The sequence below is a fragment of the Pseudoalteromonas sp. NGC95 genome (genome assembly GCF_015864705.1).
Classification (GTDB): Bacteria; Pseudomonadota; Gammaproteobacteria; order Enterobacterales; family Alteromonadaceae; genus Pseudoalteromonas; species Pseudoalteromonas arctica.
In genome coordinates this window covers 403,700-519,042 of sequence record NZ_JADYWR010000001.1, presented here as the reverse complement: position 1 = coordinate 519,042, position 115,343 = coordinate 403,700, and the positions used below count along the sequence as shown (strand labels likewise).

General features: G+C 39.2%; 94 protein-coding genes (2 of these 94 running past the window's edge). 61 read left to right on the top strand and 33 right to left on the bottom strand.

The genetic code is table 11. The features are described from left to right. From I6E70_RS02295 to I6E70_RS02275, 5 genes are all read right to left on the bottom strand, one after another. Positions 1-1,032, bottom strand: the 5' portion of a protein-coding gene (locus I6E70_RS02295) for a sensor histidine kinase (RefSeq protein WP_197187946.1). It extends 405 nt beyond the left edge of the window; 1,032 of the gene's 1,437 nt are visible here — the first part of the coding sequence; the start codon lies at positions 1,030-1,032; its stop codon lies off the left edge, out of view. Beyond that, positions 1,013-1,687, bottom strand: coding sequence for a response regulator transcription factor (locus I6E70_RS02290; protein WP_197152126.1), 675 nt, complete (start codon positions 1,685-1,687; stop codon positions 1,013-1,015). Before I6E70_RS02290 ends, I6E70_RS02295 begins: the two co-directional genes overlap by 20 nt. Positions 1,688-1,760: 73 nt before the next feature. Beyond that, complete coding sequence (locus I6E70_RS02285) at positions 1,761-3,740, bottom strand: LTA synthase family protein (protein ID WP_197187945.1); 1,980 nt, start codon at positions 3,738-3,740, stop codon at positions 1,761-1,763. After that, positions 3,731-4,102, bottom strand: coding sequence for a diacylglycerol kinase (locus I6E70_RS02280; RefSeq protein ID WP_024605310.1), 372 nt, complete (start codon positions 4,100-4,102; stop codon positions 3,731-3,733). The genes I6E70_RS02285 and I6E70_RS02280 overlap by 10 nt, the downstream gene beginning before the upstream one ends. Beyond that, positions 4,099-5,769 (bottom strand): phosphoethanolamine transferase, encoded by a 1,671-nt coding sequence (locus tag I6E70_RS02275; protein WP_197187944.1) that lies wholly within the window; start codon positions 5,767-5,769, stop codon positions 4,099-4,101. The genes I6E70_RS02280 and I6E70_RS02275 overlap by 4 nt, the downstream gene beginning before the upstream one ends. A 553-nt stretch (positions 5,770-6,322) precedes the next feature. Here I6E70_RS02275 and ilvG point away from each other — a divergent pair. The 8 genes from ilvG (at position 6,323) to I6E70_RS02235 (ending at position 15,441) form a co-directional block, all read left to right on the top strand. Next, entirely contained in the window at positions 6,323-7,972 is a 1,650-nt protein-coding gene (gene ilvG / locus I6E70_RS02270) for an acetolactate synthase 2 catalytic subunit (RefSeq protein ID WP_197187943.1), read from the top strand. After that, positions 7,969-8,214 (top strand): acetolactate synthase 2 small subunit, encoded by a 246-nt coding sequence (gene ilvM, locus I6E70_RS02265; RefSeq protein ID WP_010553831.1) that lies wholly within the window; start codon positions 7,969-7,971, stop codon positions 8,212-8,214. The genes ilvG and ilvM overlap by 4 nt, the downstream gene beginning before the upstream one ends. Before the next feature lie 103 nt (positions 8,215-8,317). Next, a complete protein-coding gene (gene ilvD, locus I6E70_RS02260) occupies positions 8,318-10,174 on the top strand; it encodes a dihydroxy-acid dehydratase (RefSeq protein ID WP_010553830.1) in 1,857 nt (618 codons plus the stop codon). Positions 10,175-10,176: 2 nt separating this feature from the next. Further along, the gene (ilvA, locus tag I6E70_RS02255; RefSeq protein ID WP_197187942.1) at positions 10,177-11,730 is read left to right on the top strand and encodes a threonine ammonia-lyase, biosynthetic; all 1,554 of its coding nucleotides are present in this window, start codon (positions 10,177-10,179) and stop codon (positions 11,728-11,730) included. A 97-nt stretch (positions 11,731-11,827) separates the two neighbouring features. After that, positions 11,828-12,862 carry an ABC transporter substrate-binding protein gene (locus I6E70_RS02250; RefSeq protein ID WP_024594413.1) on the top strand — a complete coding sequence of 345 codons (1,035 nt, stop codon included), beginning with the start codon at positions 11,828-11,830 and terminating at the stop codon, positions 12,860-12,862. Positions 12,863-12,923: 61 nt separating this feature from the next. Then, a complete protein-coding gene (locus tag I6E70_RS02245) occupies positions 12,924-14,099 on the top strand; it encodes a methyltransferase (protein WP_197187941.1) in 1,176 nt (391 codons plus the stop codon). Positions 14,100-14,129: 30 nt separating this feature from the next. Continuing rightward, a complete protein-coding gene (gene can / locus I6E70_RS02240) occupies positions 14,130-14,792 on the top strand; it encodes a carbonate dehydratase (protein ID WP_007582103.1) in 663 nt (220 codons plus the stop codon). A 4-nt stretch (positions 14,793-14,796) separates the two neighbouring features. Further along, a complete protein-coding gene (locus I6E70_RS02235) occupies positions 14,797-15,441 on the top strand; it encodes an NAD(P)H-binding protein (RefSeq protein ID WP_197187940.1) in 645 nt (214 codons plus the stop codon). Between the two features lie 217 nt (positions 15,442-15,658). On the opposite strand, the gene ubiK is transcribed toward I6E70_RS02235, so the two are convergent. Next, entirely contained in the window at positions 15,659-15,922 is a 264-nt protein-coding gene (gene ubiK / locus I6E70_RS02230; RefSeq protein ID WP_121954625.1) for a ubiquinone biosynthesis accessory factor UbiK, read from the bottom strand. Positions 15,923-16,084: 162 nt separating this feature from the next. On the opposite strand from ubiK, the gene rep reads away from it, so the two are divergent. Next, positions 16,085-18,103: a DNA helicase Rep gene (rep, locus tag I6E70_RS02225; protein WP_024605304.1), complete on the top strand. Its 2,019-nt coding sequence runs from the start codon at positions 16,085-16,087 to the stop codon at positions 18,101-18,103. A gap of 15 nt (positions 18,104-18,118) precedes the next feature. Here rep and I6E70_RS02220 read toward each other — a convergent pair whose 3' ends face one another. From I6E70_RS02220 to elbB, 3 genes are all read right to left on the bottom strand, one after another. Next, entirely contained in the window at positions 18,119-20,683 is a 2,565-nt protein-coding gene (locus tag I6E70_RS02220; protein ID WP_197187939.1) for a sensor domain-containing diguanylate cyclase, read from the bottom strand. A 164-nt stretch (positions 20,684-20,847) separates the two neighbouring features. Continuing rightward, a complete protein-coding gene (locus I6E70_RS02215) occupies positions 20,848-21,243 on the bottom strand; it encodes a c-type cytochrome (protein ID WP_007582093.1) in 396 nt (131 codons plus the stop codon). Between the two features lie 226 nt (positions 21,244-21,469). After that, positions 21,470-22,117 carry an isoprenoid biosynthesis glyoxalase ElbB gene (gene elbB, locus I6E70_RS02210; RefSeq protein ID WP_165721243.1) on the bottom strand — a complete coding sequence of 216 codons (648 nt, stop codon included), beginning with the start codon at positions 22,115-22,117 and terminating at the stop codon, positions 21,470-21,472. 524 nt (positions 22,118-22,641) lie between these two features. Between elbB and polA the strand changes: the two genes are divergently transcribed. The 3 genes from polA (at position 22,642) to I6E70_RS02195 (ending at position 26,970) form a co-directional block, all read left to right on the top strand. Further along, positions 22,642-25,377: a DNA polymerase I gene (polA, locus tag I6E70_RS02205; RefSeq protein ID WP_197187938.1), complete on the top strand. Its 2,736-nt coding sequence runs from the start codon at positions 22,642-22,644 to the stop codon at positions 25,375-25,377. 490 nt (positions 25,378-25,867) lie between these two features. Continuing rightward, on the top strand, positions 25,868-26,455 hold the full coding sequence (locus I6E70_RS02200; RefSeq protein WP_007582084.1) for a YceI family protein: 588 nt from the start codon (positions 25,868-25,870) through the stop codon (positions 26,453-26,455). Beyond that, on the top strand, positions 26,452-26,970 hold the full coding sequence (locus I6E70_RS02195) for a DUF1285 domain-containing protein (protein ID WP_010553821.1): 519 nt from the start codon (positions 26,452-26,454) through the stop codon (positions 26,968-26,970). Before I6E70_RS02200 ends, I6E70_RS02195 begins: the two co-directional genes overlap by 4 nt. 9 nt (positions 26,971-26,979) lie before the next feature. On the opposite strand, the gene yihA is transcribed toward I6E70_RS02195, so the two are convergent. Then, positions 26,980-27,648 (bottom strand): ribosome biogenesis GTP-binding protein YihA/YsxC, encoded by a 669-nt coding sequence (yihA, locus tag I6E70_RS02190; protein WP_007377272.1) that lies wholly within the window; start codon positions 27,646-27,648, stop codon positions 26,980-26,982. Positions 27,649-27,929: 281 nt separating this feature from the next. Here yihA and I6E70_RS02185 point away from each other — a divergent pair, with 281 nt between their 5' ends. The 3 genes from I6E70_RS02185 to I6E70_RS02175 all read left to right on the top strand — a co-directional run bounded on the left by I6E70_RS02185 (position 27,930) and on the right by I6E70_RS02175 (position 30,439). After that, on the top strand, positions 27,930-28,562 hold the full coding sequence (locus I6E70_RS02185) for a c-type cytochrome (RefSeq protein ID WP_024589909.1): 633 nt from the start codon (positions 27,930-27,932) through the stop codon (positions 28,560-28,562). Positions 28,563-29,314: 752 nt separating this feature from the next. Continuing rightward, the gene (gene yihI / locus I6E70_RS02180; RefSeq protein ID WP_076925350.1) at positions 29,315-29,911 is read left to right on the top strand and encodes a Der GTPase-activating protein YihI; all 597 of its coding nucleotides are present in this window, start codon (positions 29,315-29,317) and stop codon (positions 29,909-29,911) included. A gap of 12 nt (positions 29,912-29,923) precedes the next feature. After that, complete coding sequence (locus tag I6E70_RS02175; RefSeq protein WP_010553820.1) at positions 29,924-30,439, top strand: DUF2489 domain-containing protein; 516 nt, start codon at positions 29,924-29,926, stop codon at positions 30,437-30,439. Between the two features lie 93 nt (positions 30,440-30,532). Here the strand turns inward: I6E70_RS02175 and hemN are convergent, their stop codons facing one another. Both hemN and yjgA read right to left on the bottom strand, forming a co-directional pair. Next, a complete protein-coding gene (hemN, locus tag I6E70_RS02170) occupies positions 30,533-31,906 on the bottom strand; it encodes an oxygen-independent coproporphyrinogen III oxidase (RefSeq protein WP_165724889.1) in 1,374 nt (457 codons plus the stop codon). A 124-nt stretch (positions 31,907-32,030) separates the two neighbouring features. Next, on the bottom strand, positions 32,031-32,564 hold the full coding sequence (yjgA, locus tag I6E70_RS02165) for a ribosome biogenesis factor YjgA (protein WP_007582068.1): 534 nt from the start codon (positions 32,562-32,564) through the stop codon (positions 32,031-32,033). 144 nt (positions 32,565-32,708) lie between these two features. Here yjgA and pmbA point away from each other — a divergent pair, with 144 nt between their 5' ends. The 3 genes from pmbA to I6E70_RS02150 all read left to right on the top strand — a co-directional run bounded on the left by pmbA (position 32,709) and on the right by I6E70_RS02150 (position 37,107). Further along, positions 32,709-34,058, top strand: a complete 1,350-nt coding sequence (gene pmbA, locus I6E70_RS02160) for a metalloprotease PmbA (RefSeq protein ID WP_007582066.1) — start codon at positions 32,709-32,711, stop codon at positions 34,056-34,058. A gap of 72 nt (positions 34,059-34,130) precedes the next feature. Next, a complete protein-coding gene (locus I6E70_RS02155; protein WP_024589904.1) occupies positions 34,131-34,616 on the top strand; it encodes a DUF721 domain-containing protein in 486 nt (161 codons plus the stop codon). A gap of 415 nt (positions 34,617-35,031) precedes the next feature. After that, complete coding sequence (locus I6E70_RS02150; protein ID WP_010553817.1) at positions 35,032-37,107, top strand: M13 family metallopeptidase; 2,076 nt, start codon at positions 35,032-35,034, stop codon at positions 37,105-37,107. A 274-nt stretch (positions 37,108-37,381) separates the two neighbouring features. On the opposite strand, the gene I6E70_RS02145 is transcribed toward I6E70_RS02150, so the two are convergent. The 4 genes from I6E70_RS02145 to I6E70_RS02130 all read right to left on the bottom strand — a co-directional run bounded on the left by I6E70_RS02145 (position 37,382) and on the right by I6E70_RS02130 (position 44,053). After that, entirely contained in the window at positions 37,382-38,449 is a 1,068-nt protein-coding gene (locus tag I6E70_RS02145; protein ID WP_197187937.1) for a phosphotransferase enzyme family protein, read from the bottom strand. Between the two features lie 23 nt (positions 38,450-38,472). Next, positions 38,473-38,871 carry an 8-oxo-dGTP diphosphatase MutT gene (gene mutT / locus I6E70_RS02140; RefSeq protein ID WP_007582062.1) on the bottom strand — a complete coding sequence of 133 codons (399 nt, stop codon included), beginning with the start codon at positions 38,869-38,871 and terminating at the stop codon, positions 38,473-38,475. A 68-nt stretch (positions 38,872-38,939) separates the two neighbouring features. Next, on the bottom strand, positions 38,940-41,654 hold the full coding sequence (secA, locus tag I6E70_RS02135; RefSeq protein ID WP_010553814.1) for a preprotein translocase subunit SecA: 2,715 nt from the start codon (positions 41,652-41,654) through the stop codon (positions 38,940-38,942). A gap of 371 nt (positions 41,655-42,025) precedes the next feature. Beyond that, entirely contained in the window at positions 42,026-44,053 is a 2,028-nt protein-coding gene (locus tag I6E70_RS02130; protein ID WP_197187936.1) for a methyl-accepting chemotaxis protein, read from the bottom strand. A gap of 116 nt (positions 44,054-44,169) precedes the next feature. Here I6E70_RS02130 and I6E70_RS02125 point away from each other — a divergent pair, with 116 nt between their 5' ends. After that, on the top strand, positions 44,170-44,940 hold the full coding sequence (locus tag I6E70_RS02125) for an NADP-binding protein (RefSeq protein WP_010553812.1): 771 nt from the start codon (positions 44,170-44,172) through the stop codon (positions 44,938-44,940). Here the strand turns inward: I6E70_RS02125 and hutH are convergent. The 3 genes from hutH to hutC all read right to left on the bottom strand — a co-directional run bounded on the left by hutH (position 44,937) and on the right by hutC (position 48,922). Further along, positions 44,937-46,472, bottom strand: coding sequence for a histidine ammonia-lyase (hutH, locus tag I6E70_RS02120; protein ID WP_169044913.1), 1,536 nt, complete (start codon positions 46,470-46,472; stop codon positions 44,937-44,939). The two genes, I6E70_RS02125 and hutH, sit on opposite strands and share 4 nt — an antisense overlap. Positions 46,473-46,474: 2 nt before the next feature. Then, positions 46,475-48,148: a urocanate hydratase gene (hutU, locus tag I6E70_RS02115; RefSeq protein WP_007582046.1), complete on the bottom strand. Its 1,674-nt coding sequence runs from the start codon at positions 48,146-48,148 to the stop codon at positions 46,475-46,477. Between the two features lie 66 nt (positions 48,149-48,214). Continuing rightward, positions 48,215-48,922 carry a histidine utilization repressor gene (hutC, locus tag I6E70_RS02110; protein ID WP_007582045.1) on the bottom strand — a complete coding sequence of 236 codons (708 nt, stop codon included), beginning with the start codon at positions 48,920-48,922 and terminating at the stop codon, positions 48,215-48,217. A gap of 119 nt (positions 48,923-49,041) precedes the next feature. Between hutC and hutI the strand changes: the two genes are divergently transcribed. Both hutI and I6E70_RS02100 read left to right on the top strand, forming a co-directional pair. After that, positions 49,042-50,289, top strand: coding sequence for an imidazolonepropionase (gene hutI, locus I6E70_RS02105; RefSeq protein WP_165735260.1), 1,248 nt, complete (start codon positions 49,042-49,044; stop codon positions 50,287-50,289). A 120-nt stretch (positions 50,290-50,409) separates the two neighbouring features. After that, positions 50,410-52,074, top strand: coding sequence for a GGDEF domain-containing phosphodiesterase (locus tag I6E70_RS02100; protein WP_010553808.1), 1,665 nt, complete (start codon positions 50,410-50,412; stop codon positions 52,072-52,074). On the opposite strand, the gene I6E70_RS02095 is transcribed toward I6E70_RS02100, so the two are convergent. Beyond that, positions 52,071-53,120, bottom strand: coding sequence for a formimidoylglutamase (locus I6E70_RS02095; protein ID WP_197187935.1), 1,050 nt, complete (start codon positions 53,118-53,120; stop codon positions 52,071-52,073). The two genes, I6E70_RS02100 and I6E70_RS02095, sit on opposite strands and share 4 nt — an antisense overlap. A gap of 1 nt (position 53,121) precedes the next feature. Continuing rightward, positions 53,122-53,619: a ribonuclease E activity regulator RraA gene (gene rraA / locus I6E70_RS02090; RefSeq protein ID WP_002959955.1), complete on the bottom strand. Its 498-nt coding sequence runs from the start codon at positions 53,617-53,619 to the stop codon at positions 53,122-53,124. Between the two features lie 205 nt (positions 53,620-53,824). Between rraA and I6E70_RS02085 the strand changes: the two genes are divergently transcribed. From I6E70_RS02085 to I6E70_RS02075, 3 genes are all read left to right on the top strand, one after another. Continuing rightward, positions 53,825-54,364, top strand: a complete 540-nt coding sequence (locus I6E70_RS02085; RefSeq protein ID WP_010553806.1) for a phosphatase PAP2 family protein — start codon at positions 53,825-53,827, stop codon at positions 54,362-54,364. Beyond that, on the top strand, positions 54,361-55,392 hold the full coding sequence (locus I6E70_RS02080) for an MJ1255/VC2487 family glycosyltransferase (RefSeq protein WP_197187934.1): 1,032 nt from the start codon (positions 54,361-54,363) through the stop codon (positions 55,390-55,392). Before I6E70_RS02085 ends, I6E70_RS02080 begins: the two co-directional genes overlap by 4 nt. Before the next feature lie 109 nt (positions 55,393-55,501). Then, positions 55,502-57,382 carry a methyl-accepting chemotaxis protein gene (locus I6E70_RS02075; RefSeq protein ID WP_197187933.1) on the top strand — a complete coding sequence of 627 codons (1,881 nt, stop codon included), beginning with the start codon at positions 55,502-55,504 and terminating at the stop codon, positions 57,380-57,382. An 86-nt stretch (positions 57,383-57,468) separates the two neighbouring features. Here I6E70_RS02075 and I6E70_RS02070 read toward each other — a convergent pair whose 3' ends face one another. The 5 genes from I6E70_RS02070 to priA form a co-directional block, all read right to left on the bottom strand. Beyond that, entirely contained in the window at positions 57,469-57,843 is a 375-nt protein-coding gene (locus I6E70_RS02070) for a gamma-butyrobetaine hydroxylase-like domain-containing protein (protein ID WP_197187932.1), read from the bottom strand. 62 nt (positions 57,844-57,905) lie between these two features. Beyond that, positions 57,906-59,234, bottom strand: coding sequence for an HslU--HslV peptidase ATPase subunit (gene hslU / locus I6E70_RS02065; protein ID WP_007582032.1), 1,329 nt, complete (start codon positions 59,232-59,234; stop codon positions 57,906-57,908). A gap of 11 nt (positions 59,235-59,245) precedes the next feature. Next, on the bottom strand, positions 59,246-59,764 hold the full coding sequence (gene hslV, locus I6E70_RS02060; RefSeq protein WP_002958366.1) for an ATP-dependent protease subunit HslV: 519 nt from the start codon (positions 59,762-59,764) through the stop codon (positions 59,246-59,248). A gap of 79 nt (positions 59,765-59,843) precedes the next feature. After that, positions 59,844-60,371 carry an SPOR domain-containing protein gene (locus I6E70_RS02055; protein WP_007582031.1) on the bottom strand — a complete coding sequence of 176 codons (528 nt, stop codon included), beginning with the start codon at positions 60,369-60,371 and terminating at the stop codon, positions 59,844-59,846. Positions 60,372-60,391: 20 nt separating this feature from the next. Beyond that, on the bottom strand, positions 60,392-62,578 hold the full coding sequence (priA, locus tag I6E70_RS02050; RefSeq protein ID WP_197187931.1) for a primosomal protein N': 2,187 nt from the start codon (positions 62,576-62,578) through the stop codon (positions 60,392-60,394). A gap of 230 nt (positions 62,579-62,808) precedes the next feature. Here priA and rpmE point away from each other — a divergent pair, with 230 nt between their 5' ends. Together rpmE and I6E70_RS02040 are read left to right on the top strand one after the other, a co-directional pair. Next, a complete protein-coding gene (rpmE, locus tag I6E70_RS02045; RefSeq protein ID WP_007582029.1) occupies positions 62,809-63,024 on the top strand; it encodes a 50S ribosomal protein L31 in 216 nt (71 codons plus the stop codon). Between the two features lie 687 nt (positions 63,025-63,711). After that, complete coding sequence (locus I6E70_RS02040) at positions 63,712-64,953, top strand: malic enzyme-like NAD(P)-binding protein (protein WP_007582028.1); 1,242 nt, start codon at positions 63,712-63,714, stop codon at positions 64,951-64,953. A gap of 83 nt (positions 64,954-65,036) precedes the next feature. Here I6E70_RS02040 and metJ read toward each other — a convergent pair whose 3' ends face one another. Then, positions 65,037-65,357 carry a met regulon transcriptional regulator MetJ gene (metJ, locus tag I6E70_RS02035; RefSeq protein ID WP_007586263.1) on the bottom strand — a complete coding sequence of 107 codons (321 nt, stop codon included), beginning with the start codon at positions 65,355-65,357 and terminating at the stop codon, positions 65,037-65,039. Positions 65,358-65,646: 289 nt separating this feature from the next. Between metJ and metB the strand changes: the two genes are divergently transcribed. Together metB and metL are read left to right on the top strand one after the other, a co-directional pair. Next, positions 65,647-66,894, top strand: coding sequence for a cystathionine gamma-synthase (metB, locus tag I6E70_RS02030; RefSeq protein ID WP_101217490.1), 1,248 nt, complete (start codon positions 65,647-65,649; stop codon positions 66,892-66,894). A gap of 5 nt (positions 66,895-66,899) precedes the next feature. Next, the gene (gene metL, locus I6E70_RS02025) at positions 66,900-69,245 is read left to right on the top strand and encodes a bifunctional aspartate kinase/homoserine dehydrogenase II (RefSeq protein WP_197187930.1); all 2,346 of its coding nucleotides are present in this window, start codon (positions 66,900-66,902) and stop codon (positions 69,243-69,245) included. 64 nt (positions 69,246-69,309) lie between these two features. On the opposite strand, the gene I6E70_RS02020 is transcribed toward metL, so the two are convergent. Then, the gene (locus I6E70_RS02020; RefSeq protein ID WP_197187929.1) at positions 69,310-71,802 is read right to left on the bottom strand and encodes a penicillin-binding protein 1A; all 2,493 of its coding nucleotides are present in this window, start codon (positions 71,800-71,802) and stop codon (positions 69,310-69,312) included. Positions 71,803-71,932: 130 nt separating this feature from the next. Between I6E70_RS02020 and I6E70_RS02015 the strand changes: the two genes are divergently transcribed. The 9 genes from I6E70_RS02015 to I6E70_RS01975 all read left to right on the top strand — a co-directional run bounded on the left by I6E70_RS02015 (position 71,933) and on the right by I6E70_RS01975 (position 80,851). After that, positions 71,933-73,012 carry a pilus assembly protein PilM gene (locus I6E70_RS02015; protein ID WP_024589891.1) on the top strand — a complete coding sequence of 360 codons (1,080 nt, stop codon included), beginning with the start codon at positions 71,933-71,935 and terminating at the stop codon, positions 73,010-73,012. Next, complete coding sequence (locus I6E70_RS02010) at positions 73,000-73,572, top strand: PilN domain-containing protein (RefSeq protein WP_121955551.1); 573 nt, start codon at positions 73,000-73,002, stop codon at positions 73,570-73,572. Before I6E70_RS02015 ends, I6E70_RS02010 begins: the two co-directional genes overlap by 13 nt. Continuing rightward, positions 73,562-74,167, top strand: a complete 606-nt coding sequence (locus I6E70_RS02005) for a type 4a pilus biogenesis protein PilO (protein WP_197187928.1) — start codon at positions 73,562-73,564, stop codon at positions 74,165-74,167. Before I6E70_RS02010 ends, I6E70_RS02005 begins: the two co-directional genes overlap by 11 nt. Then, positions 74,164-74,703, top strand: a complete 540-nt coding sequence (locus I6E70_RS02000; protein ID WP_007586272.1) for a pilus assembly protein PilP — start codon at positions 74,164-74,166, stop codon at positions 74,701-74,703. Before I6E70_RS02005 ends, I6E70_RS02000 begins: the two co-directional genes overlap by 4 nt. After that, complete coding sequence (locus I6E70_RS01995) at positions 74,690-76,795, top strand: type IV pilus secretin PilQ (RefSeq protein ID WP_101217493.1); 2,106 nt, start codon at positions 74,690-74,692, stop codon at positions 76,793-76,795. Before I6E70_RS02000 ends, I6E70_RS01995 begins: the two co-directional genes overlap by 14 nt. Before the next feature lie 184 nt (positions 76,796-76,979). After that, positions 76,980-77,498, top strand: a complete 519-nt coding sequence (aroK, locus tag I6E70_RS01990; protein WP_004589350.1) for a shikimate kinase AroK — start codon at positions 76,980-76,982, stop codon at positions 77,496-77,498. A gap of 27 nt (positions 77,499-77,525) precedes the next feature. Next, positions 77,526-78,596, top strand: a complete 1,071-nt coding sequence (gene aroB, locus I6E70_RS01985; RefSeq protein ID WP_197187927.1) for a 3-dehydroquinate synthase — start codon at positions 77,526-77,528, stop codon at positions 78,594-78,596. Then, positions 78,597-79,940, top strand: coding sequence for an AAA family ATPase (locus I6E70_RS01980; protein ID WP_024594435.1), 1,344 nt, complete (start codon positions 78,597-78,599; stop codon positions 79,938-79,940). It begins immediately after the preceding gene. 53 nt (positions 79,941-79,993) lie between these two features. After that, positions 79,994-80,851, top strand: a complete 858-nt coding sequence (locus I6E70_RS01975; RefSeq protein WP_024589888.1) for a Dam family site-specific DNA-(adenine-N6)-methyltransferase — start codon at positions 79,994-79,996, stop codon at positions 80,849-80,851. Here I6E70_RS01975 and I6E70_RS01970 read toward each other — a convergent pair. Beyond that, positions 80,808-80,993 (bottom strand): DUF2970 domain-containing protein, encoded by a 186-nt coding sequence (locus I6E70_RS01970; protein WP_121955549.1) that lies wholly within the window; start codon positions 80,991-80,993, stop codon positions 80,808-80,810. The two genes, I6E70_RS01975 and I6E70_RS01970, sit on opposite strands and share 44 nt — an antisense overlap. 3 nt (positions 80,994-80,996) lie before the next feature. Next, entirely contained in the window at positions 80,997-81,299 is a 303-nt protein-coding gene (locus I6E70_RS01965) for a hypothetical protein (protein WP_007586287.1), read from the bottom strand. Positions 81,300-81,460: 161 nt separating this feature from the next. Here I6E70_RS01965 and rpe point away from each other — a divergent pair, with 161 nt between their 5' ends. From rpe to trpS, 3 genes are read left to right on the top strand one after another with little or no spacing between them, the layout of a single operon-like run. Then, complete coding sequence (gene rpe, locus I6E70_RS01960; RefSeq protein WP_007586288.1) at positions 81,461-82,144, top strand: ribulose-phosphate 3-epimerase; 684 nt, start codon at positions 81,461-81,463, stop codon at positions 82,142-82,144. Further along, a complete protein-coding gene (locus I6E70_RS01955) occupies positions 82,144-82,809 on the top strand; it encodes a phosphoglycolate phosphatase (RefSeq protein ID WP_024594436.1) in 666 nt (221 codons plus the stop codon). Before rpe ends, I6E70_RS01955 begins: the two co-directional genes overlap by 1 nt. 32 nt (positions 82,810-82,841) lie before the next feature. Then, the gene (gene trpS, locus I6E70_RS01950; RefSeq protein ID WP_024589884.1) at positions 82,842-83,846 is read left to right on the top strand and encodes a tryptophan--tRNA ligase; all 1,005 of its coding nucleotides are present in this window, start codon (positions 82,842-82,844) and stop codon (positions 83,844-83,846) included. A gap of 163 nt (positions 83,847-84,009) precedes the next feature. Here trpS and uvrA read toward each other — a convergent pair whose 3' ends face one another. Next, positions 84,010-86,835, bottom strand: coding sequence for an excinuclease ABC subunit UvrA (gene uvrA / locus I6E70_RS01945; RefSeq protein ID WP_197187926.1), 2,826 nt, complete (start codon positions 86,833-86,835; stop codon positions 84,010-84,012). A 162-nt stretch (positions 86,836-86,997) separates the two neighbouring features. Between uvrA and I6E70_RS01940 the strand changes: the two genes are divergently transcribed. The 18 genes from I6E70_RS01940 (at position 86,998) to I6E70_RS01855 (ending at position 109,204) form a co-directional block, all read left to right on the top strand. Next, positions 86,998-88,365, top strand: coding sequence for an MFS transporter (locus I6E70_RS01940; protein WP_010553785.1), 1,368 nt, complete (start codon positions 86,998-87,000; stop codon positions 88,363-88,365). 20 nt (positions 88,366-88,385) lie between these two features. Next, positions 88,386-89,108, top strand: a complete 723-nt coding sequence (ssb, locus tag I6E70_RS01935) for a single-stranded DNA-binding protein (protein ID WP_007586300.1) — start codon at positions 88,386-88,388, stop codon at positions 89,106-89,108. Between the two features lie 173 nt (positions 89,109-89,281). Then, positions 89,282-90,658: a site-specific integrase gene (locus I6E70_RS01930; protein WP_197187925.1), complete on the top strand. Its 1,377-nt coding sequence runs from the start codon at positions 89,282-89,284 to the stop codon at positions 90,656-90,658. A gap of 12 nt (positions 90,659-90,670) precedes the next feature. Further along, positions 90,671-92,242 carry a site-specific integrase gene (locus tag I6E70_RS01925; protein WP_197187924.1) on the top strand — a complete coding sequence of 524 codons (1,572 nt, stop codon included), beginning with the start codon at positions 90,671-90,673 and terminating at the stop codon, positions 92,240-92,242. Beyond that, positions 92,235-94,604: an integrase gene (locus tag I6E70_RS01920; RefSeq protein WP_197187923.1), complete on the top strand. Its 2,370-nt coding sequence runs from the start codon at positions 92,235-92,237 to the stop codon at positions 94,602-94,604. The genes I6E70_RS01925 and I6E70_RS01920 overlap by 8 nt, the downstream gene beginning before the upstream one ends. A 2-nt stretch (positions 94,605-94,606) precedes the next feature. Next, complete coding sequence (locus I6E70_RS01915; protein ID WP_024594443.1) at positions 94,607-95,020, top strand: hypothetical protein; 414 nt, start codon at positions 94,607-94,609, stop codon at positions 95,018-95,020. 246 nt (positions 95,021-95,266) lie between these two features. Further along, on the top strand, positions 95,267-95,425 hold the full coding sequence (locus tag I6E70_RS01910; protein ID WP_197187922.1) for a hypothetical protein: 159 nt from the start codon (positions 95,267-95,269) through the stop codon (positions 95,423-95,425). Positions 95,426-95,463: 38 nt separating this feature from the next. Then, the gene (locus I6E70_RS01905) at positions 95,464-97,005 is read left to right on the top strand and encodes a type I restriction-modification system subunit M (protein ID WP_197187921.1); all 1,542 of its coding nucleotides are present in this window, start codon (positions 95,464-95,466) and stop codon (positions 97,003-97,005) included. Then, positions 96,992-98,233: a restriction endonuclease subunit S gene (locus I6E70_RS01900; RefSeq protein WP_197187920.1), complete on the top strand. Its 1,242-nt coding sequence runs from the start codon at positions 96,992-96,994 to the stop codon at positions 98,231-98,233. The genes I6E70_RS01905 and I6E70_RS01900 overlap by 14 nt, the downstream gene beginning before the upstream one ends. Continuing rightward, positions 98,230-99,117: a GIY-YIG nuclease family protein gene (locus tag I6E70_RS01895; protein WP_197187919.1), complete on the top strand. Its 888-nt coding sequence runs from the start codon at positions 98,230-98,232 to the stop codon at positions 99,115-99,117. The genes I6E70_RS01900 and I6E70_RS01895 overlap by 4 nt, the downstream gene beginning before the upstream one ends. A 21-nt stretch (positions 99,118-99,138) precedes the next feature. Then, positions 99,139-100,041 carry an NAD-dependent epimerase/dehydratase family protein gene (locus I6E70_RS01890; RefSeq protein ID WP_197187918.1) on the top strand — a complete coding sequence of 301 codons (903 nt, stop codon included), beginning with the start codon at positions 99,139-99,141 and terminating at the stop codon, positions 100,039-100,041. Next, positions 100,038-101,333, top strand: coding sequence for a glycosyltransferase (locus I6E70_RS01885; protein WP_197187917.1), 1,296 nt, complete (start codon positions 100,038-100,040; stop codon positions 101,331-101,333). Before I6E70_RS01890 ends, I6E70_RS01885 begins: the two co-directional genes overlap by 4 nt. Continuing rightward, complete coding sequence (locus I6E70_RS01880; protein ID WP_197187916.1) at positions 101,330-102,358, top strand: radical SAM protein; 1,029 nt, start codon at positions 101,330-101,332, stop codon at positions 102,356-102,358. Before I6E70_RS01885 ends, I6E70_RS01880 begins: the two co-directional genes overlap by 4 nt. Then, complete coding sequence (locus I6E70_RS01875; RefSeq protein WP_197187915.1) at positions 102,358-104,019, top strand: methyltransferase; 1,662 nt, start codon at positions 102,358-102,360, stop codon at positions 104,017-104,019. Before I6E70_RS01880 ends, I6E70_RS01875 begins: the two co-directional genes overlap by 1 nt. A gap of 4 nt (positions 104,020-104,023) precedes the next feature. Beyond that, positions 104,024-104,632 carry a histidine phosphatase family protein gene (locus I6E70_RS01870; RefSeq protein WP_197187914.1) on the top strand — a complete coding sequence of 203 codons (609 nt, stop codon included), beginning with the start codon at positions 104,024-104,026 and terminating at the stop codon, positions 104,630-104,632. A 15-nt stretch (positions 104,633-104,647) separates the two neighbouring features. Beyond that, complete coding sequence (locus I6E70_RS01865; RefSeq protein WP_197187913.1) at positions 104,648-107,935, top strand: type I restriction endonuclease subunit R; 3,288 nt, start codon at positions 104,648-104,650, stop codon at positions 107,933-107,935. Between the two features lie 5 nt (positions 107,936-107,940). Continuing rightward, positions 107,941-108,783, top strand: a complete 843-nt coding sequence (locus tag I6E70_RS01860; protein ID WP_197187912.1) for a M48 family metallopeptidase — start codon at positions 107,941-107,943, stop codon at positions 108,781-108,783. A gap of 25 nt (positions 108,784-108,808) precedes the next feature. Further along, positions 108,809-109,204: a hypothetical protein gene (locus I6E70_RS01855; RefSeq protein WP_197187911.1), complete on the top strand. Its 396-nt coding sequence runs from the start codon at positions 108,809-108,811 to the stop codon at positions 109,202-109,204. 89 nt (positions 109,205-109,293) lie between these two features. Here I6E70_RS01855 and I6E70_RS01850 read toward each other — a convergent pair whose 3' ends face one another. After that, positions 109,294-109,701, bottom strand: a complete 408-nt coding sequence (locus tag I6E70_RS01850) for a DUF2384 domain-containing protein (RefSeq protein ID WP_197187910.1) — start codon at positions 109,699-109,701, stop codon at positions 109,294-109,296. Between the two features lie 20 nt (positions 109,702-109,721). Continuing rightward, positions 109,722-110,240: a hypothetical protein gene (locus I6E70_RS01845; protein WP_197187909.1), complete on the bottom strand. Its 519-nt coding sequence runs from the start codon at positions 110,238-110,240 to the stop codon at positions 109,722-109,724. Between the two features lie 114 nt (positions 110,241-110,354). Here I6E70_RS01845 and I6E70_RS01840 point away from each other — a divergent pair, with 114 nt between their 5' ends. The 3 genes from I6E70_RS01840 to I6E70_RS01830 form a co-directional block, all read left to right on the top strand. Then, a complete protein-coding gene (locus tag I6E70_RS01840; RefSeq protein WP_197187908.1) occupies positions 110,355-110,594 on the top strand; it encodes a helix-turn-helix domain-containing protein in 240 nt (79 codons plus the stop codon). A 993-nt stretch (positions 110,595-111,587) separates the two neighbouring features. Beyond that, positions 111,588-114,317 (top strand): response regulator, encoded by a 2,730-nt coding sequence (locus I6E70_RS01835; protein WP_197187907.1) that lies wholly within the window; start codon positions 111,588-111,590, stop codon positions 114,315-114,317. Positions 114,318-114,767: 450 nt separating this feature from the next. Beyond that, positions 114,768-115,343, top strand: the beginning of a protein-coding gene (locus tag I6E70_RS01830) for an EAL domain-containing protein (protein ID WP_231620025.1). Its footprint extends 1,107 nt past the window's final position; 576 of the gene's 1,683 nt are visible here — the first part of the coding sequence; the start codon lies at positions 114,768-114,770; the stop codon falls past the right edge of the window.

Below are 115,343 nucleotides of genomic sequence, written 5' to 3'. Positions count from 1 at the left end.
CAGCTCATCAACAATTTGATTTACTAGGTTATTTAGAATGATATTTTGTGCATTTAATTGCATTGCACTGCTACTTGAGCGCTGCAACAGTAATAGGTTGCTAACAATCGTTTTCATACGCTGTGAAATATTAAGCACATCACTGGTATAGGTGTCGCTAATACGTTTATCGTCAGGGTAGCGAATAGCCACTTCTGAAAGGCTTATGAGTTCAGCTATAGGGGTTTTAAGCTCGTGTGCAATGTCGCTTGTTAGGCGTTTTTCATTACTATAGAGTTGCTGATTAACGGTAATAAACTTATTTAGCTCGTTACGTATAGGTTCTATTTCTTCTACTTTAAAGTCGCTTTCTATTGTTTGCGCAACACCGGTAATATCGAGTAACTTAATTTGATCGTTTAAATTGTGTAGAGGGTGCAGGCCTTTATTTACAATACGTGTCACTAAATAGCGCACACCAAACACACCAAGTACACAGGTTAAAATAAAGACCACATCAATAATAATCAGTACTTTATTAAGTTCGGAGGTGGGCGCTGCAATTGCAAGAGTCATGGTATTAAAAACAGCAGAATGAGTGGGATTTCTATCATCTTTTTGGGCTACAAAGTGACTTATAAGTGCGCGGCCATCACGCCCGTTAGGAAGCTCGTAATCTATAATTTTAGATTCGTTTATCGGCATTTCTAAAAAAGGCAGGTTAGCATTTTCATAAAGCGCTAATGAGTCCGAGCGCTCAAAAACATCACGGCCATGCCATAATTGGTAAAACTCCGTGGCATCGGCTGCTTCATACTCTGACATAAACTCGCCAGCAAAATCAAATTCAACCACGTTGTTGTCATCTTCAACTAAGGTTTTTAAGTAGTTAGCTTTATTAGTTAAAGACTGATTGAACTGATCTTCCACCCAAGTATCAACACTTAAATCAACGGTTAAAAATATGGTGAATAAAATAACCGAGATCACGGCGCTAATATTATTAACGAGTTTACGTCTTATTGAGTGACTTTTATTTTGTTGTTGCGACATAACCAAATCCACGTTTGTTTTTTATCGGGAGCTCGCCACTAAACTGTCTTACTTTTTTACGTATAGTTGAGATGTGTGCTTCAAGCGCATTTTTAGAGAGCATATCAAACTGACCTACCACGGCTTCACTTATAAGCTCGAGCCCTAATACTCGCTCTGGGGCGTTAAATAAGCATTCTATTATTTTGTATTCATTACGCGTGAGCTCAATCGCATGTTGCTTGTAGTGAAGAGTTTTAAGTGACAGATCTAATACGCAATCACCTACGGTAAGGGTATTTTGTTGGTTTTGCAGTGAACCGCGACGAAGTAATGCAAGGACACGAGCATGGAGCTCTTCAAACGAAAATGGCTTAGTTAAATAATCGTCAGCGCCTTTCATGAGGCCGCTAATTTTATCTTGAGGCTCACTTCGTGCAGATAAAATTAGCACACGGCTTTGGCTATTACTGCTGCGCAGTGCTTGTAAAATACTCATGCCATCAACGCTCGGTAGCATTAAATCAAGTACGAGGAGGTCGTAGTTTCCACTCAGTGCCATACTCAACCCTTCTGAGCCATCACCTGTTTCATCTACGGTAAAACCAAGGTTGCTAAGGCCAACTTGCAAGCTGCGTCTTAGTGCTTCAGAGTCTTCAATAACGAGGATTTTCATGTTTACTCGGTTTATAAAAATAGCCTTGTTACTTTAACAAGGCTTTATTATCAAGTCACTGCAAGAATAAGAACTAATGGTACCAACCATTTGTGTAGACTAAATTACCCAAGTTCGCATGGGCTAGGGCTTTTTTTACTAATTGCTCATCGTTTTCACATGGCACAAGCTGGTTATTGCTATACGTATAGGTGGTTGCTGGTTTTTGTGGTTGTAACACCACCACTTTATTATCGTGCATGTAGGCAAAGTTTTTGTCGTATTGCATCATTGCGCGTTGTTTGTTGTCGCTAATTGGCTTTGATAAATCATGGCCTATCATAGGGTGCTTACCACTTGCGCCAATCAAAGACAGTAGAGTAACAGGAATATCGAGCTGACTGGCTAGTTGGCTATCTCGTTTATGGGTAATACCTTTACCAAAAATAACGGCCGGAATTTTAAAGTGATCAACCGGTACTAAATTCGAACCCGATACGCGCGAGTCGTGATCGGCAATAACTATAAATACGGTATCATCCCAGTAGCTCGATTTTTTAGCTTTTTCGATAAACGTGCCTAGTGCGTAATCGGCATACTTGGCAGCATTATTACGGGTTTGTTTTTGTTTGTCGTACAGCGTTATTTTATCGTCAGGAAAGTCATACGGACTATGATTAGAGCTTGAGAATATAAGGCTAAAAAAGGGTTTGTTTTGATTTTTAAGCTTAGTAAGTTCTATGTCGGCTTGGTCATATAAGTCTTCGTCTGATGCGCCCCACGAGCCATTAAAGTCTATTTTTTTAAAATTATTTGTATCTACGATACTTTTAAAACCGTTGCCTAAAAAGAAGCTGCGCATGTTATCAAAATGGCTTTCGCCACCATAAATAAATTGCGTGTTGTAATTTTGCTTTGCTAAAAAATCAGCAATGGTAAAAAAGTCACGCTGTGATTTATCAAGCTTAACAACCGCACGCGAAGGCGTTGGTGTAAACCCTGTAATTACTGCCTCAATTCCACGCACTGAACGTGTACCCGTCGCGTATAAATTATCAAACCCCCAGCCTTGTTTATAAAGTGCATCAATATTAGGTGTAAGCGGTAAACCGCCAAGCGTGCCTACATAACGAGCACCTAAACTTTCTTGTAAAATAATGACTAGATTTTTTGGTTTACCTATATTACTTGCTTCATGAAACGTTTTTGTAGGGGCGGTTACATCACTAAATGTGCCTTGCGTGTTTTGCATGTTACTACGCACAATACTAAGCAATTCATCGGTAGGCATTTTGCCATAATAGTCTTGGCTTGATTGTTCGTTAGAGAGTTGCTTAACTGCAAATGCGACGCTATAAAGTGAGTTAAGGGTTAAGTCGTTAAGTAAGTGATCAGTAGAGAACGAGACCATGGCGGGGTTAAGTGGTCTGTGCCCTAATGAGTTACGCGCGCCCAAAATAGTTAAGCATACTAAAACAAGCGCTAAAATTGATTGGTTTAAGCCTGTTAGTGATGACTTGCTTTGCCATTGATTGCTAAATATTTTACTTGCAAATTTACAGCTTAAAACAAGTGCTATAACAGCAATAAATACTTCTAACTTATAGCCTGAAAAAATCATTTTTGAGACTTCTTTAGGATAAATTAAATATTCTATAAATAAGCGGTTAGGGCGCAAGTCGTACTCGTTTATAAACGTAGGCGTAATCACTTCAAAAAAAACGAGTAAAGCAGACATCCCCACTAAGTAAGTTTTAATTAGGCCGCGTACTTTATTTTGCCAACCTACGCTTTGCATCAGTAAGGTAAGTAGTAATGCGGGCATAATAATGTAGCTTAGAGTGGCTATATCAACTCTTAAACCACCTATAAATATAGACAACCACGCATGCGATCCAAATACACGCTCCCCTTGCCATACACTTAAACCAAAGCGAGCAAGTGTTAAAAAACTAAGTGCTAAAATAGCAAATACAACAAAAATCCATACAGGGCCAAGTGCATTTTGTATTTTAGGTATTACTTTAAATATTAGCCTCGTTATTTTAGGTATAAAAGTTAGCTTTATGCCCATAACACAGCCCACCAAATAAGTGCGGCAATTAGCATAGCTATAAACACGCTTGCAGAGGCAATATCTTTAGCGAGCCCCGAAAGCTCATGGTATTCACTGCCAATCCTATCAACTACAACCTCAACTGCCGTATTTACCAGCTCAGCAAATAATACAAAAAGCAGGCTGGCTATCAGTAATAACTTGTCGCTTAGTGCAATTTCTTGTAGCCATACAAACACACCGAGTAGCGAAAACAGTGCTAACTCTTGTTGAAACGCCGCTTCAAATCGACTCATCCATTTTAAGCCGTTAAAAGAATGGCTTAAGGTAAAAATAAGGCGCATTAAGCCTTGGCGTTTTATAACGGTTTTATTACTCATAGTTTTATTTCGCTTGGTGTTGTTTGGCAGCTAGCAAGTAAATCAAGGGATGCCTGATACGTTTTGCTTTTAATGCCAATTAAATTTAAAAGGGTGTGAAAAATATTGTCGTGTGAGCGTGCAGCGCGGGTGTCTAAATTAGCTAAACAGGTATTAGTAATGCGCTGATTATGCTCATCAGCCCATATATAAAGAGGAACGTGCGTTTGTGTGCTAGGTGCAAAGCTATACGGAAAACCATGTAAATAAGCCCCACCTTCGCCAAGTGATTCACCATGATCAGAGACATATAAAAACTGTTTATCTATGTTGTTTGGTAGTGCTTTTAATTGCTCAATTATTTGAGCGTTAACAAAGTCGCTGTACGCAATTGTGTTGTCGTAGGTATTAACTAATTCATCGAGTGAGCAGTTTTGAATGTCGCTTCTATCGCACGTAGGCGTAAATTGCTTAAATTTATCTGGGTAGCGTTTAAAGTAAGTTGGCCCGTGTGAGCCCATCATATGTAGGACGATAACGGTGTTAGCTTGGCTTAAATTAGCGAGTTTGCGTTTAAGTGGATCAAGGAGTGCTTCATCAAAACAATATTTCCCATCGCAAAGCGCTGATGGGGTGGTTGGGATATCAATGTTAACAACACGGGTGCATACGTTTTTACAGCCGCTGTTGTTATCAACCCACAGTACGTCGCTGCCAGCTTGTTGTGCTAAATCAATCAGGTTTTGTTGGTTGTCGGCTGCTAATCGATCAAAGTTATCTTGTGTTTGCAGTGAAAACATACACGGCACAGACACAGCAGTAGCGGTGCCACAAGACGCCACATTATTAAAATACGTCACATTATGCTTTTGTGTATAAGGGTTGGTGTTGCGCTTATAACCTTGATAAGCAAAGTTTTCTGCTCGTGCGGTTTCGCCAACAACCATAACTGTTACGCTGGTGGTGTTAGGCGTAATGAGAGTGGGTGTTGCATCTATATTTTTAAATTCCATGTTGGTATACAGCAGCTGATCGCGCATATATTTATAACCGCTAGAGAGATATTGAAACGGAATAATTTCTTTTTTCAAAATGCGGTTGTTACGTCCAGTGGCTGCGTAATCGGCGTAAAAGTTAGCGACCACTAAAGCAATTAGCGTTAAGCAGGCAATAATAAGTTTTATGCGGCTAATCGCTTCTTGATGAGGGCGAGTAAAGTGTATTTTTACTTTGCTTAATATAAAAACAGGTAGCGCACAAAACAACAGTAAAAAGGCTATGAGCTGCGGGTTTAAATAGCTCAGCGCTTCGCTTGAATCCGTTTCGAACGTGTTTTGAATCATTGAATAGTCAAACACAACACCGTAATTTAATGAGCCGTAAAGCACGGCGCTAGAAATTATCAGTAAAAGATAGTTAATTGGTTTTAATAACCATCTAACCGACACTATCGAAAAGAAAATAATTAAAAGGCATAACAAAAGTAGCGGGACTGAAAGTAAAAATAGCCATGAAAAAGATGCAAGAGAGGTTATGGCGCTAAACGAACCTTGAATAAAAGGAATGTTTATAACTAAACAGTAATAACAGGCAATCATCACTACAAAGGCATTTGCACTACAGTGAATGTAAAACCGTTTACTACGATTTGGCTTTTTTTGTGCTGGTGTTTGACTAATTACGTTCATATTTAGGCTCGTTTAAAATAACAACGCCATGCTATGCAACAACACTTAAGAGTCGCTTAAGAGAACCTACGCATTACCTGAAGGTGATAAATAATTTTATTTATAAAAATATTCTTAAAAATTAATCAAACCTTAAATAAGGGATATAAGAATAGTGAATTTCTGAGAATAAAATTAGAGCATAAAAAAACCACTACCAGCTTGTATAATGAATTTTAAAACCTGATAAATTGCCTTTTAGTCTTTTTGTTAGATTAACTTTGGTGTTGACTTAAAGGGCCTAGCGCGGTACTAATATAAGAAGAGAGCGAAGGAATAACCTTCGCGATAATTGAAGAAAATTTGGTATTAATTACATGCTTACAAACGCACTTAACCTAGTCCTGATTATTATCGTGGTGATTATTCCCGCGAGGGCTTCGTAGTGCTTTAAAAACTTAAGCATTAAAAAAGCCCTCCGCACTTAACCGTTCGGAGGGCTTTTTAGTTTTAAGGGCAAAGTTTTTAGCGTAAAAATGTAATTGGGTTGTCACTGAGGAATGAGGGTTTATTAATGACAGGCGCAGAACTAACAATCGACTTATTGGCCAAACACGGCGTAAATGAAGTATTTGGCTACCCAGGCGGAGCTATTATGCCAATTTACGATGCGCTGTATGGCGCGCCAGTCAAACACTACCTTACTCGTCATGAGCAAGGTGCAGGGTTTGCAGCTGTTGGTTATGCTCGCAGCACGCGTAAATTAGGTGTGTGTTTTGCAACATCGGGCCCAGGTGCAACTAACTTAATAACTGCCCTTGCTGATGCGATGATGGACTCAGTACCATTATTGGCGATCACCGGCCAAGTGCCTACTGCAGCTATTGGTTCAGATGCGTTTCAAGAAATAGATGTACTAGGTATGTCGCTTTCGTGTACTAAGCACAGCTACATGGTAGAACGAGCGGAAGACTTAGCAGAGATATTACAAGAAGCAATTCATTTAGCGCAAAGCGGCCGACCAGGTCCTGTACTTGTCGATATCCCAAAAGATATTCAAATGGCGCAAGTACCTTTTAAGCCTTGGCTTGCAGCTGATGAATACTTACCAGAGTTAGATTTAAAGCAAGTTGCTATTGCTAATCAATTGTTGAGTGAGGCTAAACAGCCTGTAGCGTACGTAGGCGGTGGTGTACAAGCCGCTGACGCGCAAGACGAGTTAATGCAGTTTTTAAATAAAACCCAGATGCCTGCTGTATCAACACTAAAAGCATTAGGCAGTGTGTTACCTGACTACGAGCATTACTTAGGCATGCTAGGTATGCATGGTGGTCAAGCCGCTAATATTGCCGTGCAAGAATGTGATGTACTTGTGTGTATAGGTGCGCGCTTTGATGACCGCGTAACGGGTAACTTAGCTAAATTTGCAGCTAAAGCTAAAGTAATTCATTTAGATATTGATGCCGCTGAAGTAGGTAAGCGAAAACCTGCTAAAGCTTCATTAATTGCTGATTTAAAAACGTCGTTACCTGCACTTGAGTGCTATGTAACACCTAAAGCATGGTGTGACACAAATAAAGAAATGAATATTAAGCACGCGTGGCGTTACGATTACCCAGGTGAGAAGGTTTACGCACCGTACTTATTAAACCAACTGAGCCAACGCATGCCAAAAACTGGCGTTGTGTGTTGCGATGTAGGTCAGCATCAAATGTGGGTAGCACAACACATGAAGTTTACTCACCCGAGCAATCATTTAAGCAGTGGTGGCGCAGGCACAATGGGCTTTGGTTTACCGGCTGCTATTGGCGCACAAGTAGCACGCCCTGATGACTTTGTTATCACTGTATCGGGCGATGGCTCAATAATGATGAATATTCAAGAATTGGCCACGATTCGCCGTAATAATTTACCTGTAAAAATATTAATTTTAGATAACCAGCGCTTGGGTATGGTTCGCCAATGGCAAGAGCTATTTTTTGAAGGACGTTACTCTGAAACTAACCTTTCGGATAACCCAGACTTTGTGCAACTAGCTGCTGTATTTGGTATTCCAGGGCAAACAATTACCCATGCTAACCAAGTTGATGATGCTATTACAGCATTAGTTAACAGCAAAGGCCCGTACATAGTACATGCTTGTATTGATGATAAAGAAAATGTTTGGCCACTTGTACCACCTGGGGCTGCTAACGACGAAATGATGACGGAGAAAGCAAAATGAAACACAGCCTAACTATTGCATTAAAAAGCCAAAGTATAGCGGTAGAACGCTTTTTACGAGTGGTGCGTCATCGTGGTTTTAACCTAACGCATTTTCAGCTCAATATGGATGATGGCTTATACAACGTAGCCATGACGGTAGATAGTGATAAACCTATTCATCTATTAACCAGCCAGCTAAACAAGCTGGTGGATGTAAAAGAAGTCACTTTACAAAATTTACAGCACCAACAGGCTGTGTAATTACGAATTACAAAATAATTTACGAGTAACTGAGTCACTCGGTTATTCACCAATTTTAGAATGAGGAATGCCCGCTTATATTGCGGCAAAAACTGAGGTAACTATGGCTAAATTAAGAAGTGCAACAACAACTGAAGGACGTAAACGTGCAGGCGCAAGAGCATTATGGCGCGCAACAGGTATGACAGACTCTGATTTTGGTAAACCGATTATTGCCGTAGTTAACTCGTTTACACAATTTGTACCTGGGCATGTACACCTTAATCAGCTTAGTGAGCTTATGGGTGAGACGATAACCCAAGCCGGTGGCGTTCCAAAAGAATTTAATACCATTGCGATTGATGATGGTATTGCGATGGGACACGGCGGTATGCTTTATTCGCTGCCTTCACGCGATTTAATTGCTGATTCGGTTGAATACATGGTAAATGGTCACTGCGCCGATGCGATGATCTGTATTTCAAACTGCGACAAAATCACTCCAGGGATGATGCTTGCAGCGCTACGTTTAAATATCCCGGTGATATTTGTATCGGGCGGTCCAATGGAGGCGGGTAAAACTAAACTTGCTAACATAGACATTAAACTTGATTTAGTTGATGCCATGGTTAAAGGCGCAGATGAATCGGTAAGTGATGCAGATTCAGAGCAAGTAGAGCGCTCTGCGTGTCCTACATGTGGTTCGTGTTCAGGCATGTTTACTGCAAACTCAATGAACTGTTTGTTAGAGGCAATAGGCTTAGCACTTCCGGGTAACGGTACCACGCTTGCCACTCATAAAGACCGTAAACAACTGTATGTTGAAGCAGGGGCTCGTATTGTTGATTTATGTCGTGAGTATTATCAAAAAGATAATCAAGATGTATTGCCACGTGCTATTGCTAACAAAACAGCCTTTATGAATGCAATGGTTGTTGATATTGCAATGGGCGGCTCGTCAAATACCGTATTACATTTGCTTGCTGCAGCGCAAGAGGCCGGCGTTGATTTTGATATGTCGCACATTGATGCACTTTCTCGTAAAACACCGTTTTTATGTAAAGTTGCACCAGCAACACCAGAGTACCATATTGAAGATGTCCACCGTGCAGGTGGCATGATGGCTGTTGTACGCGAGCTTGGTAAAGCGGGCTTAGTTGACATGTCGGTTAATCATGTAGCTGGGTCAACAATGGCTGAGCTTGTTAAAAAATGGGATGCAACTGACCCAACTAACGAAGTAGCGCGCAAATTTTATCGTGCGGGTCCTGCGGGCATTCGTACTACTAAAGCAATGAGCCAAGAGTGTCGTTGGGATGAAGGTGATAATGACCGCGTGAATGGGTGTATTCGAAGCGTTGAACATGCTTTTCGCCAAGACGGTGGCTTAGCTGTGCTTTCGGGTAATCTAGCCGTTGATGGTTGTGTTGTAAAAAGTGCTGGCGTAGTTGACGAAATGCTACATTTTGAAGGCACCGCCATTGTATACGAATCACAAGATGATTCAGTAGAAGGGATTTTAAATAACGAAGTAAAAGCCGGCGATGTAGTGGTTATTCGTTATGAAGGCCCTAGAGGCGGCCCAGGTATGCAAGAAATGCTATACCCAACAAGCTACTTAAAATCGAAAGGCTTAGCTGAAAAGTGTGCTCTTATTACAGATGGTCGCTTTTCGGGTGGTACTTCGGGTTTATCAATTGGCCATGTATCGCCAGAGGCGGCGAGTGGTGGTGCAATCGCTTATGTTGAAAATGGCGACAAAATCATTATTGATATCGCAACACGTGAAATCACATTAGCGCTAAGCGATGAAGAACTTGAGGCACGTAAACAAAAGCAATTAGCACGCGGAAAAATGGCGTACAAGCCAGTTGATCGTGAGCGTTATGTATCGTCTGCTTTAAAGGCTTATGCATTACTTGCAACAAGTGCCGATAAAGGCGCAGTGCGCGACTTAGCTAAATTGGAGGCGCTTAGTTAATTATGGTCTCTCAAGAGCTCGATTATTTTCGCGCTATTATTCAAGCAAACATGGAGCCTTTGGCTAAAGTTACTGAGGTTAGCGAAATGGCTGAACTCAGTAAAAAGCTAGGTAACCATGTTTGGTTAAAGCGTGAAGACCAACAGCCCGTGTATTCATTTAAGTTACGCGGTGCGTATAACAAATTAAATAAATTACCTAAAGGCTCAGTGGTTATTACTGCTTCTGCGGGTAATCATGCTCAAGGGGTTGCATTGAGTGCATCTCACCTTGGGCATCAAGCAACTATTGTAATGCCAGTAACAACGCCTGAAATAAAAGTCAGCGCAGTGCGCGCACTTGGCGGTGAAGTTGTATTACATGGCCATCATTTTGATGCAGCAAAAGCATATGCGCTTGAGCTTACAGAGCAGCGTAACGGTATATTTGTCCCGCCATTTGACGATCCGGATGTCATTGTTGGTCAAGGCACTGTAGCACGCGAGTTAATGCAGCAATTAAACGAGCTTGATGTTGTGTTTATTCCTGTTGGCGGTGGTGGCTTACTTGCTGGTATGGCGGTTTACATTAAATCGTTGCGTCCAGATATAAAAGTAATTGGCGTAGAAGCCGACGAAAGTGCATGTTTACAAGCAGCACTTGAAGCCGGTAAGCCAGTAGAGCTTGATCGCGTTGGTAGTTTTGCCGATGGCGTAGCGGTTAAAATTATTGGCACTGAAACATTTCGTTTAGCGCAAAAGTTTTGTGATGAAGTTGTAACCGTTACTAGCGATGAAATATGTGCAGCCATGCAGGATATTTTTGTATCTACGCGTGCAATTGCAGAGCCATCAGGTGCACTTGCAACGGCTGGGCTTAAAAAGTGGAGTCAGCAGTCGGGGTTAAAAGGACTACATTTAGCGGCTGTGCTTTCGGGTGCTAATTTAAACTTTGATCGCCTGCGTTATGTTGCAGAGCGCACTGCGCTGGGTGAAAAAAACGAAGCGCTATTAGCCGTTACTATTAAAGAAGAAAAAGGCAGTTTTAAACAGTTTTGTGCTTCTTTAGGTGGCCGTGCTATTACTGAATTTAACTACCGTTATGCAGGGCCTGGTGAAGCACAAATATTTGTGGGTATTGCCCTGCGCCAAGGCGAGCAAGAGCTTAATGAGTTAAAGCAAGACTTAACAAATAACGATTATCAATTTTGCGATTTGTCGGATAACGAACTCGCTAAATTACATGTGCGTTATATGGTTGGCGGAAAAGCACCAGAGCAATTACATGAACGTTTATTGCGTTTTGAATTTCCTGAGTATCCGGGTGCGCTTGCACGCTTTTTAGATACTTTAGGCAGCAATTGGAACATTACCTTATTTCATTATCGTAATCACGGTGGTTCGATGGGGAATGTACTGGCAGGTTTTGCTATTGAGCCGAGTCAGTATGAGATGTTTAACGAGCATTTGAATCGCTTAGGTTACAGTGTACAAGATGAAACACAAAATCCGTGTTTTACCCAATTTTTAACATCAAAACCGCAAGCAGAAAAAGCCGAAAAACTCGTCTCAGTATAACCCTTCTTTAAAGGCAGGCACCTAACTAGGGTGCTTGCTTTATTACACGTTTTACATATAGTTACAGGTAATCGTCATACTTTTTGAGGACACCTATTTGCTATTTAAAGGATTAATCATTGGATTGTGCTTTTTTTGCAGCCATATCGCGGCGCAAGAATCAGTCACATTACAGCTAAAATGGACACATCAGTTTCAGTTTGCTGGCTACTATATGGCTAAGCAAAAAGGCTTTTATAATGAAGCGGGCCTTGATGTAACTATTAAACAAGCTAATCCAATGAAACCTGATACCTTTGGTCCTGTGGCCAGTGGCGAAGCACAATTTGGTGTAGGGCATTCCGGTATTTTACAGCAACGTATTAATGGTCAACCTTTTGTTGCAATGGCAGCCTTATTGCAGTTTTCACCTTATTGCTGGATGGTAAAAGACACGTCTGATATTTTTCACCCTCGTGACTTTGTTAATAAACGTATCACTGCTGTGAGCAAAAATGACGGCACCGAGCTACTTATTATGCTTAAACGCAGTGGCGTTGATGTAGATAAACTCAAAGTTTACAATGGCGAAAATTTTAACCAGGCTTGGATTGAAAACAAGCTAGATGCTATGCAAGTTTATGTTACTACAGAGCCTTATTATATGACTCAACAAGGCGTAGCTCATCGGCTTGTTTGCCCACAGCGTTATGGTATGGATGTATATAGCGACATTTTATTTACCAGCGAAAACATGCTTAAGCAAAATCCACAAACGGTCGAAAAATTCTACCAAGCGAGCCTAAAAGGTTGGCGCTATGCAATGATGAATATGGATGAAGCCATTGCAGTCACCCAGCAAAACTATGCACCGAGTAAGAGCTTTCATCAGCTCGCCTTTGAGGCTGAAGTACTAAAAAGTTATATAACCCCACCCACTACCAGTTTAGGGCATATGTCGATAGCAAAGTGGCGTTTAATTGCTGACTTATATGGCATACAGCAAAACGAATTTGACGAAGTGAAATCTCACTTTATTTATAAATACCAAGAGCCAGAAAAGATGCAATTATCATGGATGCTTATAGCAGCTATTTTGGTGAGTATTATTTCAATACCTTTGTATTTACGGCTGATTTTTAGCCAAAAATAACTGCTTAATGAGAGCTCACTGAGCTGATATAATTAATTGTCTTTTTATTTTTTAAGCTGTTATGACTTTAGCCGAGCAATTTTTTGCACTTGATTCACTTTTGATGCGCCATCGTCAGTATTGGCAGTGCACCGCATTTGATTTTGACACTATTCCTTGGCCAGAGCTGCAAGGCATACTTAACGAACTAACTGATGATCAGGTAACCGTTCTTGATAACGATCAAAATCAGCTATACCAATTTTTTAGCCAACACATAAACCAACTTGATGAACTTGCTAAGCTATGTGATTTACCTAGCTCTGCACACTCTCGATCTGATTATCCGTTTTGGATAAGTAACGGCATTAAAGGTCGTAAGTTTGATCAGTTACAAGATTTTGTATCTGCACTACCTAATACTAAGCAACCAGTTTTAGAGTGGTGTGCGGGTAAAGGACACTTAGGGCGAATGCTTGCTTTTAATGGCGCAAGTGATGTGCATAGTATTGAACTGCAACAAAGCTTATGCGAGCAAGGACAAAAAAGTGCACAGCAACAAGGCTTGGCAATGCACTTTAGCCAAGCTGATGTATTAAAAGAGGATATCACTCAATTTTTTAATGCTGATATGCATGCCGTAGCGCTACACGCATGTGGTGGTTTGCACCAAGCATTTATGCGCCAAGCAAGTTTAGCGAAAGTACAGCAAATTAGCTTTTCACCTTGTTGCTATCATTTATTTACGGCTAATGAGTACCGTGTAATGAGTGAGGTTGCAAACCAAAGTGAGCTTAACCTAACGCATCGCGACTTAAAGCTTGCATTGCAAGAAACCGTTACAGCGCCTTCTCGTCTGGAAAAAGTACGTAAAATAGAACTTGAATGGCGACTTGGTTTTGATGCACTTAGAAAATCGATTACTGGCGAGCAATATTATGTAAGCGTACCTTCGGTTAACAAAGCTATATTCTCAGATTCGTTTAAATCATTTTGTGCATGGGCTGCAGATAAAAAGGCAATAAACCTACCTCAAGATACTGATTATAATAAATATTTAGATACTGGTATTGCTCGAAAAAAAATAACTGACCGAGTTGAACTGGTTCGACATGTGTTCAGAAGAGCAATTGAAGTTTGGCTTGTGCTCGATCGTGCTTTATATTTGCAACAGCAAGGCTATCAAGTAAGCGTTAAAACGTTTTGTGAAAAGCAGTTAACGCCTCGTAATATTTTGATTCTTGCTAATACCCATTAAATTTCCGTCCTCGACTTAATAAGAGATGCAATGAGAAAGTTAAAAAATTTATTCGATAACAATAAACGTTGGGCTGCACGTACAAGCGAAGCTGATCCTGAGTTTTTTAAAATTTTATCTATGCAACAAAATCCAGAGTATTTATGGATTGGTTGTTCAGACTCTCGTGTACCTGCTAATCAAATAGTTGATTTATTACCAGGCGAATTATTTGTGCATCGTAACGTTGCAAACGTGGTTGTACACACTGACCATAACTGTTTGTCGGTTATGCAGTACGCTGTAGAGGTTTTAAAAGTAAAACATATCATGGTAGTAGGTCATTATGGCTGTGGTGGCGTACAAGCCGTTTTAAACAATGCAAAATTTGGCTTTATTGATAATTGGCTACGCCATGTAGGGGATGTAAAAGAAAAGCATCTTGAACAACTTGATGCAATGCCAGAAAGCGAACGTTTAAGCCGCCTTATTGAGCTAAATGTAATTGAGCAAGTGCGTAATGTATGCCGTACTAACATTGTGCAAGATGCGTGGGAGCGCGGCCAAGAGCTAAGCGTTCATGGTTGGGTTTATGGTTTAGAAAACGGCCATCTTCATGATTTAGAATCTGTAGTAACGTGCGCGAGTGAAGAAACGCAAAGCTACAAAAAAGCAGTGCAGCACGTACTTAATAAAGTGGGCGAAAATAAATAAATTTATGACTAAAACGGCGGTATTAATAGGTGCTACAGGTTTGGTCGGTAATGAGTTGCTACATAAGCTACTTAAGAGTGATCGTTATACCAAAGTGGTTACGTTAAGTCGTCGGGCTTTGCCTATTACACACGCAAAGCTAGTTAATCACGTTATTGATTTTGAAAAATTAACTCAATACGTTGAGCTTTTTAAAGGTGACGTATTGTTTTCGTGTTTGGGCACAACCCGTAAACAGGCGGGCTCTACACAAGCTCAGCGTAAAGTAGATTTTGATTATCAGTTTATAGCGGCGCAGTTAGCGGCATGTAATGGTGTTACGCATTACTGCTTAGTGTCATCAAGCGGGGCGAACACGCACAGTAATAGTGCTTATTTGAAAATGAAGGGTGAGCTTGAGCAACATATTAAAGCACTCCCTTTTGATAAAATAAGTATTTTACAACCATCTTTATTATTAGGTGATCGTGAGCAATTTAGAGTGGCAGAAAAGATAGGCAGTATTATTTTTCCTGTTATTACACGACTTCCGTTTTTAAAGCGTTACAAACCAATAACAGGTGAGCAAGTTGCGCAAAAAATGCTGAGTGTGAGTTTAGCGCAGCAGGCTAAGTTATTTTATTATGTGCTAGATGAGCTATTTGAATAAACTTAGTAAAACGCAAAAGGCAGCCTAAGCTGCCTTTTTTGTACACTAAATTAATACCAATTTTATTAAAAAAATGATCATTCTAGCGTATTAAATAACTCACTAACTACGTTAAAAATTATTTATATAGAACAACTATGTACCATAATTTTAGCCTTGTTATTGAGCTATTTTCTTATCGCTATAATAGAACACTAATTTAATGCAATTGGTATAATTATTCAGCGTCAGTTTTAGCGCTAAGTTGTTGCTCAAGCAATGCAACTTTAGCTTCAAGTTCGGTTAGTTTTTCGCGAGTACGAATAAGTACTTGGCTTTGCACATCAAATTCTTCACGGCTCACAAAATCCATCTCAGCAAGCTTGTTTTGTAAAACTTGCTTTGTTTTACCTTCGAGTGTCTCTGCTAGGTTTTTTACACCTTGTGGCATATTGCTAGTAATTTGCTTAGCAATTTCTTCAAGTTTTGCTGGGTTGATCATATTTGTCCCTTTGATGCGGCCTAAAATAATAATAACTAATATTACCTTATACCCACGGTATTTAACACATGATCATCTTTACCTTAATTAATTAAGGCAATTGCTATGCTCGCAGTAATGGTTACGTTAAAATTGCGCGTCTTTTAAATTTCTTTGGTCGTTATGAAACTCAATCCTAAACAAGATGAAGCCGTAAAATATATTAGTGGTCCATGCTTAGTACTCGCAGGCGCAGGCTCTGGTAAAACCCGTGTTATTACGAATAAAATCGCTTATTTAGTGAAAAAATGTGAGTACAAAGCGCGAAATATAGCCGCTGTTACTTTTACCAATAAAGCAGCCAAAGAAATGCGTGAACGAGTACTGCAAACGCTCGGAAAGCAAGACGCTAAAGGTTTATGGGTATCAACGTTTCATACACTCGGTTTAGAAATAATTAAAAAAGAGTTAAGCACATTAGGGTTTAAACCTGGCTTTTCGTTATTTGATGATCAAGATACCAATCAGCTTCTTAGTGAACTCACCGAAGATGAGCTAAAAAAAGACAAGGACTTACTCAAACTACTTAAAATGGAAATTGGTAGTTGGAAAAACGAATTAGTACTGCCAGAGCAAGCAATACGCGAAGCGCGTGATGCGCAAAAGGCATTGTTTGCACAGCTGTATGCTCGCTATCAAAATCAGCTACGTGCTTATAACGCACTGGATTTTGATGATTTAATTATGATCCCTACTTTGTTACTTACTAATAACGCCACATCTCGTGAGCGCTGGCAGCAACGCTTTAAATACTTGCTGGTGGATGAGTATCAAGATACCAATACAAGCCAATATCAACTTGTTAAATTGCTAGTAGGCGAGCGTGCCCGTTTTACTGTGGTAGGTGATGACGATCAATCAATTTACTCATGGCGTGGTGCTCGCCCGCAAAACTTAGTGTTATTAGGTAAAGACTACCCAGGGCTTAGACTTATAAAGCTTGAGCAAAACTATCGAAGTGCAGGGCGAATACTAAAAGCGGCTAACATTTTAATTGCGAATAACCCACATGACATAGAGAAAAAGTTATTTAGTGAACTAGGTTATGGTGAGCCGATTAAAGTAATAGGGTGCCGCGATGAAGAGCATGAATCTGAGCGTGTGGTTGCTGAAATAATTTCACATAAGTTTATGAAGCGAACCAGCTATAAAGATTACGCGATTTTATATCGTGGTAATCATCAAGCACGTGGCTTTGAAAAATCATTAATGAGTAACCGTATCCCTTATAAAATTAGTGGCGGTATGTCGTTTTTCGCTCGTTCAGAAATTAAAGATATTATGGCGTATTTACGTTTGCTAGTTAATCAAGATGATGACAATGCATTTTTACGTATCGTAAATACACCGCGACGCGAAATAGGCACGGTTACACTTGAAAAGCTTGGTACGCTTGCTAACGAAAAACACGCGAGCTTATTTGCTACCTGTTTTGATAACGATTTAGGCTACAGACTAAAAGGGCGTGGTTTTAATGCGCTTGCTGGATTTGCACGCTGGGTTGTTGAACTATCTGATAACGCAGTACGCGGTGATACGCTCGAAGCTGTTAAAGACTTAGTGCGTAATATTAATTACGAGGCATATTTGTACGAGTCGTCACCGAGTGCTAAAGCGGCTGAAATGCGTATGAAAAACGTATCTGAGTTGTATCGTTGGATCACCGATATGTTGACCGGTGATGCCGACAACGAACCAATGACATTAGCCGAGGTTGTTAGCAAGCTAACCCTTCGCGATATGCTTGAGCGTAACGAAGAAGAAGATGAAACCGATGCAGTGCACTTATCAACACTACATGCATCAAAGGGCTTAGAGTACCCGTACGTATTTATGGTGGGTATGGAAGAGGGTTTACTTCCGCATCAGGTAAGTATTGATGAAGATAACGTAGATGAAGAACGCCGCTTAGCTTATGTTGGTATTACTCGTGCACAGCAGGAGTTAACACTTACTTATGCAAAAATACGTCGTCAATTTGGTGAAACCTCACAAACTGAGTTAAGCCGATTTGTACAAGAGTTACCGCAGGACGATCTCGCGTTTGAAAATAAAAAGGCGCCAAATACGCAAGCAGAGCGAATGGAAAAAGGCCAAGCAAGAGTCGCTAACCTTCGCGCCATGTTTAAAAAGCCTGAGTAATACCTCAGGCTAATTTTATAAAGACTGGGTTGCTTGTATTTCAGGTAACTCAGAACACACTAGAGCGTGTTGTTTTCCCACAAAAAATGCCAAACCGTGCTTGTCTAGTAAAGCTCTAAAATTAAGTATTGATGGGCCTTTAGCAATGACTTTCATTGCTTTGAGCTTCGTAATTGCTAGCACCCCTTGTAGCTGAAAATCGTAACTTTCTTGTTGTAAAACACGTTTACTAAAGGTCGAGCTAAGTAGCAGATAGTCAAAATTAATATCGGTTAGTAAATTAAGTTCGCACCTGTCTTTAGCGAAATTGTTTAAACCAATTGAATAACCAAGTTGTGATAGCTTTTTGAGGTTTTCTATTTGTGTTGCGCTTGCGTGACGAATTTCTTGCTCATCAAATAGCAAACAGAGCTGGCTATGTCCTTGTTGTTTATTTAGCGTATCTGTAAATAAAACAAATTCGTGCTCCTCGAGTAGTAAACCAGAGCAAGGAACCAGCGCCATAGTTACATTTGCGGTAATTGCTTGTGCATAAGCGCGTTGTAATAACTGTAACTCTATCTCGAGGTGCTGTTCTTTATCTGATGCAAACTTTTTCAAAATATCAAAGCTAGTAAAGCCAAGTATTGGGTGTTCACCAAATGCTTCAAATAAAGATTCAGACTGATGTTGCTCATCAAGAGTAATTATTTCTGAGCTTCTAAAACTCATAGGTAATATATCAAGGTGATGCTGTGCTTTTAGTGCCTGCGCAGGTATTGATTGCGTTAATAGCGGATGAAATAGCTCGTAGCGATTTTTTCCGGAGTTTTTAGCGTGATACATTGCAGCATCGGCATCACGAATAATTTCATCCGTATGCGTATAGCTTTTCTTTGAGTAGGTTATTCCTATACTAGCACCACTTTGAAGTGATTCGCCTTTAAGGAAAAAAGGCTTTTTCATTAAATCGATAATACGATTAGCAACATCTTCTGCTTGTTGAGGCTCAGTTAAGTGCGTTAATAAAATAACAAACTCATCGCCACCTAAGCGTGCTAGTAAATCATGTTCGCGTATACACTGGGCAAATAACTCACTAACGTTAATTAAAAACTGATCGCCAGCATGGTGACCAAGCTGGTCGTTAATGTCTTTAAACTTATCTAAATCAATAAATAAAACAGCAAAATTATGTTCAGGAAAGCGCTGATAATGTTGTAGTGTTTTTTCAAGCTGAGTTAAAAAGAGGCTGCGATTAGGTAAGCTAGTAAGAGAGTCGTGATGTGCGTCGTGATAAAGCTGCTGCTCTATTTTTTTACGCTCATCTATTTGCATTTGTAAGTGCAGATTTGTTTGACGCAGTTCTTTGGTTTTTTCGTTTACTCTAAATTCGAGTTCTTGATGGCTTTTTGCAATCGCTTGATTGGTGAGCTTTGTTTGTAAAACCGCTGCAATTTGATGAGATACAAAGGTAATTAACTCGCAATCATCCCGGCTGAAAATATGTTTGTTATCGTAAGCTTGGCAAACAATAAGGCCGATAACACCTTGAGCTGTTTTAAGTGGAGCGCCTAACCAACTAGTGGCCATTTGCTCTTTTTGTACAGGCTTAGCTCTTTGTACTACACCGCTTTCTATTAATTCTTTTGCTCTACACGGGTGTATAAGTTGCGTTTCTTCAGTGCTTATTACCAGTTCACTATAACCTTTAGCAAAGCGTCTTGGTTGTGTGTTTTCTTTAAATTCATCTACACAATAAGGGAAGCTTATCCAGCCAGACTCTTTATCGTAAAGTGCAATATATAAGTTTTCTGCGTAGGTAATTGTTTTTATTATTTCATGTATCTTAAAGTAAGCATCATCAAGGTTTTTAGCTTGCGTTGCTATTTCAGATATTTTAAACAGAATTTGTTGGCGTTGAAGTGCGCGTTTGCGTTGTTCTATTTCAAGGTTTAACGCGTCGTTACTTTGAGTGAGTGCTCGGGTACGAATTTTAACTTCTGACTCAAGGAGCTCTCGTTTTTTTACACGCTCTATTGCAGTTGCTAAATAAAGCGACATAAACTCAAGTAATTGTATTTGTTGTGAGCTATAGCCCTGTTTTGTATCGTAACTTTGCGCTGCTAAAACACCGATAATATTGTGTTCTTGGTAAACTGGAACACCTATCCAATGCTCTGCTGGAGTGCCTAATGCTTTAAATAAGCCTTCTGCTGCGGCATTTTGCATTTGCTGCTTGGTAAAACATGTGGTTTTACCCTGTTTAAATACATAACCAGTGGCGCCTTCATCAAAGCTATTTGATTGGTTAAGGGCGACGGCAATACCATCTTTTTCATCTGAAAAGTAAGAAAGTTCTAACGATTGACTGTATTGATTTAATAGCACCACATAAAAACTTTTACTCGGCACATATTTTTGTAAAATGTCGTGGATAGCGGGATAAAGTAGGGTTAGCTCGGCAACAGTACTTGCTTGCTCTGATAATTGTATCAGCGCATTTTGTAAGTGATGTGATTGTTTGTATTTATTGAGTAATGTTTTTAGACGTTTATTTTGATACGCCAATTTACTCGATACTGAGAGTTTATCTTCCAATGATCTAACCGGCTATTTTTATTGTATAGTTATTAGCCTTATACTTTCACTTTTAGCGCTTATCGTCAAGTTGATATTCGTACTATCATACTGGCTAGAAACACTATTTTAGGTATTAAAAAAGGCTTACCGAAGTAAACCTTTTTTGTGTATTTCAGCTGTATTTACTTAGATGTCATGAAGTCGATGGCAGCGCTTATCTCATCATCAGAACAATCCATACAGGTGCCTTTTGGAGGCATCGCATTAAAGCCATTTAGTGCATGCTCAAGTAAAGTGTCTTTACCTTTAGCTATACGTGGAGCCCAATCGTCAGGCGATTTAGGCGCGCCTAGTGCACCAGTACCGTGACATGCAAAACATGCACCTTGATACACTTGCTCACCAGAACGAGGACCTGTAGGCGCCGCTGCTACAGCAGCTTTATCGCCTTCAAGGTATACAGCACCAACCGGCGCGAGACGTGCTTTAATTGCATCTTCAGTCATAGAGTTATCATATGGCTGTGCGTATGCAGTGGTTGCTAGCATTAATAATGCTGCAGCTGTTAATTTTTTCATTTTGCCTTGCTCACTTCGATTTGAACGTGATCAATCACGATTAAAGATGACGGAAATTAAACCGATTATAACTCTCTGAGCCAATTTATAAAATGCTAAGAGGCGTTTTTATTAATAAAACTGACTACTTTTTGCGTTAACGCAATAAAATTTAATTATTTACTGTTTTTTGTTAAGCAATTTAATAAGCGCAAACAGTCATACAATTAACTTTTAGATCCTAAGATCAATTTATTGATAATACGCTACTAACTAGTTTTTCGATCCCTGCATCGGCTTCAATAATTGATTGCGCAAGCATATAAGCTGGGGTTGTAACTAGCTTATTTGGCTGATCAATAACAACATCATCTACTGCACAATTTATATGTTTAGCGCCTAATGTGCTTAGCGCTTGTGCTGTCTCTGCATCGTTACCAATCGTAAGTACAGCGTTATCGTAAATAAATGGGATCAAAGCGGGTGCAATACACATATAACCAGCAGGCTTATTTTCTTTTGCAAATGATTTACAAGCATTAAGTACGTCTTCATTAATATTTGCTTTTGCGCCTTTAATTGCAAAGTCACATAAGTTTTTTGCAGCGCCAAAACCGCCAGGTACAATTAATGCGTCAAACTGAGTTGCGTCTAGTTCAAGCAGCGATTTAATGTCACCCCGTGCAATACGAGCCGCTTCTGTTAATACATTACGCTTATCAGGCATTACTTCGCCCGTTAAATGGTTAATGGTATGAAGTTGTTCAATATCCGGTGCAAAACACTGATACGTTGCGCCATTTTTGGCTATATGTAATAAAGTTAAAATTGCTTCATTAATTTCACTACCATCGTACACACCAGACCCTGCTAATATTACCGCTACGTTTTTCATGCTTTTGTGCCCCTAAAGTCTTTTTTATAAGTCGATCGGATGAAGTCTAACATGCTCAAAATTTCTCGCGAAAATAAATTTTTAGTACAAAAATCATTCTCTATGCAAGTTGTATTGCGGTTTATGCCATTTGCGATCACTTTGCCTTTAAAAAAATTATAAAGGATCGCTATGATCTTCGATCCATTGTGCTAGAATACTCCTCCGGTTATTTAAATGGACGCGAATAATCAAAGTGAATAACAACACAAGCAGTCGTTAGAAAACCTTTTTCCACATTGGTTTAAAATAATAAAAAAAGAACCTCGTATTATCTTTTTTAAATTAAAACATACAGTTAAAGTATTTTCTAGGCATTTTATAATGCTTTGGAAGAATAGCTCGTGGCTGTTATCTACACACTTATCCACAGCTTGCTATAGTTTTAATAACACGATAAGCAGTAATTCACTGTCGTTTTATTTACTACCTTATGGCATGCTTATAATTACCTTAATTTTTTGCATTTAGGATCCAAATTCACCATGGCTCAGATCCCCGAAAACCCACTTATTTTAGTTGATGGCTCGTCATATTTATTTCGTGCTTATCATTCTCCGCCGCATTTAACTAATTCTAAAGGTGAAGCTACGGGCGCTATTTATGGCGTGATCAACATGCTTAAAAGCTTGATCAGACAATACGATCCCTCACATATGGTGGTTATATTTGATGCTAAAGGTAAAACGTTCCGTAACGATATGTATAGCGAGTATAAGGCAAATCGTCCGCCTATGCCGGATGACTTACGCACTCAAATAGCACCAATACACAGTATTATTAAAGCGATGGGCTTTCCGCTAATTAGTATTGAAGGCGTTGAAGCTGATGATGTTATTGGTACATTTGCACGTATAGCGTCAGAGCAAAAACGACATGTACTCGTCTCTACTGGCGATAAAGACATGGCACAGCTTGTTAATGAACACGTTACGCTAATAAACACGATGACTGACAGTATTTCAGATCCCGTTACCGTGGTTGAAAAGTTTGGTGTAGGCCCTGAACTTATTATTGATTACTTAGCATTAATGGGTGATAAGGTCGATAATATTCCGGGTGTTGAAGGTTGTGGTCCTAAAACTGCAGTTAAATGGTTAGAAAAATATGGTTCTCTTCAAGGTGTAATGGATCACGCCAGTGAGATTAAAGGTAAAATAGGTGAAAAGTTAGCAATTGCTCTTGATCATCTGCCTTTAAGCTACGAACTTGCGACAATTAAGTGTGATGTTGAAGTTGAATCTGATCTTGATACATTCAAACTTCAAGAGCCTAACAAAGACGAATTAATTGCATTATATGGTGAGTGCGAATTCCGTCGTTGGTTAGCTGAATTACTTGATAATCCTAAAGATGCTGAAACACATTTAGCTGTACCTACCGAAGCCACTGAATTACCAAAAGTAGAAGATGCTCATTACGAAACTATTTTAACGCAAGTGCAATTTGATACGCTAATAGAGCAATTAAATAGTGCTGAGTTATTTGCATTTGATACTGAAACAACCAGTCTTGATTACATGAAAGCGCAATTGGTGGGTATGAGCTTTGCCGTAAAATCGGGTGAAGCTGTGTATTTACCGGTAGCGCATGACTACCCAGGTGCGCCTGAGCAATTAAGCCTTGAATTTGTAATGCAAAAGCTAGGTCCCATTTTGGCAGATGAAAACAAAGCTAAAGTAGGGCAAAATCTTAAATATGACAAAAGCGTATTAGCGAATGCAGGTTTTGCGCTAAATGGTATTAAGTTTGACACTATGCTTGAGTCGTATGTATTTAATAGTGTAGGCACGCGTCACGATATGGACTCGCTAGCACTTAAATACCTAGGTCATAAAAATATTAGCTTTGAAGATATTGCTGGCAAAGGTAAAAAGCAACTTACCTTTAACCAAATTGAACTTGAAAAAGCAGCGCCTTACGCCGCTGAAGATGCCGATATTACTTTGCGTTTACACGAAGTGCTTTGGCCAAAAATAGCAGCTGATGAAAAGCTAAAATCGGTATTTGAAGATATAGAAATGCCACTTATTAGTGTGATTTCTGATATTGAACGCACCGGTGTTGCGATAGATAGCAATATGCTTGCAGCGCACAGCCAACGTTTAGGCGAGCGTTTAATTGAGCTTGAAAAAGAAGCGTTTGAAATAGCAGGCGAACCATTTAACTTAAGTTCTCCAAAACAGCTACAAGTACTGTTGTTTGAAAAGCTTGGGCTGCCTATTATTAAAAAAACGCCTAAAGGTGCACCTTCTACCGCAGAAGAAGTACTGCAAGAACTTGCTCATGATTATCCGCTACCTAAAGTAATTATAGAGCATCGTGGTTTATCAAAGCTTAAATCAACGTATACCGATAAATTACCATTAATGGTGAATGAGAAAACCCAGCGTGTACATACGTCTTATCATCAGGCAATTACGGCTACGGGGCGCTTGAGTTCAACTGATCCTAATTTACAAAATATTCCTATTCGTTCAGAAGAAGGACGTCGTATTCGTGAAGCGTTTATAGCCGCAGATGGTTATAAAATTGTTGCTGCCGATTACAGTCAAATTGAGCTGCGTATTATGGCGCATCTTTCACAAGATAAAGGTCTATTAAATGCATTTGCTAACGGCTTAGATGTACATAGTGCAACTGCCGCTGAAGTATTTGGTGTAGAGCTTGATGATGTAACTACCGATATGCGCCGTAAGGCGAAAGCAGTAAACTTTGGCTTAATTTACGGTATGTCGGCATTTGGTTTAGCACGTCAGCTAGATGTGCCACGCCACGAAGCGCAGCATTACATAGATAAATACTTTGAGCGTTTTCCCGGTGTATTAGAGTACATGGAAACAACACGCGAAAAAGCAGCTGAAAATGGCTACGTTGAAACAATATTTGGTCGTCGCCTACATTTACCAGAAATAAACGCACGTAATGGGGCGCGCAGAAAAGGAGCCGAACGTGCTGCTATAAACGCACCAATGCAAGGTACTGCCGCCGATATTATTAAAAAGGCAATGCTGAGCGTTAACCGCTGGGTACACGAACAAGCGCCAAATACAATTAAGCTGCTTATGCAAGTGCACGATGAATTAGTATTTGAAATCAAAACAGACTGCGCACCACAATACACAAAACACATCTGTGAACTGATGTCGCAAGCTGCTGCGCTAGATGTACCACTTATAGTTGAAGCTGATGAAGGTGACAACTGGGAACAAGCCCATTAATGTAATTTGAGCATTTTAATTAAAGCGCCTTTTGGCGCTTTTTTTATGTTTAATAAAAATGGCGAATAACAGTGATTCAATCAGGTATATGCAAGCTTTAGTTAAAATAAGGTTAATTTAAGCAACTATTTGTATTAAATAGTTATATGTTCGTCAATTCGAGCTGTTTTACAGGAATATGATTGTATTTTAATGCGTGCTTTTGTTAAAGTCCCGCCTGTCCTATCCTGTAGGACATCCTGTTGATGATGCATCTGAAAGGGTGCAACAAATTGATAGCTTCTCCCCAGTTTGCTATACCGGCCTACCAACTTGTTTGGTGGGCCGTTTTTTGTTTTACGCCTGAAAATCCTATCTAATTAATTCTTTATTGCGCTATACCAATTGTATTATTCATTCGTCATTTCGAGGTGGTTTGGGTACATCGCAGGTGATACCATCGAAGTGATATTATTTTTATTCTTTTCATTTTATTACTAAGGAGTGCGTTATGTTTAAAGCATTAGCTATTGCAGGTTTTTCTTTATCAAGTTTAGTTATTTCTAATGTTGCTCAGGCCAATTGGCAGCTAGTGAATGATAAAAGCCAACTAAGCTTTGTTTCAATTAAAAAAGATTCGATTGCTGAAGCTCACCATTTTACTAACCTTGAAGGTATGCTTTCTGATAAAGGCGAGTTTAGCGTTAATGTTGATTTAACATCAGCCGAAACTCTAATTCCTATTCGTAATGAGCGTTTAACGACATTTTTATTCGAAGCCGCTAAATTCCCCAATGCTGTTTTAACTGCAAATTTAACTAAAGAACTGAGCAATATTAAAAAGCCTGGTCAATATGTATTGAAGGGTATTAAAGCTGAGCTTGATTTTCACGGTAATAAAAAGCCATTGGCAATTGATGTACTCGTTAACAGCACGCAAAGTGGTGATTTAACGGTATCATCATTAACACCTATTATTATTAATAGTGATGATTTTGGTGTAACTGAAGGCGTTAAAAAGCTGCAAGAGCTAGCGGGCTTACCTTCAATTGCAACAGCAGTGCCTGTTACATTTGCAATTACACTTAAAAAACAGTGATTTCTTTAAGTGAGCTTAGCAAGCAATTAAGCGAGCCAAGCAAACCTTTTGATAGTTGGCAGCCTAATCATTGTGGTGAACTACCAATTGTCATTAATCATGAGGGGAAATGGTTTTACGATGGCAGCGAAATAACACGCCCAGCCATGGTGAAGCTGTTTGCTTCTGTTCTATGTAAAGAAGGTGAGCAATTTTATTTAAAAACACCTGTCGAAAAAATAACAATAACGGTTGATGATGCGCCGTTTATTATTGTTGATTGGCGTTTTGAAAATACAGTGCAAGGGCAGGTGTTGTGTTGTATTGATAATTTAGCTAGGCAGTGGTTGGTGAGCGCTCAGCAGCCTTTAGTTATAAAAGACTATAAAGGGTCAAAAGTACCTTATCTAAAGCTACCTTATGGCTGTAGTGCGCGTGTTGCGCGAAGCGTATATTATCAGTGGGCTGAAAAAGCCGAGTCTGATAAACTCGGCTATTTTATTAAATCTGCAGGAAAGCAGTTTTATTTATCGTAACGCCAGCGTTTAAGCCTCTGGGTTTGTTTCGTCTGTTATTGTCTCATCGGTAGGTGGTACAGCAATAACAGGACCTAAAAACCATTCATCTAGTTTTTTAGCTACTTCTGGTAAACCCGTGCCTTTTAATGATGAAAATGCATGAACTGTAATATCCCCATCAAGTGTGCTTAATTCACGACGAACTTGCAGTACTTGTGATTTACGAGGGCCTTGCTTTAATTTATCGGCTTTAGTTAATAGTGCCAATACTGGAATTTCACTACCAATAGCCCAATTAATTAAATCGCGGTCTAAATCTTTTAATGGATGACGAATATCCATTAAAATAACAATACCTTTTAAGCTTTGACGCTTTTGTAGGTATTCACCTAGCGATTTTTGCCATTTCTTTTTCATTTCGATTGGTACTTTAGCAAAACCATAGCCTGGTAAATCGATAAGGCGCATATCGTCAACATCAGCTAAATCGAATGTATTGATTAGCTGAGTACGTCCAGGTGTTTTACTTGTACGTGCTAGCTTCTGATCGGTTAATGCATTTAATGCACTCGACTTACCTGCGTTGGAGCGACCGGCAAACGCAACTTCAATTCCCGTATCAGCAGGTAATTTAGTAATGTCGGGAGCGCTTGTTACGAAAGACGCAGTATTATATTTGATACGAGATTTGAGCACAGGCTCTCCTAAAACTTAAATAAATAACGTTGAGTAAACCAAATTCACTCAGGGCGCGTATTTTATACTATAAAGGATGTATTAAAAAGCGTATTTAACCACCTAAAAACAGCACCTATGGTACATTTAAAACATGTTAAAGCTTAATCTAAGTCAAAACCCTGTAAATTATAAGCTTAATATGTGTAGAAAACGTGCCAGAGAATTTATTATCGTGTAGAATATATGTATTACAACATCACGATTGTAGATGATACAGGGTCGGAAACAGAGAATTCACCATGAAAAAAATAGCACTATCTTTAACAATATTGCTTGGTGCGTTGTCAGCAAGCAACGCAACAGCATTTGATGGCGATGTAAACGCAGGTAAAGAAAAATCAGCAACGTGTGCGGCTTGTCACGGCCCAGACGGTAATGCGCCGGTTAATATTTACCCTAAAATTGCAGGTCAACATCCAGATTATATCCTTAAGCAACTTCAGGATTTAAAATTAGGTATGACGTCAGGCGGCAAAGAAGGGCGTATGGATCCAGTAATGAGCGCTATGGCTATGCCACTTAGCGAGCAAGACATGAAAGATCTAGCTGCTTATTTTTCTTCAATGAACATGTCTGAAGGTGCTACACCTAAAGATGTTGTTGAAGTTGGCGAGATGCTTTTTAAAGCAGGCGATGCAGAACGTGGAATTCCATCATGTGCAGCATGTCATGGCCCACGTGGTAATGGCTCGTCACTTGCTAAGTTTCCAAAAATTTCTTTTCAGCATCCAGGATATATCAAGGCTCAACTTGAAAAATTCCGTGATGGTACTCGTCATAATGACTTAAATGGCATGATGGGCGATATTGCAAAAAAATTAACAGATAAAGACATCGAAGTACTTTCTCAGTATTTAGGTGGCTTACACTAAAGTCGTATTTATTTAGCAGTTAATAATAAATAAACTACAATGTGTTAAAAAAAGCAGCCCAGGCTGCTTTTTTTGTGTCAAAAATTAACGATATCGTCCGTTTCAATGTAAGACATTGACCATGTCTGGTTGTAAGAAAAGTCTTCTTTTTATTTTTGATTATTGATTAACTTATTGTAATTTATGTTTATTTTTATATCTCAATGTAATAAAGATAATAAAAGTTATATAAACCAGTTGTAACAAAATCATTAACGAGTAAATTAACCACTGTCGCAAAACAACAATAACAAAACGGAAATAACTATCAAGGAAAGTAACGCGGCATGACTACATAGCATAAGATTAGTGCTACTAAAGGAAATAATAAAAAAGTGTCAGGATGACCGAAAATAATAAAAAACTCATGGAAGTTTAATAATAAAAACAAAATGGAATGTAACAAGGAACGTAAAAATAATAACAATACGGACTGATAATAATAAAAATAATAAAGACTAAAAAAAGTCGAAGGGAGAAGTGTCCAGATAATGGCGCTCAGATTAGCAGGCGGTAGAGATGTTTTCTCTACCGCCTTTTTATTTGTCCTGTTACAATACCCACCGTTTAAAATTAGCGATTAATTAGCTAAGGCGCTTTTAAATGAGAGACCCAACCTCTAAGCGCAAACTGAATTCTTCTGGCTAGGCCAGCACTGCGATGCCCATTAATTTGCGCTTCGCTCAAAACCTCTTAAGTGAGATGATCAAGATATGAGTAGAACTAAAAAGTCACGCAAAAGCCCAGCAAACGGACCTGTTCGTTTAAGCCAAGATAAGCTTAAAGAAATGCGCGCATTAAAAGAGCAGCGAGTTAAAAAAACCAAAGGCGCTAAGCCAGGTTCTCGTAACGCGCCAGATTTACTAGATAGCGAAAGCCATAATGGTGGTCACGCGCCTAAAGATAAGCGTGTAGGCAGTAAAAAGCCGGTACCATTAATTGCAACTGCGCCTGAACCTAAAGTTGAAATGAAACGCAACTTAAAGCCAACTATTGAGCTGAAAAAGGTAATCGAGCCTGAATTTACACCTGAACAAGAGCTAGAAGCACTTGAGAATGACGAGCGTTTACTTAAATTAGTAGAGCGTCATGAAGAAGGTGAAATGCTAACTGGTAAAGATGCTAAGTACTTTAATAGCCGTATTGCTCGCCATCAGGCGTTATGTGAAATTCTTGGTATTGAAGACGAGGATGAAGACGAATTTGAAGATGACCTTGAAGATGATATTGAAAGCAAAGGCAATTCTGATTTCGATCAATACTTATCTGACGATTTAGCCAACGAATGGTTAGATGAAGACGACAAATAGTAAGGATAAATAATGAGTACCGCGGTAATTTTAGCCTTACTTTTAGGCGCTGCTATAATAGTTGGTCTGGCATTTTATGCGGGTCAGTTGCTGTATAAGTTAAATGCGCAAAAAAAGTTAATTGCTAAAACGCAGGCTGAACAAAAGCAAAAGCTTGAGAAGTCGCGTTTAAAGCGAAATGCCAAACTAGCCGATAGTATTCATTTAATTGCGCGTGCAATGAATGAAGAGCAGTGTGAGTTTTCTGAAGGCTGTTTACGTATTTGGGTACTTATGTCTCAATATGGCTTTGAGAGCGAGCGTGATTTAACGACACAATATCCTGGCATTTATAAAATGTACCAGGTAGTTAAAGAAATGCCGACACACGATGCACGTAAAAAATATGCTAAAAAAGAAATTTTTAAGCTAGATAAAGCTCGCTGGCAAGCTGAAGAAACACTTAAAGATGAAGTTAAAGCCGATTGCGCTAAAATTATCATCGAGTTTAAAGCCGCTCCTGGCAGCGATAAAGTAGTTTTTAACTAGCTTTAGTTTTTCGAGTACTCAAAAAAAGCAGACCTTGGTCTGCTTTTTTTATGCGTAAAAATTTTCATACTAATTGCATTAAATTAGTATCAGTTAAATCACTCGTGAAAAACGCGTCGCATTTATTTGTTTTTGTAAATGAGCGTCAAAGCACATGCAAATAATACGAATGAATAAGTTGCCGCGTGGCGTTACGCTAATTTTATTATCATTTATAGTGACTAGTTCATCTTTTATAAGCGGCGTAAGCGCAATTAACGCATCCTCAAAGTAGTCATTAAATATAAGCGCATGCTTTTCGCTAAAGTCTTGTATATCTAATTCAAACTGGCAAATGAGCTGCTTAATTGCATCAGCACGAATTACATCATCATGCGTTAAGTGCATACCTTTATTAAGGGCACAGCCGATTTGTGTTTCGATGCTGTGGTAATAATGTTTTAATTCTTTTTGATTTTGTAAAATGGCAGTGCCAATTTGTGAAATTGATGACACGCCTAAGCCTAATAAATCACAATTTCCATGGGTTGTATAACCTTGAAAATTACGATGTAACTTGCCTTCATTTTGCGCAATAGCTAGTTCGTTATCGGTTTTTGCAAAGTGGTCCATACCAATAAATTGATAGCCTGCTTGCGTCATCTGCTCCAGCGTGTTTTTAAACATAGTGAGTTTATTATGTGCACTGGGTAAATCTGCATCTTTAATCTTACGCTGTGCGGCAAAGCGCTCTGGTAAATGCGCGTAGTTAAACACCGATACTCGGTCAGGGCTTAACTCAATAAGTTGCTCTATAGTTTGCTTAAAGCTCTCTGGCGTTTGCAGAGGAAGCCCGTAAATCATATCTGCATTAATAGATTGAAATCCCAGCTCGCGAGCTTGTGTAATTAATTGCTTAACCGTATCTGCATTTTGCGGGCGATTAACAGCAAGTTGCACGTCGTCGTTAAAGTCTTGAATCCCAAATGAGACACGGTTAAAGCCAAGCATCCTTAAATCAACGAGCATATTATCGGCAAGTGAGCGTGGGTCTATTTCAATGCCGCGCTCTGTTGTGCTTGTAAAATTAAAGTGCTGCTCTAAAAGCTTAATTAGACGAGTCATTTGTTTTGCGGTTAAAAAGGTGGGAGTACCGCCACCTAAATGTAATTGCTCAACCGTGTAGTTTTTAAATAAATGAGCTTGGGCAGTAATTTCTTTTGCTAAAAAGTCGAGGTACGTATCTGCCTTAGATTGATGGCGGGTAATTATTTTATTACAACCACAGTAGTAGCAAAGCTGGCTACAAAACGGGATATGAATATATAGAGAAAGTGAACGACTCGTTGACGATTCTACAGCGCTTAGTAGGTCTTGTTGTTGATACCCGTCACGCAGTGATAGAGCGGTGGGATACGAGGTATAACGCGGGCCAGACACATTATATTTGTTTATTAGGGTTTGATCCCATTGTGGAAGTTTAATCATCACGCGCACCTAAGTATTTATTTAGGGGGGGATTATAAAAAAGTACGCAGTGAGGCGGTTTGATCTATAACAAAAAAGGTGCCGAAGCACCTTTTTTAATAAAATATCAATTAATGCGGTCTAATTAATACGTAACGGTATGAGCATCTTTGAGATATTGAAATAACTCTTTATAACCTTTACCCGGCTTTTCAGCTTTCGCTTCTTTTGCCGCATTACGAACCAATTGACGCATTTGCTGACGATCAAGAGACGGAAACTGTTCAATAGTCTCATTGATAAGGTCATCACCTTGTTCAATTAGGTCTGAACGTAATTGCTCAATTTTTTTGACCAATACTTCAGCTTGGTTATTTTTATTAAGCATTACATCGATAATCGCTCTAATAGCGTCAATGTTCTCTACAGTACGCAACGTTTTAGCAATGTAGTTTAAGTGACGGCGGTACGCGTCACTTTTATTACTTATTTTATCAGCAACAACCATTGCCGCTTTTAAATCGTCATTTAATGGCAGGCGTTCGCGCTGTTTTTTACCCATTTTGGCAATTTCAGTACCTAACTGATGAAACTCTTGCGCTTCACGCTTAAGTTCCGTTCTTGATACATATTCAATTTCTTCTTCAATTTCAGCAGGCTTGCCTTTTTTCTTTGCCATGGGGTGCTCTTAAATAAAAATAACTTTTGCCATTATACATGAATATGATACTTAGGAATATTAGCTGATGTGATGCATTGAGTGTGTTAGCATTTAAATATAAGAAATGCGTGCATTATGCCTCTAAGGCTCAGGACTTAATTTATGAAAAGCCAACAAAACGATCCAATTTATTCTCAAATATCGCAAGTTAAAGATGCGGTAGCAGAAGTACTCGAACATGCCAAAAAATTAGGCGCAACAGCTGCAGAAGCGGCTATGTCTAGCACGTCTGGTTTATCGGTTAGTACACGAATGGGTGAAGTAGAAACCATTGAGTTTAACCAAGACGGCGGCTTAGGCATTAGTGTATACGTTGGTAATAATAAAGGTTCGGCGTCAACCGCTGATTTAAATCCAAAAACATTGCGCATGGTAGTCGAAAAAGCGATTGATATAGCCAAATTTACATCGGATGACCCATTTAACGGCGTTGCTGATAAAGAATTGCTTGAATTTAATCCTAAAGATTTAGATTTATACCATCCTTGGGATGTAAGTCCTGAGGAAGGTATTGAGCTTTGTCATGCTGCTGAGCAAGCTGCATTAAACGCAGATGAGCGTATTGTTAACTCTGATGGCGCGAGTTTTTCATCTCACCAAGGATTACGTGTTTATGGTAACAGCCATGGTTTGATAACTGGCTTTCCACGCACTCGTCATAGCATTAGTACGATGGTAATTGGTCAAGATGGTGAGCAGATGCAACGCGACTCTGCTTATACTGTTGCACGCGACCAAGCGGGTTTAAATGACGCAGCGGCAGTTGGGCTTGAAGCAGCAGCTGAAACATTGGCTAAATTAAATAGCCAAAAGTTAGGCACAATGAAAGTGCCTGTTATTTTTAGAGCCGATATTGCAAATTCATTGTTTGGTCACTTAGTGTCGGCAATTGGTGGTGGTGCGCTTTATCGTAAATCAAGTTTTTTACTTGATAGCTTAGGCACACAAGTATTTAGTAATTGTGTGAATATTGCCGAGCGCCCACATATTTTAAAAGGGTTGGCGTCGTCACCGTTTGATAGCGAAGGTGTTAAAACATTCGATAGGGAAATTATTCAAGGCGGCGAGCTACAAACTTATTTATTAGCAAGTTATGCCGCGCGTAAAATGAATATGACCCCAACAGGGCATGCTGGCGGTATACATAATTGGCTTGTTGAGCAAACTCATAACGATTTAACTGCACTATTAAAAACGATGGGCACCGGCTTATTAGTTACAGAGCTAATGGGGCAGGGCGTAAATACCGTAACGGGTGATTACTCTCGTGGTGCTGCTGGTTTTTGGGTTGAAAATGGTGAAATTCAATATCCAGTAAGCGAAATTACCATTGCTGGTAATTTAAAAGATATGTTTAAAGGCATATCTGCTATTGGTGGTGACATCGAACGCCGTGGTGGTATTCAAACTGGCTCAGTATTAATAGAGCAAATGCAAATAGCCGGCGCGTAGTATTAATACGCAGTGTATACTTAGACCTAGAGTATTATCTCTGGGTCTAAGTGAGCTTTTACGAGGTGTAAAATGGCTAAAGATAGATATGCACCAAAACCGCTAACCGATATTATGGCGGGGTTAAATAATCGTTTATCAGCTTATGCAGGCAAAAGCCAAGCACTTGATACACAGCAAACCCTATTAAAAGATTTTTTGGGTCCTAAGTTGGGTGATAAATGCCGAGTCAGTAATTACCGAGACGGCACGTTAATGATAGAGGCGGTATCTGCACCTATCGCGCTTAGGCTTAATTATTTAAAAATGGATATGCTTTCACATTTTAGAGCTGCCGGAATGGCAGAGCTCGGGCAAATAAAAATAACTGCAAATCCTCAAGCAACTCAGAGATTAAGTACAGCGAATAAGTCGGGCAGTCCTGCAGTTACCAACTCACGTAAAATGAGTGAGCAAACAGCTGATTACTTAAACGCGATAGCATCTTCTGCACCCCCTTCTTTAAAAGAAAAACTAGAGCGTTTAGCGCTTCACGGAAAAAATAAAAGTAAGTCTTAACTACCCACCATCTTGTTATTGGTGGGGCTAATTTGGCAGCTCACCGCATTCAAAATACTTTGTTACATATTCCATTTTATTGTTGGCTTAATGAGGTTTATGATACTGCATGGGCTTTATATTGATCGAAAGCTCTTTGATACCCATTCCATTAAGTAAAAGCGTGTAGGCAGTGCTATTTTTACTCCTGCTATATTCAAGAATTTAATGGAGTTGGTATGTGATACCAACCTGCATAAGTCTTTGATCAATTTAACGAATTAAATTGCACTATAACGTCGTTAAAAATTTTTTATTTAGAGCAACTAGATACAAAAAATTTTGCCTGGTTCTAGCGTAATTTTCTTAACGTTAAATAGACCCCATATATAAGCAGGTTGGTATGATTCAATTCTAACTAACAAACGGAATAATTATGAATAAAGTAACAATGGCTGCTGCAAGTATCGCACTTGCGCTTGGCTTGGTAGGTTGTGGTGAAAAACAACAAGAAACAAAAGTAACCGACACTCCAGTAGTAACAGCACCCGCTGAAAAACCACTAGAGCTTGGTATTGAATTAGCTAATATGGATAGTTCAGTACGCGCACAAGACGATTTTTACTACCATGTAAATGGTCAGTGGTTAGCTAAAACTGAAATACCAGGTGATAAATCTAACTACGGTTCTTTTTCGCAGTTATATGATGAGTCGCAAAAAGCGATGAAAATAGCCCTTGAAAGTGCAGCCGCAAACAAAGCCGCTAAAAAAGGCAGTGATGAGTACAAAATTGGTGCATTTTATAAAAGCTATATGAATAAAGATGCGCGTAATGAGCTAGGTATTACGCCATTACAACCGTCATTAGATACAATTGATAGCGTTAAATCTAAAGCTGATTTAGTGGGTTTAATGGCTAAAATTCAAAAACAAGGCGGTACTTTACCGTTTGGTTGGTTTGTAAATAACGATGCTAAAAACTCAAGCGAGTATGCATTGTATTTATCTCAGTCGGGTCTTGGTTTACCAGATCGTGACTATTACTTAAAAGATGACGAAAAATTCACTAAAATTCGCGCTTCTTACGAGCAATACATCACTGATGTTTTAGCTAAGTCAGGCGTTAAAAATGCAGCAGAAGCTGCTAAGAGCGTACTTGCATTTGAAAAAACACTAGCTGATGCTCAGTGGAGCCGTGTGCAAAGCCGTGATGCAACTAAATCTTATAACAAGATGACAGTAGCAGATGCAAGCAAGTTGATGGGTGACCTTGATTTAGCTGCATTCTTTAAAGATGCAGGCGTGAGTGCAAGTGACATTATTGTACGTCAACCAAGCTACTTAGAAGCACTTGCTACTATTTACAAAGACACTGATTTAGCGACGTGGAAAAACTACTTAAAATTTCATTTTGTAAGTGGTTATGCAGAGCTACTTAGTGAAGATTTAGTTAACCTTAACTTTGACTTTTACAGCACAACACTTCGTGGCGTAGAAGAACAAGCACCTCTTTGGAAGCAAGCAGTTGATGCCTCTAACAGTGTACTTGGTGAAATTTTAGGTAAGGTATACGTTAAAGATAACTTCCCGCCAGAAGCTAAAGCACGCATGGAAGAATTAGTTGATAACGTAATTAAAGGTTACGGTGTTGCTATTGAAAATCTTGAGTGGATGAGCCCTGAAACAAAGCTTGCAGCGAAAGAAAAACTAGACAAATTTACACCTAAAATTGGTTACCCAGACACGTGGAAAGATTACTCAGAGCTAGATATTAACTCAGATGAGCTAGTAGGTAACTACATTCGTTATAGCGAATGGGCATACGCAGACATGATTGCTAAATTGGGTAAACCAGTTGATCGCTCTGAGTGGCACATGACTCCGCAAACAGTAAATGCGTATTACAATCCAGTAAACAACGAAATTGTATTTCCAGCCGCTATTTTACAACCGCCATTCTTTAATTTAGAAGCGGATGATGCTGTAAACTACGGCGCAATTGGTGCAGTAATTGGGCATGAGCTTGGTCATGGTTTTGACGACCAAGGTGCTAAATACGACGGTGATGGCAACTTACGTAACTGGTGGAGTGAGACTGACCTTAAGCAATTTGAAGAGCGTACAGCGGCTTTAGTTGCACAGTATAACGAATATAAACCGTTTGAAGATGCAAGTGTTAATGGCGAGCTAACGCTTGGCGAAAACATTGGTGACTTAGGTGGCTTAACGGTTGCGCATAAAGCGTATATGCTGTCTTTAGGTGATAAAAAATCACCAGTGATTGATGGTTACACAGGCGATCAACGCTTCTTTATGGGTTGGTCACAAATTTGGCGTCGTAACTATCGCGATGAAGAGTTACGTAATCGTTTATTAACAGACCCTCATTCACCAAGTCACTACCGTGTAATCGGTATCTTGTCGAATATGCCTGAGTTTTACGAAGCGTTTGACGTAAAAGAAGGTGATAAAATGTATATCAAACCAGAAGATCGCGTAAAAATCTGGTAATTGCATATAAATAACAAAAAACCAGTAAGTTTTTAGCTTACTGGTTTTTTTGTATCTTGAATTTGTAAATAACCTGAACTATGGATAATAAATCTATCTCAAGCAGCTATTTTTAGCGCTAACTGCGTTGAATTTACTTGCAATAGGCCAGCTATTGACGCGTAAATTCGCCTTGTTTTCACTAAAAATCTCTGGCTAGAGAAAATAAATTTAAATATCACCATGATTCAATACGTTAATAAATCTCTTAACCAGAGTTCAGGTTAAATAAGCTTTAGCTCATTAAGCATTGGTGCATCCATTTTTCGTTACTGAGTATGTTTTTATAAAGCGCGAGTTGGTTTTGTGCTCGCTCTAAATTATGCTCTGCATGAGCCACTTTAAAGTACACATCGTTATTTAAGTAATCAGTTAAAAAGCGCACACTTAACATGAGCGGCATTATTTTAGCGCCTAGCAGCAGGCTTTCTTGTTCTTTTGTACTCATGCCGCTTTTTAATGGCGTTACATAGCCTTTAACAATGGCTGAAAATATATCTTTTCGAATAATAACGTTGTGCAAGTTTGTTGAATCCTCGGCTTCGGGGGAGCAGAAAGTGCGTACCATGTCGCCAAAATCATAAAGCCTAAATCCCGCCATGCAGGTATCTAAATCAATCACTGCTTTTGCTTTGTGAGTTGCACTACAAAACAGCATATTATTTATTTTTGTATCGTTATGACACACTCTAAGTGGTATCTGCTTAGCTATGCTATTAAGCTCGGTGATTAAATGTTGCTGCGATAAGCAATATTCTATTTCGTTAGCGCAGTGCTTTACTCTATTTACAGAGTTATTTGTGATTGCGGTATTTAATTGCTCAAAGCGCATCGCTAAGTTATGAAAATCAGGAATTACAGTATGTAGTTGTTGTGTATCAAAATCTTGTAATGCATGAGCAAATACGCCAAAGGCGTAAGCCGCTTGCTCGCTCTGTTGCGCATTTTTAACAACGTCTTCGCTGTAACTGTCACTAATATAGTTGAGGACGCGATAATGCGTGCTATCAATTTCTATTAAGTGTTCGTTGTTTTGTATGGCTATATGCTTAACTGTTTCAAGGGGGTAGTTGCTTTGTAGTTGTTTGGTATTTAAATGCTGCTCAATTAGCTTTGCATTACTTACTAACTGAGCAGGGTATTTAAATACCTCAGTATTAAGTTTTTGCACAATAAACTGTTTATCAATACACGTAAGTAGCCATGTACTATTTATATGGCCGCTACCAATCACACTAACTTGAGTTAACTCAGGATTTAATGCTAATTGTTCGCTTAGCTTATTTTGTATTGAGATGTTCATTGTGCTCACTTGTACCTAGTTTGTTATGCGTATCGGGCTACTATTTTCTCGATAATTTCAGCGTTAGCTTCAGGAAAATCATAATTTTCTAATTCACTAATTGCTACCCATTCACTAGGTTGCCCTTCAGCGCCATGTGCTTCACCGCTAAAGTTACTTACTACGTGTACATCTAATTTAACGCACTTATCGCCGTAGTCATGTTCAATCACCATAAGTTGACTAGAGCTGTGAATTGTTAATCCAACTTCTTCAATAAGCTCGCGTTTAAGTGCAACAAAAACACTTTCACCTGCTTCTACTTTGCCACCAGGAAATTCCCATAAACCGCCTTGATGTTGTTCATCTGCGCGTTTACAAATGAATATAGCGTTATTTTTCTTAATAACACCAACAGCTACATGTACAATTTCTATAGTCATTACTTTAAAACTCCATAAAAAAAAGCGACGCTAGCGCCGCTTTTTAATAAGCTAATAACAATATTGGGCTATTTTAATTTACCGCAACATTGTTTGAATTTTTGACCTGATTTACAAGGACAAGGGTCATTACGACCTACTTTTGGTTCTGTACGAGCCATTACAGTAGCTGTTTCTGGTGCTGGCGCTTCGCCACCTACTTGCTCAGCTTCTTCATGTTGGTATTCGCGAGGAGCATTTTCACTTTTACGGTGTTGCTCTTCTACTTTTTCAACATCTTCTTCTGCGCGTACTTGTACTTTACTTAGGATGCTTACAACATCTACTTTCAAGTTTTCAAGCATTTCAGAAAACAGCTCAAACGATTCACGCTTATACTCTTGCTTAGGATTCTTTTGCGCGTAACCACGTAAATGAATACCTTGACGTAAGTGATCCATAGCAGCAAGGTGATCTTTCCAATGCTGATCAAGACTTTGTAGCATAATCGCTTTTTCGAATTGACGTAAAACAGAGTCGCCAACTTGCTCTTCTTTTTGCTTGTACGACTGCTCAACCGCCTGCTCAATACGCTCACGAAGTTTTTCTTCGTATAGTTTATTGTCATCTGCTAACCACTGAGTAATTGGTAATTCAATTAAGAAGTCTTGTTTTAAACGTTCTTCAAGGCCAGGAATATCCCACATTTCAGCAAGGCTTTGTGGTGCAATGTATTGATCAATTACACTAGCAAGAACATCACCACGAATTGCTGTGATAGTTTCTGAAATATCGCCTTCTTCAAGTAGCTCATTACGTTGAGAGTAAACAACGCGACGTTGATCGTTTGCTACATCATCGTATTCAAGTAGTTGCTTACGAACATCAAAGTTACGTGCTTCTACTTTACGCTGTGCATTTTCAATCGCACGGTTTACCCATGGATGTTCAATTGCTTCACCGCGTTGCATACCTAGTTTACGCATCATGTTAGTCATGCGTTCACCAGCGAAGATACGCATTAGTGCATCGTCCATCGATAGGTAGAAACGACTAGAACCGGCGTCACCTTGACGACCAGAACGACCACGTAATTGATTATCTATACGACGAGATTCGTGACGTTCAGTACCAATGATATGTAAACCGCCGGCATCAATTACCGCATCATGGCGAATTTTCCAAGCTGCTTTAATTTCAGCAATTTGCTCAGCAGTTGGGTTCTCAAGTTTTTCAACTTCACTGTTCCAGTTACCACCTAACACGATATCGGTACCACGACCGGCCATGTTGGTTGCAATTGTTACTGTACCTGGTAGGCCAGCATCTGAAACGATATCTGCTTCTTGCGCATGAAATTTGGCATTAAGTACGTTGTGCTTAATTTTTTCTTTGCGTAAAAACTGCGATAAATACTCAGAGCTTTCAATTGAAATAGTACCTACAAGTACCGGTTGTCCGCGGTCTTGACAGTCTTTAATGTCAATTAAAATTGCTTCGTATTTTTCTTCTTGTGTTAGGTAAACTAAGTCGGCGCGATCATCACGAACCATTGGCTTATTAGTTGGCATAACAACAGTATCTAGGCCGTAGATAGATTGAAACTCAAAAGCTTCAGTATCGGCAGTACCTGTCATACCTGCTAATGTTTCGTATAAACGGAAGTAGTTTTGGAACGTAATAGATGCAAGTGTTTGGTTTTCGTTCTGAATATTTACACCTTCTTTAGCTTCAACAGCTTGGTGTAAACCTTCTGACCAACGACGACCTTCCATTGAACGACCAGTATGCTCATCGATAATGATTACTTCGTTTTCTTTTACTACGTAATCAACATCTTTTTGGTATAGCTTGTGGGCACGAAGGGCGGCATAAACGTGACTTAGTAGCGTAATGCTTGCTGCTGAGTAAAGCGAATCGCCTTCTTCAATTAAGCCGCGTTCGGTAAGTAGCTCTTCTACTTTAATTTGACCACGTTCTGTTAAATGAACTTGCTTAGACTTTTCATCAATAGTGTAATCGCCGTCGCCTTCAACACCTTCTTCGTCTTCTTTTTCTTGAAGTTCAAGTAAAGGAACGATGGTGTTTATTTCAGTGTATAGCTCAGAGCTGTCCTCAGCTGGGCCTGAAATAATAAGCGGAGTACGCGCTTCATCAATTAAGATTGAATCCACTTCATCGACTACGGCATAAAATAATGGACGCTGAACACGTTCATCAATGCTAAAAGCCATATTATCGCGAAGGTAGTCAAAACCAAATTCGTTATTTGTACCGTACGTAATGTCAGCAGTATAAGCTAGCTTCTTCTGCTGTGGCATCATACCCGGTACGTTACAGCCTACAGTAAGGCCTAAAAATTCAAATAACGCACGGTTGGTTTCAGCATCACGTTTAGCAAGGTAGTCATTCACAGTAATTACGTGAACACCTTTGCCTGTTAAGCCGTTTAAATAAGCTGGTAGGGTAGCTGTTAGTGTTTTACCTTCACCGGTACGCATTTCTGCAATGCGACCTTGATGTAAAACCATACCACCTAATAACTGCACGTCGAAATGACGCATGCCATTTACACGCTTTGACGCTTCACGTACCACAGCAAAAGCTTCAGGTAGGATATCGTCAAGGCCTTGTCCGTTATCGTAACGTTCTCTAAACTCAGCTGTTTTAGCTCTTAAATCTTCATCAGAAAGCGCTTCAAGTTGCGTTTCTAGCGCATTGATTAGCGCGACCGTCTTTCTTAAGTTTTTAATAGTGCGGTCATTGCGACTACCAAAAAGCTTGGTAAATAAATTAGATATCATGATAAAACCGTTACAATGTATTCTTTGTCAGCCGAGTATCGGCTAACCCATTTTTAACAATTGGTAATTAATATGTGCTTTTAAATAACACTTAGAACATATTAATTAGCAATATTGTATTAAACCGCTCAAAAAGCACTGTTTATTACGTGCGCTACTATACCAGACTCTGCCAAACAACAAACTATCTCAATAAAAAGATCTGTGTATAAAATCGAAAAATTTGATCTGGTTCGTAAAAATAACTTTGTATTACTCAATTACAGTAAAAATAGTAGCGAACTGTAAAGATATGGTGCTAAATAAATTAAAAACAAGGGTTATAGCTGCGCTTAAGTTTGACGCTTAAACACAGCTATTAAATGAGTGTTTTATAATTTAAATTGGTTAACCGTTTTGTTAAGTGCTGCAGCTAAATCACTTAAGTCACGAGCTTCGTCAGCGAGGGTGTGCGCATGGTCAGCTGTACTGTTCACTAAGTTATTAATTGCCGAAAGGCTCGTATTAATATCTTCAGCTACGACTGTTTGCTCCTCAGTTGACGTGGCTATTTGATGACTTTGGTCTTGTACTTTAGTGACCGACTGCGCAATATTGTGAAGTGAGCTAAGTACTTCTTTAGTTTGCAGTACTGAGCCCTCGGTTTGATCTTGTCCTTGTTGCATCATCACTGAGGCCTGTTGAGCTATTTGCTGCAAGCGCGAAATCATATTACGAATATCGTCAGTTGATTCTTGTGTGCGACTTGCTAGTGAGCGTACTTCATCAGCAACAACGGCAAAGCCTCGACCGTGTTCACCGGCACGAGCTGCCTCTATAGCTGCATTAAGTGCAAGTAAGTTGGTTTGATCGGCAATTGAATTGATTACATCGACTAGCGCACCAATGTTATTACTTTCTTGCTCAAGGCCTGCAACCACTTTAGATGCTTCGCCAATATGCAACGCCAGTTCAGTCATTACTTTTTGCGCCTGTGTAGAACGGCTTGCACCTTCAGCTGTAATTGCCTGAACTTCTTCAGCTGCGTTATTTGTATGTTGTGCATTACATGATATTTCAAGCACAGTAGTCGCCATTTCAGTTACCGCAGCGCTGACGCTATCAACTTGCTGCTTCTCTTGCTGAATTTCAGAATTAGTTTGCTCAGAAACATGTCTTAGCTGAGCTGCTGCATTACTTAGCTGTTCTGCTTGCGCTGCGGTTTCTAGCATCATGGCGCGTAACTTATCAATAAAAGTGTTCATATGATTGGCCAGCTGTCCCACTTCATCTTGACTATTAATATCAATTTTTTGAGTAAGGTCGCCTTCACCCGATGCTATATCACGCATAATATGCGTAAGTGTTGTGATGGGTTTTGAAATCATATGGGTAGCCCATAAAATCATGGCTAATATAATAATTAAGATAATAACTACTGCAGTTGTTGTTGCGGTTACTGCGGCATTTACGGGCTCTTCAATCATGCTAGTAGGAATAAGTAGACCTACATACCAATCTATATGAGGCTGCTCTAGCTGCAGACGATGGTAAACCACATAAAACTGCTCACCTTTAAAAGTAACCATTTGGCTGCCTTTAAGGTTATTTCGCATTTGTGTATTTAATTCTTTAAAGCCTGCTGTATCTGTAAATTGTTGCTCAAGCGCATCGAGTCCTTCTTTACCGTTTGCACCTTCATCTGTAATTGAAAGTTTGTGTCCAGTGGCTTTTGAAAAGTGAACTACTTTTTGATTTCCATCGAGTAAAAATCCATACCCTTGGCCGTTAAAGCGAATATTTTCGACCATGTCGTTAATTTTGTTTAGTTGTAAATCAACACCGCCCATACCAATGAGTTTACGCTGTGCGTTATAAACAGGTTGTTGTACTACTGCAGATGCTACGCCTGTGGTTAAATCAACAGAGATTGGACCTACGTAAAGTTTGTTAACTTGAATGGCTTCTTGCCACCAACCACGCTTGTAGGCGTAATAAGGCTGGCCGTTGTAGTGACTTGTACGTTCATTTTCTTTAAAGTATTCACCGGTGGTTGCTGAGGCAAAAAAGGCCGATAAGATGTTTTCGTCGTTTGAGCTTAAACGCACAAAGTCTTGGTTTACTTCGTTGTAACCTGACGCGCTTTCGAGTGCTTGATCGCGAGTATCCCAATTTTCAAAAAAATTGATCAAATGTGGGTTATTAACAAAGGTTGATACCATTTTACCGTACATCGCAAAGTAACTTTGCATTGAAAGTTGCTCGGTCTGTAGATAACTTTGTGCTTCGTTTTCTATGTTTTCTCTAGAGAGATTAGCAATGTGTTTAACAAAAAATGTTGAGGCGATAATTAGTAAAACGGTAATTGTTCCACCAATCAATAATAATATTTTCTTCCGTAATGATAAATTATTTAGCATGAGTGCGCATATTTTTATTATTTATGAAATTATATCTAATCATATCTTACTTAAAATCTCTATAAAGTTAGATAGAAAGAACTAATTATGCGTTTAAAATAAAGGCTTATACAAAAATGACAAATAAAAGTAATAAATTAGTAGTATTAGGTGCAGGTTGGTTAGGGCATGCTTTATGCGTAAGTGCGCAAAAAACTGATTGGCAAGTACAAGGAACGCATAGAACAGATATACACGAGTTTGATTTTGAGCGTCAGTTTACACTTGAAGATGGGCAATTAAGACATCAAGTTGATTTACAAAATGCTTATTGGGTATGTGCTATTCCACCACGTAGCAGGCACAGTGAAAGTAATTATCCTGAAACACTCACCGCAGCGCTTAAGCTCTCAAAGGAGTTAAACGCAAAGGGCTTTTTATTATGCTCGTCAACCGGGGTATACGATCAAGAGCCTGGTGTATATAGCGAAAGTTGCGATATTTCATGCACAAACGAGCGCCAAATAAAGCTCTATGAGGCAGAAGAGCAAGTACTTGAGCAAGACGGGAAAGTGCTGCGTTTAGCTGGATTACTAGGGCCTAATAGAGAACCGGGTCGTTTTGTGGCAGGTAAAGAGCTCAATACATCAAGTGAGCAAGTAGTAAATATGGTGCATCAACAAGATGTAATTAATGCTATTTTTGCGGTGATAGAGCACTGGCAAGTAGGGCAAAATATTTATAATGTTGTTAATCCTGCGCACCCAACAAAAGCTGAATACTACGCAGTGAAGTGTGCAGAACATGGTGGCGAGTTACCACGCTTTACCAGTGATGATAAAGCTGAGCGCAAAGTTATTGGCTCAGCTATTGAAGCGCTAGGCTTTACTTACCAATATGGTATTTAATATGCTGAAGGCAGGGGACTGCTCTCTATGAAGTCGCATAGCTTACCTTTACTTAGTAATGTATTAGCAGCTTCGATATCTGGAGCAAAGTAGCGGTCTTTATCATAATAACTTACATGCTCGCGTAACAACGCTTTAGCGCTTTGCACTTTATGTGATGGTTCAAGCGGCTTTCTAAATTCTAGCCCTTGAACCGATGCTAACCATTCTATTGCCAAAACACCTTGGGTATTATTGGCCATTTCATCTAAGCGCCTTGCTGCAAAGGTTGCCATAGAAACATGATCTTCTTGATTTGCAGATGTAGGCAAGCTATCGACCGAAGCCGGATGTGCTAATGATTTGTTTTCTGACGCAAGCGCTGCTGCGGTAACTTGGGCAATCATAAATCCTGAATTTACACCGCCGTTTTCAACTAAAAATGGCGGTAATTTGGATAGGTTTGAATCGATAAGTAATGCAATTCGCCTTTCTGCTAATGCACCAATTTCGGCAATTGCGATAGCTAAGTTATCGGCGGCCATTGCAACTGGCTCTGCATGAAAGTTACCTCCCGATATTATGTCGCCTACATCGGCAAAAACTAGCGGATTATCGGTTACACCGTTTGACTCGCATAACAATACTTCTGCGGCTTGGCGTATCTGAGTTAGGCAAGCACCTAGCACTTGAGGTTGGCAGCGAAGGCAGTATGGATCTTGTACTTTTTCACAATTTACGTGGGAATCACTAATTTGAGAGTGCGTATCGAGTAGCTCTCTAAATACTTGAGCGGTGTCTATTTGTCCGCGCTGACCACGAATATCATGAATACGTGCATCAAATGGCGCGCGACTACCCATTGCAGCTTCTATGCTTATCGAGCCGATAACACAGCTTTGTGCATATAAGTTCTCGCTTCTAAATAGGCCTTGTAGTGCAAACGCAGTCGATGCTTGTGTGCCATTTAATAATGCTAGGCCTTCTTTAGCGGCAAGGGTAAGAGGTTCAAGCCCCGCTATTTTTAACCCTTGTGCTGCACTAATTATTTTTCCTTTATGTCGCATTTGACCTTCAGCTAATAAAGGTAGGCACATATGCGCAAGAGGGGCTAAATCCCCCGATGCCCCCACAGAGCCCTTTTTAGGCACGCACGGATATACTTCGCTACTAAGCAGCTGCATAAAAAATTGGATTACTTGCAGGCGAATACCCGAGTAGCCGCGCGAAAGTGAGTTTACTTTTAAGGTGATCATTAACCTTACTGTGCTGTCATCCATGTATTCGCCAATGCCGGCAGCGTGTGAAAGCACAATGGAGCGCTGTAATAATTCAAGTTCGTCGTCGGCTATTTTGGTATTAGCTAATAACCCAAACCCGGTGTTAATCCCGTATACAGTGCGGTGCTCATTAATAACGTTTTGAACGGTTTGCGCGCTTGCTGCTATTTGCGATTCAGCATGCTTTGCAAGGTTTAACTTTACCGGTGAATTATTAATTTTTCTCAGTGTGTTTAAATTAAGTGAGCCTGGTGTGAGAGTAAGTTCGAACATGATCATTCCTCGTTTAGCATAGGTAGGTCTAAATTTTGTTCTTTAGCGCAGTTCTTTGCTATGTCGTATCCAGCATCAGCATGGCGCATTACACCCGTTGCAGGGTCGTTCCAAAGTACGCGAGCAATACGCTCTTTAGCTTCATTTGTACCATCGGCAACAATAACCACACCTGAGTGTTGGCTAAAGCCCATACCTACACCGCCACCATGATGAAGAGACACCCAAGTAGCACCACTTGCCGTGTTAAGGAGTGCATTGAGTAATGGCCAGTCCGATACCGCATCTGAGCCATCTTTCATACTTTCTGTTTCGCGGTTAGGGCTGGCAACTGAGCCCGAGTCGAGGTGGTCACGACCAATAACGATAGGGGCTTTAAGTTCGCCATTTTTAACCATTTCGTTAAAGGCCAATGCAAGGCGTGCTCTATCTTTTAAACCTACCCAACAAATACGTGCAGGTAGCCCTTGAAATTGAATACGTTCACGCGCCATATCAAGCCAATTATGTAAATGTGCATCATCAGGAATAAGCTCTTTTACTTTTGCATCGGTTTTATAAATATCTTCAGGATCGCCCGATAATGCTACCCATCTAAATGGGCCAATACCTTCACAAAATAAAGGGCGAATATAGGCGGGTACAAACCCAGGAAAATCAAACGCGTTGGTAACACCTTCATCAAACGCCATTTGACGAATATTATTTCCGTAATCAGTAGTGGCGGCACCCGCTTTTTGCAGCGCCAGCATGGCTCTAACTTGGACTGCCATTGATTGTTTAGCCGCTTTTACTACCGCTTTTGGATCTTGCTCACGCATTTTTGCAGCGTGCTCCATTGTCCAGTTTTGTGGTAAGTAACCATTTAATGGATCGTGAGCTGATGTTTGATCTGTGACTACATCAGGTGTAATACCTGTTTTAACCAGTGTACTAAATACATCGGCAGCGTTACCAAGTAAGCCAACTGATAGGGCTTCACCTTTTATGCACGCGTCGGTTATTAATTGCAGTGCGTGTTCAAGGTTCGTTGCTTTTACATCAACGTAGCCTGTTTTTATACGAAAATCGATACGGCTTTCATCACATTCAACAACTAGCGCACTAAACCCTGCCATTGTAGCGGCAAGTGGTTGCGCACCGCCCATACCTCCAAGGCCACCCGTTAATACCCACTTGCCTTTAGCACTGCCTGAAAAATGTTGCTTTGCCATGGCTATAAAGGTCTCGTAAGTACCTTGTACAATGCCTTGCGAGCCAATATAAATCCAAGAACCCGCTGTCATTTGTCCGTACATCATCAAGCCTTTTTTATCGAGCTCGTTAAAGTGCTCCCAATTTGCCCAGTGTGGAACAAGGTTTGAGTTGGCAATAAGTACACGAGGGGCATTACTGTGGGTTTTAAATACACCAACGGGTTTTCCTGATTGTACAAGCAGAGTTTCGTCGCTTTCGAGTCTATCGAGGGTTTCTATAATTTTGTCATAACTTGGCCAATCACGAGCTGCTCGGCCAATACCACCATATACAACAAGTGCATGAGGATGTTCTGCAACTTCAGGGTCTAAATTATTCATTAGCATGCGCTTAGCAGCTTCAGTTTGCCAGCTTTTAGCACTTATTTTATCGCCATGAGGTGCACGTATTACGCGACTTGTGTCGAGTCGGTTGTTCATGTTTTGCTCCTGTTGTATATACAAGGTGATTTGTTATAAAAAAAGCGCAGTAAGCGCTATTGTTTGTTATTTTTTAAATGTTAAGTGACCACCTAAGCGATATTTACTGCCTGGTGATACAAGGCGCGCAAAGCTTACAATGCCGTTAATAGACCATGTGCGTCGAATAACTTGTAAGCACGGCTCTTCGTTGTATAAGTTTAACCATTGGCACATTTCGCTGTTTGGCATAATAGCCTCTACGGTATGCCTCGCTTGGGTAAGTGGTGCAACACTAGATAGATATTCATGAGGTGTAAGCGTGCTAAAGTCTTGTTGTAAGTAACCAGCCGCAAGTGCAGGGTTTACAAAACGCTCTTCTAGCTGCAAGGGGCTGTCGTTTTCGTTATGCACGAGTACACTTCGATATACAACACTGTCAATCTCAACACCAAGCGCAATGGCAATAGGTGCGACTGCATTTATTGATTCAAGTATGAGTACACTACAGGTGTAGTTGCCGTTACGCTCTTTTACTTCATCAGCAATGTTTTTTATTTCGAGTAACGATGACTGCGATTTAAATGTGGCTACAAATGTACCAAGCCCTTGGCTGCGGGTTAAAATACCTGCCTCGGTTAATTCGCTTAGTGCTCGGCGGGCTGTCATTCTGCTGACACTAAATTGACTACTTAGTTCGTTTTCAGAGGGAACACGTTGGTTTTCTTGCCACGTACCGCTGCGAATTTTATCAACAATGAATTGTTTTATTTGCGCAAATTTAGGTGTCGTCATTAAATTTATGGTTACATTAAAAATAAACTATATAAATAAGATGACACAATTACCTTGTATATACAAGGTGGGTTGTTAGACTATATTTTCATCACTCTGGGCGTAAAAAGGGCTGTAAAATGCAAAGCACAACAAAAAATTATGAGTTAGAAGAAATCGACTTACTTTTAACTGATGCCAATATTGCCACTATGGATAGCAATATAAATGCCCCTTATGGCGCAATCGAAAATGCTGCTATAGCTATTAAAAATGGTGAAATTGCGTGGATTGGAGAGCAATCAACGTTGCCCAGTTTTGATGTGTTTGCAACGCCGACATTGAGTATAAAAGGGCAGTGGTTAACGCCGGGCTTAATAGATTGTCATACACATTTAGTGTTTGCAGGTTCAAGATCGCAAGAGTTTGAGCAGCGCTTGCAGGGTGTAAGTTATGAGCAAATCGCAGCACAAGGCGGTGGCATAGCAAGTACGGTTAAAGCCACAAGAGCAGCCGACCGTGAGCAATTGTTTGTTGATGCAAAAGATCGCTTAAATACGTTATTAAAAGAAGGTGTAACCACCGTTGAAATAAAGTCTGGTTATGGGCTAGATACTGAAAACGAGATAAAAATATTAGAAGTCGCTCGTTTATTAGGTGAACATCACCCTATTGATATTAAAACTACTTTTTTAGGGGCGCATGCTTTACCGCCTGAATACAAAGGCCGTGCTGATGAATATATTGATTTGGTATGTACTGACATGCTTGATCAGGTAGTGGCTAATAATCTTGCTGATGCAGTCGATGTATTTTGTGAAAATGTAGGCTTTAGTTATTCGCAAACCAAACGTGTTTTCCAGGCGGCTAAAAAGCATAACCTCCCAGTAAAATGTCATGCTGAGCAGTTATCTAATCAACATGGTGCTGAGCTGGTGGCGCAGTTCAATGGCCTTTCGGCAGATCATATTGAGCATCTCGATGAAGAGGGTGTAAAAGCCATGGCAAACGCTGGGACGGTCGCGGTGTTACTGCCCGGTGCATTTTATTTTTTAAGAGAAACTAAATTCCCACCTATTGAGTTACTTAATCAATATAAAGTACCTATAGCTATTGCGAGTGATTTTAATCCTGGCACTTCACCGCTGTGCTCAGTGCACTTGATGATGAACATGGCATGCACATTGTTTAGATTAACACCCGAGCAAGCATTGGCAGGTGTTACTCGCAATGCTGCTAAAGCACTAGGGTTAGACGACCGTGGTATTTTAAAGGTTGGTGCAAGAGCTGATATTGCGCATTGGCAAATAAGTCATCCATCACAATTAAGTTACCAATTTGGCGTAAATAAACTGTTAAATTTATGGATTTTGGGTAGAATTAACTAGTTTGTATTATTTTTGCCCACATATAATTTGGTTTAAACTTTTTTAGCGAATACGGATGCCGTTAATTTGAACATACTAACCGACAGTAACTTCCCAATATTTTTTAGTGGTGCACTATTGATGGCGATGATTGCCACTTTATTTGCCGTTAAAAATGCCAGTATTAAATTTAGCTATTTATGCACAGCAGCTGTTGGTTTGGCTATTTTGAGTACGGGCGCAGCTTGGCTTGCCATTTTACTTGCCTTTGGATTTTGTTTTCATTTATGGCAAGCCTTCGAGCGAAATAATTGGAGCATGATTATTACCAGCTCAATGGCTGGTCTTTTATTTGTTGTTCTATTTTCAGCTCATTTATTATTGGAAGTTCCGTTATTTTGGGTTGTGTTAGCAATATTATTATTAGCTATTGTTGGCTTTTTAAATGACGAAAGCGCTGAGATAGAAGTCGTGATAGAGCCTGAACCTACAGGTGATACATTTATAGAAGAGTCTCCGCTTTCGGTTTTTGCAGATAGAAAACAGTTACGCCAAGGTTACTATGCATGGTGCGACAACAAGCAAGTAAGTGCAGCGTTAATCGTTATTCGTCTTGAAGGATTTGAGCAAGTTAACCAGCATATAGGACGTGACTTTGGCGATATACTGTTAGCACAATCGGCTAATCGAATAAAAGAGCTACTTTCAAGTGACGAAATAGTGACTTTAACTGGGCAAGAAAAGCTAGCCCACTTAGGGGGCCTTAACTTTGCATTTATTTGTAGTTTCGCGAATCAAAAACATTTACATGAGTTGGTTATTGAACAAATACTGGGTGCAACGCTTAAGCCATTTAATGTTGCTAACTGCACTGTAGAGGTAAAAGCGAGGGCGAGTTATGTTGATTGTAATGAGCAAGACAATAACTTTGATAATTTAATATCGTACGCATACCTAGCACTCGATAGCCACCCAAATCGCAAGGTTGTGCCTTATCATCAACAAATGATGATTGAACTGCGAGAGCAACAAGCGCGACTAAAAGAATTAGCAAATATTGATTTTTCGAGCGAATTAGAACTCTATTTTCAACCTATAATTTGTAACGAAAACGGTCAAATTGAGTTTTTAGAATTACTACTGCGTTGGCAGCACCCTAAGCAAGGAATTTTATCTGCTAATCGTTTTATTGACGACATAAGAATAGCAGGGCTTGGTTACCCGCTTGCTAAATTTGTAATGGAGCGAGCCGCTGAGCTTGCAATGGCGCTTAGAGTAGAAGGTATTTCTATACCGCTTAGCATTAACGTATTTGGCCCTGAAATGCTAAATGAAGAGTTTGTTGAATTTGTTGATGTTGTTATAAATGAGCATCACTTAGAGGCGGGAGACTTGATTGTTGAATGCCCTTTACATATTTTTGCTGGTTTAGATGACAAAGGCCGAGGCATGATCGCAAGGCTTAATAACATAGGCTTAAAAGTATGTGTGGATGGACTTGGTGATAACCCGGTACTACTTTCTAAGTTACCAAGTTTAGCGGTTGAGTATATTAAGGTTTCACCTTCACTTACCGCTGACTTTAGTAATCAAAACAATATACGCAGTTTAGTTGGTGGAATGGTTGATATGCATAGCCAACAAAAAACAAAAGTGATTTTTGAAGGAGTTGAAACACTTGAGCAACTTAAGTTTGTAAAAAGCTTAAAAGGTTATGCTGCCCAAGGTTATTACTTTGGTCACCCGCTAAGTAGTATCGGTTTAATGAGCTGGCTAAAAGAGTGGCGATCGGTTCAACAACGTTAAGTGTTTTCTTTGCCTTGTAGGTAGCTATTTACAAGTGCACTAATCACTTGCCCTACATGGGCAGCACCGGCATCTAACCCGTTAGGGTGCTGGCTAGGCGCTGCTTCACATAAGTGTAAGTACTTAGAGTGCCGGTGGCTTGCAGCTAAATGCACAAAGTGCTCAGTGTCACTCACACTAAATCCGCAGTATGTATATGCACTAACTGGCATATAAGTAATACTATCTAAATCAACTTCAACACCCAGTGGTAAATCATTAAAATTACTTAGTGCATTTTCAATTGCCTGCGTTAGTGTAATTTTTCGCTTAACTTGTATAGATTGATAGCTATCAAACTTAAAGTTAGCTTCACTCATTGCATCTATAATTGCTTGATTATTTTTTAATTCATGTAAGCCAATAACATGGTAATTACTTAGATGTTGCTCGTTATACGCGTAGCGAAAACCATTACCACTATGGCGACCTTCACATTCTCTAAAATCGGCATGAGGGTCAAAATTGATAGCATTAACAGGCGTGTTTTTTGACTTACTTAGCGCGCGAATAATACCTAAGCAATTATTGTGACCTCCGCCAATGACGATTGGCTCAAGCCCTGCTTTAAAAATAAGGCTTAATACTGACTCTACGCGTTCATCAAGTTGTTGGCATAAATCTCGTAATTGAGTTAACTGCTGGGCTTGCTGATTATTAAGTTGGTTGCTTTGCGCCATTAAATCATCAGTATTTACTTCACCCAATAAAAGTACTTTTTGAGTGGCAATAAATTGATTATGAGGTTGGTTTAAAAAACGTTTTAAAAAAGCAGACCATGCTTCGTTTGCACCGCCATTTCCTAAATTTGCTTTTGGGCCAATATCTTCGCAAATACCAAGAAGTACGTAGCGAATGCCAAATTGAGCTGCGTCAATAAGTGCTTGTTGCAGGTTTACTTGAGTGTCTAGCAAGGCCATTGATTGCCATGCTTTTTTTTCATTTACGCGGCTAGAGCAAAGTGCTCTAACCGCGCTTTCATCATATACTTTTAAATGGGAGGTCACGTTATACTTCTACAACTTCCAATTCTAATTCTTCTGCAGATAAAACAATGCCAGTACTATCAGCATAAATAAAGTCATCATCAAAAAATGATACACCGGCAAAGTTAACGCCTATAGCATCCTCGCCAGCACCTTCACTGTCAGCTGCAACAGGGATAGAAGCAATTGCTTGAATGCCTAAATCAAGTTCTTCAAGCTCATCAACGTGGCGTACTGCGCCGTAAACAACAATACCATTCCAGTTATTTTCAAGTGCAAGTTCGGCCAATTCAATATCAATAAGTGCACGGCGAGTTGAGCCACCACCGTCAATAAGAAGCACTAAGTCTGTACCGTCTTGAGAAAGTAATTCGCGGATCAGTTCATTATTTTCAAAACATTTAACCGTTTTAATGCGGCCACCAAAGCTGTGTCGACCACCAAAGTTGATGAACATTGGCTCTAGCACGTCAACCACATCAGCAAAGTGGTCACATAAATCAGAAGTGCTGTAATCCATTATTTTATCCTCAAAAGGTACATTAATTTATACCTCAGTATACCCTCCTTATAAGCAATAACAACGACTTAATCGCAGTAAATTTAGACAAAACAAGCGCTAAATCATTAATCGCAATAATAGTGTCTTAAAAGCGTCACTCAATTGTTATTTACAACACATAAGCTAAATCGGTGTTCATATATTATGCAATGAGGGGGAAGTGATGGATAACAATAATATGTTTAAAAGGGCAGCTCTGCTAGATGAGCAATTATTTTTAACTCTGTTTAATTGCAACTCACCGAAGTGGTTTAAAACAATGGCGTTTGGCTTATCTAAAAGCGGTGATGGTGGGCTTTACATACTTGTGTGTTTAGCGGTGTGGTGGCTTAGTAATAATGAGCAGCAACAATTATTACCTGTAACGATATTAGTTGGTTTTGCTATAGAAAGGCCCATTTATTTACTGGCCAAAAATAGATTTGCCCGCATCCGTCCATGCGACTGCTTAGTAACAAATGCTTACATAGTACCCAATGATAAATTTAGTTTGCCCTCGGGTCACAGCGCTGCAGCGTTCTTAGTTGCGATTATACTAAGTCACTTTTTCCCTGAATATATATGGCTACTACTTAGTTGGGCTGCTGGTGTGGCTATTTCTCGTGTTGTATTAGGCGTACATTTTCCTGCTGATATTATTATAGGTGCGATTATTGGCAGTGTTTGTGGCTTATTCGCATTAGCGCTCGTGGTACCTGTATGAAAATATTGTATGGAGTGCAGGGTACCGGTAATGGTCATATAACGCGGGCTAGGGTTATGGCAAGTTGCTTTAATAAACTTGGTATTGATGTTGATTATGTGTTTTCAGGGCGAGCAAATAAAGATTACTTTGATATGCACGAATTCTCAGATTATAAAGTGTATCGGGGCTTATCGTTTAGTACTGAAAATGGGCAAGTGAAAAATTTAAAAACACTTAAAAATATGCGAGTTTGTAAGCTGGTGAGTGATATAAAATCGCTTGATATAAAACAGTACGATTTTGTACTTAACGACTTTGAGCCAGTCACAGCATGGGCTGCAAAACGGGCCGATATACCCGTTATCGGTATTAGTCACCAAGCCGCATTTTTGTCAGAAAACGTACCTATATTTGGTCGTGGTGTACTTAGAAAATCACTCATCAAGCATTATGCACCAGCATCTACCTACTTAGGCGTACACTGGAAGCCATTTGCAAATAATATAATCCCGCCTTTTATTGCTCATCATAATCATGAGAATCCTGTCGCGGTACTAAATAAGGTATTGGTATATTTACCGTTTGAAAACTTAGATAGCATTGTTGATTATTTAAAAGACTTTCCCGAAAAAGAATTTTATTGTTATCACCCAAATGCCTGCAATCAGTCTTTTGGACATATACATTTGCGACCACCCTCACGTTCTGGCTTTTTAAATGACTTAGCAAACACGAGTGGCGTTATTGGTAATGCGGGGTTTGAGCTTGCCAGTGAAGCGCTTAAGTTAGGTAAGAAGTTACTATTAAAGCCTTTAGATGGGCAGTTTGAGCAAACCGCAAATGCACAAACTTTGTTTGCCATGGGCATGGCGCATGTTATGAACTATTTAAACCCGCAAGCCCTTGATGACTGGAATAGCGCCCCGCAAAATAAGCAAATAAATTACCCTAGCGATCCCGCGCCCTTAATTGATTGGTTGGTTAAACAACAGTGGAATAACATACAATCGTTACACAAAGGTTTGTGGGATAGTGTCGCTTTATAGCCATCATAATTAAGTAGCTTAGAATAACCAATAATAAAAAGTTAAATTAATGAGTCGCTTCTGAGCTATCAGCTATAATACAAATGCATATTTAAAAAAGGCGTTAGCGATGAATTTTTTACAAAACTTAACAATCAAACGACGTTTACAGTTAAACGCAGTCGTTGTTGGTTTAGCAATGGTGGTCCTTTTATGCGTAATAATTTATGAAGCGAGAACAACGTTAAGCTTAAATAAAACAATTCAGCTTGCTGAAGAGCTTAATATCCATGAATTAGAACTGCGTAAACATGAAAAAAACTTTCTTTTTTATAAACAAGAAGAAGCATTAGACTTATTTGAACAAGATTATAACCAGCTTAAAAGTAAAATTGCTAAGTTGAATGTAATTATGCAAGAGCAGGGTATCGAAACCCAAAAAATAAGTAATCTCGATAATTTGGTAAGTGCTTATAACAATGACTTTATAAGTGTTGTTGTGCTACAAAAACGCATAGGATTACACCCAAAAGATGGGCTGTATGGCGAACTAAGAAGTGCAGTACACGAGGTCGAAAGCTTGCTCAAAGAGCAAGATAATTACAAACTCTTATCTTCTATATTACAATTAAGACGGGCTGAAAAAGATTTTATGCTACGTTTTGATCTTAAGTATTTAACTCGATTTGATGAAGGGGTTGATACTTTAAAGCAGCAAATCGCTCAGGCTCAATTTGATACAGGGTACACAGCTCAATTAAATGGCTTTTTAAATTCCTACCAAACGCAATTTCAAGCATTGGTCCAGGCACAGGTTGAATTGGGCTTAGATTTAAATTCAGGTGCACTTGGAAAAATGCGTAAAAGTGTTGAACAAAGTGATGCAATCGTTGCGCAGATACTATTAAGCACTAAGCAACAGGTAGATAAAAGCGTTGAACAGGCACAATTTTTAGCCATTCTTATTTTTGTGATTGCTGGCATTATTGTTTTAATGTTGGTTTATTTCACGAGCCGCTCGATTATTGTGCCTATAGAGCGGGTTTATCACACCATTAACGATATTCGTCGTAATAATGATTTAAGCGTGATGATAGAGCAAACAGGTAAAGACGAAATTACCACCATGACGGTCGACTTTAATAGTTTAATAGGCGATTTTAAAAACTTAATTAACGAAGTTAATGGTGCTTTAAATACGCTTAACATAGCAACAGAGCATTTATCAGAAAGTACCGCAGCAACAAGCTCCGGTATGCAAGAGCAATTACATGAAGCCGACATGGTTGCAACTGCAGCCACCGAAATGCAGGCGACGATTCAGGATATTTCACATAATACTGAAGCGGCTGCTAAAAAAGCAGAGTCAACAAACTTAAGTGCTCAACAAGGGCGCAGTGAAGTTGACTCTACCGTTAAGCACATTAGAGCCCTATCTGATTCGTTAGGGAATGCATCAAATGTAGTATCGCAACTTGAAAAAGATGGCGAAACAATTGGTTCAGTGCTTGATGTAATTCGGGGGATTGCAGATCAAACAAATTTACTCGCACTTAATGCGGCAATAGAAGCGGCACGTGCTGGTGAGTATGGTCGTGGTTTTGCTGTTGTTGCAGATGAGGTTCGTTCATTAGCGAAGCGTACTCAAGAGTCCACGAGTGAGATTGAAGGTATTATAAGTACCTTACAGCAGCGTACTCAAGAAGTGGTGAGTATTATGCATAAATGTCGCTCTCAAGGCGATGAAAGTGCCTCACAAGCAATTAAAGCAGGTGAGTTATTAGGCGCAATTACTGAAGATGTACAAACAATAATGGAAATGAGCTCTCAAATAGCGGTTGCTATTGACGAGCAAAGCCAAGTGGCATCAGAGGTTAATAAAAATGTTGTAAGAATTCGCGACATTGCGCAAGATGCAACTGAACATGCTGCTAAAAACGCCCAAACTAGCGAAGAAGTATCTGAGCAAGCTAGAGTGTTATTTAGCGCTATTGATAAGTTTAAAGTGTAACTAACCTGAACTCTGGATAGTAAATATTTTAACCAGGGTTTAGGTTAACTAATCTAAAAATACCCACCTAAAGTTACCAATAAGGTTTAAGGAATAAACTTTATTGGTACACTGTTTTTGTTTTGTTCGTGATCGGCTACGCGTGCCGAATATTCATCGCTCAACGTTTGTTGCTGCGCTTGTAGTTTTTCAAAGTAACTCCAACTGAACAGTCCGCTATTGTGACCATCATCGAAATCTAAACGCAGTGCATAATGCCCAACAGGTACTATGTTTTTTATACCTACAGATTGTTTATTAAGTACTAGCTTCATTGGACCAGAGCCATGGCCTTGCACTTCAGCAGAGGGAGAGTGAACGCGTAAAAATTCACAGCTAAAGATTGCTTGGCTATCGTCGTCAAAATAAACATCTAAATTTTTACTCACGCTGTGGTAATGCACTTTTGTAACGTGTTTCATTTTATATATCCCATTAAAAAGCCCCCAATCTGGAGGCTTTTAGTATAACGTTTATATTCGTTTTATAGAATGAAGCGGCTTAAGTCTTCATCTTCAACAAGTGCACCTAGATGTTTTTCAACGTAAGCGGCGTCAATAACAAGTGATGAACCTGCTTTTTCAGAAGCATCGTATGAAATTTCTTCCATCAATCTTTCCATCACAGTATGCAAGCGACGAGCACCGATGTTTTCGGTTTTTTCGTTAACTTGCCACGCAGCCTTAGCAATACGCTCAATAGCATCATCACTAAACTCAATCGTTACTTGCTCAGTTTTAAGGAGCTCTCGTTGTTGCTCAGTAAGCGATGCATGCGGCTCTGTCAGGATACGTTTAAAGTCATCTGCAGTTAGTGGCTCAAGTTCTACTCGAATCGGTAAGCGACCTTGTAGCTCAGGTATCATGTCTGATGGTTTAGACATTTGGAACGCACCTGAGGCAATAAACAACATATGGTCAGTTTTAACCATACCGTGTTTAGTGTTTACTGTTGAGCCTTCAATTAGCGGTAGTAAGTCGCGCTGAACACCTTCTCGGCTCACATCAGGGCCTGAAGAATCACCACGTTTACAAATTTTGTCTATTTCATCAATAAACACAATACCGTTTTGCTCTACTGCAAAAATAGCTTGTTCTTTTAGCTCTTCAGGGTTTACTAATTTAGCGGCTTCTTCTTCCGTTAATAGTTTGAAGGCTTCTTTAATTTTTAACTTACGTTTAGTGCGTTTATCGCCGCCCATGTTTTGAAACATGCTTTGTAACTGGTTGGTCATATCTTCCATACCAGGAGGCGCCATAATTTCTACGTTTGATTGAGCTTGCGCTAATTCAATCTCGATTTCTTTATCATCTAATTGACCTTCACGTAATTTTTTACGAAATGTTTGGCGAGTAGATGAAGTATCGTCGCGTTGGCTTTCGCCATATTGATCTTTAACCGGTGGTAAAAGTGCATCTAAGATTCGCTCTTCTGCTGCTTCTTCGGCGCGATGTTTAAACTTTTTAGTTTGCTGTTCGCGAGTCATTTTAATTGAAACATCAACGAGGTCACGTATGATCGTATCTACTTCTTTACCAACATAACCAACTTCAGTAAATTTAGTCGCTTCTACTTTAATGAATGGTGCGTTAGCAAGTTTTGCTAAACGGCGGGCAATTTCTGTTTTACCTACACCTGTTGGACCAATCATTAATATATTTTTTGGTGTTACTTCACTGCGTAAATCTTCATTTAATTGCATACGGCGCCAGCGATTACGAAGCGCAATAGCGACCGCTTTTTTAGCTTTAGCCTGACCTATAATGTGCTGATCTAGCTCGTGAACAATTTCTCTTGGGGTCATATCAGACATAATAGTTCCTATTATAATTCTTCGATTGTTTGGAAGTTATTAGTAAATACGCAGATGTTGCCTGCAATAGTTAAGCTTTTCTCTACTATTTCACGAGCGCTTAAATCTGTATTTTCTAAAAGGGCGGTTGCAGCTGATTGTGCAAAGTTACCACCACTACCAATTGCAATTAAATCGTTTTCTGGCTGAACTACATCGCCATTACCGGTAATAATTAAAGAGGCTGTTTCGTCTGCTACGGCGAGCAGTGCTTCGAGTTTTCGAAGTGCACGGTCACTTCGCCAATCTTTAGCCATTTCTACTGCGGCTTTAGTTAGGTTACCTTGGTGCATTTCTAATTTGCTTTCAAAACGTTCGAAAAGAGTGAAGGCATCAGCAGTACCGCCGGCAAAACCAGCGATTACTTTGCCATTATAAAGACGTCGAACTTTGCGGGCGTTGCCCTTCATTACGGTGTTACCAAGTGAAACTTGGCCATCGCCGCCAATTACAACTTTGTCGCCGCGGCGAACACTTACGATAGTAGTCATGTTATTCCTCATCATCGAGCTGCAGAGGCAACTCGTAAAAAACGATTATGATGAGGTTATATGGGTGAATGGTTTATTTTCAAGTCCAGCCCCAAATTCCGCAGCCGACTATTTTTACACGTTTAAGTTTGTTTTTATCGCTTTCGGCTTGGCGTTTGGTTTTATAAGGACCTAAACGTACTTTATACCAAGTACCATTGCTGCCTTCAGCCTGTTTTATCTCAGAAATGAGCCCTGCAAATGCGATTTTAGCTTTTAACGATTCAGCTTGTGCATGAGTTCTGAACGAACCGCATTGCATAACATAAGGGCCTTTTTGCTCAAGTTCTTTTACTTCAACTTGAATCTCGTGGTTTCTAATTTCTTTAATAAATTCCGGTGTACGTGGAATAACAACTTCTACTTTTGCGGGTGCAGTTGGGTTAGCTTGTTTTTCGACAAGTTTTGGATCGGCATTACTTTTTATAAACCATAGTGTGTAGGCAAAACCACCTACAAGTAAGATGGCTATAACGGCTAAAAGAATAGGAAATGGTTTTTTAGCGGGTGCGTTTTTTTTACTGTTTCTGCCTGCAGGCTTTTTATTAATATAATCGTGCTGTGCCATGGTGTTATTTTGGCCTTAACCTAAATCATGTCTATAGGGTCTACGTCTAAGCTCCAGCGTACTTTTTGTGCAAGTTTACTGGTACTTAAATAATCAACCATTTGCGCAAGGTACTGATGTAATATGCGACGATCTTGCGCTTGAATATGTAATTGAAAACGATACATACCTGCGACTCTTTCAAGTGGGGCAGGGATCGGACCGAGCAATTGTATACCAGATACCCCATTCACAGGAACCAAATCCGTCAAAAAATCGACGACTAGTTTAATACTATGCCCTTGTGCACGCACAATGGCCATATTTGTAATTGGCGGTAAGTCAGCATCATCGCGCTCACTCAGTGCAAAGCGGGCAAAGTCTTGGTAACCATTATTAACTAAGTCTTGTAAAAGAGGGTGTTCTGGAAAGTGTGTTTGTAATAACACTTGGCCAGGCTCACCTGAACGTCCAGCACGCCCCGCTACTTGGGTGACTAATTGCGCTAAGTGTTCTGTTGCTCTAAAGTCGCATGAGTATAAGCCGCTATCTACATCTAAAATTATAACAAGGCTTACATCTGCAAAGTGATGGCCTTTGGCAAGCATTTGTGTGCCCACTAAAATGCGTGCGCCCCCTAGGTTTATTTCATCAAGTGCTTTTTCAAGGCTACCTTTACGGCGAGTTGAATCGCGGTCTATACGAGTAACAGGTGTATCAGGGAATTCGGTCGATAAAAACTCTTCAATTTGCTCTGTGCCTTTACCGTTAGGAAATATTTGCGTACTTCCACAGTCAGGGCATTGGTGAGGGACAGGGTACTGGTCGCCACAGTGATGACAGATCATTTGCCCAATCGCTTTATGAAATGTAGCGCTGGTACTGCATCGTTTACACTCGCTCAACCAACCGCACTCATGGCAAATAAGGGTGGGTGAGAAACCTCGGCGATTTAAAAATACCATAACCTGTTTACCGCGATTTAAGTGCTGACGCATAGTAGCAAGGCTTGCATGTGCAATACCTGCTTGGTCGGGCTGACCTTTCATATCGAGTAACTTAAACTGGTTGTCAGTCGCTGTTTGCGCGCGCTCGGTTAAACTTAATAGCTGGTATTTGTTATTAATTGCTTTGTGAAGTGTTTCAAGCGCGGGTGTGGCGCTGCCTAATATAAGCGGAATTTTATGCTGAAAAGCTCTGTAAGCGGCTAAATCACGAGCATGGTAACGAAGGGTATCTTGTTGTTTAAATGACGAGTCGTGTTCTTCATCAACAACAATCATACCGAGTTTTAAAAATGGCAGAAAAATACTCGAACGCGTGCCAATAACTATCGCGCAACTGCCTTTTTCGCAAAAACGCCATGTTTGTAAACGTTCGTTGTCGGTAAGTGCTGAGTGCCAAAGCATAATGGGTGTATCAGGAAAGCGGCGGCGAAAACGGTTTACGGTTTGTGGTGTTAGGCCGATTTCGGGCACGAGTACGAGGGCTTGCTCGCCACGTTTGAGTACTTCTTCTAGGCACTGTAAATACACTTCGGTTTTACCGCTGCCCGTTACGCCTTCTAATAAGAAGCTGCTAAAGCCAGTACTTTGATTTATAGCTGTGCAAGCAACCGCTTGTTCTTTATTAAGTACTGGTTTACTACCGACGGTTGGCGCAACACTTTGCCATTGGTTATCGTGCTCAATAGTTTGTGTTATGAGTTCTTTATCTATTAAGCTATCTATTGTTTTTTTACTAAAGCCCAGTGCTTTTAACTCAGTTAATGATGACTTACCTGATTGCGATAACTGCTTTAATAGGTTGAGCTGTGTTTTAGCTTTTAATGACGGTACTTTTGCACCTTTTTCTGTCAGGGCAACCATATTAATACTGGTTTTATCAGGCGATTCACCTTGGCGAAGTGCACCAGGTAGCGCTATATGAATAGTTTCGCCTAATGGATAGCAATAATAGCGGGCAGTAAAGCTAAGGAGTTCTAAATGCTGGGCACTTAAAATAGGGGCGTCGTCTATTACCTCTATAATATTTTTAATTTTATTTAAAGGGACGTCGGTACTGCTTTTAATACTCAAAACAACCGCTACTTTCTTTTGATTACCAAAAGGTACCAAAACCCGCATGCCAGGTAGTAAAGGAGTTGATAAGCCACTGAGCTGTTCTTCTATTTTATAATCAAAGGTGCGTGGAAGCGGGACTTTAATAGCAACTTCAACAAAACTCATAACAACTCAACCCGTAAAATTAATGCTGTAATGTACTAAAAATAACGCTAAAAACCTACTAGCAATAGCGCTTGAGACAGAGATTGTTCACTTTTTTGGCAAAAATATAAATAAATACTTGTGTGGGGGGAGGTTGTTGGATAAAATCCGCCACCAACAAATTTGTTTTAACGACGTATGGTGCCAAACTCCGGGTTTGGAGAGCGATGCGGCCTTAACTAGAGGTTCCTATGAAAGAAGGTATTCACCCTAAGTACGAAGTAATTTCTGCAACATGTTCATGTGGAAATAAATTCGAAACTAGCTCAACTCTTTGTAAAGACATTCACTTAGACGTATGTTCTGCGTGTCACCCGTTTTACACTGGTAAGCAAAAAGTTTTAGACACTGGCGGACGTGTTGATCGCTTCAACAAGCGCTTCGGTGCACTTGCCAGCAAGAAGTAATTATTGCTGTTTAGTTAAAAAAAGCACCTTAGGGTGCTTTTTTTGTGCCTAAAATTTGTTATTTATTATCTTAAACTAACCTACATAAATCTTTGAGCAATTTAACGAATTAAATTGCACTATAACGTCGTTAAAATTTTTTATTTAGAACAATTAGATACAAAAATTTTTGCCTAGTTCTAGCGTAATTTTCTTAACGTTAAATAGACCCCATATATAAGCAGATTGGTATTATTTCGTTGATTTTAACTATCCCCTCCTTTTGCATAACTATTTCCTATTCTTATTCTGAGTATACATAATCCTTTACAGACAAATCGATAGATATTCTCTATATTTTAAATAGTACAATTTTTAACTAGGTTGATAAAAGTAGCTAACGTGGGCTTATCTGTTTTTAAAGTAGGGTAGTAGGCTGTTATTCTAAGTTTATGCTGATACTTTAAGTATACATTTTATAAGATTTTGATAGGCATAAAAGCACCTTAAAACTTACTTTTTAGGTGAATTTTTATTTATTAAATGTTGATATAATCCTGCAAAGTTACTGAAAAACCTCTTAAAATTAAAGGATATAGCATATAACAGGATAGACCTGATATTGCTTGGAATTTAAAAATAATAAGGGTATCGTACCCCAAGACTCCATCTCTCACTTTAACTTAAATTGCAGGATACCATCGCGTTATGTCTGACTTTCGTGAACAAGCACTACATTACCACTCACATCCCGTACCAGGTAAAATTAGCATTGAGCTTACAAAACCAGCTGAAACGGCTCATGATCTTGCACTTGCGTATAGCCCAGGTGTTGCCGAACCTGTACGTGAAATAGCTGCAGATCCTGCAAATGCTTATAAATATACTGGTAAAGGTAACATGGTTGCGGTTATTACTAATGGTACTGCAATTCTAGGCCTTGGTAATTTAGGTCCTTTAGCGTCTAAGCCTGTAATGGAAGGTAAAGCGTTATTGTTTAAACGTTTTGCAGGGCTTGATTCTATCGATATTGAAGTTAAGCACAAAACAACAGAAGACTTTATTAATACGGTTGCCAACATTGCCGACACATTCGGTGGTATTAACCTTGAAGATATTAAAGCACCAGAGTGTTTTGAAATAGAAAAAGCATTAATAGAGCGTTGTAGTATTCCTGTTTTTCATGACGATCAACACGGTACTGCCATTGTAACGGCTGCTGGTATGTTAAATGCGCTAGAAGTACAAGGTAAGTCAATTGAAGATGCAATTATTGTATGTTTAGGTGCAGGCGCTGCCGCTGTTGCGTGTATGGAGCTGTTAATTAAGTGTGGCGCACTGCGTGAACACATTTATATGCTTGACCGCAAAGGTGTTATTCATACCCGCCGCGATGACTTAAATGAATACAAACAGCTTTTTGCTAATAATACCGATAAGCGTACATTGCAAGATGTAATTGCAGATGCAGATGTATTTGTGGGTGTTTCTGGCCCTAACTTATTAGCGGCTGAAGATTTAAAGCTAATGGCTGCAAAACCAGTTGTGTTTGCATGTTCAAATCCAGATCCTGAGATTGATCCTGCACTTGCGCACGGCGCACGCAACGATTTAATCATGGCAACAGGGCGCTCTGATTACCCTAACCAAGTTAATAATGTTTTATGTTTCCCGTTTATTTTCCGTGGTGCGCTTGATGTACGTGCAAGCGCTATTAACGATGAAATGAAAATTGCTGCAGTAGATGCTATTCGAAGTATTGCCAAAGAGCCAGTACCTGCAGAAGTTTTAAAAGCCGCTGGTGTAGATAAACTAGAATTTGGTGCGCAGTATATTATTCCAAAACCAATGGATCCACGTTTACTGCCGCGTATAGCAAGAGCTGTTGCACTTGCTGCTATTGAGTCAGGTGTTGCACAAATTGAGCTACCTGAAAACTATATGCAGTAAATCTATACAGTAGAGCTATACAATAAAATTTAGACATAAAAAAACCTCAGTAATTACTGAGGTTTTTTTTGTCTTTGTAATATTTATTCTTCGTTTAAAACGGGTACTTCTAGACCCATTTCTTGCATTATTTTTTTAACTTCTTCTGGCACTTTTTCGGCGTTATCTTTACGTAAGTCATCGTCATTTGGTAAAGGTTGGCCAGTAAAAGCATGCAAAAATGCCTCACATAGCAATTCACTATTTGTAGCATGGCGAAGGTTATTGATTTGACGACGTGTACGTTCGTCAGTTAATACCTTTAATACATTTAGCGGGATCGAAACGGTGATCTTTTTAACTTGCTCTGATTTTTTACCGTGTTCTGCGTATGGGTGAATATACTCACCATTCCATTTAGCCATAAGATGTATCGTTGCCTCAGATTATTAATTTCTCACACGGTATAAAAAGCGTGTAAATATGCGTGAAATTCTATCGATTTAAAAAAGATAGTCAAATAATAGATACCGATCTATCTTAATAAGCCTATTGTAGGTGTAAAGATAAGCACACTTTTGTGAGCTAAAATGTGTTATTCGCAGAGGCCCCTTCTACTTTTAGCCATCTAGAGCTTTAAAATACTTTGACTTATCAAAACGGATAACTTACTCTTTTAGACGTCTAAACATCCAAATTAATCAGGTGACGAATATGAGCGAAAAAAACAAAGCGACCATTGCTGTACGTAACGGCGTTGATGCTGATAAACATCATGGTGCGGTGGTACCGCCAATTTATTTATCGACTACTTATTCGTTTGCCGACTTTGATACTAAGCGTGAGTATGATTATGGTCGTAGCGGTAATCCTAATCGTGATATTTTAGCTGAGACGCTTGCTAAGCTTGAAGGTGGCGCTCGTGGCATAATTACAGCTACAGGCATGGCTGCCGTGCATTTAGCTACTCAGCTACTTAATAGTGACGATACGTTAGTAATTCCACATGATTGTTATGGTGGCAGCTATCGTTTATTTACATCTTTACAAAAACGCGGACTACTAAAGCTCGAAATATTAGATTTAACAAAAGAAGAAAGTCTTCAACAAATTTTAGTAATTAAACCTAAGCTTATTTGGATAGAAACCCCAAGTAACCCAGTACTTCGTTTAACAGATATTAAAGCGGTTACCGATGTTGCAAAGCAATGCGGTGCATTGGTGGCTGCAGATAACACGTTTTTGTCGCCTGCTTTACAAAATCCTATTAATTTTGGTGTAGATATTGTGGTGCATTCAACCACTAAATACATTAACGGACACTCAGATGTAGTAGGCGGCGCTGTTATTGCCGCAACACAAGAGTTAGGCGATGAGCTTGCTTGGTGGGCTAATAACATTGGTATTACGGGTGCGCCTTTTGATAGCTATTTAACGCTTCGTGGTTTACGTACTTTAAATGTGCGCCTAAGGCAGCATCAAGAAAATGCACTGGCAATAGCTAAGTATCTTGAAAGCTCTGAATATGTAAGCCAAGTTTACTACCCAGGTCTTGAGTCACATCCTCAACATGAGCTAGCTAAAGCACAGCAACTTGGTTTTGGTGGCATGGTTAGTTTTGATATTAAAGGCGATATAAACGACGCTGCGGCATTTTTAACTAGCCTTAAAACGTTTAGTTTAGCTGAGTCACTAGGTGGCGTAGAGAGCTTAATTTGTCACCCTGCAACTATGACGCACGCAGGTATGGAGGCAACAGCACGTTTAGAAGCGGGCGTGGGCGATACGCTTATTCGTATTTCGGTAGGTATTGAAGATATACACGATTTAGTCGCTGATTTTGAGCGAGTGTTTGAACTTGTAAAACCAGGGCAAAATAAAAATGTTGGCCGTGTAGGCAAAGGAGCAGGCACTTCTGGTGGTAACGTTAAATTAAGTGCAGCTCGTCCGGCGCTTTGGTGATTAATATGGTTAATTGTATACATAAATTTGGTGGCTCGAGTTTAAGCTCAAGTGAGCGATACCAAAGCGTAGCAAAAATAATAATTACACATACTCAACCGGGTGATTGTGTGGTGGTATCGGCTGCGGGTAAGACAACCGATACGCTAGTATTACTTTGGCAAAGCTATCAAAAACAAGATACTCAAGCAGTAGCTGATATTTTACTGCAGTTAAATAACCATCAAAGTGATTTAATAGAGCTGCTATTAGAAGCCGATTTAAAACGAAGTGCACTTAAAACACTAAGTATCGAACTTAGCTATATTGCAGAACTTGCTCAAGCTGAGCAGCTAAAAGAGGCTGCATTACTTGCACATGGCGAACTGTGGTCAGCACGTTTACTCTCTACTTATTTACAGCAGCTAAATATTGAGGCATGCGCTCAAGATGCACGTACTCTTTTTACCTTAAATGATGGCGAATTAATGCATGCGCAAAATGCGCAGCAATGTGGGCAGTTAATTTTGCCTAATAAAATAAATGTTGTTACTGGGTTTATTGCCGCAGATATCAAAGGCGAGACAGTAACGCTTGGCCGAAATGGCAGTGACTACAGTGCAACACTACTTGCAAATTATTGCAATGCTAAGCAAGTATGTATTTGGACTGATACACAGGGAGTGTATAGCACTGATCCTCGAAAGGTAAAAAAAGCGATTAAATACGGCAAAATTTGCCGTGGGCAAGCTAATTTATTAGCTCGTTTAGGTAACCCTGTATTACATGCAAAAACACTATCGCCACTTAAAAACACAGATATTAAGCTAGCTGTTCGCAGTAGTTTTGACGTACAAGCAAGTCCAACAGATATAGTCAAAGAAGGTTCAGCGAAGAAAAAGCGCTTTATAACCACGTTGCAAAATGTTGACCTATTAATGGTTGAAGGATTAAGTGAAGGTGAGGTTGCAAGTGTTAGTCAGCTTATTCAGCATAGCCTTCATCACTTTAACCATAATGGTGAAGTGTATTTAGTAGTACCTGCAGCACAAACTTATCTGGTTATTAATTATTTTGCGGGTAGGGCAAATATTAGCGAGTCAAATTTAAACGGTTGTGCAATTGTAGCGCCTGAGCAAGACGTTAATACATTAAGCTTACAAGCATTAGATTTATTAAAACTCCACAGCATAAAACCTCGTTTTGTCCATCAAGATACTGGCTATGCTTTATTGCTTACCGATCAATTTATAGATAGTGATATACAAAGTGACTTACACGATAAGCTAATTAATAAAGGCCAAGAAATCGCAATTATAGTTGCGGGGCTTGGTAACGTTGGCGACGTTTTCATTAAACAGTTATCGGCACAATTTGAGCGTTTATCGGATGACTTTAGTATTAAATTAGTCGGTCTAATTCGCTCTAAAAAAATGCTGTTTAATGCAAGTGGTATTAATACACAGCAATGGAAAACTCAATGGCAGCATGAGGCAAATAGCTATCAATCTGCAGATTTACTGAATGCTATAAATGAGCTCGATTACGAGCATAAAATTGTAATTGATATTACCGCAAGTGAACAATTTAGCTTGTTATATCCAGACTTTGTAGATAGAAACTGTCATTTAATTAGTGCTAATAAATACGCTGGAACAGCACCGACTACTTGGTATAAAGCACTTCGTAGTAATATTACAGAACGTAATTTACATTGGCGATATAACACCAGTGTAGGCGCTGGCTTACCTATTAACTTTGCTTTGGCTGATTTGCAAAATAGTGGCGATAAAATAACACGTATAGAAGGTGTTTTCTCAGGCACGCTTTCGTGGTTATGCAGTAAATATGATGGAACAAGGCCATTTTCTGAGTTGCTACTGGAAGCTCAGAAAATGGGATTCACAGAGCCAGACCCTCGCGAAGATTTATCTGGGCGAGATATGCAGCGTAAGCTACTTATTTTAGCTCGAGAGCTAGGTGTTGAGCTTGAACTTGACGATATTAGCTTATCGGCATTGATGCCAGATGAACTTGCGCTGGGAAGTTGGGATGACTTTTTAAATAAAAAAGCACAGCTAGACGCGTTCATCGAAGAGCATGCAGTGATAGCAAAGTCTAAAAATTTAGTACTTAGATATACGGGCTTGTTAGAAATCACACAAGGTGAAGTAATTGCTAAAGTGGGAATAGCGTATGTGCCTAATGGCGATGCGTTAGCAAACCTTACACCTGGCGATAATATTTTTGTAATTAATAGCAAATGGTATAGCGATAACGCATTAGTGATTCAGGGGCCAGGAGCGGGTAGAGAAGTGACCGCTGCGGGTGTGCACTCTGATTTATATTGGCTTGTTCAAAACTTAAAATAAACCTTTGGCTTAAACAAAAACGGCAGCTTAAATAAGCTGCCGTTTTTGTATTACATACATATTATTAAAATAGCTCTTCTTCTGTTTTAGTGTCTTCTTCAAATATATCGTTAGGCTGAGATAGCACATACTTTGTAGGTGCAGTACCTTTTTCAAAATATTCAAATCGACTCGTGTAATCATTTTTATGGCTAAGTAAGCCGGTAGCTAAATCAATACGAATAGAAACAAGTCCCTCAGGCGGCTCAATTGGGGCTTCAGGCTTGCCTTCAAGTGCCGCTTTCATAAATTCAATCCAAGCTGGCTGCGCGGTTTTAGCGCCAGATTCCGCACCTGATATTTGGCTGCTATCTAGGTTGTTATTATATGTAGAGCGACCAAGAGCGTTGCCCGGATTATCAAAGCCAACCCAAACTGAGGTCATCACATTACTATTAAAACCGCTAAACCAGGTATCTACTGAGTCATTAGTTGTGCCTGTTTTACCTGAAATGTCGCGACGATCTAGCGCTTGTGCTCGCCAACCGGTTCCACTCCAACCTGTTTTATGAGCCCAGCTACCACCCCCCCAAATTGCACTATTCATAGCATCAGCAATTAAAAATGCATTTTGCTTAGAAATAATTCTCGGCGCACATTTTTTCGTTTGCTCCATTTCATCATCACTATTATGCATTGAGAGTGCATTGTTTGTTGGCAAAGGCTCTTCGTCACAGGCAAGAGCAGGGTTTGCTTTAAACAATACATTGCCGTAAGCGTCTTGAATTTCTGAGATAAAGTAAGGTTCAATTAAATGACCGCCATTGGCAAATGTGCTCATGCCTCTTGCAAGTTCAAGTGGGGTAATAGAAGCACTACCAAGTGCTAATGATTCACTACGGTTAATGTCAGCGTCTTTAAAACCAAATTTTAGTAAGTGATCAGCTGTACGTTGCAATCCAACACCACGTAGTAAGCGCACCGAAATAACGTTTTTAGACTGTGCTAAAGCACGGCGAATTCGAATAGGACCGTTGTAAACAGCAGGGCTGTTTTTAGGACGCCATGCTACGCCTTGGCTCTTATCCCATTGGTTTATAGGTGCATCATTTAATATAGACGCAAGCGTGTAACCTTTTTCAAGTGCTGCTGAATATATAAAAGGTTTTATATTAGAACCCACTTGACGCTTAGCTTGTATCGCTCGGTTGTATTGACTTTGCTCAAAGCTATAACCCCCTACAATAGCTTTTATTCTACCGTCTTGTGGATCGAGGGATACAATAGCGCTTGATGCTTCTGGTATTTGGCTTAATAAGTAGCTGTTATCTTCGTTTTGACGTACCCATATTTGCATACCTGGCGTTAAAATATCAGTAGCTGCTTTTGGAGCAAAGCTTTGGCGGTAGCGAGTAATATACTTACGCGCCCATTTTAAACTATCCCAACTGAGGGTTGCTTGCTCACCGTTTTTAAGTAGTACTGTAGCTGTTTTATTATTAACACTAAGTACTGCTGCAACTTTTAAAGTGCCTAACTCATTTACGCTCTGTAATTTATTGAGTATTTGTTGCTCAGTTAAAGCTGGTTGTGTTTCAGGATTCCATAAAACATCAGTTGGACCTCTAAAACCATGACGCATATCGTAACTGTGTAAGTTATTTACTAGTGCGTTTTGCGCTGCTTTTTGAACCTTTGACTCTACTGAGGTAAAAATTTTAAAACCAGAGTTGTAGGCTTTATCTACCCCATAGCGCGAAACCATTTCAGCGCGCACCATTTCAGAGATATACGGTGCGTATAAGTTTATTTCTGCACCGTGAAAATAAGCTGTAATAGGTTGGCTAGTTGCTTCGTTATATTGCTCTTGTGTTATATAGTCTTCGGTCAGTAAACGGCCTAAAACTACATTTCGGCGTGCTTTTGCACGCGTTGGGTTACGAATTGGGTTTAAAGCTGAAGGTGCTTTAGGTAAACCTGCAATCATCGCCATTTGTGCAAGTGTTAAATCTTTTAGCTCTTTACCGTAATAAACTTGCGCTGCTGCACCAATACCGAAAGCACGATTACCTAATTCTATTTTATTAAGGTAAAGCTCTAAAATTTCGTCTTTTGTTAACACTCCTTCAATATGAAGCGCTATAAATATTTCTTTAACTTTACGAATATATGCTTTTTCGCGTGTTAAAAAGAAATTACGAGCAAGCTGCATAGTAATAGTACTTGCACCTTGTTTTTTCTCGCCAGTAGATATAAGAACAACAGCCGAACGTACTATACCAATAGGGTCTATGCCTATATGATCGTAAAATCGATTATCTTCTGTCGCTAAAAATGCATTAATGAGTGTTTGAGGAATTTCATCAATAGTCACTGGAATACGACGTTTTTCACCAAATTGATTGATTAAAAGCCCATCTTTAGTGAATACTTGCATAGGAGTTTGTAATTGCACGTCTTTTAAAACTTGCACACTGGGGATATCAGGTTTAACGTAGTAATAAAGACTGATCAAAGTAATCAGACCAATTAACACACAAATGATAAAAAATTGTAAAGTTCGTTTTAATAAAATCACTTATATTTCCCTAAATGGACTCCCAATTGCGAGTTTTGACTGCTAGTATATATTGATTAAAAAATGAATAATATTTTTTCATATAAAAATTATAACTTGTTTATTATTAAAACAAAGGCCAAGTTGAAACATGCTAAGTCAACTATTTCAAAAACCGTCCCAAATGATGGTAGGAATTGATATTGGATCACACTCTATTAAGGCTGTGCTTTTACGTGAAATTGAAACTGGATTTCGACTCGAAGCACTTGCAATTGAGCCGATGCCAAAAGGCGCAATGAGTGAGCGCACAATTCAAGATATTGAAGCGATTGGTAACGTAATTACAAAATTAAGAAAAAAATTACCAAAGTCGTTAAAATCTGCAGCAGTGGCTGTTTCTGGCCAAACAGTCATTACAAAAGTGATCTTCATGGATGTATCGTTAACTGATGCTGAACTTGAGTCGCAAATTGAAATTGAAGCCGATAGTTTAATTCCATATCCTCTTGATGAAGTGAGCCTCGACTTTGAGAAGCTTTCGACGAATGAGGCCGATCCTAGTAAAATGAATGTTTTGCTTTCAGCTGCTCGTACTGAGAGTGTAGAAGCGCGTGTTGGCGCTTTAGAAGCTGCAAATTTAGAAGCTAAAATAGTTGATGTAGAAAGCTATGCATTAAGTCGTGCAATGGATGTGTATTACCAACAATTACCTAGCGACGCATTTAATAAATGTGTGGCTGTGGTTGATATTGGTGCGGTTTTAATGCTCGTGAGCGTTGTTCAAGCTGGGGAAACAATTTATACACGAGACCAAGTTTTTGGTGGCGACCAATATACAAATAGTATTGTTGCTTATTATAATAAAGGATTTGATGAAGCTGAAATTGGTAAAACATCAGGTGATTTACCGCCAAACTACACCTTTGAAGTATTAGCCCCTTTTCAAACCTCGTTACTTCAACAGGTGCGACGCGCGGTGCAAATGTTTTTAACAACCAGTGGCAAAGAGCAAATCGACTATATTGTATTAACGGGTGGTACATCGATGATTAAAGGTATTGACCGATTACTCATTGAAGAACTAGGTATTCACTCTGTCGTTGCTGAGCCTTTTGAAAATATGGAAATTTCTCCAAAAGTAGATCGTAATGTAATGCAGCGTCACAAAACGCAGTTTGCAATTGCGACAGGGTTGGCATTAAGGAGCTTTTCAACATGCCACATATAAATCTACTTCCTTGGCGTGAATCGCAGCGCGAAGAATCGAAAAAGAAATTTGTAACTATACTTATTGGTGTCGTCATACTTTGTTTTGCGAGTATGTACTTATTAAGCTCTTTTTATAGTGCATTAAAAGACGGTCAAAACTTAAAGAATAACTATTTAAGCTCAGAAATTAGCATGCTCGATAAAAAAATAAGTGAAATTAGAAGTTTAGATAAAAGAAAAGAAAACTTACAACAGCGTATGAGGCTCATTGAAGAATTACAAAGCAGCCGTAATTTGGGTACGCAAATAATGGATGAAGTTGCCAAAATAGTGCCGGGTGGGGTCTATTTAACAAAACTCGAGCGCAGAGGCAGCCAAATACATGTATTGGGACGCAGTGAGTCTAATAACCGTTTATCAACAATGCTGCGCCAAGTACAAAGCTCATATTTACTAGAGAATCCTTCAATGCAAGGCATTGTTGCAGGCGATCAATCTTCGCGTTTACTTAGTGATTTTAATATGGAATTTTATGTAAAACCATTTGATAAAATTGGTGAGGTTAGCGATGCGCCTTGATTTTAAAGCACTGAGTGAAATTGATTGGAATGAAATAGAGCTCGATAACATTGGCGATTGGCCTATTGCAGTTAAAGCAATTTGCTGTACGTTTGTTGCCGGACTTGTATTGTTTTTTAGTTATAGCCTGTTAGTTTCTGATGAAATTGATAGTTACCACAGTGCAGTTGCGAAAGAGGTCGAGTTACGCACAACTTATCGTACTAAATACGCAGTCGCTAGTAGAATAGATGTTTATCGTCAACAAATGATTGAAATGGAAGGTAAGTTTTCACAATTATTAAAACGTTTACCTACCTCTAACGAAACCCCTGGTTTACTTGATGATTTGTCGTATGTTGGTACAACAAGTGGTTTGACTTTTTTAAAAATAGGTTGGTTACCAGAAGTCGAGAAAGAATTTTATACTGAATTACCGATTAAAATAGAAGTGATAGGGACCTACCATGAATTTGGAGGGTTTGTGGGTAAAGTAGCTCAGTTACCACGAATTGTAAGCTTACATGACTTTTCTATTTTATCATCGGGCGATAAACAGTTAACATTTAGTGTTGTTGCAAAAACATATCGTTATGAAGAAGGAGTTAAAAAATGAAGCTCCTTCGCGTAGTACCTGTAGTAATGGTGTTTGTTTTGAGTGGTTGTAATGATGATACGTCTGAGCAAAAAGAATTTATTGATCAGGTAAAAGCAAGCACAACACCAAAGGTTGAATCAATTCCTGAGCTGACAAAGTTTGAAATATTTGAGTACAGTGCTGGTCAGCTACGTAGCCCGTTTGTAGCGCCTCAGCCTGAGATAATCCAAAATAAATTAACGCAAGTAAAAAACTGTTTGCACCCAGATCAAGAGCGTCGCCGCGAACCGTTAGAAAAATACCCGCTAGATAACTTAGCAATGAAAGGCACAATTGGTTCTAGTGGACAAATATGGGCATTAATAACAGCAGCTGACGCTACTTTGCATCGTGTAACGGTAGGGAATTACCTTGGTAGTTATGATGGCAAGGTAAAAACAGTAAGTAACGACTATATAGAGTTAGTGGAATTAATCCCTGATGGGTCTGGCTGTTGGAAAGAGCGCTTGACTAAATTAGAAATGTTAGAGGCGGCAACAGATGGCGCAAATTAATAATAAAAAAGGTAAAAATAGCATGCATAAGGATGTACTTTGGCTTCATCGTATTTCACGAACATTACTGGCTGCTGTTGCTTTAGTCACTGTAAATTCAGCCGTTGCAGGGCCGTTACTTTATGATGTTCGTTATAATCCATTACTTAAAGGCGAAACTGAGTTACAGCTTGTTTTTGATGAAGAGTTAACGCTTGAGCCAAAAGTTCAGGTGTTTAATAGCCCAGCCCGAATCGAAATGTTTTTTGATACCGCAGAGTTAGAGGTTGGTTTAAATGATGTTGAAGTTAATCAAGCTGGAATTAGCAGCGTTACTAATGTTTTAACTAACAGTGGTTTAAAGGTAACGGTAAACTTAGATAGATTAAAAATTTATGAAACTGAAGTTCATAACAACTTAGTATCAATACGCGTGTCTGATAATCCTCTTACAGAATCTGAAAATGAAGATGTAGCGATGGACTCAGGTGATGTAAGTGGAAATTACATCAACCGTATCCAATCAATTGATTTTAGACGTGGTGAAAAGGGCGAAGCGAAAGTACTCGTATTTTTACAAGACACTCAAGCTGCAATTGAAGTCCATGAAAGTGGCGGTAAAATTTACGCTGACTTTCATCACACCGATATTTTAGATGACCTACTTTATGAATTAGATGTATTAGATTTTGGTACTGTTGTAAGTAATATCGAGACTTTTAAAGAAGACGGATTAAGTCGTGTCGTTATTGAGCCAAACGCCCAGTTTACATTTACGTACCAGCAAATAGATAATATTTTAACGCTGACGGTAGAAAAAGATGAAACGCAAAACGCCTATTTAGATGGTGGCGTTGAGTATCAAGGTCGCCCTATGACCTTAAATTTTCAAGATATCTCTGTGCGAGCAGCACTACAAATTATTGCGGGTTATAACGATTTTAACTTAGTAACCAGTGATTCAGTGACAGGTAATATAACACTGCGCTTAGATGGCGTACCGTGGGATCAAGCGCTTGACGTAGTATTGCGTATTAAAGGGCTAGACAAACGCATGGATGGCTCTATTTTAATGGTAGCGCCTGCAGAGGAGCTTGCGGCACGTGAAGCTAAAGATTTAAAAGCTAAACAGCAAGTTGAAGACTTAGAACCACTCTATAGTGAATACATTCGATTAAACTATGCTAAAGCCGAAAATTTTGCTGACTTATTAAAAACAGATAGGAACAGTATTATAACTGCCCGCGGTAGTGTATCGGTTGATCAGCGTACAAATACTTTATTGGTAAAAGATACTGTAAAGAGTATAGAAAACATTCGCCGGATGATAGAAACACTCGATATTCCGGTACAGCAGGTTGTAATCGAATCTCGAATGGTAACTGTGCGCGATAACGTTACTGAAGACTTAGGCGTACGCTGGGGGTTTAGTGATCAAGGTAGTAGTGTTGGTATTTCTGGCTCCCTTGAAGGCGCAGAAGGTATTTATAACGCGACATCAACTTCAAATGCGCCAAGTATTTCAGATCGATTAAATGTAAATTTACCAATTTCTAATCCTGCGGCCAGTATTGGTTTGCACATAGCAAAGTTGGCTAACGGTACATTAATTGATTTAGAGCTAAGTGCTCTTGAAGAAGAGAATAAAGGCGAAATTATTGCTAGTCCGCGTATCATAGCGGCTAATCAGCAAAAAGCGCGAATAGAGCAAGGTACTGAAATCCCTTACACTGAGTCAGCTTCAAGTGGTGCTACTACTGTAAGCTTTAAAAAAGCGGTACTAAGCTTAGAAGTAACACCTCATATCACACCTGATAATAAAGTAATTCTAGACTTAATTATTACTCAAGACACACGTGGTGACACTGTACAAACTGGAACAGGTGAAGCAGTGTCTATTGATACCCAAGAGATTCAAACTCAAGTGTTAGTTGAGAATGGACAAACCGTAGTACTCGGTGGTATTTTCCAGCAGCAGATCATTAATACTACGAGTAAAGTGCCAATTTTAGGTGACATTCCTTACGTAGGAAGACTATTTAAAACCACAAGTGAGTTTAATGAAAAGCGTGAATTACTTATTTTTGTGACACCAAAAATACAAATTGATTAAAATACAGTGGTTTTATGTTAACCAACGGGTGATTATTTAGATTAATTGCTCGTTATATGGCTTTTTATGCTAATTGACTTGAAATACCCCCGCAATTACTGAGATAATCCCCTCCTTAATTTTGGGGCCAGGTCGTTAGGCGGGGTTTTATTTCAAATTTTAGAGTTTGTTTGTACTAAAAGATATGGCTGAGAAACGTAATATATTTCTAGTTGGCCCCATGGGGGCTGGCAAAAGCACGATTGGTCGTCACATCGCTGACCAATTACACCTTGAATTTGTTGATTCTGATCAAGAAATCGAACGCCGCACAGGTGCAGATATTGCATGGGTATTCGATCTTGAAGGTGAAGAAGGCTTTAGACTTCGAGAAGAGTCTGTTATTGGCGATTTAACCGAGATGCAAGGTATTGTACTTGCTACCGGTGGTGGTTCAGTAATGAGCAAAGAAGTTCGAAACAAGCTTTCGGCTCGAGGTATCGTTGTATACCTAGAGACACCTATAGAGAAGCAAGTTGCACGCACGCAACGCGACAAGCGTCGCCCATTACTGCAAACTGAAGAAGCACCTCGTAACGTACTAGAGCGCTTAGCAGAAGAACGCGAGCCACTATACAAAGAAGTTGCTGATTTTGTTGTACGTACCGATGAGCAAAGCGCTAAAGTTGTTGCTAACCAAATCATCGAGAAATTAGATTTTTAAAAACCAATAATAAAGGAATAGCCAAGCATGCTTAAATTAACTGTTAATTTGGACGAGCGAAGTTATCCTATTTATATTGGGCAATCTGCACTTCAAGATAATGGCCGCCTGGTTCACCACATTGGTGATTGTCGGCCTATCATCATTACTAATGACACAATAGCGCCTTTATATTTGCAAAGGTTACTTGATTCGTTAGCTGATCTAAATCCGCTATCTTTTATTATTCCTGACGGTGAGCAATATAAATCACTGGAATGGTTTGAAAAAATATCAGCATTTTTACTACAAAATAACTGTGGCCGAGATACGTGTTTAATTGCGTTAGGTGGCGGTGTTGTAGGTGACCTAACTGGTTTTGTAGCGGCTTGTTATCAGCGCGGCGTACCGTTTATTCAAATACCAACGACAGTGCTTTCACAGGTTGATTCATCGGTAGGTGGAAAAACGGCAGTAAATCATCCGTTAGGTAAAAATATGATAGGGGCATTTTATCAGCCTCAAGCGGTTTTTATTGATACGCAAACATTACGCACTCTACCTGCACGAGAGTTTGCAGCAGGTATGGCTGAGGTAATTAAGTATGGTCTGATTTACGATACCGAATTATTTGCCTATTTAGAGCGAAATGTGACTAATTTACAGCAACTAGATGAAGCATGCTTACAGCATATCATTTTTAGATGTTGTGAAATAAAAGCGCTTATAGTTGCTCAAGATGAAAAAGAACATGGCTTACGAGCTTTGTTAAACTTAGGCCATACATTTGCCCATGCAATTGAGGCACAGATGGGTTATGGCGTTTGGTTACACGGCGAAGCTGTTGCAACAGGAATGGTATTAGCAGCTAAACTTGCCAAGACACGCCAAGATTTAAGCGCAGATGAAGTTGATCGAATTATTAAGCTGCTTGAGCTATATAATTTACCAACAGAAATTCCAAAGCAAATGACTAGCGAGCAGTTTTTAACGCATATGCGTAAAGACAAAAAGAATAAAAAAGGCACTATCCGCTTTATTCTACCTACCCAATTTGGCCAGTGTGCATTAGTTGATAATGTATCTGATGATCAAGTTAGAGACTTAATCGAGCAGTAAATGCAGTCACAAATTTTACCAAGCCGTGCGGCTTTGGTGGATAGAATCGCACTGCAATTTGAGTACGGGCAAAATTTAATTGTTTTACTTGGCACTTCTGGGCTAGGTAAAAGTTATATGCTCGAAACCTTCATTACAGATAAATACAACGACTTTAATAAAGCCTTCGTGCAAGTAAGTGCACAAATGACTGATGCTCAGCTAATGAGTGAGTTATTAGAGCAAAGCTTTAACTCTCCCCTGATTGATCATAACTTAAGTTTACCTGAAAACTATTACCAATTACTGCAGCAGCAACCATGCGGGCCATGTTTATGGGTACTTGATGGCGGTAGGCAATTATCTGATGAGATGTTAATTGAGCTTGAGTTACTTTCTAAAAATAGCCCAAATACGCTATATATTATAATAGCTTCACAGTCTAAACTGGCTTTAAATAACGCTGTTGAAATTTATCTGGAGCCGCTAACGCTTCGAGAAAGCAAGATGTTATTGCAGTGGTACTTTACAGACTTACCCTATGATGAAGACCCTGTATTTAGTACTTTTTTAGCTGAGGCTCATGGTAATCCCAGCTTATTGCTTGCTTGGCAACCTAGTGAGCACATAGCCGATATTATTGTTAAAGACAAAGTGTCTTGGCGATTACACTTATTGATTTTGATGTTGCTGATTATGCTTTTAATTATTGGTCTGCTTTATAAGTCGGATATGACGCAGTGGTGGCAACAGTATTATCAGCAAGAAGAAACACAAGTAGTAAATACAGCAATATCTATAGAGCAAGTAAGTGAGCCGGCTATAAAGAAAAATGACTCAATAATTAACTTAAATGAACTTGAAGTAGTTGAGCCAGATATTAAGGCAGAGCGTGTACACATTAATGATGTGCCTGCCATAATGCAAAGCCTTACCGAACCTGGCAACACAGTTAACGTATTAGACAATGATGTTGATGATAGTACTAATAATAAAAGCAGTGTATCAAGTGACGTTAAATCTGAAGCTCTAAAAGTAAATACAGCAGAGCAAACTCAGATCAGCCAAGATAATATATGGTACATGCAGCAAATAGATACAAATAGTGTTATTCAATTATTAGCCGTAACTCAGCAGGAAGTTAGCGATAATTTTATTGCTCAATTCAATCTACAGCAGCAAACTCATACTTACCAAACAAAGCGAAATAATAAAATATGGTGGGTTGTTACATTTGGCAGTTTTGAAAGTATAAACGAAGCAAAATCAGCAATGGATACTTTATCTGCTGAGGTTAGAAAAAATAAACCTTTCTATAAAAAAATTAGTAAAATAAAGCAAGAAATAGCACTCGTTGATCAGTAAAACACATTGCTTTAGTGTAAAATCGCGCAACACCAGATTGAAGTAAAGAGCCAATGCAGCAAAAGAGTAGAGCCTTCCTTAAATGGGCCGGCGGAAAATACAGCCTAGTTGAAAATATTAATGCGCGATTAAACCAAGCTAGCAAGCATGCTGATACGTTGGTTGAACCTTTTGTTGGTGCAGGCTCTGTGTTTTTAAATAGTGACTTTAAACACTATATTCTCAACGATATAAATGCAGACTTAATTAACTTATACAAAGAGCTGAAAAGCTCTCCAGATGAGCTGATTAGTGACGCTAAAAAGTTATTTGTAGATTTGAATAATCACGCAGATGCTTATTACGAATATCGTGTGCAGTTTAATCAAAGTCGTGATGTATATGAACGTTCAATATTGTTTTTATACATGAACCGCCATGGTTACAACGGACTCTGTAGGTATAATTTAAAAGGTATTTTTAATGTGCCTTTTGGTAAATATAAAAAGCCTTACTTTCCTGAAAAAGAAATGTATTTTTTTGCTGAAAAAGCACAAAAAGCAACCTTTACCTGTTTAGATTACGATGACGTTTTTAAGTTAGTGCCTAACAATGCAGTTATTTATTGCGACCCACCTTATGTACCATTAAGTAAAACCGCTTCTTTTACGTCTTACGCTAAAGGGGGGTTTAATTTAGATGATCAGGCTAATTTGGCTAATCTGGCTGAGAAGGCTGCCTTTGAAAATGATACACCAGTGCTTATCTCTAATCACGATACCGTATGGACTCGAAAAATTTATAGCCAAGCATCACTTGACCAAATTCAAGTAAAGCGCACTATTAGCCCCAAAGGTGGCTCTAGAAATAAAGTTGACGAGTTGATGGCTATGTATTTAGCACCCAAGCAACCACTGCGTAAATTGCGATAACAAAAGTAATAAATAGTACAACCGCAATTAGGATGATAGAGACAGGAGAGTGTTGTTTAAAATCGACTTGGCGTTTATTTTCAGATTGAACACCAAAAAATGCTGCTAGCACACTTTGCAACGCACTAAAAAATTGCAGCATTATTTAAAATAAAGGTTTTAAAGATGGAGTGTTTTTAGAATCATCAGAGCTAGTAAGTAGCTCTAGTAAATCGAGGTAATGAAACTGAGCACTACGGCTATCGCCAGTTAACCACGAAAACCACGATGACTCTTCTTCAGCTTTAATACACGTGATTGTAGTTAATGTGTTTTGAGCACTTACCACTTGTGTATTATGACAATTACCCACTGAGCTTAATTCTTGCTCAGAGCTTGAATCAAAGCTAAACGCCCCGATAAGCAGTAATGCCGACGCAATTAATATCCCAGTTTTAAAAGCACGCATGATGAAATCCAATAATTTGTTACTTTTTTAATCATAGCAAATATTGATTAAATATCAAACTTAAAGTTACCTGAAATAGGGGCTATTACGCCATATTACTTGGGTAACATCTTCAATTAAGTTACATTAACGCAATACACTATTTATTGATGGAGTTAATCATGTTTAACCCAGAGCAAAAATATTTAATAGCCCCTTCTATCTTGTCTGCTGATTTTGCAAAACTAGGCGAAGATGTTGATAAAGTACTCGAAGCGGGCGCTGACGTGGTTCACTTTGATGTAATGGATAATCACTATGTACCTAATCTCACAATTGGTCCTATGGTGTGTAAAGCACTCAGAGATTACGGCATTACAGCACCTATCGACGTACATTTAATGGTTAAGCCTGTAGATAGTCTTATTCCATTGTTTGCAGAGGCTGGCGCATCAATTATTACTTTTCATCCAGAAGCCAGTGAGCACGTCGATCGTACAATACAGTTAATAAAAGATCACGGCTGTAAAGCAGGCTTAGTGTTTAACCCTGCTACAAGCTTAAGTTATTTAGATCATGTTATTGATAAGCTAGATACCATTTTACTTATGTCGGTTAACCCAGGTTTTGGCGGGCAAAGCTTTATCCCTCATACGCTTGAAAAATTACGCCAAGCTAAGCAACGCATTATTGAATCGGGTCGAGATATTCGCTTAGAGGTTGATGGTGGCATTAAAGTCGATAACATTGCAGCAGCAGCACAAGCGGGTGCTGATATGTTTGTTGCAGGCTCAGCTATTTTTAACCAACCAGATTACAAAGTTGTGATTGATCAAATGCGTGAGCAGCTTGGAAGTGTTAAGTAATGAAATACGATATAGCCTTATTTGATTTAGATGGTACCTTAGTTGATAGCGTTTACGACTTGTATATTGCTATTAACCTAACCTTGAGTGATCTCGCTTTTCCTATTGTTAGCCAACGCTTGGTCGAAAGCTGGGTCGGTAATGGGGTTGAAGTCCTCGTTAAACGCGCTTTGAGTGGTGATATGCAAGTGAGTGAGCATCTAGATGAGTCACTTAGTAGTAAAGCAATATTACAGTTTTATAAGCACTATGAACAACAAGTTGGTGAGTATAGTGTTTTGTACCAACATGTAGAAACCGGGCTTGCAGCACTTCGTGGTATGTCTAAAGCACTAATCACTAATAAGTCTCGAGTATTTACAGAAAAACTACTTGATAAACTGGCACTAACGAGTCATTTTGATGTGATTGTATGCGGTGACGATATGGCAAAAAAACCATCGCCAGAGCCATTGCTATTTGCCTGCAAAAAACTAAATGCAGAGCCTAATAAAGCAATAATGATAGGGGATTCTAAAAACGATATACTTGCAGCTAAAGCCGCTAATATAGACGTAATTGCACTTAGTTATGGCTATAACCAAGGTGAAAATCTTAAGGATTATAATCCACAGTACCTATGCGATCACTTCTTAGATATAATACCTGTTCTAACGCAGCGTTAAATATTATTAATTAAGCAAAATAAAGGAAAATCATGAGTAAACCAGTAGTTTTAAGCGGCATTCAGCCAACCGGTGGTATGACAATAGGCAACTATGTTGGCGCTATTAACCAGTGGCTAAAGTTACAGGAAGACCACGAAAGTTTCTTTATGTTAGTAGACTTACACGCTATTACGGTTCGCCAAGAGCCTGAATTACTGCGCTCTCGAGTGTTGGATGGTATTGCTCTTTACGCGGCATGTGGCATTGATCCTGAAAAATCTGCTTTATTTGTACAGTCACAAGTACCTGAGCACGCACAGTTAGCGTGGGTATTAAATTGTTACGCGCAAATGGGTGAGCTTAATCGAATGACTCAGTTTAAAGACAAGTCATCTAAGCATGCAAATAACGTAAACGTGGGCTTATTTTCATATCCGGTATTGCAAGCTGCGGATATTTTATTATACCAAGCTGATCAAGTACCCGTTGGTGAAGATCAAAAGCAACACTTAGAGCTGACTCGCGATATAGCCACACGCTTTAATAATTTATACGGCGACGTATTTAAATTACCAGAGCCGTACATTCCTGAGTTTGGTGCACGCGTAATGAGCTTGCAAGACCCACTTAAAAAGATGTCTAAGTCTGACGAAAACCCAAATGGTTACATCATGTTATTAGATGAGCCTAAACAAATTGTGAAAAAGCTTAAAAAAGCAGTAACAGATTCAGATGAGCAAGCGCGCATCTATTTTGATCGCACAGAAAAGCCTGGCGTATCAAACTTGCTTACTTTATTGAGTGTTGCAACTAAGCGCTCAATAGAAGACCTAGTTCCTGAGTATGAAGATAAAATGTATGGCCATTTAAAGAAAGATACAGCAGATGCAGTTGTAAACATGATTGAGCCAATTCAAGCTCGCTTTAAAGAGATCAGAGAAGATCAAAACCTACTTAATAGCATAATGAAATCAGGTGCTGAAAAAGCAAGTGTACGTGCTGAGAAAACATTGAAATCGGTATACGATGCGCTTGGTTTTATTCCTCGCGGTTAAATTATAAATAAATTTAAAAACAAATATGCCGCTTTACTAAGCGGCATTTTTTATATAATACTGATTAATTGAGTTATATTTTATATAGAAGCTTATTTGCCCGCCACTTTATAACTCTAAAGTACTTAACACCGACTTTCCTTATGGTGGGTAAGCAAAACCTCTATTTACTTAATAGAGGTTTTAGGTAATGCCCAGTATGTGAACGCTCACATTCAGCTACTTCTTCTGGCGTGCCTGCAATGAGTATTTCACCACCGCCAGCTCCGCCTTCAGGTCCTAAATCGATCACCCAATCTGCTGTTTTAATTACATCTAGGTTGTGCTCAATAACCACAATGGTGTTACCGTGATCGCGCAGGCGATGTAATACAACAAGCAGTTGTTCAATATCGGCAAAATGTAGGCCGGTTGTGGGCTCATCTAATATGTAGAGTGTTTTACCTGTATCACGTTTAGAAAGCTCACGGGCAAGTTTTACACGCTGAGCTTCACCACCTGAAAGCGTGGTAGCGGCTTGACCTAAGCGGACATACGATAAACCAACGTCCATTAGGGTTTTAAGCTTGCGGGCAATAGCCGGTATTTTGTCAAAATACTCATGCGCGTCTTCAACAGTCATCTCAAGTACTTGGTGTATGTTTTTACCTTTGTATTGGACTTCGAGCGTTTCACGGTTATAGCGTTTGCTCTTACACACATCACACGGTACATACACATCAGGTAAAAAGTGCATTTCAACTTTAATTAAGCCGTCACCTTGGCACGCTTCACAGCGTCCGCCTTTAACGTTAAAGCTAAAGCGACCTACTTTGTAGCCACGTGAGCGCGCTTCTTGTGTACCTGCAAATAATTCACGAATACCGGTAAATATACCTGTGTAGGTTGCCGGATTTGAACGAGGAGTACGACCAATTGGGCTTTGATCAATATCGATCACTTTATCAAAATGATCTAAACCGCTAATTGATTTATACGGTGCCGCTTCGGCAGTGGTTGCGCCATTTAGCTCTGTATGAGCAAGTTTAAATAAAGTATCGTTTATTAGCGTTGATTTACCCGAGCCCGATACACCTGTCACACAGGTCATTAAACCAAATGGGATTTTTAAATCCACATTTTTAAGGTTATTACCCGTTGCGCCAAATAGCTCTAGCCATTTGTCGTTCGTTGGGTGACGCTCTTTTGGTATTTCTATTTTACGTACGCCTGATAAAAATTGGCCCGTAACAGACTCTTTACTTGCTAAAATATCGTCGCGCGTACCTTGAGCAATAATATGCCCACCATGAACACCCGCACCTGGGCCAATATCAATAATATGATCTGCAGCACGAATAGCATCTTCATCGTGCTCTACCACAATAACGGTGTTACCTAAGTCGCGCAAATGGACCAATGTTTGTAATAAACGGTCGTTATCGCGTTGATGTAATCCAATAGATGGCTCATCTAGTACGTACATTACACCTACAAGACCGGCACCAATTTGACTGGCTAAGCGGATACGCTGCGCCTCACCACCTGATAATGTATCGGCACTACGTTCAAGTGATAAGTAATTGAGGCCAACGTTAATTAAAAACGATAAGCGGTCGCGAATTTCTTTTAGTATTTTTTCAGCAATTTGGCCTTTTTGTCCGGTTAGCGTTAACCCTTCAAAAAACTCCATAGCTTCACCAATACTCATGCACGTGATTGCAGGTAAGTTGGTTTTTCCAATAAATACATTTCGAGATTCTTCGCGTAAACGCGAGCCATTACAGCTAGGACATGCTTGGCTTGTTTGGTATTTAGCAAGCTCTTCGCGTACTGAGTTTGACTCGGTCTCGCGGTAGCGGCGATTCATGTTATTTAAAACGCCTTCAAACTCATGATTACGCGTAATTAAATCGCCACGGTCGTTACGATAATTAAACGCAATTTTAGTGCTACCAGAGCCATCTAAAATAATTTTTTTCGAGTCGCTGTCTAAATCTTGATAAGGCACATCTAAATCAAAACTATAATGCTCAGCAACGGCTTGTAGCATTTGATAGTAATAAAAGCTGCGTTTATCCCAGCCTTTAATTGCACCGCCAGCAAGGCTTAACTCTGGGTTATGGACTACGCGATTAGGATCAAAATATTGACGTATACCTAAACCATCACAGGTTTGGCACGCACCAGCAGGGTTATTAAACGAAAACAAACGCGGTTCTAGCTCAGTCATTGCATAGCCACAAGTAGGGCAGGCAAAGTTTGCTGAGAATAAAATTTCTTCAGCGCTGCTATCATCCATGTATGCTACATGTGCAACGCCATTAGACATTTCAAGCGCGGTTTCAAACGATTCTGCTAAGCGTTGTTGTAAGCCATCTTTTACTTTAAAACGGTCTACAACAACTTCTATTGTATGTTTTTTATGAAGCTCAAGTGTTGGTGGATCAGACAAGTCACATACTTCACCGTCTATACGGGCGCGAATATAACCTTGGCTTGATAGCTGCTCTAATAACTTAACATGCTCACCTTTACGCTCTTTTACTATAGGCGCAAGCAGCATTAATTTACTGCCTTCAGGCAGTGCCAAAACAGTATCTACCATTTGACTAACTGTTTGCGCAGCAAGTGGTAAATCATGTGTAGGGCATCGTGGTTCGCCAACGCGGGCAAACATAAGTCGTAAATAATCGTAAATTTCGGTAATAGTACCCACAGTTGATCGTGGATTATGAGACGTTGATTTTTGCTCAATAGAAATTGCAGGAGAGAGGCCTTCGATGTGATCTACATCAGGCTTTTCCATAAGCGATAAAAATTGTCTTGCATACGCAGAAAGTGATTCAACATACCGGCGTTGTCCTTCTGCATAAAGTGTATCAAATGCAAGTGATGACTTCCCCGAACCAGATAGACCAGTAATAACTATTAATTTATCACGTGGGATGGTTAGGCTGATGTCTTTTAAATTATGCGTACGGGCGCCTCGGACTTCAATGTTTTCCATGCTATCTCGTTTATTACCAAAATTATTTACTCAGTATCGCATAATACGAAGCAATATTAATCCTTGATCAATGAAAAATCCTTACTTATAGGCGATTAATTATTGCCAAGCTTATGGTAGAATCCCAACCTCAATTTTTCATAGAGTAAGATCACGCAGATAATGACCGCATCTTCACTTAATTCACGAGAAAAACGCGCCGCAGTATCGCTGGCGAGTGTGTTTGCATTTAGAATGCTCGGCTTGTTTATGCTGATGCCTGTATTGGCTATTTATGGACAATCGCTTGAAGGTTTTTCGCCTATTTGGATTGGTTTTGCCATTGGTGCGTATGGTTTAACGCAAGCCGTATTGCAAATACCTATGGGTCGATTATCCGATAAGATTGGTCGTAAAAAGGTTATTGTTGGTGGCTTAGTCGTATTTGCTATTGGCTCTGTAGTTGCTGCATTAGCTGACTCTATTCAAATGGTTACCGTAGGCCGCGCTCTACAAGGTATGGGCGCAATAGCCAGTGCGCTACTCGCGTTTGCTTCAGATTTAAGCCGCGATGAGCAACGACCAAAGGTAATGGCCGTTATTGGTATGAGCATAGGAATGAGCTTTGCCTTTGCTATGCTACTTGGGCCAATTGTCGCAGCTTCGTGGGGTATTGCGGGTGTATTTTGGTTGACTGCTATTTTAGCTGTTTTTGGTATATTTATAGTGACTATGCTAGTGCCAAATGCGGTAAATAAAGCGCCCAAAGGCGATACATTAGCAAGCTTTAGCGACATTAAAAAACTAATTAAGCACCCTCAGTTAGCACGATTAAATGCAGGTGTATTGCTATTACACTTAACGCTAACCACAATATTTGTCGTACTGCCGAGTCAATTAATTAAAGATGGCTTAGTTGCCGACCATCACTGGTATTTATATATTCCAGTGCTATTTTTAGCATTTTTATTAATGGTACCAATAATGATTGTAGCCATTAAAAAAGAGAAAGAAAAACAAGCATTTATTGGCTCAGTAGCCTTGTTAACTATTAGTATGCTAGCAATGTCGGTATGGGTTAATAGTGTAGTAGGCATTGCTGTGTGTATGCTGCTTTATTTTGTGGCGTTTAACTTTTTAGAAGCGACTATGCCTGCGCTTGTATCGCGAATAGCACCTGCAAGCCAAAAAGGTTCGGCAATGGGTGGCTACTCATCTAGTCAGTTTTTAGGCGCCTTTTTAGGCGGTATGTTAGGTGGTTATGTAGCACAAACTACAACGACGCAAGCTGTGTTTGCGGCAGCGGCACTTGTTGGGTTAATATGGCTTATTATTGCGTGGAAAATGCAAGTCCCACCCAAAAGTAAAGTTATTAGTTTAATGACCAAATTAGATTCTGAAGAGCATGCTCAAACACTTGCTTCTCAGTTAGTTGCTTTACCAGGCGTAATAGAAGCAACTGTGGTTCGCGATGAAAGTCGCAGCTATTTAAAGATTAATGATAAAGAATTTGACCTAGACCAAGCACGTAAAGTAGCTGGTTTAATCTAACATTTATAGGAGATGGTTCCATGGCACGCGGTGTGAACAAAGTAATTTTGGTTGGTAATTTAGGGCAAGATCCTGAAGTTCGTTATATGCCTAATGGCAATGGTGTAGCAAATATTACCTTAGCAACTTCGGATAGCTATAAAGATAAAAACACTGGCCAAATGGTTGATAAAACTGAGTGGCATCGTGTTGTGTTCTTTGGCAAATTAGCTGAAATTGTTGGTGAATATTGTCGTAAAGGTTCACAAATTTATGTTGAAGGTAAACTTCAAACACGTAAGTGGACCGATCAACAAGGCCAAGAAAAATACACTACAGAAATAGTTGTAGATGGCTTTACTGGTCAAATGCAAATGTTAGGCGCACGTGGTGGCGATCAGCAAAGTGGTGGTTACCAAGGTAATCAGCCGCAAGGTGGACAACAAGGTGGTGGTTACCAAGGTAATCAGCCGCAAGGTGGTCAACAAAGCGGTGGTTACGGTCAAAATAACCAAGGCCAAGCTGCACAGCAAAGTGGCTATAATCCGCAGCAGCAAGCCGCACCAGCAGCACAACCAAAACCGGCTCCAGCACCACAGCAGCAAAGTAATCAATATCAGCCGCAAGGTGGTTATGCACCACAGCAAAAAAGTGCACCACAACAGCAAGGTGGTTTCGCTCCTAAACCACAAAGTGCTCCGCAAGGTGGCGCATCAAACCCAATGGAACCAACCATTGATTTTGACGACGATATCCCGTTCTGACGGTTACCAGAGATGTAACTTTGTAAAGTTTATATCTTAAAGTATTAATTAATAAGTTAATATTTAAAAAGTTTACATAAAACATTGTAGTTTTTGTAAACTTTTTTTATACTTGTTTGTAGCTTATGCTTTACCTTGTTATTTTGTAAAGTTTTTAATGTTCTGGAGAAGAAATGAAGTTAAAAAGATTACAAATGTCGAATGGGGAAAAGTACTCAATCTTACTCGATGAAAGCGGGGTCCCTCTTTTATACGAAAACCTGTTTGTTACTGTTCATTATCGAAACTTTTCTCGCGCTAGCAATACTTGCCATGTTGTTTTCGAGCATCTTCGTCTTCTTTCCGAAATATGTGGTTATCTTAATCTTAATTTGGTTGAACGCTGTAAAGCAGGTAACTTCCTTAAAAAGAATGAACTGCAACAGTTAAAAAATGCAGCTTCGTTTGATGTAGAAAAAATTAGGGAGATGTTTGCTAAACACAAGCTTTCAAATATTGTTCCGTTCAAGCTCAATCCAAAGAAGCTGGAAACATCAAGGGCAACTATTATTATTGAGGATGATAGAAATATATCTTCTTATACGACATATAATCGAATAACAACTTTTGCTTATTACCTTGGTTGGCTTGAAAGTGAACTGTGTCCCTCTAAGGCTGAATACTTCAAAACAAAAGAATCCACGGAAAAAACCTCTAAAACAAAAAGCCTCAGTTCAGAAAGTTTTTTATTATCCATCCGGCCTGATAGGAAACCTTCAAATGAGAATGAAACTGTAGATTGGGGGCAATGGCGCTCATTAACTGAATCCCAAGTCATTGAAGTAATGGATGTTATTAGAATTGATTCATCGAGGAACCCTTGGTGGAATGAGTCTGTTCGTTATCGAAATGAACTAATCTTTAATTTCTTTAATTCAGTAGGGTGTCGTCGTGGTGAATTGATGAAAGTTAGAGTTAGAACAGATAACAACCCGTCAGATATCATAACAAATGAAAAAAATGGGCGTAAGTACCTAAGAATAAATGCCTCTGTGGACAAGGGAGATGATCGCACTATTCGACCTGAGGGAAAAACAAAGGGTCGAATAGTGCCGATGGATAGTCGCCTTACGGCAATGTATGAGAATTACCTTATCAGTCATCGTCCGAATGCTAAAGGCTCTGAGTATATTAAGTACCTATTTGTAACTCATAACCATCGTACGAAATCGAATTCAGCTTTATCCTTAGCACAAGTGAATAAAATGTTTAGGCAGGTGTCCGAAGTGGTTGGTTATAGGGTGCATCCCCATGCATTGCGACACACATGGAATGATAGATACAGTAAAACTACAGATGCTCTTATTGAGCAGAATAAAACGACAGATATAAAATCAGAGTCTGACAGAAGAAAGCTTATGGGCTGGTCGGAGAAATCTTTAAGTGGTCAGCATTATGCGAAAAGGCATACTGATAACCGTGCTATGGATATTGGTTTAATAATGCAAGAGAAGCATAGTGAACAGCTAAATCAAGTCGTCGGTGCCTACGACGAAGACATTGACATGTAAGAGGCCATTTAATTGGAATATAATTTTGAGAACCAAAGTTTTTTTGCTAAAAAGAGCAAAACAACAAAAGCTGTATCATTTAATAACTTTGAATTTGACTATCTTGATGATACTTGGATTCTTAGCCGAAATATAACGATTAATGTAGCGTGTATAGGTATTTTTGAAGCACTTTTACGCGAAGATATTCATGAAACGGTAGTGTATTTTGCTGAGAATTTTTCGGCGGGCTATACAAAATCTTTGGTCACTTCTTTAAACGCATACCAACAGAATACAGGCCTTAGAGATTTTACTGAGCTTGGTTTAGTGACTTTCTATAACTTAGCTAAAAATGGGGCGAAATCCAATAAATTTAAGGTTTACGTGTCACAAGTTCGCTGCTTCATTAAGAAAATGCGATTTTTGGGCTTAGCTTCCCATATAGATGAATCAATTTTTAAGCTGATTGATGGCTGGCGTATCGGTGGAAACGATAAAGGCATACCTGTGCTGACTCTCGATCCTGAAACAGGGCCTTATAGTGATTTGGAGTTTGATGCGATAGGCCATCATGCAGCCCATAAATATGCTGAAGGAAAGCTGAGTCTTGAAGAGTATATGACTATCACATTATTCAAAGCTTCAGGTCGACGCCCTGACCAATTAGCTTCTACTAAGCATAAAGATTTTTTTTGGAGCAATACTCACTCTTCTATATCCACTTATATCGGTAATATACCAAGGGCTAAGCAAACAGGAGAAAAATTCAGAGGTTCTTTGACCCCCTTTGCGTTTACCATCGAAATTGGTCGAGTGATAGAAAAACATATCAAAGAGCAAACTAAACTTATTGAAAAGATACTAGGTCGCAAATTGACGGATGAGCAAAAAGGGGAGTTACCCTTATTTATCGCTCACGATGTAATTAAGGAAATGAAGCATCTCAGTTCAGAGCTACTTTTTTCTTTTTTAAAATCTGAATTACTGCACATAAAAAATATCGATCTATCTTCAAATCTAAGAAGAGCTATAAAAAGGCTTAATGTAATAAGTGAACGTACTGGAGAGCCTCTACATTCTACAGGATATCGCTTTCGTTACTCTATGGGCACGAGGGCCGCAAGAGAAGGTGCTGGCGTTCTTACAATAGCTCGGGTACTTGATCATTCTAATACCCAGAATGTAGGAGTGTATGTTAAAAATATACCTGAATTTGCCATTGCAGTTTCGAAAATCATGAACCAATCATTAGCTAAGTATGCTTCCGCATTTGCTGGTCAGATAGTAGCCGATGAAGATGAAGCGAATGGTATAAATCCTGGAGCAGCACGCATTCCATGCCGTGATAAGGACTGCGATATTGGCTCCTGTGGTACAAACGCTTTTTGCCAAGATTATGCGCCCATAGCTTGTTATCTCTGCACTAAATTTAAACCATGGGCTAATGCTCCCCATCATCTAGTTCTTGAGTGGTTAGTTGAAGAGAGGGAGCGTATAAAAAAGGATACAGGTGGGGATATGCAAATCGTAACAATTAATGATCGTGCTATCTTGGCTGTTTGCCAAGTAATTGAGAAATGTCGTGAGTACAATAATGCCTGAAGTTTTTATTTTTAAACCTAAACACGAACTTGAGCATGAGAATAATTTAAATGAGTTTCTTGCATTCTGTAGAAAACTCCCACCGTTGAATGAGAAGTATGACTATGAAAGTAATTATTGGGATAAAGTCGGAAACTTCACAATATTTGGAGCTAATAGTCGTAAGCGAATGACAGAGCAGCTTTTCGATCCCTCATTTATGCCGTTTGCTAAAGCATATATTGTTTATGGCGGTGGGGGTAAGTCAGCTGTAGATAATAGATTCAAAGCATTAAGGGCTATTCATGCAAGCCGAACAGATACAAGTGCTCTAGTAGATATTAATGTTACAAAGCTTACAGTTAACGACTTCAATAATGCAGCTGAAGCTGCAAGAAAAGCACTGGGTAAGGGGGCTTCATATCAAGCTGGACGAGGGCTAGCTAACCTATTAAAGTTTTTAATTGAGCACAACCTTATTTCGCGTTTTTCATGGAAAAACCCAATACTCAAACCTACTCATCAGGCTGTTGATGATGATGATGCTAGACAAAAGAAGATGCCAGATGAAGATGCTTTGATGGCGTTAGCCAGAGTAACTTCATTTAAGATGGAAGAACTAAGCCCTAGAGATATATTTACCACATCGACAATGGCACTATTATTTTCAGCACCCAACCGTGGCTCTGAACCTCTTTATCTTCTAGATAGCTGTATCGAATGCACTCCAATGAATGCAAAGAAAGCGATAGAGCTAGGACTATCTGAAGAGGAAGTTAAAACGCTAATTCTAGAAGAAATTAAAAAAGCAAAAAGCCAGTCGAAACAAGCATTAAACATTGATAGTGGAAATGGAAGTGTTCTAGCTGAGCCAAGTAATCCTGACGATATTAAAATTGACTGGGACACGAAGATTATTGTTAAAGGCATTAAGTGGTACTCAGGAAAAGGTTATGGGTACGAAAATAAATGGCTGCCTACCGTTATGTATCAAGTAGTAGAACAAGCTATAGCAAGACTACAGGAGCAGTCAAAAGATGCTCGAAATTTTGCAAAAATGCTAGAAGACTCTTCAAGTTTTCCTCGTCATAAATTGTGCCCAAATGTGCCAGAAGAACAATTATTAACTATGAATGAGGCTGCATTAGCCTTAGGCTTAGATTTATCAATTTATGGTGACACAAGTGATAGCCATAAACGAAAAAATATGCGTACCGCTCGCAATCAGATCCTCACAAAAAGAGGTATTGCGCGCAAGGATTATACTGTAAATCTTGTTGATTTAAATAAGATTATTCGCGATAGCTTGCCTGATGGATTTCCGTATATTCCATTTAGCAATGGTGATGGTATTAAAGTTAAGTGGTCGCAATCTCTTTATGCTAGTTTTTCTAACAGTTTAGAATCAAGAAGAGCAACTATTTATACTGAGCTACAGATCCCGACTATTAATACACTAAATGAGGACTTAGCACCGACTAAGAAAAAAAATAGAACAACAGGTGAACTAGCTTCAGGAGTACATTCTATATTCCAGCGTTGGGAATATGGGGATTTAGTCATTACTTCACACCAGTTACGACATATGCTGGACACAATGGCAGCCGTTAACGGAATGGATGGAGAAATGCGTGCTAAATGGGCAATGCGAAGTGATCCTGCTCATAACCGATACTATGATCATACAACTTATGAAGAGTACGGCGAAGACTTTATAGAAAGTCGCGAGAGAGAACTTGCTTCAAATGAGATGACGACTCAACCGAAAAATGAAAAAAATCAAGTTCAGCTATTAATCGCGACTGCCAGAACCATTCAGGAACTCAATACTAAAGCGTCCTTAACTGCTCATACAACAGAGTTTGGCATGTGTATAGCATCATATATATCAGAACCCTGTACTAAATATCGTGATTGTCTTAATTGTGATGAACAAGTATGTGTAAAAGGTGATGATGATAAGTGCGAGAGGGTCCGTCAGCGTCTCAAAAAAGAAGAAAAGCTTTTAAAAATGGACAAGAAGGCTGTAGATGATGGGGTGCAAGGTGCATTACGGTTTTATGAAAGCAGAGCACTTACGGTTGAGCGGGCCAAAGAATTAATTAGCATGTTTGAAGATCCGAATATAGAAGATGGCTCACTAATAAAACTAACAAATTTGAACAATGCATCTTTATTAGACCGAGCTATGGATATAAATGGCAGAAAAAGGCTACCTAATATCATTAATTATCAACGTACTAAACAAGCTCAGAAAATATCGGTTGATGAAATGATTAGGAGTAACCTTTCAATCGACACCCTACCTAGCCCTTCGGCTTATGATGACATTTCCTTTGAAGACTTAGATGAAATGAATGAATTATACTTCCCCGAGGATTAACTATGGCTAAGCACCTGACAGATGAAGATATCAAAAACGTGGTGGAACTACTTGATGATTGGCCTACAGACTCAAGATTAACATGGGATTCTTTGATCGAGGCTGTTGAGCATGACTACAAACTCAAAACAACAAGACAAACATTGTCAAAGCAGTCGCGAATAAAGACAGCTTTCACTGAGGTCAAAGCAATTGTTTCTGGTAACACCAGTAAGGTTAAAAATGTAACTCAGTCATTACCGCCAAGCCTAAAAATAGCAGCTGAAAGATTAGATTCTTTAAAGCGAAGAAACGAAAGGCTTGAAGCTGAAAATAATCGATTATTAGAGCAATTTCATACATGGCTTTATAATGCACACATACACGGAGTTACGCCTGAACAACTAAATCAGCCATTGCCTACCAAAGATAATTAGGTAATTTAGGTATATTCTATTCTTTGTTAAGGTTAGGTTTTATACACTGGAATTGGTGCTTTATGTCTGAGATAGCATAATGAAATCTAGTTGTTTTAAAATAATTTCAATTTGGACTAACTCCCCCACTTCTTTTTGATAAGAGTTAAGTCCGAATTTATTTGTTGGCAGTTAAATCAATTACTACCTCAACGCTATTTTAGCTCTACAGCTGAGGGGTCGTTGCATTTAAGTGTGCGTAGGCAAGTGCTAGAAAACACCCCAATCAAGCTGTTGGATATTAAAGACCAACAACTTATCGCAGATATGCATAAGTGTGCTTTAAAAGAACGAGCTGCAATGATGCAGCTGATTAAAAATAAAGATAAAGAACAAATAAGCATTGCATTAAAATTATTGAATTAAGATGTTTATAATTAACTAAACTAAGGTATTTCACGACTATGGCAACAACTATAAATCAAATCAATCAGGACGATATTAACAAAGCGGTGTGGAATGCCTGCGACACTTTCCGAGGTGTGATCAGTGCCGATACCTATAAAGACTTCATCCTCACTATGCTGTTTTTAAAATACATCTCTGATGTATACAAAGACGAACACGCTAAGTTAGTTCAGCAATTCGGAAATAATAAAGCTCTAGTAGATGCAATGATGGCTAAGCAGCGCTTTGTGTTACCCGATGGCGCTAGCTTTTGGGACTTATACGAAAAGCGTTATGAAGCAGGCAACGGTGAGCGCATTGATAAAGCCTTACACGCACTAGAAGAAGCTAACGGCAGCAAGCTTAAAAATGTATTTCAAGACATCAGCTTTAACACTGACCGATTAGGCCAAGAAAAACAAAAGAACGATTTACTGCGCCACTTGTTAGAAGACTTTGGTAAAGACATTTTAAACCTAAGCACAGAGCGTGTCGGCAGCTTAGATATCATCGGTAATGCCTACGAATACCTTATTAAACACTTTGCTGCTGGCAGTGGCGCTACCGCTGGCGAATACTACACCCCGCCTGAGGTATCAACTCTTTTAGCTACCGTTTTAGAACCAGTTGAGGGCGATCAAATATGTGACCCATGTACAGGCAGTGGCTCGCTGCTTTTAAAATGTGGCGCTATGGTGCGTAAAAACTCAGGCTCTAAAAAATACGCATTATTTGGGCAAGAAGCGATTGGTTCAACATGGGCACTCGCTAAAATGAACATGTTCCTGCATGGTGAAGACAACCACCGCATTGAATGGGGTGACACGATTCGTAATCCTCAGTTGCTAGATAAAGACGGTACAGGCTTATTACACTTTGACATCGTCACAGCCAACCCACCGTTCAGTCTAGATAAGTGGGGTCATGAAGATGCTAGCAGCGACCCTTATGGTCGTTTTAGACGAGGCGTACCACCAAAAACCAAAGGTGACTATGCTTTCATCAGCCACATGATTGAAACTCTTAAACCTGCTGATTCGTCAGGAAAAGGCGGTCGAATGGGCGTAGTAGTACCACATGGCGTGTTATTTAGAGCATCATCTGAAGGAAAAATTCGTCAACAGTTAATAGAAGAAAACCTACTTGATACTGTTATTGGTTTACCAGAAAAGTTATTTTTTGGTACAGGTATTCCAGCAGCCATATTATTGTTTAAAAAACAAAAAACTGACAATAATGTGTTATTCATTGATGCTAGCCGAGAATTTAAATCAGGTAAAAACCAAAACCAGATAACACCAGAGAACATTCAAAAAATAATCGACACCTATAAAGCCCGCGAGAGTGTTGATAAATACGCTTATCTAGCAACATTTGATGAGATTAAAGAAAACGACTTTAACCTCAATATCCCACGTTATGTTGATACTTTTGAAGAAGAAGCCGACATTGATTTAGTAGCAGTACGCAATGAGCGAGTTGCGCTGAAAAATGAACTCAATACGCTTGAAGCAGAAATGGATGGCTACTTAAAGGAGTTGGGTTATGAGAATAACTAACGAGAAACTCGGAAACATTATTGAAACTTTAACTGATTATCATGCAAATGGATCATATGAAAAATTAAAAGAAAATGTGGAGTTATTACCTTCTGAAAATTATGCAGTGATGATTAGAACGACTAATTTCTCTCAGAATAACTTTTATGAAAATCTTAATTACATAACTGAATCAGCATACAATTATCTTAAAAAGTCTAAGGTTTATGCTGGTGACATTGTTATGAATAAAATCGCTGATGCTGGTGCATGCTACTTCATGCCTGAAATTAAAAAACCAGTATCATTGGGGATGAATTTATTCTTAATTCGAATCAATAAACAATTAGCGAATTCATTCTTTATTTATAGTTACTTAAAGTTCCACGAGTTTTATGTCAAATCATTTGCAAGTGGCTCTGCGACTAAAACAATAACGAAAGAAGATGTTAGAAAGTTAAAAATCTACCTCCCTGAAATTGGTGAACAACAAAAAATCGCCAATATCCTTGAAACTTGGGATAAAGCGATTAGCACCACCGAGCGCCTAATCGACAACAGCAAGCAGCAGAAAAAAGCCTTAATGCAACAACTGCTCACAGGCAAAAAGCGCCTACTTGATGATTCAGGTAAACCGTTTGAGGGAGAGTGGAAAGAGATTGAAGTTGGTCAACTCACCAAGATCTATGATGGTACACACAGTACACCAAAGTATGTAGAGGAAGGAGTTCCCTTTTATAGTGTTGAGCACTTAACACGCAATGATTTCTCACGTACAAAGTTTATTTCTGAAGACGTATTTGAAAAAGAGAACAAACGAGTGAAGCTAGAAAGAAACGATATATTGATGACAAGGATCGGAGATATTGGAACAGCCAAGTGTTTGACTTGGGATGTACAAGCTTCTTTTTATGTTAGTTTGGCTCTTTTTAAGTCTAATGTGCAATTCGATTCCAACTATCTAACTTATTACATTAATTCTAAAGATTTTCACAGAGAATTATGGAAACGAACAATTCATGTAGCCTTCCCAAAGAAAATAAACTTAGGTGAAATAAGTCACTGTTTGGTTCAATTACCTCCATTAGTAGAGCAGGTGAAAATTGCCGCTATCCTCACCAGTGCCGACCAAGAAATCGAACTACTAGAACAACAGCTTGCTGACTTGAAGCAAGAAAAGAAAGCTCTAATGCAGCAACTTTTAACAGGCAAGCGCAGAGTTAAAGTGGACGACAAGGAGGTTGCATGATTTCACAAAAACGCCCTCGCACTATTCAAATATTTTTACCTACAGGCGATCCTGCGGGTATTCGCATTGCTGAGCAAACCACGTCTATTATTCGCTTAATTGAAGTGCCTCGTAGTGATATTGCTGAATTTTTAAAAATGCCAGAAGCCAAACAAGTTGGGCTTTATTTCTTAGTTTCTGGCGATAGCAAAGATGAATTATATATAGGTCAGTCGGGCGATGTCGGTAGCCGATTGATGCAGCATTACAAAGACGAAAAGAAAGATTGGGAGCGTGCACTTGTATTAGTGTCGCTCACCAATAACTTAACCCAAACCCATGTGCTGTATTTAGAATCACTGTCGATAGAAAAAGCCAAACACTGCCAACGCTATGAACTGCTTAATGGTAACGGTGGGCAAAAGCCTTACACACCTATTCCGCTTAAAGCCGATTGTGATGAAATTCATGAAATTGGTAGCTTGTTGTTAGCCACCCTTGGCTACCCCATTTTTGAACCACTAACAGAGGTATCACCTACCAAAACCGAACAAGTTTTTTTATGCAGTCGCACTAGCGTTGATGCCAAAGGCATTTACACCAACGAGGGTATGGTGGTACTAAAAGGCTCTTCCGCTCCCATGACCACGAAGCGCAAAACTGAACAACGGTTTTATGATAAGCGTGACCAGTTATTAACTAAAGGCGTTATAGCAGAGAAAAACGGCCGCTTTGTATTTCAACGTGATTATTTATTCCCTACACCGAGCGGTGCTTCGATGTTTTTGCTATTAGCCAGTTCTAATGGTTGGGTTGACTGGAAAACAGAGCTAGGCATTACACTCCATGATCATCAAGGTCGTACACTAGAATCAGCCAATGAACAGGCAAGTAATATTAATTAGGCAATAAAGGATTAAGAATTAATGAATAAAATATTAATGACAGGCCACTTAGGGTTGATTGGCCGTCATTTATCTCCCCTATTATCTCAACTAGGTTATGAAGTAGTTGGTTTTGATATTGCTGATGGAACAGGTGATATTTGTAATACATGGCAGTTAAGCCAAGCACTCAATGAATGCTGTGGCGTAATACATTTAGCGGCTGTTTCGCGCGTTGTGTGGGCGCAGAACGATCCCGAAAAGTGCTGGCAAACTAATGCATTGGCTAGTGAACAACTTCTTAAATTAGCGGCAAACAGTACACATAAGCCTTGGGTACTGGTTGCCAGTAGCCGCGAGGTTTATGGCGAACCAAAAATTTTACCCGTCACAGAAACCATGCCTTTAGTACCCGTTAATATTTATGGGCGCTCTAAGCTTTACATGGAAGATGCCGCTCTAAGCGCACGAAGTGCAGGTATTAATACCGCTATTGTAAGGTTAGCTAACGTGTATGGCTGCACGCTTGATCATGAAGATAGAGTATTACCTGCATTTAGCAGAAATGCCGCCTTAGGCGTTGATTTACGGGTTGATGGCTTTGAGCATTTATTTGATTTTACCCATGTAGATGACACCGTAGCGGGTTTACTCAAAGCCATAACATTGCTGAGTGAAGGTGAAAAACAATTGCCACCCATTCATTTATTACCCGGGCATGGCACAACCTTAAAACAAGCGGCACAAATGGCTATTAAAGCCGCCAATAGCTCTTCAACTATTGTTGAGGCAGCGTCTCGTGCTTACGATGTGGCTCGCTTTATTGGCGACCCGTCTCGTGCTAAATCACTACTAGGTTGGCACGCGAGTGTTTTGCCTGAACAAGGGATTGCAAGGTTAGTTGACGCATATAATAAAAAATTAAAATTAGGAGCGCATTCGTGAAAATATTAAAAGTAATACATGGCTACCCTATGTTGTATAACGCGGGTTCTGAAGTTTATTCTCAAACTATTTGTCATGGATTGGTTAAAAAAGGCCACGAAGTTCGTGTATTTACCCGTGAAGAAGATGCATTCAGACCAGATGGCGACATAAGAATTAGCCACGATGCTGATGTGCCTGAAATTGCATTACACCTTGTTAATAACCCACGCCACAGAGATAGATATCGCTTAGCGATTATTGACCAAAAATTTGCTGAGCTATTAGATGAATATTGCCCTGATATTGTGCATATTGGCCATTTAAATCATTTATCGACCTCTTTGGTGTTTGAAGCCAAAATACGCAATATTCCTGTTGTTTATACGTTGCACGATTACTGGTTGATGTGCCCACGTGGGCAGTTTATGCAAATGCATTCGGATGACGATAACCTTTGGGCTGCATGTGACGGACAAGAAAATAAAAAATGTGCCACACAATGTTATGCCCGTTACTTTTCGGGTGATAAAGAAGAGCTAGACCAAGATATTGCTTATTGGGAAAACTGGGTTGAACGCAGAATGCGCCACGTAAAAGAGGTTGTTGAGCAGGTTGACCTGTTTATCTCGCCTGCCAAATATTTAAAAAACCGCTACGAAAAAGACTTTGGTTTACCAACCGATAGAAGCATTTACTTAGATTACGGTTTTGATCGTTCTCGTATGTTAGGCCGTGTACGTAATGAAGGCGAACCTTTTACCTTTGGCTATATTGGTACACATATTCCAGCTAAGGGTATTCACCAGTTAATTGAGGCATTTGGCAAGATAAAAGGCGATGCCATTTTACGTATTTGGGGCCGAGATAGAGGGCAAGATTCACGTGCTTTGCGTGCAATTGCAGCCACATTACCACTCGAAAAACAAAACAGTATTCAGTGGATGCCAGAGTATAAAAACCAACACATTGCTGTTGATGTATTTAGCAAAACCGATGCGATTGTAACGCCTTCGGTTTGGGTTGAAAATTCTCCGCTCGTGATACATGAAGCGCAACAGTCTAGAGTACCTGTGATTACAGCTAACGATGGCGGTATGGGTGAGTACGTTATAGATGGCGTAAATGGTCTGACCTATGAGCATAGAAATGTTGATGCGCTTGCTGAAAAAATGCAGGTGTTTGTTGATGATCCACAGTATGCAAGACAACTTGGTGAAAAGGGTTATGCATTTAGTAATGATGGCGAAATTCCATGTATAGACCAGCATATTATTGATTTAGAAGCTTGCTACAAGGAGTTAATGCAGTGAGGGAAACTGATTTTTGGCGCATTACCTTAGACACTAACCCTGATACCTGTAATTTAAACTGTGTTATGTGTGAGGATCATTCGCCTTATTCTGATAGCCCTAAATTGCGTAAGCAGCAAGGACGATTGCGCCCTAATATGGATAGAGTGATGCTTGAGCAGGTGATCCGCGATGCGGCTGCAATGGGCATTAAAGAAGTGATCCCCTCAACAATGGGAGAACCTTTACTTTATCCACATTTTGATGTGTTTTTAGATTTATGCCATGAGTTGGGGTTATCGTTAAATTTAACGACTAATGGCACCTTCCCAAGCCCCGATAAACACCACAATGTTGAATACTGGGCTAATCGTATTGTACCTATTGGTAGTGATGTAAAAATTTCGTGGAATGGGGCTACCGACGCCACCCACAGTAACATTATGCTTGGTGCTCAATTAAGCGAACATATTGAAAATGCAAAACGTTTTATTGCCGTTAGGGATAGCTGGGCCGAGCGTCATTATTGTTCAATAACAATGCAGTTAACGTTCTTACGCAGCAACTTAGAGGAAATTCCTCAAATGGTTGACCTTGCTATTGCACTAGGGTTTGACCGCATAAAGGGTCACCAGTTATGGGCGCACTTTGATGAAATAGCAACCGAGAATTTACGTAACGATATTGTGTTTGCAGAGCGTTGGAATCAAATAGTTAAGTATTGCCATGAGCATGTGGAATTACATAATAAAACCGCAATCAGACCTTTTAAGCTAGATAATTTTTCTGAGTTACACATAGATAATTTAGACGATATCGCACCGAATGGTCACTGCCCGTTTTTAGGTAAAGAAATTTGGATTGATCCATCGGGTCGTTTTAATGTGTGTTGTGCGCCTGATCAAGAGCGTAAATCATTAGGGGAATTTGGCTCGGTTGCGGAGTCGCCACTCTCAGAATTAGCACAGAGTGAGCAGTATGTTGAGTTGATGAATACATATCAAGATCACCCTTTGTGTAAGCAGTGCACTATGAGGCGCGTGTAATGAGTATATTAGCTAAACTCTCTGTTTCGGATGATGGTAGATACCACACTTTTGCTGATGGCACCCCAGCTTACCCTGTACGCTTTGATGAAGTTTTATCATTTCATGACATAGACAACGCCTATCAAGTTGCGCCTGTTTGTTTAAATAGCCAAGCGTGGCACATAAACGAAACAGGCGAAGCAATCTACCCGCACAAATTTAATCGTACTTTTGGTTTTTACTGTGGCTTAGCCGCTGTGGTAGAAAACGATGATTGCTTTCATATATTGCCAAATGGCTTTGCAGTCTATGCACAGCGCTACGCCTTTGTTGGTAATTATCAACAAAACATTGCTGTGGTATGTGATAAGGACGGTTTTTACTTTCATATTGATAAATCGGGCCAACCTCTTTACGAAAATAAGTGGCATTACTGCGGAGACTTTAGAGAAGGTATTGCCGTTGTTCAGGCTGAAAATGGCCTGAGTACGCACATTGATAAGCAAGGTCGGTTTATTCATTCATACTGGTTTTTAGACTTGGATGTTTTTCATAAGGGGTTTGCAAGAGCAAAAAGTGATGAAGGTTGGCATCACATTGATAAAAGTGGCAAACCTATTTACGCACAGCGCTACGCAAGTGTTGAACCGTTTTATAATGGGTTTTCGCGTGTTGAAACGCATTTTGGCGCTCTGCAAATTATTAACGAACAAGTCGATGTAGTTAGAGAGCTTAGAGCTGCAAAGAGTGATGACTTTGGATCTTTATCTGCTGATATGGTTGGTTACTGGCGAACCTTTACTATTGCAGCTGCCGCTGATTTAAAAGTATTTGACTACTTACCTAACGATACAGCCCAGTTAGCCATACACACAAACACGTTAGAAAAACGGTTAACTCGCCTGTTGAATGCCTTAGGGGAGTTAGGGTTGGTAAAATGCGAACAACACATTTGGCATGTATTACCCAAAGGTGCTTTTTTAACAACTAACCACGCTATGTCGCTTGCGAGCGCTGCGATAGAGTATCGTGGTGAGTTAATGCAAAGGTGGCACAACCTCACGCAATTAATGCAAGAGGAAATTGAAAATGATGACATTTTTAAACAAGTGAGTTTGTCTAAGGAGCATACTGAAAGGCATCATAATATGCTGCGCAGCTACGCATTAAAAGACTATAAAGAACTTGTTTGTTATTTAGATATTGAAAAAGAGGATGTTGTTTTTGATGCTGCGGGAGGCAATGGTTTATTGGCACAGCTTATTCTCAATAAGTCTCCCTCTTCAGATGTGATTTTGGGTGACCTACAAGGTGTTATTGATTCTAGTGACTTCAGCAAGAAGGTAGCCTTTGACCTTTTTGAAACATGGCCTGTTAAAGCAAATAAAATAATGTTGGCGCGCGTGCTTCATGACTGGAACGATGCAGATGCTTTGCAAATTCTTTTAAATGCAGCTGATGCATTACAAAATAATGGTGCAATTTATGTGTTTGAAATGTTACTTGATGAGTACGGCTTTGGTGGCTCTCTCTGCGATTTACATTTACTCACAGTGACAGGTGGACAAGAAAGGACGCAAAGCCAATTTGAAGCGCTATTTAAAAAAGCAGGGCTTTGCATTGATTCGGTTATTAAGAACGATGGCTTAGTAACTGTAATGAAGTTAATACGGACATAAACAAATGAAAAGAATACTCATAGTAAGACATGCTGCTCGGCCCGATATTTTACCGAATAACGTGGGTAATGATGTAATGCTGACTGATGAAGGTATTAAGCAGAGTAAATTATTTGCTTCGCTAATAAACGGTCAAGTATTGAGTATTAGAACCAGCCCTATTGGCCGATGTGTTCAAACTGCCGAACTAATAGCTCAGGCAACTCACTTTAAACCTGTTGATATAGAACAGTGTCGCTTATTAGGCGATCCTGGTTTTATTATTAAAGATGGTGACTTAGCTTGGCAACATTGGTTGAACAAAGGCCATGAAGCCGTTAATTTACATTTGCTGTCGGGTACTGAATCATGGGATGGTTTTTATGATTTAAACGATTCGGTTGCACGTATTTTTAGTGATATAAAAGCGCTGTTAAGTAACTCAGCAGATGGAGTGCATTTATGGGTTACTCACGACACCATATTGGCCACTTTAGCGGCTCGTATTGGAGACAAACGATTAGCGCTTCAAGATTGGCCTAACTTTTTGGGTTACTTGGAAATAAAGCTAAATGATGACCAAATACATGTGAGTTATTCGCAAAAACCTAACTTAGTAGGCGATGCAATTTAAGGATGATTAGGCACAATGACAAACATTAAATTTCAAGAAGAATTTAGTTCTAAAATCCCCGCATTAACTTTGCTGACTAACTTAGGCTACACGTTTATTCCACCAAGTGACTGTGAAGCCCTGCGCGGTAATACGTTAGCAAGCCATAAGAAAAGCAGCCATCAGGTGGTGTTGTTACCTGTAATGCGTGCCTTTTTAGCGAAACAAACGTTTTCGTTTGCAGGTAAGCAACATACGCTCTCAGAAGCGGCCATTGATAAGGTAATGCATGAGCTGAACCCCGCTATGAACCTTGGGCTAAAAGCGGCTAACGAGAAGATTTATGATGCGCTAATGTATGGCGTGAGTGTGACTGAATTTATTGATGGTAAAAAAGCATCCCCCACTATTAAGCTTATTGATTGGCATAATATTGATAACAATACCTTTCATTGTACCGAAGAGTTAGTAGTACAAAATGCCGAGGGGACGGGCAACCGCAGACCGGATATTGTGTGTTTTGTAAATGGTTTGCCATTAGTGGTGATTGAGGCAAAACGCCCCGATTCAAACAAAGAGGGTAAATCGACCAATACTGAGGCAATTTCTCAGCAAATTCGTAACCAAAAGCAGGATGAAATACCGCATTTATATGCCTACAGTCAGTTACTGTTAGCCATAAACGGGCATGAGGGCTTGTATGCAACGTGCGGCACCCCTGAAAAATTTTGGGCAAAGTGGAAAGAAGAGCAAATACCGGAAGCGGAATTTGTTAGGCTTAAAAACCACACGCTGAGTGATGAGCAATTAAATACGCTCTTTAACCATCGCCCTGCAAAAGATAAAACAGATTACCAGTCACTTATTGCCGCAGGAGAGCTGACGGTAACCGACCAAGACAGGCTAATTGTAAGTTTGCTACGCCCTGAGCGCTTATTGGATATGACCCGACTGTTTACGCTGTTTGATAAAAAAGTGGGTAAAATAGTTGCTCGTTATCAGCAAGTGTTTGGCATTAAAGCATTAATAGAACGCATTAATACGTTTGATGACACGGGTGCGCGTGAAGGCGGCGTTATTTGGCATACCACGGGCAGTGGTAAGTCGTTTACTATGGTATTTTTATCAAAGGCGCTTATTTGGCTTGAAGAGCTAGCGCAGTGCCGCGTAATTATAGTGACTGACCGAGTAGACTTAGAAGACCAGTTAAGCCGTACTTTTGCCTCCGGAGGGGTATTAACAGACCGCGATAAAAAAGATGCGATGGCGACAACCGGTAAGCGCTTAGCGGAGCAAATTGGTCAAGGGAACGAGCGTGTTATTTTCTCGATTATTAATAAGTTTGGCTCTGCGATAAAACACAAAGACTGTTACAACGATAGCCCTAATATTATTGTGTTAGTGGATGAAGGCCACCGTAGCCAGAATGGTGAAAATAATATCCGTATGCAGCAAACCCTGCCTAAAGCTGCGTTTGTTGCCTTTACAGGTACGCCACTATTGAAAGACGATAAGACCGAAAACAAGTTTGGTAAAATCATTCACTCTTACACGATGCAGCAAGCGGTTCAAGATAAAACCGTGACTCCACTGCTGTATGAAGAACGTATTCCTGAGCTAAACGTTAACGATAAGGCGATTGATGCATGGTTTGATCGCAGTACCAGTAAGCTGAGCGACAAACAAAAAACCGATTTAAAAAGAAAGTTTTCGCAAAAAGGTCAAATATATCAAACTGCCGATCGCATTATGTTAATTGCCTATGATATTACCGACCACTTTCAAAATTTTAAGCACCAAGATTTAAAAGGCCAGCTAGCTTGTGACTCTAAAGCGTCTGCAATACGCTACAAAGAGGCATTAGATAAAATTGGCACCGTGACATCTGTTGTGGCAATGTCGGCCCCTGATACCCGTGAGGGGCACGATGTAGTTGATCAAGAAAGCAAAGACATTGTGCAAAATTGGTGGAAAGCCAATGTTGATAAAATGGATGAAAAAGCCTACACCAAAGCCATTATCGAAGACTTTGGTAGAGACGATGGCCCAGACATCATGATAGTGGTTGATAAACTGCTAACGGGCTTTGATGAGCCAAAAAATACAGTGCTGTATATCGACAAACCTCTTAAAGAGCATAACCTGATTCAAGCCATTGCCCGAGTAAACCGTTTGCATAGCAAAAAACAGTTTGGCTACCTGATTGACTACCGTGGCATTTTAAAAGAGCTTGATACCACCATAGAAAAGTACCAAGACCTTGCAGAGCGCACCCAAGGCGGCTTTGATATAGATGACCTGAAAGGGTTATATAACAGCATGGATACCGAGTATAAAAAACTGCCGGGGTTACACAGCGATTTGTGGGCAATATTTGAAGGGGTTAAAAACAAGCAAGATGGCCCAGCACTTCGCCAAGCATTAGCACCAAAAGTACATGAGGTTGGTGGTAAGCTTACCGACACCAACCTTAAAAAGCGTGATGACTTTTACTCAATACTCACGGCATTTTCAAACTGTATGAAAGTAGCGCTGCAATCAGCCACCTACTTTGAAGATAAGTCGTTCGATAACAAGCGTGACCTATACAAGCATGACTTAAAAGCTTTTGTAGATTTACGTAAACAAGTACGTGAAGATGCTGATGAAACTATTAATTACGATGAATACGCTGAAGATATCCGTAGCTTACTCGACAAACACATAGCAGGCATTGAAGTAAAAGAACCTGACGGAGCTTACTTGGTAGGCAACTTAGGAAAAGACGTTAAGCCGCAAGATTTGAGTGATGATGAGGCTCGTAACCAAACGGACAAAATTACTGGTCGTATCACCAAGATGATTGAGCAAGATTTAGCTGATGATCCTTATGCACAAGAATACTTTTCTAAAATGCTTAAAAAGGCCATTGACGATGCTAGAGCCATGTTTGATGCCCCTGTTAAGCAGTACATCTTGTTCGCTGATTTTGAACAAGAAGTAAAAGACCGCAAAGTCTCTGATGTTCCAAGTGACTTTGTGGATGACGCCGGCAAGTTAAACACACATGCTCAAGCCTATTTTGGCCTGTTCAAACATTTGTTTGATAGTGAACTTTTAACTAAAAAGGCACTGGATAACGAGAAATTGGTATCGCTTGCTTTTAATATTGATGCCGTCGTGAATGATGCGGTTGCTGAGTATTCCATTAACCCTGCGGAAATTGAAAATGCCATTCACATGAAGTTATTACCATTACTGTTTGCTGAGCTTGGCCTTGATAATGCTCAAAAGCTGATTGAAGAAGTGTTAAAGATAACCCGATTAGGCATAGCTAGAGGCTAATGTAAGTGACGCAAAAAACGGTAGCCGCTGCTATTCATTCTGAAGAAAGCAGCGCAACAACCAACGAACACGGTGTTTTTACTTATGGTAACAACACCATTCGCTACGACGTTATTCGTAAAACCAAGCCTGCTGATAACTCTAAACAAACAGCACGCAAAGTAATTATTAAGGTTCACCCTGATCAGCGTGTTGTAGCGACAGTGCCACATGATGCAAGTGATGACGCTATCCAAGATGCCATGCATAAGCGTGCCAGATGGATTTGGCAAAGTATTAATGACTTTGCAAAGCAAAAAGATACGGTATTACATAAACAATATGTGAGTGGCGAAACTCAGTTTTATTTGGGTAAGCGCTATGTACTCAAGGTAATCGTTGATGCTGAGCAAGTGCCTAGTGTAAAACTGAGTCGTGGCAAATTAAACGTCACACTCAAGCACGAAATAAGCAAAGATATTACCCCTGATTCTCAAGATAGACGATTGGTGAAAATTAAACCGCTAATCGACAAGTGGTATCAACACAAAGCAAAAGCAATTTTCCATGAACGACTAGCCGAACTACTGCCTAAGACCACATGGGTTACAGGTATTCCATCTTTTCGTGTAATGGCAATGAAAAAGCAATGGGGGAGCTGTTCGACCAAAGGCAACTTAATGCTCAACCCACACCTTGTTAAAGCCCCTAAAGAGTGTATTGATTACGTAATATTACATGAGCTCTGCCATATTGCGGAACACAACCACAGCGAACGCTTTTGGCGTTTGTTAACCCAAGTTATGCCTAATTGGAAAGAAGTAAAAGCTGAGCTGGACGATATGGCAGAGATGTATTTGAATGAGTGAAACACAATTAATAGGTTTATAAAACGTGATTAAGAAAAAGATGCCTGAAAGTTTTATAGAGTTTTTGTCGCTGCTCTCTAATAATAAACTTATAACTGACTTTACGAATCAATTAATATCACTACCTTCAGAAGAAGATAATTACTTTATCTCAATTGGTGACAGATGGTGTTCAGTAGAAAATATCGTTAAGCGGGACTTAAATGTTAGTAAACAGTTATATAGCTTTGCTTTTGAAGGTTTAGATCCTAATTTTTCATTCAGCTCAGGGAATTTAAAAGCAATATATCTACCAGATGAAGACTTCATAAACGGCGGTAGTGCAATTATAATTTTCTCTATCGTTGGCAGCACATGGCGACATATAGTTCCGTTAGAAAATCAATTGTCTTTATGGGAGCAACTAGGCCTTCTAAATTAATACTGTTTTATTAATAATTGAAACTACAACAGTACGTTTAAAGAGAGCTTTAACTATTTTCATTTATATACAGAGCAAAATGAAAGGTACTAATTTTTAATGATTTCATCTGTGATTTGACTATCTAAGTATTTCCTTACTTGAGGTAAGTTATTTGCGCTATCTTTTAAGATGAAATCTAACGCAGAGCTGTTGTCAAATATCTGATTTTCTCTTGTTATCCATGCATGAGCTAATTTTTTATCTGAAAAAAGCGTTCCAAGTGCTTTGTATATTCCTAAGACATACGAAATACGCAATAAAGTACCATCGGATAAAGCTATTATAGTGTCTTGTTTCCAGCCTTTAAATAATTGTTCAGATGACTGACCAAGTAAATTCGTTTGCTCCTTTTTTGTAACTTCCCATTTCGTCATGATGTTGAAAAAAACACGCAAAGCAATCTCTGAGGTTCTTTTAGGGTTTTTATTTAATATTTCATGCTTTAAAAGTGACATAAATACACTCATGTATTTGCTCAGTTGTTTTGAGCGAAAGAATAGCTATTGAGCTTATATAAGCCAAGTAGCGTGTTAATCGTAGATATCTTATTTTGTAAAAAATATACCCTTTCTTTTTTGATCAGATACTCTAATTGGGTTTCTTTTTCTAGAGTTTTTCCTAATATTACGTCAATATTGTAGGGAACTAGTGTTGCTCTGCATTTTATCATCTCTAAATCACATAGTGCTTTCTGCATATCAAGAGCTAAAACAAAACTGAAATGCAGCTCCTTTTCTACTTTAAGTATGTGATGTGGTTTGTAGAATAAATCTGTTTTTTTATATCTGATGCCTTTAGAGTATGTTGATATGATCAGTAAAGATTTTTTTGTAAGCTTCTCTAAATATAGTGAAACCAGCTTTTCTATTTGCTCAAAGCCAAAGTATTTAGCAATTTCTAATTTCGTAAAATCATCACATATCTTCGAAGAATAAATATACACTGTTTTTTTTGAATCAATAATTTCATGAATAATAGAATTTACATCTGCCATATATCACTTCACTTCCTTTATTATGACTAATAAGTCATTTTTTATGTAATATAGTGCATATGAGCTGTATTGGCAATATGGGATCATCCTATTAAAAAATAGGGTTTGATCTTAATGGTTCATGTAAACAAATTAATTGGCAAAAATATAAAATTAGCGCGAGTAAAAAAAGATTGGAGTCAAGCCGATCTTGCTCACCGACTTGATGTAGAGCAAAGCTATATTAGTAGGGTTGAATCAGGTTTAGTGGCTGCTTCGTGCGAAAGAATATATGAGATAATTCACTTACTTGATTGTGAGTCCACCGATATCTTTCCTCCAGCGAAACCTACAAAAACTAGCTTTAATGGATAATATTTTTATTGGACCGAAGTTCATGACATTTACATCAGGAACCAAGAATTCTCTCGATTAAATAAATAACAATGAGATAAGAGCTTTTAAAGTAAACGTGTGGCCAGAATCACTGCACAACTACAATTTGTCAGGTACAGTCAAAGTTAAGGACGATCTTCTTTTATCACATTTAGCTATACATAAAAGAATCGAAAATATAGAGATGTATATTCACTTTTTAAAGCAAGTAGTCGAAAACTACCAGAGCGAGGCAGCTTGAAGAGAATAAAGGCTTGAATTACTAAAGGCGCTTATTTTAAAAAATAATAAGCTGTAAGCTAACAGAAATAAAATTTAACAAAGCACTAAACTTACTTCTGGAAATATTAGATCTCCCTCATTAAATCCAACTTATAGATAAGCATCTCGTATAAAGCACTCAAATAAACTATATTCTAATGCTCACTTCGTGAGGACTATTGAAACAGCTAAAAGATAATTTTTTATACGAGAAAGTATTCTTTTCCTGCTTTATTAACGTTTATGAATCACCATTAATTATATTGTTGGAGTAAGGCTATTCAAAGTAATTCTTGAAGAAGAATAGGTAGTTTATAAATCACTTTTGCTATCGAAGTTTTGTAAAGTTTCGTACATTTTAAAGCTAAACTTTACAGGAATCTTTACGTTTTTAGGTTTTTGAATTTAAAATATATATTTATCAATGGTTTGATTTTAATTTAAAATACAAGGTCACCAATACCGTTCTAAATGATATAAAGTTATTAGTGTAATACTCATATTAGACCTCGTTTTTACGGGGTTTTTTTATACGAGTTGTGTAGTGAGGGCAACCCAGAACTATCAATGAATATCGTCATTAAGCAATAAAATGAAATAGTATTAGTAAACATGTTAAATTATGGTGGTATTTACATTTTATTTAATTGATATATATATCGTTAACACTTACCATTAAAGGACTTTCACCTTGATTACACAATGAGAAACATGAAAACTAATATCTTATTTTTATTTCTTGTTTTTCAATTTGTGAGTCCAATTTCAAACGCTCAACCTTCTTCAAATGTTACTCATGTTTTATTTATAAATTCAACAAACCAAGATATGCCTTGGCACAAAAGTGTTGATTCTGGACTGCGTAAAAAACTTATAGAACGTTCTTTTAGTTATGAACTCTTCGTTGAAAATATGGATGTAAACCGATTCGATGAAGCAAATCAAAAACAGTTAATGAAGGACTACCTCAAACAAAAATATAAAAATAAGCACATCGATATCATTGTTACTCAGTCTCCTTCTGCAGCAGTACTTTTATCGCAATTAGATGACTTTTTTATAAATGCTCCAAGAATATATTTGGAACCAGGCGCTCAATTTAGTTTGCCTAAAAATACTAACGGAGCAGTGATCCAAGCTAAATTAGATTACGCGCAAGCAACAGCAAGCGCTGTTAATTTAATGAAGCCTAAAAAATTAATCGTTATATTAGATACAAAAAACGATATTGGGATGAGCTTTTATCGAGGGCTCTTTTCGGTTATTAACCGTGACTTTTCGTATTTAGGCGTAGAGAAGTGGTTTGATCTTTCAATGCCAGAGCTGCTAACTAAAGTAAAAAATGCGCCAGATGATTCAATTATATTGTTTACTCCCATTTTCAGGCATTACGATAATAAATCCCTTAGCCCTTATCAGCTCGTAGAGCAATTAGCTAAAGCAAGTTCTGCGCCCATTTTTAGTTATTGGGAGGTACTATTAGGCTCAGGTGTTGTTGGTGGGTATGTGTTGTCGGGTGAAAAAATAGGCGAACGTATTGCCGATTCGATAATTTTATACAATGAAAATAAAAGCTTAAGTGCAATCAGTGGTGAAGGGCTAAGTGTTTACGCTTATGACTGGCGTCAATTAAACAAGTTCGATATAGCTCCACAAAGCTTGCCAGAAAAGTCTATTATATCCTATTACGAGCCAACCTATTTTGAGCAAAATAAAACATTAATTTACAGCGCTACTGCGATTATTTTTATTCTTAGCAGCTTTTTAGTTTTCGTATTGTTTTTAAATCAACGGCGAATTCAACTTTTAAAAGAGCTTGATGAAGAAAAGCAAAGATTAGAGTCTCGCGTTGATCAGCGTACTGAAGAACTGTTGCAAGCCAAAGAAGAGGCCGAAAAGCTGACATCCGCTAAGTCTGAATTTTTAGCAAATATGAGTCATGAAATTAGAACTCCTATGAGTGGAATTATTGGCTTAACCAACATTTTGCTCGAAAAAGGTTTGCCTGGGGAATATGAGCATTATTTAAATAAAATTAAATATTCTTCAGATCAACTCCTTGTAGTTATTAACGATATTTTAGACTTTTCAAAAATTGAGTCTGGAAATATTAACCTTGAGGAATTTCCTTTTTCTGTAAATTCGGTTGTTGACTACATCAGAGCAACTTTTGATGAGCTAGCTCAAAGCAAAGGGATCACATTTGATATTGTCATTGGTAAAGAGGTTAAACTCGATTTAATAGGTGATGTAGTTCGAATAAACCAAGTACTGCTAAATTTATGCTCTAACGCAATTAAATTTACTACACAGGGCTTTGTATCGGTATTAATAGAATCAAAAAGATCGTTAGCTGATCCTAAGAGCGTTTGTTTGTATTTCATTGTTAAGGATTCCGGTATTGGGATTGCCGAGCAAAGCCTTACCGATTTATTTGAATCTTTTACTCAAGCTGACAGCTCTACAACCAGGAAGTTTGGCGGCACAGGTTTAGGTTTAACTATAAGTAAGCGTTTATGCCAATCGATGGGTGGGGATATAACGGTAAAAAGCACTCAAGGTGTAGGTAGTGAATTTATAGCTTCGATTAAGGTGAAATTGAATAACCAAGCGTTGATTGATAACACTCCCGACCTAACTTTTACTGATTCGTTCGAGGTATTAATTATAGATGATAATGAAGATGATCTTAAGGTAATTGAAAATCAGCTAACGGCTATGGGGCTGGTATGTACGGCCTGTCAATCTGCTAAACAAGCTGTTGATATTATTGAACACAATAAAGAGAAATTTAAAGTTATTATTGTCGACTGGGCTATGCCATCAATGAGTAGCGAAACTTTTTTAATACGCATTTTCAATATTAATCCTCAACTTTATAACAACACGATTGTGCTTATAATGAGTGACGAAAGTTTACTTAATAATGCAGCCAAAAAAGTAAGTATAAAAACTATTTTGCAGAAACCTGTATACACGAGTGTTTTGTATGAGGCGATTGAAAGTAAAGTAGTAGGCCCTCTTAATGAAGTGCCTATAGTAAACACCGTAAGTGAAGCGTCGCTGACAGGTATAAAAATATTGGTTGTGGAAGATAACTCGATCAACAGACTAATTGTTACAAACATACTAGAGAAGGCTGATGCTCAAATTTACTTGGTTGACAATGGATTAGAATGTATTCAAGCCGTGAAATCACAATCGTACGATATTATTTTGATGGATATTCATATGCCTATTATGGACGGGGTTGAGGCGAGTAAAATTATTCGTAGCGATAGTGACAAAGCAATCGCAAATATTCCAATAATTGCTTTAACAGCTAATGTTATGAAAGATGATATTACACGATACTTATCCATTGGCATGAACGCCCATGTTGCAAAGCCTATTAAAGCGCAAAATCTACGTGAAACTATAATCCGCTGTTTAAATAAATAGCTGAGCCATTAAAGTGATTTAATAATTATCCATATTAAGTACCTATCGTAATGTCTCCCGTTGCTTGAGCCTATTTTGGATAACTTAAAAAGACAATTCATAAAATAGAATCTGGCCACCTGTTGCTATATGAAGTCTCATACATTCTTTTCCCCATATGTTTATTTCAGCAAAGGTTGAATTATCAATGTCAGAAGTTAGTGAGTTAGGCACCATAAACAAAGCACATCGCTTCGCTGCACACACTACAAACAAAACGCGCTTAAGCTTGAGGATTCAATTTAATCTATTTATAAAATAAAGGGCATAGTTGTTTGTTTTTGTAAGTTCTCGTTTATCTGAGTGTTTTTTGTTTAGCGCTATTAATAAACGTTTAAACTTAGTTTACAGCCTTGTACTTCTATAGATATTGAACAACACTTTAGTTAATAATTTAACGGGTGGCAGGCTATGCAAAAGAGTAAACTCTGGCTTTTCAAGTACTTCAAAGGTATCTCTTTTGTCTTATTTTTAATGATGCTTATTAGTTTTAATTTCGTTTTAAATGATGCATTACATCAAAAAGTTCATGCTTCTGGGCAGCAGTTCGTTAAACACGTTTACGAGCTGAATTTATCTCCTTCTATAAACAATGAAGTGTTGGCCGCATTAGCTAAAAGTGAAGGTTTTGTGTTGGAATGGCCAAAGCCTGCAGAGCATTTTAGGCATTTAGTGAATATAGAGCGCGAAGTTTTTTCTTACAAAACATTAAGTTTGAGCCTCTATCACTATCCTGCTTGGGTAACACAAAGTTACTTATTTATATTGCTAAACTTGATCATATTAGGCGCCGCTGGCTGGTTTTATCGCTGGTGGGGGTTATTGAATGTAAGCCGTAAAATTACGCCCAAAAATACAATGATACAACCTACTAAAATTATTAAACAAAAACAAAATAAAATACGATTAATTAAACAAGTAAAAAAATGCGAATTAAGTTCTTTGTATGGGGTTAATAGAGCATCACATAGCTTATTTTTACTCATT

Excerpts from the sequence above, each read along its gene's own strand:
- I6E70_RS02290 (WP_197152126.1), bottom strand. The coding sequence starts at position 1,687 with ATGAAAATCCTCGTTATTGAAGACTCTGAAGCACTAAGACGCAGCTTG.
- I6E70_RS02285 (WP_197187945.1), bottom strand. The coding sequence starts at position 3,740 with ATGGGCATAAAGCTAACTTTTATACCTAAAATAACGAGGCTAATATTT.
- I6E70_RS02280 (WP_024605310.1), bottom strand. The coding sequence starts at position 4,102 with ATGAGTAATAAAACCGTTATAAAACGCCAAGGCTTAATGCGCCTTATT.
- I6E70_RS02275 (WP_197187944.1), bottom strand. The coding sequence starts at position 5,769 with ATGAACGTAATTAGTCAAACACCAGCACAAAAAAAGCCAAATCGTAGT.
- ilvG (WP_197187943.1), top strand. The coding sequence starts at position 6,323 with ATGACAGGCGCAGAACTAACAATCGACTTATTGGCCAAACACGGCGTA.
- ilvM (WP_010553831.1), top strand. The coding sequence starts at position 7,969 with ATGAAACACAGCCTAACTATTGCATTAAAAAGCCAAAGTATAGCGGTA.
- ilvD (WP_010553830.1), top strand. The coding sequence starts at position 8,318 with ATGGCTAAATTAAGAAGTGCAACAACAACTGAAGGACGTAAACGTGCA.
- ilvA (WP_197187942.1), top strand. The coding sequence starts at position 10,177 with ATGGTCTCTCAAGAGCTCGATTATTTTCGCGCTATTATTCAAGCAAAC.
- I6E70_RS02245 (WP_197187941.1), top strand. The coding sequence starts at position 12,924 with ATGACTTTAGCCGAGCAATTTTTTGCACTTGATTCACTTTTGATGCGC.
- can (WP_007582103.1), top strand. The coding sequence starts at position 14,130 with ATGAGAAAGTTAAAAAATTTATTCGATAACAATAAACGTTGGGCTGCA.
- I6E70_RS02235 (WP_197187940.1), top strand. The coding sequence starts at position 14,797 with ATGACTAAAACGGCGGTATTAATAGGTGCTACAGGTTTGGTCGGTAAT.
- ubiK (WP_121954625.1), bottom strand. The coding sequence starts at position 15,922 with ATGATCAACCCAGCAAAACTTGAAGAAATTGCTAAGCAAATTACTAGC.
- rep (WP_024605304.1), top strand. The coding sequence starts at position 16,085 with ATGAAACTCAATCCTAAACAAGATGAAGCCGTAAAATATATTAGTGGT.
- I6E70_RS02215 (WP_007582093.1), bottom strand. The coding sequence starts at position 21,243 with ATGAAAAAATTAACAGCTGCAGCATTATTAATGCTAGCAACCACTGCA.
- elbB (WP_165721243.1), bottom strand. The coding sequence starts at position 22,117 with ATGAAAAACGTAGCGGTAATATTAGCAGGGTCTGGTGTGTACGATGGT.
- polA (WP_197187938.1), top strand. The coding sequence starts at position 22,642 with ATGGCTCAGATCCCCGAAAACCCACTTATTTTAGTTGATGGCTCGTCA.
- I6E70_RS02200 (WP_007582084.1), top strand. The coding sequence starts at position 25,868 with ATGTTTAAAGCATTAGCTATTGCAGGTTTTTCTTTATCAAGTTTAGTT.
- I6E70_RS02185 (WP_024589909.1), top strand. The coding sequence starts at position 27,930 with ATGAAAAAAATAGCACTATCTTTAACAATATTGCTTGGTGCGTTGTCA.
- yihI (WP_076925350.1), top strand. The coding sequence starts at position 29,315 with ATGAGTAGAACTAAAAAGTCACGCAAAAGCCCAGCAAACGGACCTGTT.
- I6E70_RS02175 (WP_010553820.1), top strand. The coding sequence starts at position 29,924 with ATGAGTACCGCGGTAATTTTAGCCTTACTTTTAGGCGCTGCTATAATA.
- hemN (WP_165724889.1), bottom strand. The coding sequence starts at position 31,906 with ATGATTAAACTTCCACAATGGGATCAAACCCTAATAAACAAATATAAT.
- yjgA (WP_007582068.1), bottom strand. The coding sequence starts at position 32,564 with ATGGCAAAGAAAAAAGGCAAGCCTGCTGAAATTGAAGAAGAAATTGAA.
- pmbA (WP_007582066.1), top strand. The coding sequence starts at position 32,709 with ATGAAAAGCCAACAAAACGATCCAATTTATTCTCAAATATCGCAAGTT.
- I6E70_RS02155 (WP_024589904.1), top strand. The coding sequence starts at position 34,131 with ATGGCTAAAGATAGATATGCACCAAAACCGCTAACCGATATTATGGCG.
- I6E70_RS02150 (WP_010553817.1), top strand. The coding sequence starts at position 35,032 with ATGAATAAAGTAACAATGGCTGCTGCAAGTATCGCACTTGCGCTTGGC.
- I6E70_RS02145 (WP_197187937.1), bottom strand. The coding sequence starts at position 38,449 with ATGAACATCTCAATACAAAATAAGCTAAGCGAACAATTAGCATTAAAT.
- mutT (WP_007582062.1), bottom strand. The coding sequence starts at position 38,871 with ATGACTATAGAAATTGTACATGTAGCTGTTGGTGTTATTAAGAAAAAT.
- secA (WP_010553814.1), bottom strand. The coding sequence starts at position 41,654 with ATGATATCTAATTTATTTACCAAGCTTTTTGGTAGTCGCAATGACCGC.
- I6E70_RS02130 (WP_197187936.1), bottom strand. The coding sequence starts at position 44,053 with ATGCTAAATAATTTATCATTACGGAAGAAAATATTATTATTGATTGGT.
- I6E70_RS02125 (WP_010553812.1), top strand. The coding sequence starts at position 44,170 with ATGACAAATAAAAGTAATAAATTAGTAGTATTAGGTGCAGGTTGGTTA.
- hutH (WP_169044913.1), bottom strand. The coding sequence starts at position 46,472 with ATGTTCGAACTTACTCTCACACCAGGCTCACTTAATTTAAACACACTG.
- hutU (WP_007582046.1), bottom strand. The coding sequence starts at position 48,148 with ATGAACAACCGACTCGACACAAGTCGCGTAATACGTGCACCTCATGGC.
- hutC (WP_007582045.1), bottom strand. The coding sequence starts at position 48,922 with ATGACGACACCTAAATTTGCGCAAATAAAACAATTCATTGTTGATAAA.
- hutI (WP_165735260.1), top strand. The coding sequence starts at position 49,042 with ATGCAAAGCACAACAAAAAATTATGAGTTAGAAGAAATCGACTTACTT.
- I6E70_RS02100 (WP_010553808.1), top strand. The coding sequence starts at position 50,410 with ATGGCGATGATTGCCACTTTATTTGCCGTTAAAAATGCCAGTATTAAA.
- rraA (WP_002959955.1), bottom strand. The coding sequence starts at position 53,619 with ATGGATTACAGCACTTCTGATTTATGTGACCACTTTGCTGATGTGGTT.
- I6E70_RS02085 (WP_010553806.1), top strand. The coding sequence starts at position 53,825 with ATGGATAACAATAATATGTTTAAAAGGGCAGCTCTGCTAGATGAGCAA.
- I6E70_RS02080 (WP_197187934.1), top strand. The coding sequence starts at position 54,361 with ATGAAAATATTGTATGGAGTGCAGGGTACCGGTAATGGTCATATAACG.
- I6E70_RS02075 (WP_197187933.1), top strand. The coding sequence starts at position 55,502 with ATGAATTTTTTACAAAACTTAACAATCAAACGACGTTTACAGTTAAAC.
- I6E70_RS02070 (WP_197187932.1), bottom strand. The coding sequence starts at position 57,843 with ATGAAACACGTTACAAAAGTGCATTACCACAGCGTGAGTAAAAATTTA.
- hslU (WP_007582032.1), bottom strand. The coding sequence starts at position 59,234 with ATGTCTGATATGACCCCAAGAGAAATTGTTCACGAGCTAGATCAGCAC.
- hslV (WP_002958366.1), bottom strand. The coding sequence starts at position 59,764 with ATGACTACTATCGTAAGTGTTCGCCGCGGCGACAAAGTTGTAATTGGC.
- I6E70_RS02055 (WP_007582031.1), bottom strand. The coding sequence starts at position 60,371 with ATGGCACAGCACGATTATATTAATAAAAAGCCTGCAGGCAGAAACAGT.
- priA (WP_197187931.1), bottom strand. The coding sequence starts at position 62,578 with ATGAGTTTTGTTGAAGTTGCTATTAAAGTCCCGCTTCCACGCACCTTT.
- rpmE (WP_007582029.1), top strand. The coding sequence starts at position 62,809 with ATGAAAGAAGGTATTCACCCTAAGTACGAAGTAATTTCTGCAACATGT.
- I6E70_RS02040 (WP_007582028.1), top strand. The coding sequence starts at position 63,712 with ATGTCTGACTTTCGTGAACAAGCACTACATTACCACTCACATCCCGTA.
- metJ (WP_007586263.1), bottom strand. The coding sequence starts at position 65,357 with ATGGCTAAATGGAATGGTGAGTATATTCACCCATACGCAGAACACGGT.
- metB (WP_101217490.1), top strand. The coding sequence starts at position 65,647 with ATGAGCGAAAAAAACAAAGCGACCATTGCTGTACGTAACGGCGTTGAT.
- metL (WP_197187930.1), top strand. The coding sequence starts at position 66,900 with ATGGTTAATTGTATACATAAATTTGGTGGCTCGAGTTTAAGCTCAAGT.
- I6E70_RS02015 (WP_024589891.1), top strand. The coding sequence starts at position 71,933 with ATGCTAAGTCAACTATTTCAAAAACCGTCCCAAATGATGGTAGGAATT.
- I6E70_RS02010 (WP_121955551.1), top strand. The coding sequence starts at position 73,000 with ATGCCACATATAAATCTACTTCCTTGGCGTGAATCGCAGCGCGAAGAA.
- I6E70_RS02005 (WP_197187928.1), top strand. The coding sequence starts at position 73,562 with ATGCGCCTTGATTTTAAAGCACTGAGTGAAATTGATTGGAATGAAATA.
- I6E70_RS02000 (WP_007586272.1), top strand. The coding sequence starts at position 74,164 with ATGAAGCTCCTTCGCGTAGTACCTGTAGTAATGGTGTTTGTTTTGAGT.
- I6E70_RS01995 (WP_101217493.1), top strand. The coding sequence starts at position 74,690 with ATGGCGCAAATTAATAATAAAAAAGGTAAAAATAGCATGCATAAGGAT.
- aroK (WP_004589350.1), top strand. The coding sequence starts at position 76,980 with ATGGCTGAGAAACGTAATATATTTCTAGTTGGCCCCATGGGGGCTGGC.
- aroB (WP_197187927.1), top strand. The coding sequence starts at position 77,526 with ATGCTTAAATTAACTGTTAATTTGGACGAGCGAAGTTATCCTATTTAT.
- I6E70_RS01980 (WP_024594435.1), top strand. The coding sequence starts at position 78,597 with ATGCAGTCACAAATTTTACCAAGCCGTGCGGCTTTGGTGGATAGAATC.
- I6E70_RS01975 (WP_024589888.1), top strand. The coding sequence starts at position 79,994 with ATGCAGCAAAAGAGTAGAGCCTTCCTTAAATGGGCCGGCGGAAAATAC.
- I6E70_RS01970 (WP_121955549.1), bottom strand. The coding sequence starts at position 80,993 with ATGCTGCAATTTTTTAGTGCGTTGCAAAGTGTGCTAGCAGCATTTTTT.
- I6E70_RS01965 (WP_007586287.1), bottom strand. The coding sequence starts at position 81,299 with ATGCGTGCTTTTAAAACTGGGATATTAATTGCGTCGGCATTACTGCTT.
- rpe (WP_007586288.1), top strand. The coding sequence starts at position 81,461 with ATGTTTAACCCAGAGCAAAAATATTTAATAGCCCCTTCTATCTTGTCT.
- I6E70_RS01955 (WP_024594436.1), top strand. The coding sequence starts at position 82,144 with ATGAAATACGATATAGCCTTATTTGATTTAGATGGTACCTTAGTTGAT.
- trpS (WP_024589884.1), top strand. The coding sequence starts at position 82,842 with ATGAGTAAACCAGTAGTTTTAAGCGGCATTCAGCCAACCGGTGGTATG.
- uvrA (WP_197187926.1), bottom strand. The coding sequence starts at position 86,835 with ATGGAAAACATTGAAGTCCGAGGCGCCCGTACGCATAATTTAAAAGAC.
- I6E70_RS01940 (WP_010553785.1), top strand. The coding sequence starts at position 86,998 with ATGACCGCATCTTCACTTAATTCACGAGAAAAACGCGCCGCAGTATCG.
- ssb (WP_007586300.1), top strand. The coding sequence starts at position 88,386 with ATGGCACGCGGTGTGAACAAAGTAATTTTGGTTGGTAATTTAGGGCAA.
- I6E70_RS01930 (WP_197187925.1), top strand. The coding sequence starts at position 89,282 with ATGAAGTTAAAAAGATTACAAATGTCGAATGGGGAAAAGTACTCAATC.
- I6E70_RS01920 (WP_197187923.1), top strand. The coding sequence starts at position 92,235 with ATGCCTGAAGTTTTTATTTTTAAACCTAAACACGAACTTGAGCATGAG.
- I6E70_RS01915 (WP_024594443.1), top strand. The coding sequence starts at position 94,607 with ATGGCTAAGCACCTGACAGATGAAGATATCAAAAACGTGGTGGAACTA.
- I6E70_RS01905 (WP_197187921.1), top strand. The coding sequence starts at position 95,464 with ATGGCAACAACTATAAATCAAATCAATCAGGACGATATTAACAAAGCG.
- I6E70_RS01900 (WP_197187920.1), top strand. The coding sequence starts at position 96,992 with ATGAGAATAACTAACGAGAAACTCGGAAACATTATTGAAACTTTAACT.
- I6E70_RS01895 (WP_197187919.1), top strand. The coding sequence starts at position 98,230 with ATGATTTCACAAAAACGCCCTCGCACTATTCAAATATTTTTACCTACA.
- I6E70_RS01890 (WP_197187918.1), top strand. The coding sequence starts at position 99,139 with ATGAATAAAATATTAATGACAGGCCACTTAGGGTTGATTGGCCGTCAT.
- I6E70_RS01875 (WP_197187915.1), top strand. The coding sequence starts at position 102,358 with ATGAGTATATTAGCTAAACTCTCTGTTTCGGATGATGGTAGATACCAC.
- I6E70_RS01870 (WP_197187914.1), top strand. The coding sequence starts at position 104,024 with ATGAAAAGAATACTCATAGTAAGACATGCTGCTCGGCCCGATATTTTA.
- I6E70_RS01865 (WP_197187913.1), top strand. The coding sequence starts at position 104,648 with ATGACAAACATTAAATTTCAAGAAGAATTTAGTTCTAAAATCCCCGCA.
- I6E70_RS01850 (WP_197187910.1), bottom strand. The coding sequence starts at position 109,701 with ATGTCACTTTTAAAGCATGAAATATTAAATAAAAACCCTAAAAGAACC.
- I6E70_RS01845 (WP_197187909.1), bottom strand. The coding sequence starts at position 110,240 with ATGGCAGATGTAAATTCTATTATTCATGAAATTATTGATTCAAAAAAA.
- I6E70_RS01840 (WP_197187908.1), top strand. The coding sequence starts at position 110,355 with ATGGTTCATGTAAACAAATTAATTGGCAAAAATATAAAATTAGCGCGA.
- I6E70_RS01835 (WP_197187907.1), top strand. The coding sequence starts at position 111,588 with ATGAAAACTAATATCTTATTTTTATTTCTTGTTTTTCAATTTGTGAGT.